This is a genomic window from Nesterenkonia sphaerica, from assembly GCF_005771565.1.
GTDB classification, from domain to species: Bacteria; Actinomycetota; Actinomycetes; order Actinomycetales; family Micrococcaceae; genus Nesterenkonia; species Nesterenkonia sphaerica.
Map to the genome: position 1 here is coordinate 56,067 of NZ_VAWA01000008.1, position 94,361 is coordinate 150,427.

Sequence of the window (94,361 nt, forward strand, 5' to 3'; positions counted from 1 at the left end):
TCGATGCCGACCGGCACTTCCACTGTGGTGGTGCCGGGGCGCACCATTCCCAGGGAGTGGAGACGGCTGGCGTCCTCATCACGGAGCCAGAGCTCAAAGTAGCCCTCCGCGGCCTCGGGCGCGCTGGTGATCTCCACGGTGATCTCCATGGTTCCCTGGTCGGTCTGCACCATGGCTGCCTCGCCGGTGAACTCCTCGGCAGCCACCGGCTCCAGAGTGGCCTCACCGATGATGGTGGGGGAAGCCACCGGTGGCGGATCGTCGGCCTCATCCTGACCCAGGAGCACACCGGCCACTGCCGCCCCTCCGATGACCAGTCCGGAGGCCGCAGCCGCCAGCGGCACCCACCAGCTGAACGAGCGTCGGGGACGCAGGAAGTGGACGGTGGGAGCGCCGTCGGTGGCGTCCGCGCCCCCGGTGGAAGCGGGATCGGCGGCGGGTGCGGGATCGGCGGCGGGTGCGGTGGGCCCCTCGGTTGTGGGAGCCGCGCTGTCCAGGTCGGCGGAGATGCGGTCCCACAGGTGGGCAGGCGGCGTGTGAAGCTCCACTGGTTCTTCCAGGGACTGCAGCACCCGGATGGTGAGATCGAGGGCCTCACGGCACTGGGCGCACAGGATCAGGTGCTCGGCGTGGCTGGTCTGCCCGGCCGGGAGCGTGCCGGTGTGGGAGGCGTGGGCCAAGTCCGCCAGTGTTTCGTCGGTCAGGTGCGCGGTGGCTGCCCGGCCGGCGCCGGTGGGGAACTTTTCAGTCATTGTGCACCTCCAGACTCTTCCTCATTCGGGCTAGGCCACGGTGGATGTGGGATTTAACGGTACCCAGCGGCATGTCGAGCCGCTCGGCGATGGTTTTCAGCGGCAGGTCCTCGGTGTATGCCATCCTGAGAATCTCATCCTGGGGCGGGCCCAGCTGGTCAAGGGTCTGCTGGACCACCACCCGGTCCACCACGGCGTCAGTCGATTCCGGTGTGTCCTCGCGGGCCGGGGGGTTCGCAGTCACGTCGGCACTGATCCGCTGCCGCCGGTCTCATCAGCTGGTGCTGAACCGTACTGGTACCAGGCGGCTACGGCGGCGTCGTCGGGGATTTCCATCTGTCCGTCTGCGGAGACGCCATGGGCGTGCACGCGGATGTCAGCGTCGATTCCGGGGTAGGTGACTCGGGTGGGTGCGGGGGCTCGCTCGGCCTGGCCTAGTTCGGCGGATTGGACCGGCACGGCGCCGGAGATCGACGCCGTGCCGGGGGTGGGGGAAGGCCCGGGAGGCTGGGGCGCGGGGGTCACCTCAGCCTCCCGGGCGTCTGGGACCGCTGGTTCAGCAGATTCGGCCTCCGTGCCCTGGGCAGCGGATGTGCACCCTGACAGAGTCAGTGCGGCCACCACCAGCAGCGCAGCGGTTCGGGGCAATCGGTGCTGCGTGTTCCAGCGGTGCATCATCATACTCAGGCGTTGCTCTTGGCGCGGATGCCGAAGGCTGCGGCGCCGACGCCCAGCAGCGCCAGCAGTCCCAGTCCTGCGGCCCAGGCAGCGGTTGAGCTCTGCTGGGTCACCTGATAGTTGCCAGCTGGTACTCCTTCGGGCGCGGAGTGCATGCCGTCAATGACCTGTGTTGCCAGTGCCAGGTTGCCGTCCTCGGCGGAGCCCCACGCGTAGACGATGGTGGTCGCACCCTCTGCCACGTCTACATCAGCTGGGCCGAGGACGGGGTCGCTCTCCCCTGCAAGGGAGACTGCAGCCTCCACGGTGCTGGCAGGCACCTCAAGGGACGCCTCGTCCGGATTGGCCAGGGATTCCACAGCGACGTCGCCGTTGGCCCAGATGTCCACCTCAGGGGCGGCGGCGATGTGGCGGACGGTCAGCCGGCCGTCACCGGCGTCGAGGTCGGAGGTGTCGTTGGCGAACGGGGTGACCGTGGGATCTCCGGAGGCATCGAGGTGCGCGGCGGCGGTGTAGTTGCCACCCTCATCCAACGAGACGTTCACCGGGCCCAAGACCGGGTCGGAGTCGTCTTCGGCGTCGGCGGCGGTGATGGCCACCTCGTACTCCCCGGCTGGCAGTTCCAGAGGTCCGGCCAGGTCACCCGGGGCGAAGTCGTCCAGGGTGAGATCGCCGTCGACGTACACATCGACCGTGAGGTCTGGGACCGCGTGCAGCACAGACAGCTGAGCTGTGCCCTCGTCGTGATTGTCAGCGAACGCTGGTGCGGCGGAGCCGGCGATGACCAGTCCGAGACCTGCGGTGGCGGCGAGGGAAAGTGACTTACGCATGGTGGTGTCCTCTCAATAGTGCCCGGGGGCGGTGGTGTGTGATGACACTTCTTGTGCTCACACCAGGACTACCGGCGCGGGTGGTGAAAGGTTGCAGAGGTTCAGAAAAATTTTTTCTTTGCGGAAAGTAGGCTGGTGGTCATGAGTGCGGAGACGTTGAGAGTCGCGGTGCTGGGCGCCGGGGGCCGGATGGGATCAGAAGCGGTGCGGGCAGTGGAGGCCGCACCGGATATGGAGCTGACCGCGGCGCTGGGGCGCGGGGATTCGGTGCAGCAGGCGGTGGATGCCGGGGCCACGCACGTGGTTGACCTGACGGTTCCTGATGCCACAGTGGAGAATGTGCATGCCGCAGTGGCGAATGGACTCCATGCAGTGGTCGGCACCACCGGCTGGGACGCGCAGCGGCTGGACGCCCTGCGCCAGCTTCTGGAGGAACATCCCCAGGTGGGAGTGCTCATTGCCCCGAACTTCGCGCTTGGGTCTGTGCTGGCCTCAGCCTTTGCGGCGAAGGCCGCGCAGTACTTTGAGTCGGCGGAGATTGTGGAGCTGCACCATCCGAATAAGGTGGATGCTCCCTCCGGGACTGCGGTGCGCACCGCGGAACTGATGGCTCAGGCGCGGCAGTCAGCCGGGGTGGGGCCCTCCCCCGATGCCACCGAGCAGGAATTGGACGGCGCCCGCGGCGCTGACGTGGGCGGTATCCGGGTGCATTCAGTGCGGCTGCGCGGCCTGGTCGCTCATCAGGAGGTGCTGCTGGGGTCAGCTGGTGAGCAGCTGACCCTCCGGCATGATTCCTTCGATCGGGCCAGCTTCATGCCGGGGGTGCTGCTGGGACTGCGCACGGTCGCGGACCGCCCGGGTCTGACCCATGGCTTGGACGGCTACCTGGACTTGGGCCTGTGAAGAACAAGGCATGGACTTGGGTGATGATCGTGCTGGTGGCGATCATCATGACCGGTGCGGTCACCTCCGCCATTCGCTTTCTGCGGGTCGACGACGCCGTGGCACGTCTGCTCGGGGCAGGCACCTTGGTGCTCGTGGGCGTGGGCGTGTGGTTTCTGTGGCACGCGATCAGATTTGGGTTTCGCACGGAGCAGCTGGGCCGGATTTTGGATGCCGAGGGTGCCCTGCCGGAGGACACGGTGGACCGTTCCCCTGCTGGGCGGCCTAACCGCGCGCAGGCTGATGAACAATTCGCCCGGTACAAGGCGGAGGCTGAAGCCGATCCGGCGGATTGGCGGGTCTGGTATCGGTTGGCCTATGCATATGACATCGCCGGTGACCGGTCACGCGCCCGGCAGACGATGAAGCGGGCCATCGATATGCAGCGTGGCGCCCCACCTCGCTGAGCTTTCGCCCATTTATGAGGGACGAGTCGGTTCAGCTGCTGGAGGAGCCCTCTTCTTCGGCACCTGCTGTTGATTTCGCCTCAGGCTCGGCGGCCAGGACTACTGCGGCGAGAAGAGCCGGCTGGCGCGCTTCGGAGTTGTAAGCCAGATCATGCGTAAAGCACCGCCGACGATAGCTGAAACAGCAGAGATGTGAAGACCGGCAGGCCTACGACTATGACATTGCCCGTGACGGGTCGTGCGCCCCGCAGAGCATGAAGTGCGCGACATTCAGCGCCAGCGGAAGCCCCGGGCAGCATTGACCCGGTCGCCACACCGGATGGGACGGTCATTCATCGAATGTCCAGACGCCCTACTGAATGTGACAGTCAGAGCGGATTAGTCCCATTGGTGCGAGTCGCGGATGTCGGCGACCTGGTCGCACAGATGCGGCAGCAGCTCCACCAGTACCTCCATCCCGTCACGCACGGCCCGCGGGGAACCCGGCAGGTTGATGATGACCGTGGCGTCCTTGACCCCGGCCACGCCCCGGCTAAGCGCCGCCAAGGCATTCTTGGTCCGCCCGTGGGACCGGATGGCCTCCATCACCCCGGGGATCTCCTTGTCCAGCATGGGCTTGGTGAACTCCGGGGTCAGGTCATCAGGAGTCAAGCCGGTCCCTCCGGAGGTGATGATCACCGCAGGCTCAACCTGCACCACCAACTCCGACAGTGCCGCCAGCACGCCCTCGCCATCAGGAATGATCACCGGCGGACGGCACACGAACCCGATCTGCTCAGTGAACTCCGCGATCACCGCAGTGGAATGGTCCTCGCGCTCTCCCGTGGCCGCGCGCGTGGACACGATCACCGGAGCAATCACCCGAGCATTCGCATCGTAATCAGTCATAGCTCCACCCTACGCCTCAGACAGAGCCTGGGGCCACGATGGTCGTGGCACGAGGGCTTTCCGCGAGCTGCTGAGCCACCCGCTGAACATCGGCGGCGGTCACAGCATCGACCTCGTCCAGAGTTTCGGAGATGTCCACGAATTCACCACGTACCAGTTCAGCTCGGCCCAACCGGTTCATCCGTGAGGAGGTCTCCTCCATGCCCAGCACGGTGGAGCCGCGCAACTGGCCTTTGGCCCGGCCCAGCTCCTCAGCGCTGACCGGATCAGTGGCTATCCGCTGCAGCTGATCCTCCAGCACGCTCACCACTTGGTCCACTTTTCCAGGTAGGCACCCGGCGTAGAGACCGTAGTAGCCGGCATCGGTGTAGGCCGCAGAGAACGAGTACGTAGCGTAGGCCAGGCCGCGCTTCTCCCGCACTTCTTGGAACAGCCGGGAAGACATTCCGCCGCCGAGGACCGCGTGCAGCAGACTCAGCGCGAACCTGTCCGGATCGGAGGCTGATCCCCCGCGCCCACCGAGGATGACCTGAGCCTGTTCCACCGGTTTGACGAACCGCTCAGTCCCGGCCCGGACCGGAATCAGATCCTGCCGGGCGGTGCGCAGCGGCGCAGGCGTTCCCGGGACGGAGACATCCCACCGGGAATTCTCCAGCGCCTGGGCGACAAGGCGGCAGACGGCGTCGTGCTCAAGGCCTCCCGCAGCGGTGATGACCAGCTCATCCGGGCGGTACCAATGGTGGTAGTAATCCACCACGTCATCACGCTCAGCAGCCTCAATGGAAGCCCGGGTACCACCGATGGGCCGGCCCAGGGGGTGGCCGTCGAGCACCTGCTCGGCGAAACGCTCCTGCACCACATCGGCCGGGTCGTCCTCATCCATGGCGAGCTCTTCGAGAATCACCCCGCGCTCAACCTCCAGCTCGGCCGGGTCAATCAGCGCGGAGGTCACCATATCGGTCAGCACCTCCACCGCCATCGGCAGGTCCTCATCCAGCACGCGTGCGTAGTAACAGGTGGATTCCTTGCCCGTGGCGGCATTGGAATCCCCGCCCACGGCATCGAAAGCGGAGGCGATGTCCAGTGCGGAGCGCTTGGCAGTGCCCTTAAACAGCAGATGCTCCAGGAAATGGGTCGCGCCGTGCTGGTGGTCGGCCTCATGCCGTGACCCCACCCCGATCCAGTACCCGATGGTCGCGGAGCGCACCCCGGGCATCTCCTCGGTGAGCACCCGGACTCCGCAGGGCAGCACACTGCGCCGGACAGTGGTCCCGGTGTCACTATTGAGCACACCTTCAGTGTCGGGATCGATGGTGACGCGCATAGCCGAATACGCTACCGGATTCGTGCGCCGTGCGCGTCCGATTGACAGATCAACCAGGAAGTCCGAAGTGTGCGTTAGGGTGGCGGTGGTAATGACTTGCGCCGCCGTGATGGAAGGAACTGGGTCCTGGAGAACCGCATCCTGACCACTCCCCTCGGCATCATGATCATCGGTGCGCGGAGCATCTACGCGCTGATGAAGCTGCTTCCGGTCCAGCGCAAGGTGGTGCTGATCACCAGGGAACCGCGCCAGATCACCGTGGATTTCCGGCTGTTAGTGGCCTCGCTGCACCGCAAACACCCGGATCATCGAGTGGTGGTCATCAACCACCGTAAGCTCTCCGCGGCCTACATCCCCAAGGCGTTCCGAGAGATGTACCACCTGGCCACCTGCGCGGGCTGCCTGGTGGATGGCTATATCATCCCGGTGAGCATTCTCAATCACCGCAAGGGGCTGCGCATCGGCCAGATCTGGCACGCACTGGGCGCGATCAAGAAGTTCGGGCACCTGGCCTCTGGAACGCGGGAGGGCCCCAACCCCCGGGTGGCGGCGACCATGCGGATGCATCAGAATTACACCTTCGTCTGTGCAGCCGGGCAGGTGCCGGCCACGATCTACACTGAGGCCTTCGGCGTCCCAGCACAACGGATCGAGCCGCTGGGGATGCCGCGAGTGGACTACCTGCTGGATGACACTTCGATCACCCAGCGCCGGGAGCGGATCTTCCGCCGCTACCCCCAGCTGCGGGAGAGCGCGGCCAACGGCGCCCGCGTGGTGCTCTACACTCCCACGTTCCGGCGCGGGAAAAACGTGCCTTATACGGAGATCGCCGCGGCGTTCTCCGAGCACGACGACGCCGCCCACTCCTTGGTGCTGCTGCCCCACCCGTTCGATAAATCACCGATTCCCAGTGGGGGGCGAACCATCATCGGCACCGATACCGGGGTGCTGGACTGGCTGACGGTGGCCGATGCCGTCATCACCGACTATTCGGCCGTGACCTATGAAGCCACGCTGCGGGACATCCCCCTGGTGTTCTGGCCCTATGACATTGCCGACTACACCCAGGCGCGCGGCCTGGCGGTGGACTACCACACGGAAGTCCCGGGGCCGGTGGTCAGCTCCGCCGCTGAGGCTGTGCGGACCGCCCTGACCAGCGAGGAACCCGATTACCGCAGGTTCCGGTCTCAGCACCTGACCTTTGTCACCCAGGAGGACGGGTCACTGCCTGAGGTTCCGCCTGCTTGTGCCGACCGGATTGTGGACGCCCTGGAGCTGGGCAGGTGAAGCAAACCGAGTAGCGGACCCGACCCTCACCCAGCCTCAAATGGCAGGCAGACCTTGGAGGGTCTAGACCGGTGATGTGCGGAAAGTGGATGTCCGGACACACCGAGTCGCAGATCCTGTTCGCCTTCGACACCGAGCGGCAGGATTACCTCATCAAACACCCTGTGAACCCGAAGGGTCGCGCAGGTATCTCGAGGCCGTAGGCGGAGGGCTGGCCATCGAGTACGTGATGGGAACGTATCCAGGTCGCCTGAGTGACGTGCTCCGGCTGGGCGGCCTGTCTCTCACTGAGGGTCTCGCGTCCGCCGCGGTCCAGCTGCTACCACGCCCGCGAATGTCAATTCCGTGCGTTCTCAGCCGCCCAGCGTTTCCTGAGAGCGTCGAATCTGACAACTGTCGCTGTTGGTTCACGCTATGGGCCATGTGGGCACGTTGCACCCATCCTCCGCAGCTGCGGCGGCGGTGATGAAGGATGGGCTGGTGGTCATCTCATGGGAAGGACGTCAGTACGCGTAGTTGCCGGTGTTGGACATTTCAAAGCCGAAGGGGTCGATGCTGTTGTAGCAGGTGACCCGGTCGCTGAGCTCGGTGCACACCAGGAACCCATCGGTGGCGCTGCTGTCTACGCTGAGGGTCTCGCGTCCGCCGCGGTCCAGCTGGGCGTCACAGTCGACGTCCACCCCCTGGACGGTCATGGTGTAGGTGGTGCCTTCATCGCACAGCGCGGGGCTCGTCTGGTAGACGGTGCAGGTGACGCCGTCGTCGAACTCACACTCCACATTGCCGTCCTGGGCAGAGAATCCGCTCATCTGTTCGGCGCCGCGGAGGCCGACCTCGCGGTCCGCCCAGTCGGTGCCCACGGTGTTGAGAATTCGAAGGGAGCCCTCCTCCGGCGCCTGGGCGCCACTGCGTGCGGATTCGAATACCGAGGCGGCGTGGGTGGTGGAGCATGCTGATTGGAGGGATTCGAAGGTGGACTCCAGCATCTCTGGGTCGTCATCCTCCCAGTTCTCGTCTGCCACAGCGAGGAACTCGGCGAGCACCGAGGCGTCGGCGTCCGCCTCACAGGAGGACTCCTGAGGCAGGTCAGCTACTGCGGTGCGGGCTTCGGCGATGACTTCCTGCTCCGCCTCAGCGGCCTCGTCCTCCTCGGAGGCCGCTTCTTCCTCTGCAGCCTCGTCGGCCTCGTCTTCAGTGGTGGCGTCGTCGTCGGCGGCGTCGTCGTCCTCACCGGCAGGTGTGGCTGTGGTCGGCGGTTCGGCAATCAGGCCCTCATCCTCGCCGCCGCCGAAAAGCAGCACCAACACTCCGACAATCGCACCGAGGCCCAGCAGCGCCAGTGCCACCACGGCCACGGGACTGAGAGCAGCGCGGGATGTCGGAGGGCGGGTGGCGGGGGATGCGGCAGTGGTGTGCCGGGACGGGCGCCCTGCGGCAGATGCGACGGCGGGTTGGTAGTCATCCGGCCACTCGGACTCGGCGTCCGACGCGGGCTCAGGTTGTTGCGGAGACTGCGGCACCGGCGCGGGTGCTGGCTCCAGCTCTGATTCTGGCGCGTACTCAGTTTCTGGTTGTGGCTCCGGGGCTGACTCCTGCTTGGCGGCGGGGGCTGGCTGCTGCTCGGGCTCGGGGTCGGGGTCGGCGGCGGCAACGGCCTGCTGGGCAGCCAGGGTGTACCCGGTGGTGTCCCACAATCCCTCCATCGGGCTTGACGGCCCGAGGTCAACCTCCGGGGTGTCAGCTGAGTCCACCTGCGGCCCCGGGGGACCGGTGACTCCCCCGGCGGCCTCGCGCTGGGCGATGGCGGCGTCGATGTCCGGATGCCCGAGGGCAGCCAAGGCGTCAACGAGCTCCTGATACGTCCCGGGATTCGCCGCCACGGTGGGACGCAGCTGGGGGTGGTTCTCAGCGATCCAGTGCAGGACGTCCCAGTCGGTGTGCGGGTTGGAGGCCAGTGCCTCGAGGTCGTGGTTCTCCGTCATTGTCAACCCAGCATAGATTGAGCCCCAGCTCAGCGCACCTTCAGTTCTCTGCGGCGAATTCGCGGAACTCCCCGGCGCGCATCGCTTCGCCTGCCTCGGCGAAGGCGTCGAAGTCGGCGACGACCACGGATTCGGAGCCCACGGTGCCCAGCCCGTGGTTCGGGAGAGTGAACATGTCAATGTCACTCCCGCGAACATCGCGCAGCGACCAGGCGATGTCTGTGGCGTAGCCAGCATCGGCCAGGTCGGAGTCCACGGCCATGTGCGGGGCCAGGTCCGAGACCATCCCATGGATGCGAGCTGGGTTGGTCAGCGTGGAGGCGGTCAGCACCTCATCGAGCACGCCGTTGACGAATGCCTGCTGGTTCGCCACCCGGGTGTAGTCGCCGTCGCTGAAGGACTTGCGCTCCCGCACGAAGCTCATCGCCATAGCGGAGTCCATGTGCTGGGGCCCGGCGGCGAACTCGTATCCGTCGCGGGAGGTGAAGGAGGTGGGGACATCCACGGTGACACCGTCCATCTCCGCCACCAAGTTCTGGAACCCGATCATGTCCACCGTAGCCACGTGGTCCACCGGCACCCCCACAAGGTCCTCTACCGTCTTCACCGCCACAGAGGACCCCTCACCCAAGGAGAGGGAGGCGTTGATCTTGGCTTCCTCGTGCCCAGGAATGGGGACCCAAGTGTCGCGCATGATCGACATCAGTTGGATGGAGTCCCGCTCATGCGGAATGTGCAACCACATAATGGTGTCAGCGCGGCTGGCATTGGGCAGCCACGCCACGTCCTCCTCGGCACCGGATCCCCCACCGGAGTCCGAGCCAATGAGCAGAATGTTCAGCTGCTCATCTTCGACCTCTTCACCGTTTTCTTCGCGGGTGGGCCGTTCCGGGCGGTCACTCTCCTCGGGGAACGTGTCTTCTTGGTCAATGACGTTCACCGAGCTTTCATAGGCACCGCGCAGCGAATTCAGATACACGGCGGCCGCAGCGGCGGCACCCAGCAGAAGCACCAACGCGCCGCTGATGACCGCAATGGTGATCTTTCTGCCGCGGGAACGGGGCTGGTCTGGTTCGGTATCGCCGGCTCGGCTGAAGAGGTCCTCCGTCACGGGGTATAGGGTACGTGATGGTGCAGCGACATCCTCTACCCGCGATTGAAACATGCTCTTTTCGATCTGGGTGCTGACATGCGCCAATAGTTTCGGAGCAAAAACTAAGGCGGCCGCCCAGGAATGCCGCCTAGACGTGGTGAAGACATGCTGGAAGGGGGACCAATGCGGCGCGTTCTGACGTATGGCACTTTTGATCTGCTGCATTGGGGGCATATTCGCTTACTGATGCGCGCCAAAGCGCTGGGCGACTATCTGATTGTGGGCGCCAGCACGGATGAGTTCGCCGTGGAGCAGAAACGGGCGCGCCGGCCCTATCACCGATTCGGCACCCGCTGCGACATGCTCGAAGCGGTCCGATATGTGGATCTGGTGATCGAAGAGTCCAGCTGGGAGCAGAAGGTCAGGGACGTTCAGCGCTACCACGTGGACACCGTGGTGATGGGAGCTAACTGGCAGGGCTCCCCCCGGTTCGAACACCTGCGCGAGCACTGCGAGCTGGTGTACCTGCCCCGCACCCCCGGGATCTCCACCAGCAAGATCCGCCGCGATATGCTCGCCGACGCCGCGGCCGCACCAGGACGCTTCTCCGGTCTTCCCGGGGTTATGGCTGCCCAGTTCGACATCTTGGAACGCTCAGCCTAAGCACACACGTAGCCGCTCGCTAGCCACAATGCATAGGGTAGTGAGCATGAACACTGCCGCACCTACCACCGTCAACCTGCAGCCGGAATCGTTTGCCGGCACACTGAGACGCCAAACGGCGGAGAACTGGGATGCTGCGGTGAACCATCGCTTCGTCGAGGAGCTCTTCGCAGGCACGGTGGACGATGACGTGCTGGCCCGGTACCTCATCCAGGACTACCAGTTCTTTGACGCCTTCCTCGCTATGCTGGGGGCCGCGGTGGCCACCTCAGACTCTGCACAGGCCCGCCTGCGCTTTTCCCAGCAGTTGGGGATGCTGGCCGCCGATGAAGACGGTTACTTCACCCAGACCTTCCGGACCCTGGAAGTGCCAGCGGCTCAGACGGTCTCCCCGGAGCTGACTCGCCCCACCTTCGAATTTGTCGAGCACATGCGGCAGGTGACCAACTCCCGCAATTACGCCGACATATTGGTGGTCCTCGTCATCGCCGAGTGGCTTTACCTGGACTGGGGAGAACGGGATCTGCCGCTGCCGGCGGAACCGAAGCACCGTGGGTGGATCGAGCTGCACCGCGGTGCAGCCTTCCGGGAATGGACCCAGTTCCTCATCGATGAGCTGGACCGGGTGGCCCCAGCACTCGAGTCACAGGATGGTCGCGCTCTGGCGGCTCGCTGGCACGACGTCGTGCGGATCGAGCGCGACTTCTTTGACGCGGCCTATCAGTAGACCAGACCCAGTCCACCCCCCCTCAGAAAACGGCCCATGACACCACAAGTCCTAGGGAGTCTGGTCGATGAGCAGACTCGGTGTATCCACTACCGCACAACGCTCGACGTCGTCGCTATCAAGTTTCACTGTTGCCTCGAGTACTACCCGTGCCACCAGTGCCACCAGGAGCACGCAGACCACGACGCCGCCACCTGGCCGGTGGAGGAGCAAGGGGCCCCGGCGATCCTCTGCGGGGTCTGCCGTGAGGAGCTGACGATTCGGACATACTTGGACGTCACCAGTTGCCCGAACTGCCGCACTCCGTTCAACCCGGGGTGCAGGCTTCATGTGCATCACTACTTCGAGGTCTGATCCCCTTTCAGGTCCGTCCATCGTCCTGCCTCTGACCTGGGAGAATTTCATGACCTAACGGTCGGCCAAAATGTAGGGAGCATCCAGACTCCGTCATTAGCGTGACGCCCAACAGCACCAATCCAGTGAATAACCGGACCATCGCCACGCAATGGCAAAGGAGAGCCCATGGACGACAAACTGAAGGTAGCTGGCCTACTGGCTGGCGGATACCTCTTAGGACGTTCCAGAAAACTGAAACTGGCCATGACCGTGGCCGCCACAGTCGGCGGCTCTGCGATCTTCCGCAATCGGGAGCAGATCCAAGAGGCACTGAGCGCTTTCGGTGCCTCCACCCCGGAACTCGGAAAGCTTTCTGACTCCGCCCAGGGCATGGTGACCACGGGGGTGGAACGTCTCAGCTCCTCGCTCCAGGAACGTACTGACAAACTCAACGAATCACTCCAGGAGACCGCTGGCGCCGGTGCGGAGGACTCGGAGTCCGACGCTGCTGAAGAGCCCGCTGAAGAGGAGGCTCCCGCCGAGGAAGAGGAGCCGGAAGAGAAGGCCGAGGAAGAAGCTCCCGCGGAAGAAGAGGCTGAGGAGACGACGGAGGAGAAGCCCAAGAGCACGCGGCGCCGCGCGCCTGCGAAGTCCTCCACCTCCAAGTCCGGAGGATCGAAGTCCAGCAGCGCAAAATCCAGCGGTACTCGCTCAAGCAGCAGCCGCTCCAGCAGCGCGAAGTCTTCCGGGGGTAGCTCCAAGTCCTCCGGCACTCGGAAAACCTCTGCCAAGAGCAACACCGGCGGTGGCCGCAAGTCATCCTCCACTAAGAGTCAGGGGGCGAAGAAATGAGCGACCAAGACGCGTGGAGCGGACTCAAGAGCCAGTTGGGTGACTACGCCACTGCTATGGGGCGGAAAGCTCTCAGCTCGGCCGGGGACAAAGTGGACAACCTGACCGACCAGCTCAGTGGTTCCGGAGGTTCCCTCGGCGAAGGCGTCAAGAAAGGCGCAGAGAAGATGTCCGAGGGGAAGTCTCCGGTCAGCGCCGCAGCTTCCGGGCTGGCCACCAGCGCAGCCGACTCGGTGAAGAGCGCTTTCGGTGGCGGATCCGGGGGCTCCGGTGGCGCGAAGAAGAAGTTCATGAACATCGTGGAGTGGACGGACGTGGGTGTCCCCCTCACGGTGGCGTACAACGCCTTCACCCAGTATGAAGACTGGCCTGACTTCATGAAAAAAGTCGAACACGTGGAGTGGAGCGACGACGCCAAGCTCAAGATCAAGGGCCAGGTATTTCTGTCCCACAGGACGTGGGAAGCCACCATCAAGGAGCAGGTTCCGGATTCGCATATCGTGTGGGAGTCCAACGGCGAAAAGGGCAGCATCAGCGGCAGCGTCTCCTTCCACGAGGTGACCCCCACCTTGACCCGCATGCTCACCATCGGCGAGTACCACCCTCAGGGATTCGTTGAGAAGACAGGCAACCTGTGGCGCGCAGTGGGCCGCCGGTTCCGTCTTGAGCTGAAGTTCTTTGTCCACCACGTGATGACGGACGTCATGCGCGATCCCGACTCCGTGGAAGGGTGGCGAGGAGAGATCCGCGACGGCGAAGTCGTCACCACCCATGAAGAAGCCCTGGAACAGGAACAGGAAGAGCAGGACGGCCAGGAGGACCAAGAGCCGCAGGAGGACATCCAGGACGAACCGGCCGAGGACGAAGGCGAGCCTGAGGGCGAGTACGAAGAAGAGCCCCCTGCGGAGGACGAGGCGGTCGAGGAGGAAGCTCCAGCAGAGGAAGAGGAGCCCGTCGAAGAGGGCGACCCTGTTGAGGAGGAGCCTGCCGACGAGGCCGAGCCGGTGGAGGAAGAAGACGCCGAGCCAGAGGAGGCCGAGCCAGAAGAAGATGTTGAATATGAGGACGAACCGGTAGAAACTGAGGAAGAGGAATAACCCAACCCCTACGAGGCCGGTCGGCGCATCCGCGTTGCCCCTCAGAGAGTAGGTAACGGCAATGAGCACAGCAATGCAGCGGTCCCGCGGAAGCTATGTGGACCGTCCCTCACCCAGCTCCCTCGCTGATGTCGTCGAGATTATTCTCGACAAGGGACTGGTCATCGACGCGTATATTCGTGTCTCTCTGGTGGGCATCGAGGTCCTCACCATCGATGCCAGAATCGTGATCGCCAGCGTGGACACATATCTGCGCTTCGCGGAGGCCACCAATCGTCTGGATCTCGCAGCTCAGGGCGGACGGGATCTTCCGGACCTGATGAGCGGCATGGCCGAAGGCGGCAGCGAGGGCAAGACCAAGGGTGCGGTCGAAGGGGTCAAGGAAGCCCTCACCCCCGGCGACGATGATGACGACGACGGCGACGAGGACGAGGCTCCGAAGCGTCGCCGCCGCCAAAGCAGCAAGTCCGAATGAGCCGCGACCCTAGGGACTACGCCGGGGAGGTCTACCTCTACGGCGTAGTCCCCGCTGAGACTGCAGCCCCCGCAGACCTTCAAGGCATTCAGTCGCAGCCAGTGGAAGTGCTGGAGCATGAGTCCGTGGCTGTGCTGGTCAGCGAAGTCGATCCGGATCAGATCCTGGGCACCCCTGACGATCTGCTGGCACATACCCAGCTGCTGGACGCGGTGGCACGCCAGACTCCAGTGCTGCCGTTGGCCTTCGGCACCGTGGTCCCTGAGGCAGCAGCAGTGGTCGAGGACATCTTGTCGCCGAGTCAGCAGGAGTATGCTGCCGGACTTGAAAATGTCGACGGTCACGCCCAGTACACGGTGTCAGTGACGTTCGACCGGGATACGGTGCTGCGCGAAATCATTACGGAACTGCCCGAGGCCGCCCACCTGCGGGAGCAGATCGCGGGCACCACCGAGGACCAGACCCGGCCTCAGCGTATTCAGCTCGGCGAACTCATGGTCCGGGGTCTGGAGCAGCGCCAGCCAGCGGCGGCCGCACCGGTCATTGATCGCCTTCAGGAGGTCACTAGCGATCTCACCGAGCATGAGCGCAGGCAGCCCGATGACGTGATCGAGCTGGCGGCCCTGGTGGCCCACCAGCAGGCCGAAGAGTTCGAAGAGGTGGTGGAGGACCTCGCTCGCGAATTCCACCCGCGTTGCAAGTTCCGGCTCGTAGGCCCCCAAGCCCCCTACGACTTCGTCCCTAAGGTGTGAGCCCTCGTGGGCCTGTTCTCTGCGCTGATCACCGCTCCCCTGGCACCGCTGCGCGGAACAGTATGGGTGGCCGAACAGATCTATCAGGAAGCCGAGCGGCAACATTATGACCCGGGAAATATCAGACGGCAGCTCCGGGACGTGGAGGCTGCCCGCAGCTCTGGAGATCTGGACCCTGACGAGGCTGCGGAGATGGAAAACGAACTGGTAGCCCGCCTGATGGAATCCACCCGACGCAGACAACCCTAAGGAGAGACACTGTGAGTGACGGCGACTCAGACACCACCAAGTCCACCAAGTCCCAGTCCAGCACACGGCAGCAGCGGCCCCAGAAGAAGACCAGCGACTCCGATTCTGCCAGCAGCTCAAGCTCTTCAAAGGGCTCAAGCACTTCAAACGGCTCAGGCTCTTCAAACGGCTCAGGCTCTTCAAACGGCTCAGCCTCTTCAAGGAGCTCAAGCACTGCCGCGCAGAAGAGCCGCAGCAGTGCCCAGAAGTCCTCGGGCGAGTCCACAGGCGGCACTCGCCGCACCAGCTCGAAGTCCAGTGAAGGGGCGTCGTCGAGCTCCTCCCAGGATTCGGCAGGTTCGCAGAAAAGTGCTTCCCGGCTCAGTGCGGTCAGCGCCAGCAAGAAGGCGATCGAGCAGTTCCGCACACTGACCGGACGGGCACCGGAGTCTGTGGTCGGGGTGAAGAAGAGCGATGAAGGGTGGCACGTCACTCTGGAGGTTCTCGAAGCCCAGCGGGTGCCGGACACCTCGGATCTGCTGGCAGAATACGATATAGATTTGGACAGCTCCGGTGAGCTGCTCAGCTACGAGCGGGTCAACCGCTACGTCAGGGGCCGCCCCGACGCATGAGCGGCTCTGCGACAACTGTCAGGAGAGCGCACATCCACACTCGGAGGACAATGGACATGGCCAAACAGCCCGGCGAAGCGATGCAGCCTCAACGCGGGCGCGACGGCACCCTCCTGCAGGTGGTGGAAACACTTCTGGACAAAGGCCTGGTGCTCAATGCCGACATCATGGTCTCGGTGGCAGGTGTGGAGCTGTTGGGCATCCGCATTCGAGCGGCCCTGGCCTCCTTTGAAACGGCCGCGAAGTACGGTCTGGACTTTCCTGCCGGTACCGACCGGGACACTGTGGCGTGGCAGGAAGCCATCGAACAGAAGGAGACCTGCCCCCAGTGCGCCAAGCGGGCACCGTTGAAGCAGCTGATGGACGAGTACTGCCCGTGGTGCGGATGGCAGTCGGCGTACTCGAAACGCCTAGAGGAGACCGGGTCAGCGCAGCTGCACAGCTCAGCGGAGGACGCTGAATCAGAGGCCGAGTCCGGCACCACCTCTCACGAGTAGCAGACGGTGTCTGAGAATCATCTCCCCCCGGCCCACGGGTCTGCGGTGGAGCAGCCTTCTGCACTGCAGCCCACCCGGGACCCGGGGGCCACGTTGCCTGACCTGTTGGAGGTGCTGCTGAACAAGGGCGTGCACCTGAACCTGGACCTGATCATCTCCGTGGCCGATGTGCCACTGATTGGGGTCAATCTGCGCGCGACCATCGCGGGTATTGAGACGATGATCGAATACGGGATGATGCGGCAGTGGGACGATCAGACCCGCGCCTGGGTGCAGCGCTCACTGAGCCGCCACCTGCCGATGGCAGACGGCGAGGAGGTCGTCGCCGCCATGGCGGCCAGTCATCTGCGGGACGATTTTCAGCGCATCTGGCGCCCGGGCAGGGCGTACCTGACCACCCACCGGCTCATCGTTCACCGCCGGGACCCTGCCGAAACGTTATGGCAGACCCGGCTCGACTCGATCGCCAGCGCGGAGTCCTACACGGAGCCCTCGGTCGGTGGTGAGGACCGGATGAGACTGAAAATCGTGCTCCACGACGGCAGCGTGGCACGACTATCGGCTCTGGACGCAGACCGTCTGCTCACGTTGATCAGGCAGCAGCGCCAGGTACCGGGAGGTGCTCAGGCTGAGTCTGCTGCCGCTGAAGATCAGGGCCCTAGAATGAGGGGCACCATGTGGTACTTGGAAACCTTCGCCCAAGGGGCAACGTGGCGCGGTGGGAAAGCCACACTCACCCGTGAGGGCATGCTGACGTGGAAGTCCCCGCTGGATAACCGTGCCTCATTGCGGATCGAACCCGCTCAGCTGAAGGCGGTCCACCTTGAAAAGCACTCCAATCCCACGTCTCAGGCTCAGGTGCTGCGAGTAGAGACCACGTCAGGCGAAGTGCGTTTGGCCGGTCCTGACCTGCACAAATGGCACCAGCTGTTGCATGATGACACCGAGTCCGGTCAGGAGGTGGACCATGGCGCTGGAAGTCAATGAGGAGAGCCTCAAACATGGCGTCCTGACGCTGGTGGTCACCCTGGTGGAGGTCATTCAAGAGGCCTTGGAAACCCAAGCGGTCCGCCGCATGGAAGGCGGTGACCTCACCGAGGAGGAGCAGAACCGGCTCGGAGAAGCCCTGCTGGAGCTCGACGAAGCGATGGACCAGATCAAGGCCGACCACGGTATTACTGAATCAGTGATGGATCTCCACCGCGGTCTGGACGATGTGGTCAACGAAGTGGTGGACAAGCTCATCAATCCACAACGCTGGGCTCAGGACGCTCAGGGAGAGGTCCGATGAGCTCCGAGACGCTTTATGTGTATGCCATTATTCCGGCCGGCAGCCCTGCCCCCACGGGCGCCGGAATCAACGGCAGTCAGCTGCACACCGTGGAGGCTGAGCCGGTTTCCGCGGTGGTGCACACTCATCACGCTGGGCCCTATGAGGGGCCGGACGAGGACGTCAAGCGCTGGGTCCTGGAACACAGCGACGTCATTGAAGAATGCTGGAACCAGGCCTCGAGTGTCTTGCCGGTCTCTTTCAATGTGATGGTGCAGGCCTCGGAGACCTCCGGTGCCACGGCGGCAGAGCAGCTGCGCGGCTGGCTCCAGGACTCCGGTCAGGAGCTGAAGCAGCGGCTGCAGGAACTTGCCGGCACCTCAGAGCTGCGCGTCGAGATCGCCCTCGACGCCGCCCAGTTCCCACAGAACGAGCCCGAAGTGTTGGAGGCGACACGAGAGTTGGCGGGCAAGCCTGCCGGTGTGCGGCGACTGTTGGAGAAACGGCTGGAGAAGGTGCAGCGGCGGCTCACCGACGCAGGTGCGGACCGCCTCTATCCGGACTACCGCATGCGGCTAGCCGCCCAGTGTCAGCAGATTCAGGACTATGCCACCACCCAACGGCCTGAGGGCACGGTCTCTGTGCTGAGTGCAGCCTGCTTGGTGGACTCTGAGCGCATCTCCGAGCTCGGAGCTGAACTGACCCAGATTCAACAGGAGCAACCCTCAGCCCGAATCCGGTTCTTGGGGCCTTGGCCTCCCTATTCCTTTGTCGACATCGACGCCGGGGCTGGCTCAGCCAGCACCCCGCAGGAGGGGAAGAGTTCGGCGGAGACATGAAACGAGTTCTCACCTACGGCACTTTCGACCTGCTCCACTGGGGGCATATTCATCTGCTCCAGCGCGCCAAAGCACTGGGGGACTACTTGGTGGTGGGTCTGTCCACGGATGAGTTCAATGAGGCCAAACCGGGCAAACAGCCCAGCTACCACCCCTATGAGGTGCGGAAGGTGATGCTGGAGTCCATCCGACACGTAGATCTGGTCATCCCTGAGCAGACATGGGAGCAGAAGCGCCGCGACGTGGAGCTTCACGAGATCGACGTGGTGGTCATGGGATCCGACTGGGAGAATTCTCCGCGCTTCGAGTACCTGCGGGAGCACTGCGAAGTGGTCTACCTCCCCCGCACAGAAGGAACCTCCACCTCGGACATCCGTCGGGACTTGCTTTTCGAAGCGATCGAGTACATGCGTGAGGACCAAGCCGCTCAAGCTGGAGAGCAGTCCCGCCCGGCGCGGCCTGCGGCCTCTCCCCCGCCACCGAGCACAACGCGACTGCGCTCATTGGGAGCCGCCCCGCAGACCCGGTTCCCGCGCCCGCCCAGCAGAGACTAGCTCCTGTCACCGCACGGCGGCGAGGACCTCTGGGGAGAGGTTGTACATCCGCAGTTTGGCGTAGGCCCGGATCTGCGCATCACTCAGCTGCTTGATCAGCCGAGCCTCCTCCTGAGGTTCGGCTGAGATCTGGGTGCCGCCCTGCGGTAGGGAGGAGGACAGCGGCCCGCCGTGCAGCGGAACGTCGATGACACTGATCGCCGCGGCAGTCAAGGAGATGACCTGGGACCGGTCGATCAGGCCCAGCCCCTCAAGCAGGGCTTTGGTGGCTGTGCCGTGGGACACCAACACCACTGTCCGCAGGGCGTAGTCGGTGTCCACCGACGGGGTGGGGGTGAGATCGGCGGCACCGCGCACAATGTCGCAGAAGGCAGCGGTCATCCGCTCCACCACGGAGCGGGGATCCTCTCCCCCTGGTGGAGTGCCGGTGCCCGACTTCCATGCCGTGTACTCTGCCGCGTAGTCGGTCTTGGCCGCCGCGGTCTTCGTTCCTTCCCATGTGCCCAAGTTCTGCTCAGTCAGCCGTGGGTCCTCCACGGGATCGAACCCGAGCCCGAACTCGGCAAAGGTGGCATGGGTGCGTCTCAGCGGTGAGACATACCCGGCGCCGGGCTGTTGTCCCCGTATGTAGAGCCCAGCTGCGCGGGCCTGGCGGAGCCCGGAATCTGCGAGCGCCACCTCGGACTGGCCCTGCAGTCGGTGGTCCCGATTCCATTCGGTCTCACCGTGCCGGACGCAGATCACACGAATCACATGTACTCCTCGGTCATGTCGTCGGTGGATTCCCTCCAGACTAGCTTTCCGGCAGCTGGTGCGTGAATCGCAGCCAAACAGCCGCAGCACGTGCTGAGATGGGGTGGTAAGGGGATAGGAGGTTCGCGATGAATGGCCCCACCCACCATCAGGTGAGAGACAACTTGCTATGGCTCGCCGCCGATTTCCGCGCGATCATTGAGAGCGCAAACGCGCACGAACTCGACTTCCCCTCTGCAGGCACGCGCTGGACCAACCGGCAGCTGCTGTTCCATCTCGTGCTCGGGCAAAACGTTGCCCTCTCCGGGATTCCGCTGTGCGGACTTTTCTCGCGGCTTCCTCCATCAGTGGCACGCAACTGGAGCAGGCTGCTAGATGCCTGCGCCGGACCCTACAACTGGGTGAATTGGGTCGGCAGCGCTGCGGCAGGACGGGTCCTGAAGCCCCAAGCTATGGTGCGGATGATGGACAGGACCACCGGCACCATCGTGGGCTGGTATGACCGCACCGACGGCGAGGCGCTACGTCGAGGCATGACGATCCCCGCATCCTGGGACCCCTATTTCACCTCGTGGATGGATCGGCGCGACATCTTCGAGTGGGCGCCGAAGCACTACCGCCATCACCGCGCGCAGCTCACACTCACGACGCTGCCGTCCTGAGCGCTGCTATCAAAGAACTTCAGTCTTCCCGCGTCCGCTGGCCAATCATGCCGTCATGCACAGCCGCCACCGCGGCCGCCACCAACAGCGAGGAGCCAAGCTTCTCCAGCAGTTCTTCTATGTGCCAGAGGGCAAAGTGTGGCCAGGAGTACTGGCCGCCGATGTAGTCCATGGTCAGCACCTGGGTGACTTCAACTCCCACAGCACCGGTGAAGAAGACCCCGAGCCCCGTCAGCAGCAGAATCCGGGGCAGGCGCGGCATCCCGCGGATCATGACAACCAGGAAAACGACGGCGCCCACGGCCACTGGGACACCCAGCATCAACAAGTGTAGTGCTCCAGCGGGGCTTCACCGAAGGGGATCCGGTAGAGCCTGGCCGGGCGTTCGTGCAGGCGGGCCGCCTCATCCAGGCTCATGGCTGCGAACATCAGCCCCACACCGGCCCGCCGCCACCACCCGGCTCGTTGCGCCCACTTCCACAGGGCCGAGGCGTAGCACAGCAGCGTTGCGGCTGAGAGCAGCCGAGAATCACCGGTGTCATTACAGCGGAGATCAGGACCGCCAGGACCGAAATGGAGCTGAGCCCGAGCCATACGGGCTTACAGGGTGCAGGGCGGTGAAGGTAGTCAGCGCTGCGTGGATTCTGCTGCAAGGAGACTGGCTTGGGGCAAGTTTATTGCGCCCGACAGGCGATCCGCTTTAACACCCGATGGGGGCATTGCATGCTGAATGATGAGAAGAGCCCCTGCTAGATTGCAAGTAGGGTTGATGCTAAATTACAACTGCAAGACTCGAACCACCTGTCCTGATTGACGAATGGCAGCTGGTTCCTGAGAGCCTCGACGCGGTGAAGCGTGCCGTCACCGGAGGAGCTCATCACCCGGGACGTTGCTGAACTTGCTGAGATCAAGCAGCCACGGCAGATGTTGGATGTGCTGAAAGCAGCAGCTTTGAACACGGCTGGGTTACGATGCGGATCTCCGTGGACGCTTTCTCGACACTTTTGTGCTGGCGCAACTACGACCGCTGGTGGCGCTGAACGACCGGACCGTGAGCTCTTCGCACTTCCGAGACACCAACGGGCAACGAGAAATTGATCTCGTCCTCGAGTGAGGGTCAGCCCCCCAGCGGGCCTGATTCTAGACGGCGCAGATAGTCCTCCTCACTGAGGCTGAGGACCTCGGCGGTGGTGCCGTGGGCGGTGATCAGCCCAGCTTGGTGCATCCGGGCGGTCCAACGGAATTCGTAGGCGAGGTCATGCATGATCACCACGTCATTGGTCTGATTCTGTGGGCCGAAGGTGGCGTAACTGGTGCGGTACCCCGAGGCGGCGAATGCCTTCCCCGCGTAGAGGTCGGCGTTGAATACCGCCAGTTCAGCAGGCTGGAACTGCAGCAGGTCGTAGAGGATACGCTGCAGGCCCATCGGCGCTCCCCGGAAGTAGAGCCCGTGCTCGAACCGAGCCGGGCGCAGCCATTGCGGCCACTCCTGCAGGCTCGGCGCCTCGATGAAGAAAGGCCGTGTCACCGCTCGCTGGAAGACCCCTGACTCGGCCGCCGCTGAGACTTCCAGGAAGTCCCGCAACAGGTCACGTCCGGCGTAGTAGGCAATATCGGTGCGCCTGCCGGCCTCCGCATCGCCGCCAGCGGCGGCATGCCGGGTCCGGACCACCACGTCATAGGACTCAATCAGCTCTCCCAGGCCGTCACCGGAAACGGGCCCGACGACGGCGACCCGCTTGCCCTCAACGACCTCGCTCATGCCTTCCTCACCCGGCAGTCGCATCGCGTCCCTGCGTTGCTGAGCGTGGGACTGCAATGGCGCAACCTCGCCGCGGAGCAGGGCCACATCGGCCTGCAGCTTCTGTGCCTGCAGGAGCGTACGCGGGTCAGAGGTGTCGACTGGAGGTTTCTCTGCGGTGGCACGCAGCTGCTGATCCTCATCCAGGTAGGCGTAGGCCCCCAGCAGGTGTTTGAGCCAGATCCCGGACTCCAGGGGGATCCCGGCGAGTTCTCTGATGCGGTTGCGGGCAGCGGCTTCCCGGACCTCGAATCCGGCAAAGAACTCCCCCAGGTACTGCAGCCGTGCCGCGATCGCCTCCAGCAACAGCTGGTGCAGCTCAGGCAGATCCTCCCGGTGCTCCTTCAGCAACGCCTTAGCCCGCGGCAGCATGTCCGGATCCGGGGTCTGGGTGAACAGTGCGGAGAGGACATCCCAGAATCTGGTGCCGGCCCGCACAGGGCCGCGTCGCGGGAGCAGCACCTGCACCACGGTCCAGATGCGGGGCCAGTCGAAGTGGGTCCGCGCCCCGGTGGTCAGTGCGCCCTCGACTGCTCTTAAGTCCTTCGGGTTCAACGCGAACGCTTGCTCGTAATGGTTTACGGCCGCAGTAAGGTCGGAGACGTAGGGCTTGCGGTGGGCCGCGGCCGCCGCCAGGTGGTTCCCTGCCGTAGGTGAGCTTTCCGCACGAGCAGCCAGGTCGATTGGCCTGAGACGTTCAGCCGGCGGACCGGGGACGAGCCCGGCCACGGAGTCGTAGTGGATGCCGGCGGCGTCGTCATCGGCGGGCAGAGTGCGGGAGAGGAGGTCTGCGGCAATCCCCCGGTAGGTGCCGGTGGCCTCCTGGTCACGCGGCTGCAGTCGCGCCGCCGCAGTGCGGATCATCCATGCGGAGGCGGGAATACGGCCCAGCCGGCGGGCGGTCCGCGTCAGCAGCGCAGCGGCCGCGATCTTCCAGCGCAGCCCGTGGAGACTTACTGCCATACGTCCATCCTATTCACGGGCTCGGAGTGGGCCCCTCGCTCCCCCGGCGAGTTCGCAGCGCCGGGGACTCTTCGAGCGCCTGGATGTAGTCCGTTTCCTCCAAGGCCAAGACCTGCCCGGCGACCCCGTGCCCGGTGAGCACACCCGAGTCGGCAATGGCCTTGGTCAGGCGATGTTCGAAGACGAGGTCGTGGGCCAGGATGATCTCGTTGACAATCGAGTACGGTCCGAGCCCGGAGTCTTTGTCCTCGCGGTAGCCGGGACCGAAAGCGGTCTGTCCGGTGAAGAAGTCAATGTTGAACAGTCCGATTTCAGCCGGTTCGAACTGCAGCACGTCGTAGAGAATACGCCCGATGCCCATTGGCGGCCCGTGGAACCCCAGGGAGAAGTCGTGCCGGTAGAACCGCAGCCATTCCGGTTGGTCATCAGTGAAGCTGGCCCTGCTCAGGCCGCGTCCGACCACCATCTGCAGCCCCCCAGTGGCGACGGCGTCCCGGGCCAGCGGCATGAAGTCGGTGAGATCCCGGCCGGAGAAGTAGCTGATGTCGGTGCGGCTGCCCAGTCTGGCGGCGTCGTCGTCGGAAATCTCAGTCATCAACCGGGGCCGGATGATCACGTCATAGTCATCAATCTGGGCTCCGAGCCGGTCTCCGGTATCCGCCGGGCCGACGACCGCGACCCGCTTGCCTGCGATGAGCCGGCCGAACTTGTCCTCCCCGGGCAGGGGCAGGTCTTGGGCGCGGGACCGGGCGTAGTCCACCAGGGGTCCAGTGCGGCCCTGGATGAGATGCACATCGGCAGCCATCTTCTTCAGGCGGTGCCGTTCCGGGGTACTGCCCGGCTCCCAGGGCATCGGATCAATGAGCTGTTGTGCCTCCCGGTAGCGTTCGAGATACACCAGCGCGGCAAGGAGTTTCTGGCGGTGTCTGCTGTGCCCGGCGCTGGAGGTCCCCAACCAGGCGATGGTCCGTTCGGCCTGGCTGCGCCGCAGCGCGAACCCGTGGGTCATGCGCTGGGCGAAGTGCAGCCGGTAGATCAACAAGCTGGTGGTGGGCCAGGAGAGCCGGTGACCCTTGATGCTGGCCACATTGAACCGCACTAAGGCAGCACTGATATCTGCCTCGGCAGCGCCGGAGGCGAACATCGGCCGCATCTGGGCCATCAGTTCCAAACGCGCAGTGCGGCCGCGCCGCTTGCGGGCGGCTTCGAATCGCTCCGCGTTGCGCCATAGCCGGGCCCAATCCTGATCCGCCCGGCATCCCATCAGCAGCAGCCCGCGGAAGGCGGTGGGGCTGCTGGGGCGCAGCAGGAGTGCGCGCTCATAGGCCTCCAGGGAACGGTCCAGATCTGCCACATGGGGTTTGCGGTAGGCCGCGGCGAGGTCAGTCCACCGCTGGGCGTGGGGCTCGAGGTGGGCGGCTTGCCGCAAGAGGTCCAGGCCGGTGGGCCAGTCGCCGTGGGCGAACTCGAGTTTGCCGCGTTCGTGAAGCACGTGCGGGTGGGCGGGGGCGACGCGTTGAGCAGCAGCCAGGGACTCGCGTGCGGCGGAGGCGTCCGTGGTGGGTCCGTGTTCGAGCCCGGCGACGGGGTCGTGCACCACTGCACCCCAGGAGTTGCGCTGCTGGGCGCGCGCCAGCGCCACCCAGCGCAGGGGGTTCTCAGGGTCCAGTGTTGCGGCCCGGTGACGCAGCTGCAGGGCCGCAGAGTATTCCTTGAGCTTGGTACAGCGCACCGCAAGCTGCTCCAGCGTGGAGGCATCCTGGATGTCGTCGATGTCCAGTCTTTCCAGCAGCTTCAGCGCCCCGCCGCGATTGGCGTCCACCAGTACCGTGGTGACCTTCTCCTGCACGGATCCCACAGCTGACCTCTTGGTGGTCGGCTCGTTCGCAGCGCTGCGCGCCAGCAGCCGGTCCGCAGTGATCACCGCACGGGCCAGCGCCACGTCAGCCCCGGGGAGTGAGGCCGCGCTGCGGATTGCCTTCTGGGCTGCCTCAGCACCCATGACCAAACGTTTCACCATCGCTGAGACAGTCTAGTCAGTCGGGGTCACCAGGGTGGAAGCTCAGGCCAGTCCAGCTCTGCTCGGCGCTGCCCCTCGTCTGACCCTCCGGAGCCGGTCTCCTCGGCGATGCAGCGGTGCAGGCTCTGGCGCAGCTGGGCGATATCCGAGCCGAACAGGGAGATCTCATGCGCCGCGGCGGTGTGCGTCCAGGCCACGGCGTACTGACAGTGAAAACCCTCATTGTCCGGCATCCAGTTCCGGGGCGCCTCACCGGCCCGTGCTTCGGAAGACTCCTCGGGCACGGCGACCAGGTTCTCGGGATCGTTGTAGTAGGCCTGGCGCTGCTGGGCGTCGCGGTGCTCCATTTCGGTCCACGCGTGTGCCACCGGCAGCAGGTGGTCAATCACTGTGCTGGGTCCGGCGTAGTCACCTTCCTCACCGGTGTAGGGGTCCTCGAAGGTGGCGGAGACGACTTCTGAGCCGGTGGCGTCCCATTCCACGTCCTCCAGGTCCCGGAAGAGCACGTGCTGGCGGGTGTTGAGACCGTCGGCCCCGGCAACCCAGGTGCGCAGGTTCTCGCGGGGCTGCCCATCCATGGGGTTGGAGTGGAACACGGCATTGTCATCGGCGGCCTCGGCCTCGAGCTCCTCGCGCAGCTGGTCACCTTCGTCCCCGAAGCAGTAGGTGTTTTCTGGGGAGATCACCCGGGCGTAGGTGCGGGTCTCCCCGGACCGGGGATGGGTGGTGGTGTGGGTTTGGACGTCGCAGTCCTGGTGCTCTTCTCGTTCCACGCTGCGCAGGCGCACGTGGTTCTCCAGGTGCCACACCGCATCGAGGTGATCGCGGACGCTGTAGGGCTCAGTGGGGCCGGCGCCCGAGGTTTCGGTGCCATCATCGGCCTCGGTCTCCGGGGGCAGGGACTGCCAGTCCAGGTCAGGGCTGCGGCTCTCGGCACCGATTCCGCCAGCCTCTGACTCCTCGCCCTCTGACCCCTCACCCTCGTCGCCCTGGGCGCCCTGGGCGCCGTCGAGCTGGTCGTGCAGGCAGTCCCACAGCTGGCCGCGGAGTTGGTCGATATCCCGCTGGAACAGGGAAAGCTCATGCTTGTTCGCAATGTGCACCCAGGTCAGGGAGTAGGCGCAGTGGGCATCCTCATTCGATGGCATCCACTCACTGGGTGTGTGCCCGGCCTTCTCCCGGTTGATCTCTCCGATGGTGGAGGTGAGGTTCATCGGGTCGTTGTAGTAGGCCACGCGGTCCTCCCGCGGCCTGTGCTGCATCTCCGGCCAGGTGTGGCCCACCGGGACCATGTGTTCCCCGTGCGTTTCGGTCTCGGTGATGTCCACCCGTTGCCCCGTGTAGTGGTCCAGGTATGTCCCGGAGACGGTGAAGGTGTTGTTACCCAGGTCCCGGGCGTGAATCTCGGTGCGCGAGCTCACGCCGTTGCCGGTGACATCGGCCCAGGTGCCGTAGTACGGCTCCCGGTGGGTGGTGTTCTCATACGGCCGGCCGTGAAAAAAGTGTTCGTCCTCGTCATCCTTGGTGTCGAACTCCTCCCGGAGCTCTTCACCCTCCTCGCCGTCGCACCACCAACCATCCTCATCAGCGAGGTGCACATACCTCCGGGTCTCGCCCAGCTCCAGAGGGTGTCTCACCTCGTAGGCGAAGACCTCGCAGTCCCCGCGGGATTCGCGCTCCAAGCTGCGCACTGCGGTGCTGGTCTCCAGATTCCATAACGCATCGGCGTAATCCTGTGCGCTGTACTCCTGGAACGGGTCCGGCACCTCGGAGGGGTCAGAGTACGCCCCGGCGGGCGGTGCCGTCGACACGCCCACCAGCAGGGCACTGACTAGGACGGCAGCGGCCGGCACGGCACCCACCGGACGACGCCGCCGCAGACTCACCGTGCCCCCACTCGCCTGGCACCTCAGATGAGGCTGAGCCCGCGCATCTGCTTGGCATTGGCAAGGTCATTGAGCAGCTGGAATTGGTCTTCCCAGTCGATGTCCATCACCGCCTCACCGGACATCTCATGCATGAAAGGCCGCTCCCCCACTCTGTCGCCGACCTCCCGAACCCGCCGGAATGGGATGAGGTAGGCGGCGTGATTGACCTCGAACAGCGGTGGAATGTCCTGGCTGCGGGGCCATTTCTCCGCCGCGGCGTCATAGTTGAACGGTTTGCCGTCGGCGTCCCAGAGGAACGCGTGCAGTTTGGTCACCGTCAGCAGCGAATCGTGACCATCTGCCGCAGCGGTGCGCCACCGGCTGATCAGGTCACGGAAGCCTGCGGCAGCCAGCAGCGGGTGGGTGACATGGGTCATCAGCATGGTCCCATCCTCACGAAGCCTGCCCAGGTATTGGATGAACTCGCTCATAGGGGTGGAGGATCTGCCGAGCTCATCGGGCCGTTGCACCACAGTGACCCGCTGATCCTGCTCAGTGCTGAACCGTGCGGCGTACTCGCTGACCACCGGGTCGTTGGTAGAGACGATGATCTCTGCCAGTTCCTCCACTGCCGCCAGCTGGGTGAGTTTGAGCTCCAGGAGCCCGCGGTCGAACCCGGCGAATGGCCGGGTGTTCTTGTTTGCCACGCGCTCGCTGCCGGCCCGGCAGGGCACGACGGCGACGATCGGGTCTGTCTCCACCTGGCGCCTCTTTCCGTTGACCTGGTCTCATCTGTGCTCCGCACCGCAGTGTATCGCGAGCCCGGTTATAGGCTGGTGAGCGTGAGACCCCCAGTGAGACCCACCCTCAAGCGCCCCCTGCTCACCGTCGGGGTCACCAGTTATCACAGTGCCTCCACCATCACCCGGTGTCTGCAGTCCGTGGTGGACCAGTCCCTTGATGCTTCCCGGACTGAGGTGGTGGTCGTCGATGACGGCTCCACGGACCAGACCCTGTCCCTGGTCCGGGGGTTCCGCCGCAGCGTCCCGTGGGCCCGGTTCACCGTGCTGAGCCAGCGCAATACCGGTAATGCCTCCACCGGGCGCAACCGGATTCTTGACAGCGCCCGGGGGAAGTACGTGTTCTTCCTCGATGCTGACGATTACCTGGGGCCGCAGGCGTTGGAGGCGATGATCCGCTCCGCGCGGCGCCACAGCTCGGAAGTCGTCATCGGACGGTACGTGGGGGTGGAGCGCTCTGCACCCAATGTGCTGGGCGCTGAGCACTTCCCGGCACGGCAGGAGTACCACACCGGGTGGCTGAACAGCCTGCACGTGCAGAAGCTCTTCCGCGCGGATTTCTTGCGTGGACTGGGCTACCGGTTCAATCCGCAGCTGAACTATGCCAATGACCACCCGATGATGCTGCAGGCTTTCCTGCACGCTCAGCGCGTCTCCTTGGTCAATAGTGTCGACTGCTACTTCCTCACGCTCGCCGAGCAGCCCACAGGCCAGGGGCACGTCTCCCGGGCAGAGCTCTCCCCCGCCGAGCAGCTGCGGTTTCTCCATGACTGCTTCGGGGTGATTGCGCTGGCCCGCGGGCAGGGCGGCAGGAGTGCCGAATTGGCTGGCCGGGTCCGGGCGGACTACTGGAATCGGCTGCTGAAGCTTCACCTGCCCGTATTGGTCCTGCGCAAGAGCGACGACGCCGCTGCCGCCGAGTTGGGTGCCGCGGCAGCGAACCTGGCGGAGATCTACGGGGCCCAAACCTCCCGCGCCCGTCTCACCGGACCGGCGAAGAAGATGCTGCAGGCGCTGGGCACAGATTCAGGTGCCCAGCTGCGTCAGGTGGCCGCGCAGGTGCGGCAGCAGGCGAGCAGAGATGCGGTGCAGCTCTAGCGTTTCCGGAGCCGGTGGTAGGCCTTGCGTGCGGCGTGGCGCAGCACCAGTGGGGCGGTCTTGTTCTGGGCTTTGACGCGTCGCCCTGCGGCCCGGTGTGCGGCCACCAGAGACTGGGTCACCTCCGGCAGCTCAGCCTCTGCTGCCACCTCGTGCTGCGCCCGGGCCAGCCGATAACCCCCTAGGCTGCCTTGGTTGTGCAGAAAGTAGGCGTAGCGCTGATATTCAGCAAGGCTGATCTCGGGATACGAGCTCAGCGCCGCAGGGTCTGCTGCCTGCAGCAGCGCACTCCACCCGTGGCTAGGGCCGGGCGCGTCCGCTTCCAAGGACGCCTGGGCCTCGTCGAATAATGAGTCCAGGGTGTCGATCATGGCGGTGCTATGGCTGAGGGTGCGCCGGTGCTCGGCACCTGAGGAGAAGGTGAACTCGCCGAATACCGGTCCGGTGTCACCGTCATAGAGGTCCACGCGCACAAACGGCGCGTCAGTCATTTTCGACAGCTCGATCGCCCACCGAGAGAGCATCACTGCTGAACGTGGTACGAGAGCTACACCGGGTTGCAGGTCTTTGCGCTTCAGGCGGTAGTCCCGCCCTTCCGCCAAAGGCCGCAGCTGCCCGTCCAGCATGGCCACCCGCGGGGGCGAGGAGTTCCGGTCGACCTGCGCCACCATGGCGATCTGACCTTGGAATGTGTAGAACTTATAGTCGTAGGGCACGGCCCCCGGCTGCGCTCCGTTGAGGAAATCCTCCACGATCCACGCAGGCTGTTTCCTGGCAAACTTCCCGGCCACCCCCTGCTGCCGTTGCCGAATGTCCTCAAGCGTCCATTCCCGCAGGGCCATATGGTCAAAGTACGTCTCCGGCCCGGTCCGCTCCAGGAGCATGACCCCCTTGGCGGACCATCCGTGTGCGAACTTCAGAGCGACCCGGTCGCCCAGCACCTCGGGGTTGATCTGCTGGGTCGAGGTCAGGACCGCGTGCTGGACGGGCAGCCCAATCCGAGTGCCGTCGAGAGTCTTATCCTTGAGCAGGCGCTGCACTGCGGTCTTATTGGACAGGTCCCGGCGGTGCTGGCTGCCCCGCTTGTGGAACTCTGCGGCGGTGAAGCTCAGAAAGGGGGAATCCTTGGTGGCTTTATCGAAACTCATTGCGGGACTGACTGTCCCAAACTCACCTGGTGGTTTCCCGAAAGGTGTCATGAGACCCGAAGAAATCACCTGTTCGGCTCGGGCGCATTAGGGTAGCCACTATGAAAATACGCCGTGCGGACACTGAATCGTTTGGGGCGCAGGCCTCGCTCGAGTCCCCGTGGGAGCGGTTCATCATCGAAAAGATCCAGCCTCGGCGTCGTGAGATGAACTCCTGGGGCCAGCTCAAGAGCCACACCAAGCTCTTGGTTGATGCTGCCCGGGGGCAAAAACTCCGCCCGCAAAAGATTGGGAGCACGCACACCAGCACCTTCACACTGACGCGTTCGGGCACTCAGGTGGGTGGCGTCAGCGATGGCGTCTCGACATTAGTCAGTCACCAGGCGCTGCGGGCTGCGCAGTCTAGGGAAACGGCACGGTTGCATCTGCGGCTCTCAGAAGTCCCGCACCTGGCAGCCAGGACGTTCCACATCTCCCAGGGAAACGCAGCTGCTGCGTTCATGCAGACGGTGGACCAGCCGGTGAGTGTGCGCCCCTCCTCACCCCTGAGTCGTTGGGGCGCCACCGCCAATCTCACCACAGTGAATGAGCTGGCCCAGGCGTGGGAACGCGCTGCCGAGGCGTGCGCCGGGCTGTCATCGGCCCGCCAGCAAATAGAGGTGGAGCCTTTTCTTCCATGGATCCCGTTGCGAATCTTCGTGGTGGGCGAATCGGTCGTGGCGGCCGTAGCTCGGGTCCCGCTGTACGTGGTGGGTGACGGGGAGCAGACCCTCGACGAGTTGGCCCAGAGGGAGCTGGAGGCACGGACCTCCTGCTCGTTCTTGGACCGGGTGAACATCTCTGGCCATGCCGAATTATTGGCACTTCGGGGACTGGATGCTGAGAGCGTATTAGGTGAAGGCAAGATCGAATTGCTGACCTATGACCGCAGCGGTCAGCTCGGTCTTGGCTGGAGCTTCGAATTCCCCGGCCAGCTTCCGCAAGATCTGGGCGAGTTGGCTGTCAGCGCGGTCTGGGCCTTCCCTGGACTCGGTGCTTCCGCGGTGGACATTCTCACCCCCTCAGTGTCAGACGGCACTGGTGCTGTGGTGTGCGGGGTGGAACCGGCGGCCGACCTGCGTGAATTCCGGTATCCGGCGTTCGGAAATTCGCAGTTGCCGCACCGCAGCATCATGGAGCGGATCAGCGCCTAGGCAGTTGGCGGGGTGTTCCGTCCGATGAGGTCCTCCACGTGCTGCCGGTGATTTTCAAACGCAGCCAGCATCCGTCGTTCGGCGGCCTCGAGGCGGCCTTCAACAGAGTCCAAGGTCCGGAACCGCTCCTCGGTGCGCTGGTCCACCCGCCGGATCCCCGCTGTGGTCTCACGAAGCTGGGGGCCCATGCTGCGCACCAGCTCGCTCATGCGCCGTGCGGAACGGGTCATTGCCGCCAGCGTAAAGACCACCAGGACCACGAACACCCCAAAGCTCACCACTGCCGACGCCGCTGCCAGCGCCCAGGCGCCCAGCAGTATCGCGATCAATGAAACAAGCAGTCCCAGTGCGATGAGTGACAGCAGCCCCAGCTGTCGAACGGACAAACCTTTCACGGCAGTTTTTCCTCCTCTGTGATGACGTGGCCGCCAGCGACGACGGCATCGATCAGATCACGAAAGCCCCTGCTGCGGCATAACGTGGCGAATTCTACCCCGCGGTGGGACTGCCGCCGAAAGGCCTCAGGGCTTCGGGAGTAGCCCGTCAGCGTCTGCTGCACCGCACCGGCTTCAGCGTAGACGGCCGCGGTTCCATAGACAGGCTCCAGCCAGGGCGGGAGCACCGCCACACACCCTGATGCGAGTGCCTCCAGCACCGGCAGTTCGCACTGGACCCCGGCCCGTGGCTGCGGGTAGTGCACAAAAAAGTCCAGCGACCTGTAGTACGTACGCCGGTCAATGTCACCGGGTTGGAAGCTCAGCCACGCTGCGGGGAGCTTCTCTTGCCCCATCAGGTTCAGTAGGGTGGCGGTGTCCCCGTAGAACCGCACATCAGCGGACCCGTCAGTGGGCCAGATGCGCGCAAAGTCATCGGTGGTGCCTGGCCATTGCCAGGCGGTCTCCCCGGCCCACCGGCCGATGACCGGCCCCATATTCGGGCGCCGGCGCGGGCCCGGCCATAGGTCGGGGTCGAAGCTGGCGGTGTAGTCCTGCGTGGTGAGCTCGCCCGGGCTCAGCAGCTGGTTCAGCTGCGCGCGGGTGGTGGGGTCGCCGGGGATCCACCTCGGCCTGACGCCGAAGAACTCTCGCGCCTGAGCTGAGCAGAGGGCCGGCAGATAACGGACGGTGAAATCGCAGCCGTCTACCGGGGGTTTTCCGGCTACCACCGCAGAGTGCTTGACTGTGAAACTCACAGCTCGCGACGGTAAGAACTGCACCAGCTCCGGCGCGCACACAAGCATCAGTGTGACGTTGTGGAACGGCTCGTCTGCCATCACATGCGTCACTTCGCCTGCGGAGATAAGTGCTTGGACCGGCTGGGTGTAGGTCCGCGCATAGCGGGAGAGGTGGATCGCGTTTTCCAGGTGCATCACCCCCACCCGGCAGCCGTGATCGACGAGGTCTCGGATCTCCGCCAGTGCGGCAGCTTGGGTCTCGCCGTGCTCACACCAATCAGCGGCGAATACGACGTCTAGGGGCCTGGCTTCCAGGACGGAACCTGGAGCTGCGGTGAACCGTGGCGGCACATAGATCGGATGTGGTTTCTCGGCCGTTTGCCTCAGTTGGGGCTTGCTGGCTGCGGAGTGCCATGTGCGGTAGCTGCTCCAGAAGGCCCGCCGGGCGGGGTGTTGCCACCCTGCCCGGAAGTCTGCCCGAGACAGTGAATCGGGCTGGATACGCATGAAGATCAGCGGCTCCGGGATCGCGTACACCGCGTGACCGGTGTAGGCGGAGATACGGTCCCGCATTTCATTGTCAGCGGCTTTGCGGGCGGGGATGTACCCGCCGAGTTCACGCATGATGGAGGCACGCACCATCAGTGTCGGCGCTGAGGGGATGAACGGACTGTAGCCGCGCCGGATGCGAACCAGATCTTCGGTCATATTGACGGTGTACACCTGGTTTGCCGGACGTCGGGGATTGCGGAGAAGGTCATTGACCTGGGTCTGGAGGCGTTGCGGGTGAGACCAGTCATCCGAGTCCTGGCCGGTGAGGAACTCGCCCCTGGCATAGGCGATGCCAACATTGCGAGCAGCATAGGTGCCACTGTTGGTTTCCAGGCGGATCACGCGCACGCGTCGATCCAGCTCCGCGATTTCCTCCAGTACCGGAGCGTAGCCAGCCGGAGAGGCGTCGTCGACCACGAGCAGCTCTAGACGGGCCCAAGTTTGGTCGAGGATGGACCGCGCCGCTTGCACCGCATCCTCCCGTAGGGGTTTGAAGCACGTCATAATAACGCTCACCAGGGGCCCTTGGGGCTGGGGGGCGAGTTCAGGCGCTGCGGTGAGTCGGTTGAACGGCACGTCATCACCGTCCCGTAAGGTAACCGGGCGCAGGTCTCGCCGAGTGAACTGCCAATTGAACTCGCGCAGCCAACGTTTCCAGGCTGCGGTCCTCAGGCCGGGACGGACGTAGGGGTTCCGGGCATCCACACTGAGATAGGAATGGAAGGGGCGGCGCACGCTTGGGCGCTGACTGAGCAGTTGGTCGAGTTCGGTATACATCCCCTGTTCGAAGTACAGCTCGGCCAGTAGCTTTTCCAGCCGGGGGGCTTCATTTCCCGCGCCGGAAGCGAGCGCTATTTCAAGAGCCTTGCAGGCAATAGCAGTGTCATCCGGTCTCAGGTCTTGCAGTGCCGTCACATACGCGAGCCGCCCCAGCGCCGGCGCGTTTAAAGAGATCCCCGTGACCCCGCCGCCGAGCAGCTTGGTGCTGAGCTGATCGAAATCGAGTGTGCCGTGGCTGGCGGCGAAAGCCAGAAGCTCACGCATCTGCACTGATTCACTGCGCAGCGCGGTGCGCTCGAGGGCAAAGTCGACTGTCATGGCGTTGTCCAGGTACAGCCTCATCAGGCGGGCTCGCAGGAGCGCCTCGTTCTCGGCAGTCAAAGAGCTCATAAGCACTCCGGCTCGCAGGTGTCAGAAAGCGCTAACAAGCGCATGCGTCACATTCCTGGGGTGGCCGAAGGCGGGATACTGGTGGACTACGGAGTTGGGTGCAGTATTGAGTTCGATGATCCGAGCCCCCTTCCCCGTCCTCGGGTCCTGGGAAATCAGGTCCACCCCTGCTGCACGGAGTCCGGGAAAGGTGGCCACAGCGGCTACTGCCATATCCTTGACGAGGGGGGACACCTCCTCTGTGACATCCACGCTGACTCCGCCAGCAGAGAGATTGGCTGTGGCGTTGAGGAAGATGATTTGATCTTTCGCCGGAATACTTTCCCCTCCCATGGATTGGCTCTGCAGGACTGTGGAGTCGATTTGGATCTGCTTGGTCCGCAAGTAGGCATGGACCTCTCTGGACTCTTTGAGAAACGCAATGAGTGCCTCCAACGAGCTCATGCCATCCCCGACGACAAAGGGCGGAAGGCGCACCGCGACGGCGACAGCCGCGTCATTAACCACGTAGGCACGAAGATCGACGCCGGGAATGAACTCCTCGACGAGCACCTCCGCCTTGCTGGTCGCCGGCGCTGCGGCTGTCGCCCGTCCCCATGCCCACTCAAGCCCTGTTTGTGAGACGCCCACGCTGATTCCGGCGCCCTGTCTGCCGCTGGCAGGCTTCACCACCCAACTGCTCTGGGGCGCCTTGGCGACATAGGCTTGCGCCTCGCTGAACCGGTCTGCTCGGAAGGTTCGTCCGGCCGGCACCGGCGTTTCGGCGGCTCGAGAGAGGAGGCGTTTGGTCAGGTCCTTGTTCCGAACTGCTGCGGTAGCGGGCGATGAGGCCAGCGAAGGCGTCATGCCATTGAGCATTCCGCAGGGGGCCCCGTTTCGGAGGATCGTCATCAAACGTCCTTCGCGCTCGACCGTGAGACCCAATGCTGCTGCGGAGTCGGCAACGTCCGCTTTGTGGCCCGGCCATCGGGAAAAGCGGTTGAAGTGTGTCCACTCCGGAACCCATAGTCGGATTGCTGTTTCCATGTCTTCCCACAGCAGGTCCGGAATCGCTGCGTTGGTGATCAAGCACCTCCTTCCTTGGACCTCGGCGAAACGGCTTCCCGGAATTCGGAGAAGTCCTTGCCCCCCACGAGATCGTGCATGAGACGCACCTCGGCATCGTGCCACGCTTGTCCCAGTCGCTGGTCCCATTCTCGGAGGAAGTCAGAGGAGTTTCCGGGGAAGGGCGTAAATTCCCCGAAGACCAGTCCATCCGCGGACCCCAACATGTCGATGCGCATGTAAGGGGCAGGCACAGCGGAGCTGATCCGTTCGGCCAATTCAATGTCAGCGGGGGCCACCACTCCCCCGTCATAAAGGTCGCTTGATTCCGCGGAGCGCGCGGCGAAACCGCTGGAGTTTTTGGTCGAGTAGCTCATTTTGCGTTGTGGTGCACGCTGAATTTCCTGGACCAGCTCGACCCGTCCGTAGAAGGCATAGAACTTATAGTCCCGTGCCGCGACTTGGGGAGATTCATTCTCGAGAATGAGCTCTTCGAGCGTCCAGGAATCTCTGAGTCTCCATGATTTCCTATCCGGATGCATGAGGTGCCGGGCGTGGCGGCTGACTTCGGACCAATCACTGAACGTCTGGTTGTCTTTCACATGGACGATGTGCCCGAAATCGTAGACGAGGTAACACCCGCGGGCGCTGGTACCGCGCCATGGTTTGACGACGCACGGCGGTGTGGGGGTCAGATCTGCGAACTTCACTTGATTAAGCGGGCTTGCCGGCCGGCGGACTCCCAGCGCATCGATGAAGCGGTAGGCATGGGGAATCTCATTGAGCTTCCAGTGAGGCAAGAGCCCCTTCGTGTCGCCCCGGAGCGCTGATACGCACAGCCGGTGATAGAACGAATGGGTTCGCCCAGGATTGAGACCCTTTTTCCGCAGAATCTTGAGATTCTGATGATCGACTTGATGGGGTGAGACGTTCTCCAGGAGGTCAGCGAGCGAGTCCAGGTGCGCTTTGCCGCCCTTGCGCAAGCGGTTCGGGTGCAGGGCACGCTCAATCTCCGTACTGACCACTTTGTCGGTGCTCTTCAGCAGCGCGGCTACGTCTTCAGGCGTCATCTTTTCAACCATGGCGTCCCCTCACCTGCCCGTCCGACTCGCTGTCACTGCGCCTCGCGGTCCTGAGCCGCTCCACGTACTGGCCCCGGTCCCGGTGCATGGCTAAGAATTCTCTTCCCTGCACACGCTGGTGATTCATGGCTTCGGGATCGCGCCAGACCCGTTGCAGGGTATCGCGGATCTCTCCCGGGGCGGCGTAGAGCGCGCCGGCACCGTAGACCGGTTTCAGCGCCGGATGCAGCAGGCACACCACTCCCCGTTCCATCGCCCGGACCACTGTGCCCTCTGTGTGCGGGTCCCAGGGTTCAGCTCCGTAGTGCACTAAGAAATCCAGGGAGCCGAGGTATTCGTCGTAGGTCTGAAGCTCGGCCGGGAGGACCGTCCAGTTCCGGGGAGTCCCCTGCGGTGAGATGACCCCCCGCTTCTGGAGCAGTCTCACCTTGCTCACCAGCAACACTTCAATTTCTTCGTCAGCTGGGTAGGCATCACAGATCACCTCCGGCGCCGGCCAGTTCTGCTCGTCCTCGTCCAGGATCCGACCTATCACAGCACGGCCGGAACCGGGGGACGGGTGCTCCTTGCCGCTGGGTGGAGCCGAAGAGGGCATGGTCCACACTTCCTCGAGTATCCGCTCCGGACTGACCCAGGCGCGGATCGCCTCCTCCACTGCGGGGCTTTGGGCCGCCCACTCGGGAGCGACTCCGAAAACCTGCTCTGCAGCGAGGTCCACCTGCTGAACATCGAAATTCTGTGCTTGTGACCTTGTTCCCGTAGGAAGCTGATTGGCGACGATTGTGACCCCATCTGCCTTGAGCCCCAGGGGTGCGGCGGGCTTGAGACCCATCAGGGCAGGCCAGCAAAGCACAGCCAGATCGGCGGTCGCCTCGGTATTCCACGTGATCCACTCCGCGGCGCCATCCAACCAGAGCTGTTCGATTTCGGGAGCCAGGCGCCGCTTCGCTGCCGTCGGGCTCTGAACGCCCCGCAGCGGCATGATGGCGACTTTCAGCCCTGCCGCCGCAGCAGCGGCGATCTCTGCCTGCGCAGCTAAGGCAGCACCGCCCAGGAGGCCAAATTCGGAAATGAAGACGACGTCGTAGTGGGCTACGCACTGGTCGGCCCGGTCGGGACGGAACGCGGGAGGTGCATAGAATTCCCGTGCGGGTCCCTCCAGACGCGGAGTCTGACCATTTTGAATCTGCTGATGCCACCGAGAGTACGCCCATTGGTACACCTCTCGATCCGGGTGGCGGTAGCCGAGCCCAAAGTCTGAGCTGGTGAGGTTCCCGTCTCCGAGTAGCGAAAACGCCAGGGGCACACGGACCCGGGGAGTGAGCTTCTCTCCGAAGACAAGCTCAAAGCGCTGTCGGTATTCGTTGTCAGCGGATTTTCGTACGGCGTCCCACACTCCAAGCCGGTCGAGCACGACCTCTCGTCGGAACATGATGCACGCAAAACTGGGATGCACCACCCGGTCTGGCCCCCAGCGAATCTGAAACCTCATCTGCTCATCCACTCGGGCCCAGTTGACGATATTGGCATGCTTTCCTGGGTGCGTCATGAGGTCGCGTGCCTGGTATTCGATGCGCTGCGGGTGGTGCCAGTCATCTTTGTCCGCGACGGTGACGAACTCCCCTTTGGCCATTCGGAAGGCATCATTCCGCACGGAGTACGCTCCGCGGTTCTCCTCGCAAAGTACCAGCCTGATGCGCTGATCGTGATCGGCCCACCTCCGCAACTGCTCCCGGAACCGAGTGGGCTTCCCTGACTCGTCCACAGCGGGCGATGCGTCGTCAATGATGATAATTTCTAGGTTCTTCCACGTCTGCTCAAGCAGGGAGCGAATAGCGACATCTGTAGCTGCGTTCGGTTCATAGATCGGCATAATGACCGTGACCAACGGCAGCCGTGAGCCTGCCGCGTGAGCCGCCGACTTACCCGCGAGGGTATAGAAATCCGGTACTGGGTGGGCTTTGGGAGATAGTCCGCTGAACCCTTCGGCGCGGAAAAGCTCATTGAGGGCGGAGAACCAGATGGAGGATAGTGCCTCGGAATTGCCAATCGTATGGGGGTTCCACGCGTTGAGCTTCAGAAACTGTTGCGAATAAGCTCGATCCGCCTTGGCGTCCAGGTAGGACAACACTTCAATGGCTTTCGTGGTGTAACCCCTCTGGGTGAGAAGGTCTGCGTAATAGGACCGGTCGGCACCCTTGGGGAACGAAGTCATGCCGAAAGTTCGTTCGGCATAGTCATAGAGGGAGTATGCGTCGTTGAAGTCTTTGTCCTCCAACCGCTGGCTGTAGACGACTTGCGCAAGGTTGCACAGACCGGGCAGCCACAAGTCAGAGCCGGGCCCGAGGTCTGCGTCCGATCCCGCGCCTTGAGGGCGTGCCTGCTGCAAGAGTTGGATCAGCGAGTGGTAATTGTGCTTACCGTCGGATACCGCAAGTGCGAGAACATCGCGGGCTTCGCGTGATTGGGTTTCGCGAGCCAACGCCGAGAACCAGGTCAGACGCGCTGCCCCACCCTCGCGCAGCTCACTTGCCCAGTGTCTCAACACCGATGGCAGCTGGTGCCGATGAGTTGGCGCAGGAGCGTCAGTTGGGACCAATTGGGTGGGAAGATAACTGGGTCGGCGGCCGGTTTCGTCGCCCATTCGGACATCAAAGGTGCGTTGCAGCGCGAGCGCAGGGGTGAACTGTGCATATTCCGTGAGAAGATTGGCACCCTCTGGCAGCCGTGCCGTGTACTGGCCTGCGGCAGGTGGCCTCCTCCCGTCTGCAGGCGGCGGGGATACCCGCTCGAGAACGAGCCTTCGATGTCCCAATCGGAGAACCGCTCGCTTATTCGTGGCCTCCCCCACCACGGTGAGGCTGACTTCATCGCCGGTGATGCGCAATGAGTCGACGATAGTCGCCTCCTTGTAGCGCGGCGTCTGCCGCCACCGCTGAAGTTTTCGCATAGCCGAGCTGGGAGCTATGACATCATCACCGAGCAGGTGTTCCTGACCCTCTTCCGACAAGAGGCGCAGCTCGACTCGATGCTTTTTGCCGTCGTAGAACTTTGGAGGCACCAGCGCGCTGAATCCGTGGCGTGCACGCAGTGCGTTGGGAGTATCCAGCATCGCGTGCGTTGGGATCACCTCACCGTCGATCCTGACCACCGGCGAAACCGTTTCCCCGTTGCGGCAAGCCCACCCCAATAGCGTCCCCCGGTCGAAACCACGGTATTCGCCGAATAGGCCTTGTTCTGGGGCAATGCGTGAGTCTGCATAGTCAATGACCTTGGCCAGTTTGACAGACCTGCCAGCTTCGCGAATTTCTATGTGGTGCGGACTACCATCTCGCAGAGTGGCGGGAAGTTCGAACGAGAATCCAATGTGGCGATCGCTGGTGGTGTCCTGATGGATCTCGCACAGAGGCACGTCGGCACGTGTCTTGGCGAGCAATTGTCCGTCAACGAGGAGCTCGATCGTAGGGTGGACCTGCGCGTCGGACGGTTCGAAGCACCAACCGGTCACGGTCTTTGAGTCCAGCTTCGTTGTATGCAGGATCATTGTGCGCAGTTGTCCCCTACCTGCCCACGAGGGGGCTGAGTTCACCACAGGCAGACTAACAGGATCACGGAGCAAACTCGGCGAGCCGCCGTCCTACCCCAAAAAACTCTTCGACAGCGGCCGAAGTGCGGGCCGCTGCGTGGCCGTCGCCGTAGGGGTTCACTGCATGAGCCATAGATGCGTATGCCCGCGGACAGTCGAAGAGGTGCGAGACCTCACGGACGACGCGTTCCTCCTCGGTGCCGATCAACCGCACAGTTCCCGCCCCGACCGCCTCAGGCCGTTCAGTGTTGCTTCGCATCACCAGTACCGGTTTCCCGAGAGAAGGAGCTTCTTCCTGGACTCCACCCGAGTCTGTCAGGACGACTTTCGCTAGATTCATCAGTCGGGTGAACTCCCCATATGACAGAGGCTCCGTCACAATCACATTCGCGCACCCGTCCAAGGCGGGCAGGATCGTCTCGCGCACTACCGGATTACGGTGGGCAGGGAGGATGATCCATGCCTCCGGGTAGTGCATGGCGAGACGGGCCAGGGCGCGTCCGACCCCCTGCATTGCCGTTCCCTGATTTTCCCGACGATGGGTCGTCACCAGCAGGATGTCTCGGTGCGAATCTGCGGCGCCTTCCAAGCGCGAGTCGGTAAAGGTAACCGGCTTATTCACCACTTCAAGCAGGGCGTCAATCACCGTATTGCCCGTGACCGTAATGATTTCCTCTGCGATGCCCTCGCGCAGGAGGTTATCTTTGGCCTGCACGGTAGGAGTGAGGTGAAGTGAGGCAAGCTGAGATGTGACCTTTCGATTAGCCTCCTCCGGGAACGGCGAGGTCAGGTCAAAGGAGCGGAGGCCAGCTTCAGTGTGAATGACGGGTATGCCGCGGTTGAATGCCGCAAGAGCACCTGCAGCGGTGCTCGTGGTGTCTCCTTGGACGATAACTGCGTCGGTGCGAGCCGTGTCGAAGAGCTTGTCCAAACCATTTACTGTGCGGGTGAGCACGCCGTTAAGGGACTGGTGCGGCTGAATGACATTCAGGTCGTAGTCGGGTGTGATGCCGAAGAGCGCGTTGACCTGATCTAGCATTTCCCGATGCTGACCAGTGACCGTCGCCGTTACTTCCAGGGACGGCGCGGCTGCTAAAGCTTTGATGATGGGGGCCATCTTGATGGCCTCGGGACGGGTGCCATAGACCGCCATGATGTTTTTCATTGATGGCTCCTCGAACCCGAGTACGAGGAATAGTTCATTGCCAGATTCCGCGCGTGTCGATCACCTTTGTACCTCCGAGTTGCGTCCTTGTCACGGTTTTGAAGACATCGTGATCCACCAGCAATACTCCAATATGGGCGGTGCTGAGGGCGTCCTCCGTGGGGGTGAGCGTGACGTTACGTTTCGCCGCAAGTGCGGCTGGCAACGCCTCAATGTGAGGCTCGACGGCCAAGATCTGAGTCGTCGGGTGACGTTGAGCGAGGCTTTCCAGTATGTGGAGAGCTGGGGACTCACGAAGGTCATCAATATTGGGTTTAAAGGTCAGACCAAAGAGCCCAACAGTCGCGTCGCCGTCGTGGTCCTCGATCGCTTGCTCAATTCTTCCCAGAACCCATTCTGGCTTCGCATCGTTCGTCTCCCGTGCCGTCCTGATCAGCCGCGACTCTTCCGGGGCGGCCTCAACAATGAACCATGGATCAACGGCGATGCAATGACCACCTACTCCTGGTCCCGGTTGGAGGATGTTGACGCGGGGGTGGTGATTGGCCAGCTCAATGAGCTCCCATGGGTCGACTTCGAGCTTGTCACAAATCAGTGAGAGTTCGTTAGCGAAGGCAATGTTCACGTCTCGGAAACTGTTCTCGGTCAGCTTTGCCAGTTCAGCCGTTCGCGCGTTCGTCAGCAGCAGTTCACCCGAGCAGAAACTGCGGTACAGTTCCCTGGCTGCCACCGCTGCCTTCGGACTGATACCGCCAATAATCCGGTCGTTGGTGAGCATTTCATGCATAATCTTCCCCGGCAGGACACGTTCGGGGCAATGTGCAACGTGTACATCCTCCGCCGACAGGTCTGGGCGTTCAGCGAGGAGGACGTCCCGAAGCCGCTCGGTGGTTCCGGGAGGGGAGGTGGACTCCAGAATGACGAGCTCCCCACCCTGTAGCTTGGGAGCGACACTCTTGGCAGCAGCGTCAATATAGGTCAGATCCGCTTTCCGATTTTTTGTAAACGGCGTCGGGACTGCCACGATAAACGCATCCGCCGAAGGTGTCTCGTTAGTAGCGGAAAGCTTCCCCGCCTCGACCGCACGTTTGAGGACCTCGCGGAGGCCGGGCTCCACAAAAGGCACTTCTCCGCGGTTGACTGAATTGACTACGGATTGCGATACGTCGACCCCAAAGGTGCGTACGCCGTGGTCAGCCAGAATCGCAGCTGTTGGAAGACCGATGTAGCCCAGTCCCACCACTGCTACCCGCTTGAAGTCCCTGGTCAATGTGTTAACTCCTGACTAGGGGCGATCACCAAAGTTTTCGTAAACCTCCCGGGCGAACTCCAGTGACTCTTCGTTCGGTTCCGTGAGTCCGTGGATGCCGTAGACGTCATAGAGCGGATCACCTTCGCCCAGGTCTTCGTCTCCAGCGATCGCGAGGAGGGCCTCGGTGATTACCTGGTGCTCCTCCTCGCTGAGAACGTCAGAAGCGATGATTCCGGGATTGGGGATCGGTCCTGCCCAAGCAAAGACGACAACTTCCTCGCCGACGTCAGGAGTGTCCTCCACGACTTGCCGGCGAGCGTCGATGCCGGAAGTGCCCACCGCGACCTCACCATGGTAGACGTCGAGCACTGATTGAGCCTGGTCACCGGCGAATCGAGCGTCGACCTCCGTGCCAAGTGCGTCAATCTGAGTCTGGGGAAAGAAATAAGTGGCGGCCAAACCCTCATCCACATATGTCACCGAGCTGCCGTCGGGTATGTTTTCGAGTGCTTCTGCACCTACCGGACCATACTCGGCTCGCTGACCAGTCTCCTCGTCGTAGATCCCATTGCAGAACAAGTATCCAGCCTCATCCGCGACGGGCCGCTCTTCGCAGTAAGTGTGGGGATCATTTGTGAACCATTGAGCCACATGTACAGACTCACCATTTCGGACGGATTGAAGGATAGCCGCTGCGCCAGCTCCCTCTTCCGCCTCAGCGATCCGGAGAGCGGTCGTCATCAGTAAGTGAGCGTCACCGGCATCCACAGCGCGCAGTGCGCTGTTGTGAGTCTCAAACTCTTCGATCTCAACAGGAACGCCTCCCAGCTCGTCGGACAGCTCCTCGGCAAGGCGCTCCTCCGCCCCATCGGACTCCTGCTCACTTTCGGAAGCGACAAGGCCCATCACCAGGGTGTCCACCGACGTGATATTCGCCTCGGCGGCAGAGTCACCACTGGGCTCTTCCGTTTGGTCCTGCGCTTCATTTCCGCCACCCCCGCCGTCACCTTCGGCGCAAGCGCCGAGGAGGAGCATGAATAGGCTCGCCAGTCCAAGAGCTGTCATCGATTTCATACGCATGCTGAACATCCTTGGGTTTAGCGTCCTTTATCTTGGTGGTTCGGTATGGGGTGGTCGCGCGCTGAAGGTTTCTGGCGCCGTAGCCGACCTGCTGGAAACTCTAAGTGCATCTCAACCGGGTCACAACCCGACGGCAATCGCTTAGTAATCCTCACGCACTCCTCAGGAGGGGGACCTGTCAACGGCTTAATATCTGCACCTGGCCGACCGACGCCGATTCAATCATGGCCTCAGCTACGCGTAAGGTGTTCAACCCTTCCCGCATGCTCACCGCGTCATTGCGTTTGCCAAGCACCGCGTCACGGAACGCCTCGTGTTCCACCTTCAACGGTTCGCGTTTCGTCATCGCGAATCGAGTGACATTGCCTTCACTCACACCACGAAAATTTGAGATCGCCTCCCATTCCGTGTCGATGGTGCCATTTTCGTAGAACGTGAGGTCGGCGGTCAGCGTATCTGCCACGAACGCCCCCTTCTCCCCCGTAACCACAGTGAGCCTTTCCTTCATGGGCGATAACCAGTTCACCAAATGGGAGGTGATCACACCGTTTGATAGTTGGCATGAAGCGGTGACCATGTCCTCGTGCGCACGCCCCGAACGCGTGCTGGTCTGTGCGGATACTGATATGTAGTGCGATTGCGCGAGCCAGGCCGTGAGGTCGATATCGTGAGTTCCCAGGTCTTTGACAACTCCGACGTCGGCCACGCGAGCAGGGAAGGGACCCTGTCTGCGCGTGGTGATTTGATAGACATCACCAAGGTCTCCATTTCCGACGCGCGCCCGTACCGACTGCAGCGCGGGGTTGAACCGCTCGATATGCCCTACCGCGCCGACGAGACCGGCCGATTCGAAGGCCTCAGCCAGCTTTTCACCGCCTTCCAAAGTGGCGGCGATAGGCTTTTCGACCATAGTGTGGACGCCGGCTCGCGCCAGAGCGAGTCCAACCTCTTCGTGGAGGCCCGTAGGGACAGCACAAACAGCCATGTCGATGCCATGCTCAATGAGTTCATCGGCGCTCCGGCACAGCGGCAGGTTGCCCGCCGCGCCGTGTGGATCACCGTAGGCGTCCGCCACTGCGACCAATTCCACGCCATCAAGTTCACGCACCACGCGCGTGTGGTGCCTCCCCATCATGCCAAGCCCAATGACACCGACACGCAGCAGTCCCATCAGGCACCGGCTTCCGACAGCGTGTTGACAGCCGTCACGATCCGTTCAAGGTCTGCACTACTCAGTGAGGGGTGCACTGGTAGTGAGAGCACCTCGCGAGCAGCTTGTTCCGTGTGAGGCAAGTCCTCGGGGCGTTGAAAGGATGGAAGGCGGTGATTCGGAATGGGGTAGTAAGCGCCGCTGCCAACCTCGTGTTCGGACTTCAGTGCGGCGGCGAATCCGTCGCGGTCCTCCGGGATGCGAATGGTGTACTGGTGGTATACATGTTCCGCACCTGAGGCAACCTCGGGAGTCTTGACTCCTTCAATATTGGCGGAGAGGTAGGCGGCGTTGGCCTGGCGCTGCTTGGTCCAATTCTTTATTTTGGTTAATTGCACTCGCCCAATTGCGGCATGTAGGTCAGTCATGCGGGCGTTGAATCCCACAATCTCATTTTCGTACTGACGCTCCATACCCTGGTTGCGCAGTAGGCGAAGGTTGCGCTCTACGGCAGGGTCTCCTGTGGAGACCATTCCGCCTTCACCTGAGGTCATGTTCTTGGTTGGGTAGAGGGAGAACATTCCAAAGTCACCGAAGGTGCCCACGTTTCTTCCATGGATAGAGGCTCCATGAGCTTGGGCCGCGTCTTCGAAGAGGTTGATCCCTCGGCTGTTGGCCAAATTCCGGAAAGCCTCCATGTTCGCGGGGTGACCGTATAGGTGCACCGGCATGATGCCTTTGGTTCTCTCCGTGATTAGCGTTTGGACGTGGTCGACGTCCATGCAGTAATGATCTAACTCGATGTCGGCAAAGACGGGGGTGGCGCCTGTCAGCGCGACGGAGTTGGCCGTGGCAGCGAAGGTAAAGGATGGCACAATCACCTCATCCCCTGCCCCCACGCCGGCGGCCAGCAGCCCTAGGTGAAGTCCCGATGTCCCGGAGTTCACCGCGACTGCGGCACGGCCGTCGAGCAGGACGTCGGAGAACTCCTTTTCGAATTCAGCGACTTCGGCACCTTGAGCTAATCGGCCAGAGGCCAGCACCGCGTCGACAGCGGCACGCTCCCCCTCGCCTATGATCGGCTTGGCTGCCGGGATGAATGTTTTGCTCATGACTGTCCCTCTGTCGGAGCCAACGTGCCGTCGTGCTCACTGTACCTTTCACCGGTCGCTGGACAATGCCACACGCCGCCCTCTTCATACAACGGGTGCCCGGACTTACCCACCCACCCATGCTGGCGGGCCGGCACACCGGCGACGAGCGCATAGGCCGGCACATCCTTTGTCACCACCGCGCCTGCCGCGACCGTGGCCCACTCTCCAATCGTCACCGGGGCGACACAAACAGCGCGCGCACCGATGGAAGCACCCTTCTCGACGGTGACCCCGACGGGCGTCCAATCGCGTCCGCTCTTCAGTGTGCCATCGGGCGAAATGGAGCGAGGGTAAGTGTCGTTGGTCAGCACCACGGCGGGGCCAATAAAGACCCCTCTGCCGAGCGCAGCCGGTTCGTACACTAGCGCGTAATTCTGAACCTTAGAGTTCTCCCCCATCGTGACGCCGGCGCCGATGTAGGCGCCCCTGCCCACAATGCAGTCGGTTCCGAGCTGCGCCCCCTCACGCACCTGGGCTAGGTGCCATACTTTGGTGCCCTCCCCTAGGCGGGCACGTTCAGAGACGTCGGCGCTGGCTGCAATGTATGTCATGGGGCCTCCTGCTCGCTGGTACCTCAGGCTTTACCGATGACCCGGTAGATGACACCCGGCCACTTCTCGGCGCTGCTCACACGGCGACCGTCAATAAATGCTCTCACTCCAGGCAATTTGGCCGGAGTGAGAGAGCCATACTCAGGATGGTCGGCCTGCACCACAGCGGCATCGACGGGCTGGCCCTGGTGGTAAGCGTCAAACCCGAGGGCGGCGAGTTCTTCATCTGTGTACAAGGGGTCGTGCACCTGAACCGTTGCTCCTCGCTGCTTCAGCGCTTCGACGGTCGCAAACACACCTGAGAAGGCAGTCTCCTTGACCTGGCCGCGGTAGGCCGCCCCCAGGACCACCACTACCGCACCAGTCAGGTCTCCATACGCCCCTTCTAGCACACCTACGGTGTAGTCCGGCATGCCGGCGTTAGCCTCACGAGCCGCTCGCACCACCGTCGCTGAGGGGTCATTCCACAGGTACAGCCGGGGATAGACGGGGATACAGTGTCCCCCCACAGCGATGCCGGGTTGGTGGATGTGGCTGTACGGCTGTGAGTTGGAAGCCTCGATCACCTGGTAGACATCGATGCCCGCTTCTGCAGCGAATTTTGCGAACTGGTTGGCCAGCCCAATATTCACGTCACGGTATGTGGTCTCTGCGAGTTTGGCCAGTTCAGAGGCTTCTGCTGATCCCAGGTCCCATACGCCATTTCCGCGTGCCAGGTCAGGTCGATCATCAAAATCGAGCACGGACTGGTAAAAATCAACCCCAAGTTGGGCTCCGGTCTCGGTGAGTCCGCCGACGAGCTTGGGGTATTTGCGGAGATCTTCGAAGACCCGTCCGGTGAGAACTCGCTCAGGGGAAAAAACCAAGTGAAAGTCCCGGCCTTCTACCAGTCCGGAACCGTCTTCAAGCATCGGCTTCCATCTGCCTCTGGTTGTCCCGACAGGGAGGGTCGTCTCGTAGGACACAAGCGTCCCAGGCGTAAGGTGTTTCGCAAGCTCAGTAGTGGCTCCGTCCATCCATCCGAAGTCAGGCTTGGCCTCGGAATCGACGAACAGCGGGACGACCAGGACCACTGCGTCAGCTTCGGGTACTGCCTCCGCGTAGCTTGTTGTGGCTCGAAGGTGACCTGCCGGGACCAGCTGGGATAACTTCTGTTGGAGGTGGGCTTCTCCGGGGAAGGGCTCCACTGCATTGTTGACCGATTCCACTACCTGGGTGTTGACGTCCACGCCCACCACTTGATGGCCCTTGGATGCGAACTGGACAGCAAGCGGGAGTCCGATCTTTCCGAGCGCAATGACGGCAATCTTCACTGGTGAACGACCTTCACTTCTCTTGGGATGTGTTAAACAGGCTCTGCGGAACCAGTAGCCAAGCATACCGGTGCCAGTCAACTATGCTTCTCGACGCCCGATGATGGTCCGATAGGCTGACGCCATGCGTATTATCAGTGTGGTCGGTGCCAGACCACAGTTTGTGAAATTGGCTCCCATCGCTTCAGCAATGCGTGGCCACGCGGAACATCTCATCGCTCACACGGGACAGCATTATGACGAGGTAATGTCAGATGTGTTCTTCCAGGATTTGGGGATTCCGGCGCCAGACTTTCATCTCGGTGTGGGGTCGGGGTCTCACGGTCGGCAGACGGGGGCAATGCTTGCCGGGCTTGAAGAAGTCTTTGAGCAAGCGTCTCCGGACTGTGTGCTCGTGTACGGCGACACGAACTCGACGCTCGCGGCGGCGCTCGCCGCAGTAAAAATGCATATTCCGGTTGCACACCTCGAGGCTGGTCTCCGCTCGTTCAACCGGCGAATGCCGGAAGAACACAACAGAGTGCTCACTGATCACGCCTCTGACCTACTCTTGGCTCCGACCGAAGGAGCTATGAGTCATCTCGCTAGCGAGGGGTTGTCTGAGCGCAGCGTCTTAGTCGGTGACGTGATGACAGACGTTCTGTTCCTAACTCGGGAATCCACCAACGGCCGAGCAGGACTCCCTGACTGGCTGGAGCCAGGAGGCTACTACCTCAGTACAATCCACCGCCCGGACAACACCGACGACCCTGAGCGGCTCTCCGCCATCCTTACCGAGCTGGCTCAGCTGGATAAACCTGTCCTATTGTTAGCTCATCCCCGCCTTCGTTCCTTGGCCCATAAACACGGCTTGGAATTGGATGCGGGGGCCTTAGAGCCTGCCGCCCCTCTTGCTTATCCGCAGTTGGTCCATGCGGTGGAGAACTCCGCTGGCGTAGTGACAGACTCTGGAGGGTTGCAGAAGGAAGCGTTTCTCTTACGAGTCCCCTGCACAACAGTGCGACCGGAAACTGAGTGGGTGGAGACCGTCGATCTGGGGTGGAACGTATTAGTATCCGAAGATCTCAGCGAATTAGCTACTGCGGTGAGCCGCCCGGCTCCTACTGCCACCGACGCGGCCCCGTACGGCACAGGACATGCAGCCCAAAACGTGGTGGCAGCTCTACTTCGTGAAAGTGGTTTTCCATCGGAAAGGTGAAAGTCAAAGGTGGGCATGCCTCATGCGCTGCCTGCCCGCTCCGGCAAAACGAAAGTCGGTAATGGTCGATATGGAAACAGCTACTGGATGGCCCAAGACGAAGCGCATCGTTGTAGTTGCGATGAAACCGCAGATTCGCGGACGCATACGCAGAAACATCATGACGTTTCTCGAACTCGGGGCTGAGGTCGTCATCGTCAATTCCACGCCCCGGGATGACTTCCTGGTCGGCCTGCAGCATCCGAATCTTTCGGTACATTTCCTCGACCCACAGTCCTTGGCCGTGAGATACAACAGTTGGGTTTCTGCACAGAATCAGAAACGGCAAGCTCGCTGGGACGCTTCGAAGACGACGGCTTACAAGGGATCAGCCCCCGTGCAGGGAGCCCCTCGGCCGGTCCGCTCAGAACTGCCTGACGACACAGGCGGTCGCCTCAAACGCACCTCACAGGAAACCTCACGCTGGAGGCGTGCTCTTCGACGTCAACGGAATCGCGCTCAAAAGTGGGGGGTACGCCAGGCTCGTACCTTTCGGAAGTATCGCAATCAACGAATACGCGCGGTGGTGCGCCCACTTCACCGGGTCAACCGATTCCTCGAGTTCTGGCTGTTATCGGCTAAATACATCCGTGGATTGGCACCCGATCTCGTGGTCAGCTCGGACCTCCCAGGTCTTGTGGGCGCCAATGTGGCCGCACGGCACCTGCACCGTCCGCATCTGCACGACTGCCACGAACTCTACCTCGAGAGCACCTCCTTCAAAACGTACGAGAAATGTCTTCTACGGCCCATCGAGTCATGGTTCATGCGACGCGCTGATAGCGTCGTCGTCGTCAATCGGACAATTCGGGATGTGTACCAGCAGCGTTATAGCGTACAAGGTACCGTGCTCAGGAATTGCGGAGCTGCAGTTCCCCAGTCGGTCCTGGAAAACCCCATGGACCTCCACGACATGCTAGGCATCCCACCCGAGGCTTCAATTGTTCTTTACCAAGGCGGCCTTGCCGAGGGGCGCGGCCTCGAAGTGCTAGTCGCCGCCACATCAGAGTTTCCCGTGGGGATACACACGGTGCTGGTGGGGAGCGGTCGAGAACGCGAGTCTCTCGAGCGCCAAGTCTCTGAGCTTGGTGTCGAAGACCGCGTGCACTTCATCCCGGCGGTGCTACCCCATGAGTTGCCTGCGTACACTGCGGCAGCCACCCTTGGGGTTATTCCCTACCAGCCTGTGTCAGCAAATAATGCTATGGCACTGCCCAACAAGGTCTTCGAATACACCGGCGCCGGCATTCCATTCGTCGCCTCAGATCTGCCGGAGCTGCGTCGTATTGCAGAAGAGGCCGGTTGCGCAGCAGTTTACGATCCCTTTAATCCGAGGGAACTAGCGCAGACTATCACCGACGTCCTTGGCCGGGACAAGTACGCGACGTACAGGAGCGCGGCAGTGAGCTTCGGCCAGCGCAACACCTGGGAGAATGAAAAACTGATCCTTATCTCAGAGGCTGAGCGACTCGCGGGCAGCTTCGCCACCGCAGCTTTCCACGATTCGAGCGCGAGCACCGGTGGTGTCCACTCAGCTGACACATAACCCCATAGTGGGTCTCTCGGCGTGACAGAAGTAGGATGGTCGCAGCGGTTCCCTCGGGTAGCCGCTACGACCAGGCCCCGGACCAGGAGGGAACAGCGTCATCCGTATCGCTGCCGTAGTTCACAACGCTGTCGAGCACGATGCACGAGTCCTGAAGGGCGCGGCATCACTCAAGGCCCGGGGACATGATGTTCGCCTCTTCGGGCTGTCCGCCGAAAAGACGCAAGACTTCAGACTATCTAACGGTGTCCCGGTTCACCTTCAGCATAGAGATCTTTCTGGCGCCAAGGCGCGCATGGAGCATGAGGGTTTACCCAAGGGCCGCGAGAGCGCAATCTGGACGTCATTCCGTATCCAGGGGGAAACAGTCTTCCAATGTGTCAAATCCACCTTTGAGCCGGATGTTGTTCACATCCACGATCATGTGGCATTTTCCGCGGCCGCGAAGTACAAAGAAGCCTTCGATTGCCCGATTATTTGGGATGCTCACGAGATATACGAAGACCTCGCAAGCATCGAAGAGGTCCGAGCCGCTGTGAACTCCCGCATCATCAGGGAGAACGTTCCCTATGCCGATGGCTTCATTACGCTCAATCAGAGTATCGCCGACTTCTACCGGAACAAGTATCCGGAGCTTCCCCCTGCAAAGCTACTTCCAAACGCCGTTGAGGCGGCCGCGAGAGCACATTATGATGGCCGGTTGCACGACACGGCAGGCCTAGTTAGAGACCAGAAGATTCTGCTTTTCCAAGGCGGATACTCCCCCCATCGTGGAATACCTGCGTTGTTGGACGCTTCGAGGTGGCTCGACGAAAAGTGGACGTTAGTCTTCATGGGGTGGGGCAAGCTCGCGGACAACATCCGCGAACACGTCGATGCTCCATCTGATCGACCCGATGGCCGCCACCGTGTGGCAATGGTGCCCAGCGCACCACATAATGAGCTCCTTAATTGGACGGCGGGAGCAGCTCTCGGCGCAATTCCCTACGAGAACACTGGACTGAACCACCTCTATTGTTCTCCGAACAAGCTCTGGGAATACCCAGCTGCCGGGGTGCCGATTTTGGCAAGCGATATGCTTGAGATGAAGAAAACGATTGAAAAATATGACATTGGCGTGACGGTCAACCGCGCTCTCGTGCCCCGTGATATTGCGATGGCTGTAAATGCTCTCTCTGATGTCGATCTCCAGCGAATGCGGCGTCACTGTGACACCTTCAGCGCAGCGGAAAGTTGGCAGAATTATGAAGAATGCCTGATAAGGCTCCACACCGAGCTGGTAGAAAAATCTTCAGCCAAACAGCGCTCGATTCTCGAACGGCTGCAACATCGTTTGACCAGAATTTTTCGAGGGGCCTGACGCAAATGTCAACAAACAACTCGATTTCGGCTTGGCTATGGACTCGTAAGCACTCATCGGCGCCAGAAAACAGCGCGCCGTACCACTCCAATCTGAGCAGAAATTGTTGAGTCAGGAAAGTGCCCAAGAAACGCATCTTCACGGTATCGCGCGCAGGGCGCGGCTATCCTGACGGAAGATTCGATCGGGAACCGTCCTTAACGAATTGTATTGCGGAGGAGGTTGGCTTTCGCGATGCCGCCAAAGCTACCGCATTATCGATTTGGGCATGCGGCTACGGTGTATGTACCGCTAGAGGGCCAATAGCTTGTGGATAAAACTCGCGGAACGACTAAGAAAAAGTCGAGATCTCGGTCGATAATGGGTCTAGACGACACACTCAAAGAAAGATGGAGTATAGGACGTGACGAGCGTGAACTCAGAATACATCACTAATGAAGCGGAAGTCGGCTTCCCCCCACTGCAATCATCGCGCCGGGCCGTGTGGGCCTATTACAGAATCGAGTTTCTTCCAGACGGTTATCCGGGTCGAAGGACTCAAGACGAGCTCTTTGCTCACCCACTTTACGGGCCGTATGTGATCGCAGATTACGTGCACCAGTTTCGGATGACCAAAAAGCAGGCCTACCTGGACGCTGCCTGCAAGGTGGCCGATGCTGCCTTGGCACACATGACATCCGTGGGTGAAGGTCTGGCGTTCATCTACAGCCAGGAGAAGACGAAAGTGTCCCGGAAGAAGGGCTCCTGGTACAGCGGACTGACTCAGGCCCGTTACGTCGATGTTTTTAACAAGCTCTTGGCCTTGCCGGGTACGGAAAGGTTCCAGGGGCCACTCTCGGGCATCCTGTCGAGCCTGGAGGTGCCCGTTGGGGAAGGCGGCGTCGCGGGGGCCGCCGATAACGGTGGTCTCATCATCGAGGAATATCCTTCACTCGCCCCAGATTGCACGCTTAACGGGTGGACGACCGCCACCTGCATCCTCCGTGATTACGCAAAAGCTAACAACGATGAGCAAGCTTGGAACCTTTTCGACCGCTCAGTGCGCGGGCTGGAGGCACTCGTCCCGATTTACGACGTCCCTGAGTACGCTACTTCCCGATACAAATTGAAGGGGCCAGCAGCGGTCCGTCTGCAGCCCGAGAGCACCGAATTGACCGTTAAGTCCGTTCAGGTGGACATACCTGGCGCAGGAACGTTCGACGCTAACTCCGATCTGGATCCGGGTGGGGCTGCGCTTCCGAAGGGTCCGCGGCGCATCAAAATAGGACAGAAACAGTCCTTCACAGTCGAACTAAGCCGACGAACTTTCCCAAAGCCCAACACTGTTTTGTTTGCAGTTGAAGCAGCGGAAAATGGATCAGTAAGAGCATCTATTGGGGATAATACTTACGACCCGATGACAAGCCTGGTAGTTCCCAAGTTTGAAAACGACTTAGGTACCTTTGAGGTACATCAGGGAACTAATTTTATTGAGGTACCCGTACCCTGGGTCGAAGCGGAGCTCATCGCGTACCCGACGAACTTTGGCAAGGCAATCGCGGGTCGTCAGTTCAACCAGTACCACTGGATTCATGTCGATACGCTCTCAAAGATCGTCGACGAGACCGATAGCGACCTGTTGCGGTACTACCGTGACCGGTGGGAGAGGTTCCCCAAAAAGTGGCGAGCCATCTCGGAGTATCAGGATGAGCGAATCACCCTTGACCGGTTCGACGCGACGTTGCATAAGTAGGGAGGCCCACATTCAAAGCTAGAATCTCTGCAGCAGAGAGAACCGTAGCGCCGAAAGCAGCCGTAGGAGGATGGCGGTACGCCATTGCATTTATGCGTCGCTTGATGCTCGGATCCCACGGAGCCAGTGTCGCCCAAGCTCCGGAATAGGTGTCCGTGCGTCCAAGCCGGGGGGCATTTATCCCGTCTCCTGGAAGCCACCGCAGAGTGGCGGCGCTCTTAATTCTAAGCATGAAGTGGCGACGGAAAGACAAAGCGACCGAACTCAGAACGGCATCGGGGATCAATTTGTCGCCGATGTGCTTCCATTCCGAAAGGGCACGCACGCGCGTAGTAGCGTGCGAGCTATCCTCCGCCCGGGGAACAGCCGCAACTCTGCGTTCGGATACTGGTTTTTCCCTCACCACTCCAGAGAATACTTCGCTGTCGACCGGATAGTAGTACCATGGGTGCGGCAGCGAACCCGAATCGTATGCTTCGATTTCTCTAAGGAACCTCCGAGTAAGCGAAATCCCAAAACTTAGAAAACCCGGATCACTCCGCCGGTGTCCCAATGTCATGAACGCCGATGCGGCGTCAACGACATGATTGTGCGGAAGGTCGAGGCCGAGCCTCCGTCCGGGAAAATCTGGGGGTGTAACATACCACGGCTGACCTGCGCGTGTGCGGATTTCTGGGTCGTGGAACAGCAGGGCCTTTTCCGCAACTGTCACCAGCTCTCCGGGAGTAATCTCGGGGTCGACCGCCTGCACGCCTGCGCATTCGAGCGCCTCGGCGGCACATACCAAGGCGTGAGCGATCTTGCCTGTATGGATTAGGTGAGGGGCAAACTGCTTATTGAGGGACAACCTTCCAGCAGACAATGAGGTCAGGTCGAGGGGCTCGGGGAGCCCCCGTAGGAGCACAGCGAACGAAGCACTCAGCTGGGACAGAACATCAGGCAGGTAGTTTCGGTGCCCAGGGACTAACGATGACTCTGGCGAAGACCATCTCCGGCCCCCCGCACGGGCTGCCCGGATGATCGCCGTGGTCGCGCTGGGGCGCTCGATAGTGATGCTGTCTGCGACAGCTTGCAGACAAATCGTCGTGCTGCCAAACTTCCCTACAGTTGCAGTACCCGCAGTGTACCTGGAGCCAGCAGACCAGACAGGTCCGCTCTCCCCGCGCCAGTTAGTAAAACCAAGTTTGTCATCCGTACGTTCGGCCACATGCTTCGCCCACGTAACGGCCTGCCGAAGATGCAGCGGGTCACTAGTCACTCGCCAGGCTAAACACGCTGCACGGATGAGCAAGGAGACATCCCATGCGAAATGTCCATCCTCGTTGGATCGGTACGCGCGATCGTGTTCAATCATCTCACCCATGACGTGGAGCCCTCGGCAAGTAATTTTGGCGTAGGCCTCTCGGACGTCGGCGCTCCTCGGACTGCCCGGACCAGTCACGTCAAAAGGTACGGAGTCGTGGTCCATGAGTATCTCTCCTATGGCGGCACTCGGCCCCTATTAATGCAACGAACTTGTTGAGCCTACCGTGCTGTCCTCTGCTGAATGACGCATGTCACCTTTCAACGACGTGTACTGATCACGGCGTCAGTGCCGTCGGCATGAATGACGAATGGTGTTCCAGCGAGGCTTTGAACTTGAACGACCAAGACCACTGCGTCAGCGGAGTCTGAGACCCGCTGTGCCATATCGCCCTGCCGCAGCGTCCACGGCACATGGTGGGTGTTGTAGTCGACCGCGAGGGTCTCGTCCCAGTACTTGGTGGTGCCCGTGACCTCCCCGTCGGCGTTCAGCCAGCGTGCAATGACCCGAATCCGCACGGTGGATGACTCACGACCGGTCATCGATTCCAGGCAAAGGTTCTCTCCCGTTCCGCCATCCCGAGACCCTCCGACGACGGTACAGGAAGTCAGGCGGACGGTTGTGCTCATGCTATCCAGGACGGCGGGATCATCGACTTTCAAGCTCAAGACGTATTCGGCCTGTCCTGTCTGTACTAAAGTGGCATCGTCGAGTCGATCTAGGGCCAAGAGGTGCTCCCCGTCGGGGGATTCGCTTCGAAGGTCTGCCTGGACTGCAAGTGATGTTAGTCCGTCTTCGGTACTCTCGATAAATGGGGCCGAAGCCAGCAACGCGCATTTGAGTGCTTTTTCGGTGGGCGCAGTCAGCGCCTGGCCCGAGACATTGCCGCCATGTGCAAGAAAGACGTTAGTGCTCAGTTTGCCGTCTGACTGCATTTCGGCGCGTCCGTCGTCATCGTGGCACTCAATGCGGAAGGCGACCATCGCTGCCCGTGGCGCCGCCGCAGCCAGAGACTCGACATTAACGTCGTAAGGCAGCAGAACAGCCCCACTTGTGCCCGCCGGGATGTCCACCTTCGCGACTATGACGTCTTGACTGCCGAACTCAACCTCCGTGGTGAGCGCTGAAGTGTCCGAGGCGTCTGCGTCACGCCCGTCACCCTCACGCTGTTCCGTGTCGTCTAGGCCTGGACTGGTCGTCGCGAGAGTAATCACGACCGTAAGGACGACAAGGGCGAGTGCAGATCCTACCAAAGTTAGCCAGAAAAGAGCTCCGAATTTGCCGTTGCCGGTGGGGGGATCAGCGACAGGAGCCGTGTGACGGTCAGCCACGGGCGCGCGCACTTTCTGCCAGCACTTCGGCCTGCAGCTCCCGATAGAGCTTGGCATATGCCAGGACGTTCGCATCCCAAGACCGTTCGCGGCGCACCCACTCAGCTCCCTGCCGACCGAGCCGTTCGCGGAGCTCTTCGTCGTGGACCAGCTCTGACAGCACATTCGCAAGCGCACCAGAGTCATCTGCTGGAAAAAGCCGACCAGCCCCGCCGGAGTCTCGGGCAATCTCCGCCAGCGCCTCAACATCGGACATCACAACGGGCCGTCCCGTGGAAAAAGCCTCAAAGGGTTTTAGTGGCGTGACCAATTCGGTCACCCGCGTCCGGCGACGAGGCACTACGAAGACATCGATTGCGTGGTAGTACTCAATTACCTCTTCGTGGGGCACCTTGTCGGTAAAGATGACGTCGTGCAACCCCTCCCGCGCTGCATAGCGTTTCAACTCCTCGAGGTGTCTGCCTCCTCCCACCAGCAGCAGCCGAACGTTCGGCGTGACATCACGGAGTTGCCGGTAGGCCGATATCAATACCTCGATACCCTCATACTCCACCATGGAACTGATGTACCCGAGGACGACGTCGCCGGGAGCCAACCCAAGGTCAGCACGAAACCCCGCAGAACGAGGCTGGAGAGGGAAATCGGCGGGGTCTACAGCGTTTCGCGCCAGATACACGTGATCTGCTCGCACAGCACCATCAGGGCTTTGCTCAAGGATCGAATCCTTCATCGTCTGCGCCAGGGTCACATTGCGATCCGCCCGCTCCCGCACCCGGCCCTCAATGTATCGGCGTCCGAGATAAAGGTGTGGATAACCGTAGGTTCGGGAGATCAGCTCAGGATCACCCCACTCGTTGGATTGCCCGATCCGTGATAACCATGTCTCTTCCCAGAATCCGCGGGTCTCGTACACGACTGGTATCCCGACGGCTTCTCCCACGTGAGTAGCCAGTACACCATTTATGAAGTCGGAATGCGCGTGAATGACGCTGGGCCGTACTTGCTGAACGAGGGCGTAGAGCTCTGCGGCATTGCGGCGCAGCCATGCTTTTCGGCTGGTCTGGTTAGCCGGCAGTCCACCGAATTGCACCACTGGAGTGCCGTCAACGTCCCCGCGTGTGGTCTTTTCAAGTCCCTCACCGTGATTACCTGCGGTCTGAACCGCCACCACTGAGTCGATTCCTTGGCGACGAAGCGCATCCACTGTGTACTTGGTGCGAAGGGTGTACCCTGTTTGCGTTTCCGGATAGGACTTCCCGACCATGTGAAGCACGGGCCCCGCCGGGTCGTGAAAGGCCGTGCGGGGAAAATTATCGAGAAGGTCCCACGGATCGTTGTGGAACTGGCATTCATAGGTCAGTTGTTCCACGGTCTGCCGATCTGCGTCATCGTTCTTCCGCCGCGAGACTTCGCGCATGGAACAGAGAGCAAAGCGGATGTAACCAGTGCGCCGCGCATGGTAGAAGATCTTTTTAAGTTCTCCGATCCTGAGGCGCGAGTATAGGTCAAAGGCGTCGACCACAGCTTGGGCTTCCAACAAGTGACCCCCGGCTATCAGCGCACTGGCCACAGTGGGGGCTTCCGCCTCCTTAAGCACTACCCGCAGTGGAATCCGATCGTACAACGTTCGCCGGAGACTCATGAGCACACCGATGTCTTGCGCGTTGGGTAGACCGGAATTCGCGCGCTCTGCCGGGACGGCCCCCTGGAGACGGAACCCAGTCTCATAATCGGAGGTACCTGACAAGGGGCTAAATTCCAGATTCTTTACGGTCGCGGAACCCACCCCAGCGGTGCGCACCGAGAGGACCAGAGAGCGGGTATGCGGGTCGGTCACAAGAACTCCACGTTTCTTGTTATCTACCGCCCAGCGAGCTACCCGCTGACCCAGCTTGTCGAATTCATGGATCACCAATTGAGCAGCCGCTCCGCCCGTTGTTACCGCGTTCAGCCATGCGCTGTAGGCGCTTCCCGGGTCCACGGCGATGCCCTTGCCCTGCCTCAAGCGCTTCAAATCCTGCGGGGTGGCTTGGAGGGTCAGATGCCGGGGAGCTTCAGTGGGCTTCCTGATGCGCAGGTGACCGCTATCGCTGACACCCATCTCGACATCACTGTTAGAGCCTAGGTGCCATCTGTTGACCCAGGTCGGGGCTCCAACGAAGCCCGGCACCGGGAAACCAAGCCCATGGGACATACATCCTCCTGATCGGCGCTGGCGCAGCCGCCTCAATACTTATGGTGTTCGCTGGCGGTGATCTTCTTTTGGGAGGACCCAACGTGCAATTGCGCCTGCCGGATGGCGTCGACATATTCCGTGAAGGCCTCAGTGGTGAGGTCTACGGCGACAGCGTCGAAGTGGGCCCATTCGGTATGGCCGAGCTTGACGTGCTTCTCCACCATCTGCGCTCCGGCCGCTACCGCGAGCGCAGAGGCCATCCACCCGTAATCATGACTTGAATAGCCGGGGATGATGCGCGGACCGCCGTGGCCATTCTGCTCCTGGGCTAGATGCGCATAGTGGCGCACAACCCCGATGTTGGTGTGTTCATCAGGTGTGGGGTACGCCGAATTGCAGTGCAACAGATACAGCCGATCCTGCCGGGTGAAGGTTTTCAGCAGCCACTGCTCATAAGCCTGGTCCGTCATGCCGGTGGACACCACCAGCGACCCCGAGTAGTTCTGCGCGACGAACTCCAGGTACTCCTTCTTCTCCGAAATGGTCGAAGGCAGCTTCACCATCGGTACATCAAGCTCACTGGTCATCCACTCAAAAGAGGGCTGGTCCAATACTGAAACAAACCACCCAATGCCTAAGTCCTGGGTCAGCTGATCCAGGAACTGAAAGCCCTCCTTGCCGAGCTCCAGCTGTCGGCGATAGTCGCCGAACGTGGATCCGTAAGGGGACTTATACGGAGACTTCAGCTGCTCAGAGGTATAGAACGTATTCACATCCCGCTTTTGCACCTTCACCCAATCGGCCCCGGCCGCGTGCGCGGCGCGCACGAGTTTCTCCAGCCGGTCCAGATCGCCGAAATGGTTCGTGGTGATTTCCGCAGTGATCTCGACTGCGGGCAATTCCACATCCGGGTAGTCCACTGGCTCTGGCAGAGGCGACTCTGCCACGGAGACGTGGTAACGCTCGTTGAGCAACTCAGGGGTCAGATCAGAGAAGTCACGCGTGCCTACGTGCCGGACGTCGAGGTTCGTGTCTTCCAGGGTGTAGAGCGCGTTCTGCAGGATGTACTCCTGCAACTCCATACCCGCCCGACGGCGTGAGGACAGCTCCGGGCTGTACTGGGACGCGGCAGCGCGGGCTTGACCAGCATCGGGGGTGAAGTCGAAGCCCACCATGTAGACCGTCTGGGTCCGGTCACGATGATCGGCGATAGCGCGGGCGATCTCTAATGCAGTGAGGAACATAGCCTCCTCAATGGCCACCTCGCTGCGATCCTGGAAACGCAGCAGCACCTGGTCCTCAGCGTCGTTGGACAGCGGGCGGAAGGGCAGGCGCACCACTTTCCGGTCCGGGGCATGAAAACTGGTGGAGGTCACATAGGCAGCGGAGCGCAGCCCGTCCTCTGCCACGGACTCCCCCACCCAGTCCTCGTAGAAGATAGTGATGTCGGTGGGGTGGATACGTTCGGCGTCATTGACTCCAATGACGACCGCGTCCTTGAAGACTCGTGAATGTACCTGGTCCGCTGACGGACCCTTCCCAAGGATCACGATGGTGTCCGAACTGTACTTCTGCGCAGTCGAGGCCGCCAGGTGAGCAATCGCTTCAGCGGATGACTTCATCATGGTCGGTGACTTCACCTGTACCTTTCGCGTCGAATTCGACAGCCAGACCGCGGCTGCGCGCGTCCGCACATCCGCTTAGCAGCCCGTGCACCACGATTAGTGTAGTCGGCCCCCTGGCCGCCGAGCCTGGCATGCACGTGGTCCCCCGGTCGCATGCCGCGCGGGGTAATGCGCAGTTCAGGTGATTGCGGGGTGATCTGGTTCTTCCAGCGCGCCAGTCTCCGCCTTGGGTTTGCGCTTGCTCCGCAGCTTCTCCAGCTTGGACTCGAGCGCCTCTTCGCGCCGCTCCCTTAGACGCGCTGTGACCCCTTTGGCTTGGCCTGCCACGTGGCCGCCAGCGGCACCGGCGCGTGAACCCACATCGTCTATCACCGCCTTGACGGCAGTGCCCCACGGGACTGCGTCGAGATGATCATGAGCGGTGAGATCCAAAGCCACATGCTCAGCGAAGTCGGTAATAGTCTGGTTGACCTCGTTGGCTCCACTGGTAATACGTCTGGTACTGATCGGGCTGGTGACCCGCTCCAGGTTCGATAACTCCGCGCAGCCTTCGACAGACTCCCGGATGGACGCCAACCGCTGACTGATCCGCTGCGCCCGTTCCAGCCGGGCACGTTTAATGCCCTCATGGTGGGCTTCGACCTGGTCGGGTTCCTCGTCGGACACTCGTGCAAGTTCGATCATGTATTGCCGATCCTGAAGCGCCATGCACCTCGCCAATACCCCCAGCCAGAACGGTGCATCCTCACGCACGTCTGCCAGCACCTGAGCTGAGCCGTCGATGTCTCCGATCTGTTCCTTCAGCCGGTCGGCGAGTTCCTCGAGCTGGGCGACGGCCTCCGACTGCATGGTTTGCAGTGCCAGTGAATTCGCCTGAACTTTTGACCAGGTGACGGCGGAGATTCTTCCGGTGTGCAGGTAGAGAGAATGTGCCTCATCGATTGCCAGAGTGACTCCGCCGAGTTGACCGAGCACCTCGACTTTGCGCTGTTTGAGCAACTTGTCCAGCTTCGCCTCAATCGAGACAAGGTACTGCTGAATGTCCTGTAATGCGGCCTCCAGAGCAGCCTGCGTCGCCATTGCGGACAGTGCGGCTGGGGCGGCGGGAGTCAACAGCGCCGCGTTCTCAAACTTGAGGTGTTTGAGAATCTGCCCATTGCCCCTGCGGACCACGCCCGCCTTGACACTGAGAATCCCATTCTTCTGGAGGAACACAGCGGACTCGCTGTCCAACTTCAACCAGCGCCCACTGGCGGCTTGAAGTCCTGTCACGGCACCCAGAGCGTTGCTGGCCCGGGAAAGCGTGAAACTTGAGGGCCGACGAACATTGACGCCGGTGAGCTTATCGAGCGCGCCCAACTGCTCCTCAGCTCCCAGCAGGAGCACCCCGTCCCCATCGTCAACGACAGCGATGGTTTCTTGGTCAGAAGTTCCGGAGCCCTCACTCATGAGCTCATTCTGCCAGACGGGGACACCTGGGTTTAGTCTGGCACCATGTCAGATTCTCCAGCTGAACCACAGCCGCCGGAGCAGGCTTCCTCCGTCAGTGACTACTTGGAGCAGGTGCTTGCCACCTGCGGGGAGGACACCTCCGGACACATTTCCGAGCAGCTGCCAGCCCCCGGAGACACTGACCCGGCCCAGCACGCCCTGGCTCTGGTCACCGCCGACGGCACCGAGTATGCCGCAGGTGATGACCAGCACTACTTCACGATCCAGTCCATCTCCAAGCCGTTCGACTACGCCATGGCCCTGGACGACGCCGGGCTGGAACGCGTGCACGAATGCGTCGGCACCGAACCCTCCGGGGAGGCCTTCAACGAGCTCTCCCTAGAAGGAGGCACCGGCCGGCCGCTGAACGCCATGATCAACGCCGGGGCTCTGGTCGCCCACCAGCTGGTCAGCCCAGACAAAGCCGACCCGCAAGGCAACGGCGAGCCCACCACCTCCCACCACCCCGAGGTCCAGGCCCGCACCGCACGGATCGTGCAGGGGCTGAGCGTCTTCGCCGGGCGCGACCTGAATGTGGACCGCGAGCTGGCGGAGGAAGAGTACGCCAAGGACTACCGCAACCTCGCCATCGCGAACATGCTCAAGACCCACGACATTCTGGAGGTGGAGCCGGAGGAGGCGGTGCGCGGCTATACCGACCAGTGCTGCGTGTTGGTCACCGTCCGGGATCTTGCACGGATGGCCGCGACTCTGGCCAATAACGGCATCCACCCCGAGACCGGGGAACGCGTGGTCTCCGAAGGCGCCGCCCGCCGCACCCTAAGTGTGATGGCCACCTGCGGCATGTATGACGGCTCCGGGCGGTGGCTGGCCAGGATCGGCATCCCTGCAAAGTCCGGCGTCTCGGGAGGGATTATCGGAGTCCTTCCCGGACAAGTGGGTCTGGCCTCTTTCGCCCCGCGGTTAGATGATGAAGGTAACAGCGTCCAGGGCGTGGAAATGTTCGCCCAGCTGTGTGCTGACCTGGGGCTGCACCTGATGGCCAGTGAGCGCCGCGACGTCGCCCAGTGGCTGAAGAAACTCTCAGATCACTAGTCCCCCACCCAGCTGACTGGATTCCGGAAACCCTCTCCGGCGACGTCGTCGTGATGCTCCGGCAGCGACCCGGCGGACACAGCGATCCCGTAAGCACGGGCAAACGCGTCCACCTCCGCCACCGTCAACGGCTCCGGCAGGTCCCGGTGGGGGCCGGCGGCCTCCAGCGCCTGCTGAAAACGCAGCGGATGCCCGGCGTCGAACGGAAAGGTCTCCGGGTTCACCCCAATCACCTCTCCCCGCGTACTTGCATGGGTTGCGGCGAGCGCCTCCCACTGGGAAAGATCCACCAGCCCCGGAGAACGCACCCCATTGGAAAACAGACTGATCAGGATCTCCTCATACGGCTGAGCAGTGTGCAGATATTCGGAGAGGACATCAAAGCTGGGCTGCATGTGGAACCTGTTCCAAAAGGGCACCGACCCGGTGGCCATAGTGGCCCGGGGGTCCAGCAAGGTATAGGTCTGCGCCAGCAGCCGGTTGTCCTCCCATCCCAGCCGGCGGTACCAGTCGCGGTAGAGCTCGGCCAGAAACGCGGACGCATCCTGCGGCTCATTCTGATAGAGCCGACGGCGCCTCCACCCCGCGCCACTTGCCAGCTCGTCAAGGTCTGTTCCGAAGGCAGGGTCAAAGCCCCACTCCCCGTCCGGGCGCCGCCCGGTGGGCGCAGGCGCCTCCCAATGTCGCTGCGCTGAGCCTTCGGCTTCAAGGAAGTCGTGCAGCCGCTGGCTGCCGGAGACGTACTCCTCCTCCGGCATGCCGCCGAGGCACCCGAACTGGAAGAAGCTGCGCTCCCCGGTCTGGGTCACCCGCCAGGTGCGAGTGTTCTCCAGGGTGATGACGTGACCCTCAGGGGCCAGAGAGTTGCGCAGAAACTCCCGGTAGACCGGACCGAGCCCGGCGCGCTTGAGCCGGAAGAAAGCGGTCTGTTTCATCATGGGCCGGTCCTGGGCGGGGTCATGCATGTGGTAGACCGAAACCCGGGGGTTGTTCGCCGCGATCTGCTGGGCTGCCGGAGCCCACCGTCGCATAGCTTGGTGCGGGTCATCGGGGTCGGTGTCACCGTCGTTGACGGCCACCAGAGTGGTCTGCGGCAGGAAGGGGACACCTAGGGCGGCAGCAAGAAAGAACGCTGCCCCTGATACGGACCCCATCACCACTGCCGGATAGCTCGTCCGGCCGGTGCGCCGGGCGGAATACTGCTCGACGACCCACTGATCAATGGCGTCGACGTCGATGTCGCTGATCTTCTTCTGCCGCAGTGCTTCGCTGCGTCCGGCAAGTTCGAATGCCTTGTTCTGCATCCGCTGTGGCAGCGCACTGACCGCATCCGCCGCCGCGGAAGACGAGGGCACCCCACTGAGCACCGGAGCTGTGGACCCGGACAGGAAGCCGGAGATCATCCGCACCGCGGTGACCGAGGACTCCATGTCCGCGACCAGAGACTTACCGTGCTTCGCGCCCCGCTGGAGCTTACCCCCTGGATCTGTCCTCATAACTCCCTTCTTCCCGTCGACTCTCTTGCTAAGCTTATGTCCACGAGTTCAAGCAGCGGACTCCCCCACTTTGACAGGTGAAGTGAGTCCATGAACCCCACGCTGCACCCCAGTTCCACCTCCGGAGCTGCCCCGGAACCCGGTACCCAGCAGGTCCCCCAGGCCGCTGACCTGATGAGCCCGCTGCATCCCACGGTCGGGGCACATCACCCCCTGCGTGAGGCGGCTGACCACATTGCCCAGAGCGACGAAGCTTTCACTGTGGTGGTCCACCGCCGGGAGGTCGTGGGAATCCTGACCGCTGAGGATGTTCTGACTGCGGTGCGGGCAGATCCCGCCGGCTGGCAGGCCCAGCCCTGCGCGTCCATGATGACCCTGCCGCAGACTCGCATCCCCGCGCACGCTGCCGTGACGGAGGTGCTGCGCCAATACCGGGAACACGGTATCCGGCCGCTGGTGGTGGAGGAGGAGGGTACCCCAGTGGGCGTCCTACGCCCCCACGAGGTGCGCCTTTGGGGCCAAGAGCACGGGTATCTGCCGAAAGAAGCTCCCTCCACTGAGGACCCCTCACCTGGACAGGACAGGCCGGAAGCAGGTGCCCGGTGACCACCACTGACAGCCGGCCCAGTGAGCCGAAGAACGATCCCCTTACTGCTGCCCCTGCCGAGACCACCGCTGTCCGCAAGGCACTGGTCCCGGTGAGTGTGCAGATTCGCGCCTCAGAAGGTGTGGAGGCAGCCCTGAGCCAGCTGCAGAATCCCGGGGTGCCGTATGTGGCCGTGACCGAGCACGATGACACTCCAGTGGGTGTGCTCACCGCTGAAGACATTGAACAGCTCCGGCACAAATACCCCGATTATTGGTCTGCCATGCGGTGCGGCAACGCCATTGTGGCACCAGCCCGGTTCTTGGAGGCCGATGAGCCGTTCGACACCGCCGTGGAGCTACTCAGGGATGAAGGGGTCCGACCGCTGCTGGTGCTGGAGGGCGAGAAAATGGCAGGAGTCTTGGAGCCCACTGTTGTCTTCCAGTGGTGCGCTCAGCACCGGCCTGATGCGGTAGAAGCCCTTGCTCAGCTGGCGCGCGGGCCCGGCCCGGTGGAGATCTCAGAAACAGACCACCTGAGATAAACGGCAGGGATATTTCAGCGCCTACTCGGCACGGGGCCTACTTGACCCGGGGTACTACCCAGCACGAGAAAAGCGGGCGTCGAGGCCGCTATGCCAGCCGCCGGGCCCAGCAGTTGATCCGGTGCCAGCAGGATTTTGTCCAGACTCAGCATCAGATCTGCGGACTACCCGGCAAATCCGCATGACTGATGCGGATTTGCCGGGTAATCTAACAATATGCAAGACCGAGTTCAGGACAGAGCGAAGCTAGAGGAGTCACTTCGTCGGGCGCCAGTGGTGTTGATGGTCGGAGCCCGCCAGGTGGGCAAGACAACCCTGGCAAGAACCGTGGTCCCACCAGAATCGGAGAACTACTTCGATCTGGAGAATCCCATAGACCTTGCTCGCCTTGAGCAGCCCATGCTTGCACTCGATGGGCTGACCGGAATAGTTGTCATTGACGAAGTGCAAAGGCACCCCGAACTCTTTCCCGTGTTGAGAGTTCTGGCTGACCGGGAGAGTCGACCAGCCACTTTCCTTGTGCTCGGCAGTGCTTCGCCGCGTGCCCTGAGACAGTCGTCTGAGTCACTGGCCGGACGAGTCGAGGTCATCGAGTTGCCTGGCATGGGCCCTGCAGACGTCAATGACTCAGATTCGGTATGGAGGAGGGGTGGGTATCCACCGGCACTTCTTGCCACCTCAGACGAAGATTCCCTCACCTGGCGGCACTCGTATGTGCAGACCTTGGCAAATCGGGATCTCGCCGAGTTCGGGCTGGCTCTACCGGCTTCGACTATCAGACGCTTCCTGGGGCTCGTCGCGCACCAGCATGGGGGGCCCATCAACGCTTCGGTTATCGCCAGCAACCTCGACATAGGAGAGTCGACAGTCCGCAAGTACCTGGACGGGCTGAGCGACGCACTGTTGATCCGAGCGCTACCACCTTGGCACAGCAACCAGGGAAAGAGGCTTGTCAGAACTCCCCGGACGTACTATCGGGACACCGGATTGCTGCACGCACTCTGGGGAGGAGTAAATGATCATCCGTCACTGCTTCGACACCCGAGTGTGGGCACCTCTTGGGAGGGCTTCGTGATCGAGGAAATCCTTCGACGGGCGGAAGGCTACCAGCCGCATTTCTGGAGGACGAAAGATGGTGCCGAGCTCGACCTGATCCTAGAGGGTGAGCAACGATTGGGTTTTGAGGTCAAACGATCCGACGCACCCAAGCTCACCGCGTCAATGCGGCATGCTGGCAGAGAACTTGACCTTGACGCCCTCCGGGTGATCTACCCAGGAGGCAAGAGGTACCGCCTCACAGAGCACATCACAGTTCTTCCGTTGGATGATCTGCTTGCTGCCACGTCCATCAGTGACTTCTGAACCCCTCCTCGGCGCGGGCCCTATTGGTCACGCGAGAAGCGGGCGTCGAGAATCACCAGGACCGCCACCACCGCTGCGCCGGCAGCCGCGATTCCTGCCGCGGGACCCAGCAGTTGATCCGGTGCCAGCAGGCCGCGGTCTTCGGTCTGCCAGGGCCACAGGGTGCGCAGCGCCCCGAGCATCACTCCAGCCAACACCACCATGGTCAGCGTGTGATGGTGATCCAGCAGCCATTTCAGGACCTTGACAATGCTCACCATGCCCAGCACTGCCCCGGCAAAGAACACACCCAAGTAGCCCAGGTCCAGGTCACGGGCAGCGCTGATGGTCGGTTCGTAGAGACCGAAGGTCAGCAGCAGGAACGCTCCTGAGAGTCCGGGCAGCAGCAGCGCCGAGACCGCGATTGCCGCCGCCGGGACCACCAGCCACCAGTGCGGCTGCACCGTCCCTGGCGGCAGCGACACCAGGATGAAAGTCACGGCCGCGGCCATCGCGCCGAGCGTCCAATGCCGTGGCCGCAGTGCCCCGCCAGCCGATTGCAGCGCCATCCGGAACGGCACGGCGATGGAGACCAGGACCATGCCGAAGAACGCCGCCCGGGTCAGCTCCGGGTAGTTCTCCACCCAGTCGCCGATGAACTGCACTGCCGTGGCCAGACCGAGCACCATCCCGATCAGCACCGGGATGATCACCCTCCAGTGCACCTGGGAGAGGTGCGCCCACATGCTGGTCACACGGTCCGGACCCGTCACCAGCACGCGCACCGCAGAGACCACCGCAGAGGCCGAGCCGATCAGCTGCCGGTAGATCCCAGTGACCAGGGCCACGGTCCCACCGGAGACACCCGGCACAGTCTCGACCACCCCGATCAGCGCCCCGCGGACCACATTGCCGGGCACCGAGGTGCGCCGATCCAGGGAAGCGGAATGGAAGGTGTGATGATGGTCAGCGGTGTCGGTCACGGGTGAAGCCTACCGCAGTGAACGGGCAGACCGGGAAGCTCTACACCGGTTCCAGAGTGTCGGGATGCACCGCTTGGAACCGGACCTCTGCCCCCGGCGGAAGCTGGGCCGCTAGTCCCAGGTCTTCACGGACGACCACGCCGATCACCGGGTATCCGCCGGTGACGGGGTGATCAGCCAGGAACAGGACCGGGTCACCGGACCCCGGGACCTGAATGGCGCCGCGGACCACTGGTTCGCTGGGCAGCTCCTCGGGGCGGGTCCAGGCGATCGCCGGTGAGGGCGCAGCCTCTTCGGCCGAAAGGCGCAGCCCGATCCTGTTCGAATCCTCCCGCACCGTCCATACCAAGGCCTGTAAGGCGTCCAGCCCCGGGTTGCTGTGCCGGCTGGCGAACCACTCCTGGCGCGGTCCGGGGATGAAGCGCAGCTGGGTGGGTCCCGCCACCTCGGGCAGTGCGGTGCGCGCCACATCGGCGATCCCCACAAATCCCGAGGGCACACCCACCAGAGCGAAGGTGTCCCCTGCGGCCACCGGCGCGGGGCCCAGGCCGGAGAGGACATCGGTGGACGCACTGCCCAGCACGGTCTGGGCGGCCAGCCCACCGGAGAAGGCCACATAGCTGCGCAGCCCTCGCTGCGGGGTGCCCAGCCGCAGCCGCTCCCCCGGGTAGAGCAGAAAGGGCGCCCGCAGCGGAACCGACCGGACCCGGTGGGCCTCCGCGGGCTCATCCGCTGGGCGCTTGGCCGCCCCGGTGCCGTTGAGCGCCATATTGGAGACTTCTTTGGCTGCCGGGCTCCGCACTGTCAGCGTGGTCTCTGCGCCGGTGACCGCCGCCACCGAGGTCTGCCGCACCGTGAGCTCCAGGCCGCCGCACAGCACCTCGAACCCGGCGGCGGAATCGTCATTGCCGACCAGCTCATTGGCCTGCCGCAGGGCCTGCACATCGGCCGCCCCGGAAGGGGGCACCCCCCAGTGCGCACGTCCGGGACGGCCGAGGTCCTGCAGCAGGGTCTGCGGACCTGGGTTGAGCACGTCCACCACCGCATCGGCCTCCGGGACCCCCCGGCGCTGCTCCGCGGAGCGGGTCGCCTGCTGTCCCGGCGCCGTCACGGTGATCTGCTCGGTGACCGGTACGTAGCTGACGGTGTCTCCGGGCTGGATCAGCGCTGGTTCACCCCGGTCGAGGTCCCACAGCGCCGCATCTGTGCTGCCGATCAGCTGCCAGCCGCCGGGGCTGCTGCGCGGGTAGACGGCGGAGAATTCCCCGGCCAGTGCCACTGCGCCGGCGGGTACCTCCGTGCGGGGAGACTCCAGGCGGGGCACCTGGAAGGGCTGCTCGGACTTACGCAGCCGTTTGCGGGTGGCCACTGGCTCAGGCACGCAGTAGGTGAACCCGGGGGTGAAACCGGCGAAGCCCCCGACCCAGCGGGTCGAGGTATGCCAGTCGATGAGTCCCTGGCTGCTGATCCCCAGCTGCTCGGCCAAGGTGGTGAGGTCGGCGCCGTCGTAATGGACGCGGATTTCCACCTCACGTCCCGGGCTGGCCGCACCGGTACGCGGACGCAGCCGCCGTAACTGTTTGGCCGCTTCCCCGGTGTGATGGCGGGTGCGGAAAACCACCAGTACGGTGCGCGCGGCGGGGACCGCCTCCAGCTGCCCTGGGAGCGGCTTGGTCATCAGCTGCCGGTGGAAGGCCAATACTTCCGCCACGGAGGTGAACTCCGCCAACAGGGCCCGCTGCCCGGCCGGACGCACCGCCTCAGGCATCAGGTGAGGCCTGACTGAGACCGGTGCTGCGGTCACTGCAAAGCTCCGCGACCACTGTCACCCCCTCATGAAAGAATCAACTACGTGGATCAGGATACGAAAGAACCGCTGCTGAGCTGGAACTTCCTCCTGGCGATCCTGATCAATCTTGCTATTACCACCGCGTTCTTCATCCTAGTCACTGGGATGGCAGTCTATGCCGCCACCGAGTTCGGCGCAGGCCAAACTGCCGCAGGATTCGCCGCCAGCGCGTTCGTGATCGGGGCCCTGGGTGCACGCTTCTTCGCCGGGAAGTACGTCAACACCCTGGGCCGCAAGCCCACCCTGGTGATCTGCTTGGGGCTCTTCGCACTGGCAGGGGTGCTCTACTTATGGGTGGACTCCTACCAGTGGCTGATCATCCTGCGCCTGGGACACGGGGTCGCCCTGGGGTTCGGGCAGACCGCCCTGACCGCTGCGGTGTTCGACATCATTCCCAGGAACCGGCGCGGCGAAGGTTCTGGGTACTATCTGCTGGCGAACTCGCTTCCGCCAGCGCTGGGGCCGTTGGCGGCCATTCAGCTCACCGAACGCCACGGGTTCGATGGCATGTTCTACGCGGTGATGATTGTCTCTGCGGTGGCGTTCCTCTGTGCCTGCCTGGTCAACACCCCGGAGGTCAAGCGCCGCGGCATGCCCATCCGGGACCGGCTGCGGCTGCGGCCGTCGGATGTGATCGAACCGCGGGCGTTCTCCATCGCTCTGGTGGCCACCCTGCTGGGGCTGAGCTTCGCCTCGGTGATGACCTTCCTCAACGGCTACGCTCAGTCGCTGGGGATGTCCGACGGGGCCAGTCTCTACTTTGTGGTCTACGCCGCGACCATGCTGGTGGTGCGCCTGTTCATGGGACGGGTCCAGGACCGGTACGGGGACAACCCGGTGGTGATCCCCGCCCTGGCGGCGTTCGCGGTCTCCATGGTCCTGCTGGCCTGGTCACCGAACCAGGCGGTGATGGTCGTCTCCGGTGTGCTGGCCGGGTTCGGATTCGGTTCCCTGCTGCCCGCCATCCAAGCGATCATCGCCTCCAAGCTGCGCACCTACCGGATCAGCATCGGCATCTCCACGTTTTTTATCATGATGGATCTGGGGTTCGGACTGGCTCCTCTGGCGCTGGGCCCCCTGGTAGACCTGTGGGGGTTCCACGTGATGTACGCCGGATGCGCCGGTGTGGTGGTCGGGGCGATCGTCCTCTACTGGCTGGTGCACGGAAAATACGGCGTCAGGCAGGGGGTGGCCCGGCGCCGGACCCGCGGGTGGGTCAATGAGGCCACTGGTGTGATGCCGCATCTGCCGCCACAGCCGGAGGAGAAGGACGACGACGACACCGACGAGGCTCCCAGCGCGAAGACCCCGGGGGTCTGAGGCACGTTCGAATGTCGCGGCGCTGAGGCGCTGAGGGGCGTAACGCTGAGGGTCGTAGCTCAGGCGCCGCGTGGGGAGGAGAGCAGGTTAGGGCACCTGCAGCTGGCTGTTGGGCAGATCGGTGATGAGCATATGCCCGGGCGCGTGGCTGATGGCCAGCTCCGGGGCCGAGTGCATAACTGCTGCCTGAGGGGTCACCCCGCAGGCCCAGAACACGGGGGTCCACCCCTGGGGAATGTCAACCGGGGAGCCGAAGTCAGGGTTCTGCAGGTCAGTGATGCCGAGCTGTTCGGGTGCCCCGATGTGCACCGGGGCACCGTGGACTCCCGGGTAGCGGGAGGTGATGCGCACCGCGGCAGCGATGCTCTCGGGCGGAAAGGGCCGCATGGAGACCACCAGGGGGCCGGAGAGGGTCCCGGCCGGCTGGCAGGGCCTGTCGGTGACGTACATCGGCACGTTCCTCCCCTGCTCCAGGTGAGCCACCGGCAGGCCCGCCTCCAGCAGTGGTGCCTCAAAGGTGAAGCTGCACCCGATGAGAAAGGCCACCAGGTCCTCCCGCCACACCGCAGTGACCTCATCCGGTTCGTCCACCAGCTCACCGTGCCGGTAGACCCGGTAGGCGGGGATGTCAGTACGGATGTCCCCTCCGCTGAGGAGTTCTGAGCTGTACTGGCCTGCCTCCAGCACCCCCAGCACGGGACAGGACTTGGGGTTGCGTTGGGCGAAGAGCAGCATGTCAAAAGCCTGCTGCTGCGGCACTGCGATGAGGTTGACCTGTGCGTAGCCAGCGCTGTAGCCGGAGGTGGGCCGGCGCAGCCCGGCCCGGAACTGCGCCCGAGCCTGCCCCGGGGTTGTCTGGGCGGGTGTGGTCTGCGCGGGTGTGGTCTGGGCCGGTGCGGCGCCGTCGATGGTGGTCATGCTCAGCCGCCCTGCCAGAGCTCGGCGATCCCGGTGAGGGAATTCAGGCCCATGTAGATGGTCAGCAGCCAGATCAGTGTGCCGGCGATCAGCAGCCATTTGGGGTAGTGGTAGCCGCCGAGCAGAGTGCCACGCTTGAACCAGGCGGCGATCAGGATCACGGCGAAGCCCAGCGGCAGCACCACACCGTTGAAGGCACCGGCCATGATCAGCAGGGTGGCGGGAGCCTGCCCCAGCACCAGGAAGATTCCGCAGGTCAGGATGAGGAAGCCGACGAACAACCAGGCGCGCAGCCGGGCCGAAGTCTTGTGGGTGGTGATGAAGGACACCGAGGTGTAGGTCGCGCCCAGAATGGAGGTCATGGCGGCCACCCAGAAAGCGATGCCGAAGACCCGCAGGCCCCATTCGCCGAGCACCAGCAGGAAGGCGGAGGCGGCCACATTCTCCTGGCCGGTCTGCTCGATCTGGGTGACGGAGTAGGTGGTGACCACTCCCAGGATCGCGAGGAAGAGCAGGTAGCGGATGATGCTGGCCACAATGATGCCCATCACAGACGCCTTGGCAATGGTCTTAGCATTCTCCGGCCCGGTGTGCCCGGAGGCGATCACCCGGTGTGCTCCGGCGTAGGTGATGTAGCCGCCGACGGTGCCGCCGATCAGGGTGGTGGTGACGAAGAAGAATGTGCCCAGGCCCTCCCCTTCGGGTAGCACCGGCACGAAGGTCTGAGCTGCGGCGTCGACCACCGGCGGGGAGGTGGCGATGGCCATATAGGCCATCAGCAGGATCAGCACGGCACCGCAGACCACCACAATGCGGTCCAGGGCCACACCGGCCTTCTTGGAGAGGAAGATGGCGATAGCCAGGGCCACCGAGATGGCTCCGCCCCATTCGGGGTCGATGTTCAGCATGGCGTTCATGCCCATGCCGGCACCGGCGATGTTGCCGACGTTGAACACGATCCCGCCGAAGAAGATCAGCACCGCCAGGGCCCAGCCGAGGCCGGGGAGGATCTTATTTCCCAGCTCCTGGGCGTAGAGCCCGGAGACTCCGAGGGTGCGCCAGACGTTCATCTGAATGGCGATGTCCACGATGACGGAGATGAGGATGGCTGCGGCGAAGGCCGAACCGAGCTGCAGGGTGAACTCGGAGGTCTGGGTGATGAACCCCGGCCCCACTGCGGAGACCGCCATAAGGAACATCGCCCCGAGCATCGCGGTGCGCCGGGTGGCGATGAAGGTGGGACCTGCAGGCTTGGATTTTTTCTTCGGTGTGACCGCTTCCGGGCTGTCTTCCCGGGCATCAGCGGTAGGTTCTGCTGGCACAGTGTGCTCCTCGATGGTGAGTCCGTGGCGAATGCTGGTGTGACGTAGCCTACGGTTGTTGAACAATCACTTCAAGGGGATTGTGCAACAAAGTTGGTCTGAGAGCAGATTCGCTGGCCGGGAACCTGCTAATTCTCCAAGCGTCGCAGCAGGTCACGTTCGGCGCTGAGCAGGTAGTTCACCAGGTGCTCTTCGGCTTCCTGGCGCTGATCCCGGCTGAGCAGGTCGGCAAGTTTCACGTTTCCCGCCACGTAGGTGGAGTGGAAGTCCGGGTCGCCGCGCCGTCCAGCGAACACCAGACGCATCCGAGCCAGGACCTTGCTCATGAGCTCATCGAGCATAGGACTGCGGGCCTGGGCGACCAGCCGCTGGTGGAACGCCTGGTTGGCTTGGGCCATGGCGGGCACGTCGCCGGCTTCGCGAGCGCGCTCGGCGCCCCGGGTGATCTGCTTCAGCTGCTGGACCGCCTCCGGAGGAAAGACGGTGGTGCGTACCGCCCCGGTCTCGAGGATGAGCCGGATCCGGTAGATCTCCCGGACGTCCTCGCCGGTGGGTTCGTGGACGAAGACCCCGCGGTTGGGCTGCCGGTCCACCAGCCCGTCAGCGGCCAACATCTGGAACGCACTGCGCAGGGTATGCCGGGAGACGCCCAGCCGGTCGGTGATCTTCACCTCCGGGAGTTTGCTCCCGGGTAGGATCTGGCCCGCCGAGATCGCACGGCGCAGCACACCGGCGACCCGGACGGGCACGTATGCATGGTCGGCTGCTTCCAGCGGTGCCAGCCACTGATCCCAGACGTCTGTCAGGTCAGCGGAGGTGCCGGGTGCCGCAGCTGAAGAGGTGGGGGCGACGTCGTGCGGGGTCAAGCGGGACATGCCCCCAATCTAACCGATGCTGCCCAGCTGCTGACCTGCGGTGACCTGCTCCCCCGGCTCTATCCCTGCGCGGGAAAACACTCCTGCCGCGGGTGCAGTGACCGTGGATTCCATCTTCATCGCCTCCAACACCGCCAGCGCGTCCCCGGCGGAGACTTCCTGACCGTCTTCGGCCTCCCAGCGGGCCAGGGTGCCTGCGAACCCGGCGGTGACACTGCCTTCGGCCTCAGCTGCCGCGCCGGTCTCCTGCGGCACCGGTGCGGAGGCCCCTAACAAGGTGGTCAGTGCGGCTGGCAGACCGAGCTCGACGGGGCGCCCGTCCACCTCCATGGTGATCCGCTGCATGGAAGTCTCCTGGTGCCGCAGCGCGGAGGCCAGGTACGCAGACTCCTCCAGGACGGGGGCGAAATCGGTCTCGATCCACCGGGTGTGCACACCGAAGTGGTCCGCGTCCTGGGCACCGGAGCTGTTCTCTGCCCGGAAGTCCGGCGCCTGGAGCACCTCTTGGTGGAAGGGCAGCACGGTGGGCAACCCTGCGACGCGCATCTCGGCGAGGGCCAGCTCTGCCCGGGCTAACGCGGCGGAGCGGTCCGGTGCGGTGACAATCACTTTGGCGAACATGGAGTCGAAGGCGTCAGGGACGTCATCACCGCTGCGGATTCCGGTGTCCACCCGGACCCCCGGTCCGGTGGGTGGGGAGAAGATCTCCACCGGCCCCGGGGTGGGCAGGAACCCGAGTGCGGGATCCTCTGCGTTGATGCGGAACTCAATGGAGTGCCCGGTGGGGTCGGGGTCGCCGGTGAGGCTCACTGGCTGGCCTTCTGCGATGCGCAGCTGCTCGGCGACCAGGTCCACCCCGGTGGTCTCCTCGGTGACCGGGTGTTCGACCTGAAGCCGGGTGTTGACCTCCAGGAAGGTCAGCAGACCGTCGGGGCTGAGCAGGTACTCCACAGTCCCTGCTCCGGTGTAACCGGCTTGCGTGGCAATGGCCCGCGCCGACTCGTGCACTTCGCGGCGCTGCTCGGCGGTGAGGAACGGTGCGGGGGCCTCTTCGACCAGTTTTTGGTTACGGCGCTGCAGTGAGCAGTCCCGAGTGCCGACCACCACCACCCGGCCCTGGGTATCAGCGAGCACCTGGGCCTCAATGTGCCGAGGTTTGTCCAGGAATCGCTCCACATAGCACTCCCCGGCGCCGAAGGCGGCCTCGGCCTCGCGCACTGCGGCCTCGTAACCGGCGTCCACCTCCTGCAAGGTGCGGATCACGCGCATGCCCCGGCCCCCGCCGCCGTGGGCTGCTTTCACAGCCACCGGCAGTCCGTGCTCTTCCACGAAGGCCCGGACCTCGTCGGCACTGTCCACCGGGCCGTCGGTGCCGGGCACCAACGGGGCACCGGCAGCCACAGCGATCTCGCGTGCGGTGACTTTGTTGCCCAGCTTCCGGATTGTCTCCGGTGTGGGGCCGATCCAGGTCAGGCCCGCATCGATAACGTCTTGGGCGAAGCCGGCGTGTTCGGAGAGGAACCCGTAGCCGGGGTGGACGGCATCGGCCCCGGTGCGTTGAGCGGCTTCCATCAGTGCCTGCCTGTTGAGGTAGGTCTCCCCGGCAGTGGCGCCTGGAAGCGGGGTGGCCTCATCGGCGAGCTGTACGTGTAGGGAGTTGAGGTCCTGGTCGGCGTAGACGGCGACGGTGGAGTAGCCGGCGGTGCGGGCGCTGCGGATGATGCGCACCGCGATTTCTCCGCGGTTGGCGATGAGGATTTTCTTCACGACTGGGTCTCCGATGGAAGTGGTGTGAGCGAGTCAGGGTCTACCGGGAGCAGGTGGATGGTGTCTCCGGGGCTCAGCTGGGCGGCCACGGGCAGGTCCTGCGGGAGGAGGACCCCGATGACGGGGTAGCCCCCGGTGACCGGGTGATCGTTGAGGAACAGCACCGGGTTGCCCGACGGTGGCATCTGCAGGGATCCACGAGCCACCCCTTCGCTGGGCAGCTCATCGGTGCGGTGCCGTTGCAGTGAGCGGGCCTCGGTGTCCTGGGAGGCAGCGGGTTCGAGCCGGACACCGACCCGGTTGGACTGCGGGGTCACCTGCCAGGGCTGGGCGGCGAGCCGGTGCTGCTCGGCTTCGGCGAACCAGTCCTCGCGCGGCCCGTAGGTGAAGCGCAGGGTGAAGCTGCCATCCTCTCCCGTGCCGGCCAGGGTGGTGGGCTCCGGCATGCCCACCGCGGTGTGAGAGGTGGTCTCCGCTGCGCTGAGCGTGTCGCTGGCCTGCAGGGGCGCGGGGCCGAGCCCGGACATGGTGTCGCTGCTGAGGCTGCCCAGCTCCGGATGCCCGGCGACTCCCCCGCGCAGACCCAGGACGACCCGCAGCCCGCGGGTGGGAGCCCCGATCTGCAGGTGCTCCCCGGCACTCAGCGCAAAGGGCGCGCACATAGGCACCTGCCGTGTGGTGCCGTCCTCCGCGGTGATGGTCAGTGTGGTCTCGGCGCCGGTGGCTGCCAGGACAGCCGTGCAGCCGGCGGTGAGGCGCACAGCGCCCATGAGTGATTCCAGCACTGCGGCGTCTTCGGGGTTCCCCACCAGACGGTTAGCCTGGCGCGTGGCGGCCTCATCGGCTGCGCCGGCGCGGGAGACTCCGAGGTCGCTGTAGCCGGGGCGGCCGTCATCCTGGACCAACAACTGCATGCCGGGGTCCTCCACGGTCAGCAGCGGCGGCCGCTGGGCTCGGCCCGAAGGAGTATCCCGCTCAGCCGGGGTGGCGGCGTCGTGCTCAGCGGCTGGCTGGCTCTCAGTGTCATTGCTGAGCGTGAGCTCCTCAGCCGACACCGGCACATAGACCACCGTGTCCCCGGGTGAGACCAGCGCCGGCTGCTCACGGTTCAGGTCCCACATATCCGCTGAGGTCCGGCCGATGAGCTGCCAGCCCCCGGGTGAGACGCGCGGGTAGACCGCGGAGAAGTCCCCGGCGACCGCCACCGAGCGCTCCGGCACTGCCGTCCGGGGCGAGGCGCGGCGGGGAATCGGCTGGGTGCTCTCGGCCGGGGTGCAGTAGGTGAACCCGGGGGCGAACCCGCCGAAGGCCCCGAGCCACTGCTGGCTGGAGTGCCAGTGGATGAACGCCTCGGTGCTCATTCCCAGTGTCTGGGTCAGTTCATCGAGGTCCTCGCCGTCGTACACCACCGGGATCTGCTTCAGTTCCCGGTCCCCGGTGGAGAACGTCAGACCGCTGAGCTGGGCGGTCTGCTGCTCGGCGGCGCGGACCTCGGCACGGTGGGTGAAGGTGAGCATGATCGTCCGGGCCGCGGCCACGGCGTCGACCTGTCCCTGCAGGGGGTGGGCCTTCAGATGCTGGTGGACAGCCAGGACGTCATCGAGCGTGTCCAGCTCCAGCAGCAGGCCCAGCCGGCCGGCGGACCGGATGCCGGTGATCATGCCGCGAAGCTGCGGATCTCGATACCGGCGGCGATGAGGGCCTCGCGGACCGCACGGGCCATCTCCACCGATCCCTGGGTGTCGCCATGGGTGCAGATGCTCTCGGCCTCCGTCTCGATCCGGGTGCCGTCATGTGCGATGAGCACACCGTCTTGGGCCAGCCGGAGCATATTCTCCACCACCTGGTCCACGTTATGGAGCACCGAGCCCTCCTGGCGGCGGGATGTCAGCGAGCCATCCGGGTTGTAGGCACGGTCAGCGAAGGCCTCCGCGACGCCGCGCAGCCCCTGTTCGCGGGCGTAGTCCAGGGCGTAGCCCCCGGGCAGCAGCAGTACCGGCAGCTCAGAGTTGTACTCGGCGATGGTGTCGATGACGGCTTTGGCCTGGTCCTGGTGGGTGACGATGGTGTTGTAGAGCGCGCCGTGGGGCTTGACGTAGCTGATCCGGGAGCCGGCGGCTCGGGCCATGGCCTCTAGTGCGCCCAGCTGGTAGAGGACATCGGCGGAGAGCTCTTTGAGGTCGTAGTCGATGAACCGGCGTCCGAAACCGGGCAGATCGCGGTACCCGACGTGCGCGCCGATGGCCACTCCGTTTTGGGCAGCTTTGGCCGCGGTGGAGCGAATGGTGAGCGGGTCACCGGCGTGGAAGCCGCAGGCGATGTTCGCGCTGGAGACCACCTCGACCATCTGCTCATCCGGCATCCGCCAATTGCCGAAGGACTCGCCGACGTCGCTATTGAGATCAATCACTGCACTCACTTCACTGCACCTTCCTGCTGGAGAGAATCGAGGTCACCACCAGCATGCCGTAGGTCACACGATTGTTCAACAATAAGTAGGTACTTTTGTGCCTGACGGTGCCTGCTCACAGCAGAGAACCCAGGTCCGAGCCGACCGAGGGGTAGGTCGCGTTGGCGGAGCGGAGCTGACTCGCGGTGAGACCGTGCTTCATGGCCAGGCTGATGGTGTTGCCGAGTTCGGCGTAGTCAGCACCGAAGAGGTGAGCCCCTACAATCCGGTCATCGGACCGGTCCACCAAGATCTTGACTGCCCCGGCGTGTTCGCCGATGCGGTGCTGGGAGTACCAGCCGCTGGTGTCGGTGTACCGCACCTCCACATCAACGCCGCTGGCACGCGCCTCCTCTTCGAGCATGCCGATCCGGACGAGCTCGGGGATGCTGAACACCGTGGTCGGTGTGGCACTGTAGTCCGGCACTGCGGTCGCGGATTTCAGCATATTGGAGGCGGCAACCTTCGCCTCGGCCACCGCCACCGGGGTCAACGGCCGGCCGGGCGTGGCCGCGGCGTCGCCGGCGGCGTAGACACGGGGGTTCGTCGTGCTCTGCAGGTGGGCTTCGACCTCAACTCCGGCGTCGCCGTAACGGACCCCCGCGGCCTCCAGGTTCAGCCGGGCGAGATCAGCCTGCCGCCCGGCACCATGGACCACCAGGTCCGTCTCCACAGTGGTGGTACCCCGAGGTGTCTCGAGACTGACCGTGTACCCGGTTCCGGTCTTTTCGATGCTGGCGATGCTGGTGCGGCGCCTGACTTCCACCCCCGCCTCGGCGCCGCGGGCCACCAGCAGCTCCACCAGATCGGCATCGAACTCTTTCAGCGGCCGCACGCCGCGATCGACGATGACCGTGGTGCTGCCGGCCCGGGCCGCGATATGGGCGAATTCGAACGAGATGAACCCGCCGCCGAGGAACACAATACGCCCCGGCAGGTCCGTCAGGTTCAGGAACTCGGTGCTGTCGATCAGATGCTCTGACCCTGGGAAATCCAGCGGACGCGGCACTGCGCCGGTGGCGATCAGCACCTTCGCCGCCGTGTGCTCGGCCTGAGCAACGAGCACACTCCGGGGCCCGGTGAACTGCGCCGGCCCGTGCAGGGCGTCCACCCCGTGGGTGCGCAGATTCTGCTCCATCTGCTGCGGCAGCGGATCGGTGAAAGTGTGCTTGTGCTGGTTCAGCGCAGCCCAGTCCATGGCCAGACCGGGATCGAGGACGCCCTTGCCTGCCATGAGCCGGGCAGCCTCGACCACCTCCGCGCCGCGGCGCAGGATCTTCTTCGGGTCACAACCGCGCAGCGCGCATGTGCCGCCGTAGGGCAGGTCATCGACGATGCCGACCCGCCACCCTTGGGAGGCGCATTTGGTGGCGGCGGAGATACCTGCCATGCCGGCACCGATGACCAGCAGGTCGTACTCGTGGTCCATGCTGATGCTCCGTTCCGGTAGGCGGCCGTGGCGGGCAGCGCTGTTCCCAGTCTAGAGTCAGGCCATGAGCGCACCCTCAGTCATCGTCTTCGACGTCAATGAGACCTTGTCCGATATGGCACCGTTGGCGGGGCGGTTCGAGGCCATCGGAGCGCCCCGGCACCTCGCACCGCTGTGGTTCTCCCATCTGTTGCGTGACGGCTTCGCCCTCACCGCTGCCGGAGACCGTGCCGGCTTTGCTGAGATCGGTACCGCAATGCTGCATGAGGTGCTGCACGGCCTGCCGTTGACCACTGACCGTGAGCAGGGCGTGCGGTACGTGATGGAGGGATTCGGCCAGCTGCTGGTGCATCCGGATGTCCCGCCTGGTGTCCGAGCGCTGCGCGCCCGCGGCTTCCGGCTGGTCACCCTGAGCAATGGTGCGGCGGAGGTCGCGCGCGGCCTGCTGGATCGCTCCGGGATCACCCCGGAGTTCGAGCAGCTGCTCTCAGTGGAGGATGCCGCGGCGTGGAAGCCGGCCCGCTCGGCCTATGAGTATGCCGCCGGTCAGTGCGGGGTCCAGCCGGAGGAGATGATGCTGGTGGCGGTCCACCCGTGGGATATCCACGGTGCGGCGCGTGCGGGTCTGGGCACGGGATGGATCAACCGGGACGGCGGGCGCTGGCCCGGTTACTTCCACGCGCCCGAGGTCACCGCCGGCTCCATGGAGGAGCTTGCGGAAGCGCTCCGTGGTGCAGGCGACCACCCGCACCGGCCCTGAACACGGCGTCGTCCTCAGGGCCGGTGCGGTGCGTCCGACGTCTGGCTCTCAGACCTTGTCGCTGAACGTGCCGTCGTTCTCCCCGGCGAAGAACCTGCGTCCGTAGATCAGCAGGCAGAGCACAACTCCGGCCGCCAGACCCCAGGCGGCCCCCATGAGCGCCAGGGTGGCCGCAGTGATGCCGGCGATGCCCAGGTCTCGCTGGCTGCGGGCTTCCATAATGCCGATGCGCACGCTCACGAACCCTTGGATGAGCAGGGTCAGCGCCATGGCGACCCCCAGAATGGGTTCCACCAGGGTCACGATCGGCAGCAGGAGCAGCCCTGTGTTGGTGCCCCAGCGGAAGGAGCCCATTCCGCCGAAGATCGACTTCATCGCCTTCCGGCCGGACTTGTAGCGCTCCACGACCACGGCCTGCATGGCCGCCCAGACCGGACCGGCCATGGCCACATCCGGGCCGATGACGCCCATGAGCGTGTTGCGGGCACCGAAGATCATGTGTGCACGGTCAGGGTCATACTCGACGTGCTCGTCAGGCCGGGCCTTATTGGCTTCTTTGAGCAGCCCGTCGGCCTGGAGGGTGTCACCGAACACCACAATGTAAGTGGCCAGCACCGTGGGGATCGCCAGGGCGAACATCTCCAGCGGCGGCAGACCGAGACCGAAGACGGTGTACTCCCGCCACAGGGTGATGAAGTCGGGCTGGATGATGCCCCATTCCACCTCAGACCATTCGGCCTCCCCGGCCAGGGGTGCGACGATCACCGCGATCAGGATGCAGGGCAGGACCCCGAGTTTGCCGATCTGCATGGCGAACCGGTTGCGCTCCCGCCAGGAGGCGAAGGAGCGTGAATACATCAGGAAGAACGCCAAGCCGACCGCGACGGTGATGGTGACGGGGAAGTCGTGGAACTCTCCGCCTTCGTCGAAGATGCGCTGGACCGCGGCGATGCCGGCGCCGATGAGCACACCGGACTTAATGGCCGCCGGGATCGCCTTGACCACCCGGCGGGCCAATCCGGTCACGCCCAGGGTGATGGAGAACAGCCCCAGCAATATTTGGAAAGAGATCAGCGCGTGTATTCGCTCCTCCCCTTCCGGGAAAGTTTCGCAATAGGCCATCACCAGCGGGATCGCCGGGGTGATCCAGCCGGGGACTACCGGGTCGCCCAGCAGGTGGTGGGTCAGGTAGAGCAGACCGTTGATGAGGATGACCGCCAGCGCCACCTCGAACGGCATGCCCAGCAGGGTGACCATCAGAGGGATGGCGGCCAGGTCCACCGCGCACATGAACAGGCCCTGAGTGTAGTCCGCCCACTCGAACCGGTAGTGGACAAAGGGCAGCCGGATCTCAAAGGGGCCCGCCTTCCAGTGCGGCTCTGTGGCCGGCTTGCCGTTGCCGTTGCCTTTTCCGTGCGGCTTCTTCGGATCGTCCTCGGCGCCGGGGCCGGGATCTGTGCTGATCTGTGACACGTTAGGCTTCCTGCCTGTCGAAAGTGATGATCTGGCGGACGGCGCGCCCGGCGGCGAGGTCGTCCATGGCGTGGTTGATGTCGGCCAGGGCGATGTGTGAGCTGATGAGCCTCTCCACCGGCAGCCGGCCCTGGCGCCAGAGCTGCTCGTAGTGGGGGATGTCGCGCTTCGGCACTGATGAGCCCAGGTAGGAGCCCATGATGGTGCGGGCCTCGCCGGTGATGATGGCCGGCGGGATCGCGGCGGCGGCCTCCGGGTGGGGGAACCCCACGGTCACCGTCACGCCCCCCACAGCTGTAGCGCGGAAGGCGGTCTCGAACGCCGCCGGCTGACCGGCACATTCGACGACGCGGTCGGCTTTGATGCCCTCGGCGTCGAGCTGCTGGGGCGTGTAGACCTCATGGGCTCCGATCTCACGGGCGAGGTCCAGCTTGTCCTGGGCCATGTCGACGCCGATGATCCGGTGATAGCCCTCCCCCACGGCAGTCAGCAGGGCCGCCAGCCCGACGCCGCCGAGCCCGACGATCATCACCGTGTCGGAGGGCCCGGGTTTCGCGGCGTTGAGCAGGGAGCCGCCTCCGGTGAGCACCGCGCAGCCGAGCACTGCCGCCACCTCAGCGGGGACGTCATGCCCTACCGGCACCACAGTGGCCTGATCGACCACGGCGTAGCTGGCGAACCCGGAGACCCCCAGGTGGTGGTGGATCTCCTGGTCCTTCCGGGTCAATCTGCGGCCTCCGCTGAGCATGCGCCCTTCGGCGTTGGCGGCGCTTCCCGGCGTGCAGGGCAGCCGGCCGTCGGCGGCACAGTTTTCGCAGTCCTCACACCGGGGCAGGAACGTCATCACCACCCGCTGTCCGGGTTCGATGCCGTCGACGTCGTCGCCGACTGCTTCCACGATCCCGGCCGCCTCGTGGCCCAGCAGCATGGGCACCGGTCGCGCCCGGTCGCCGTTGACCACAGAAAGATCCGAGTGGCAGACCCCGGCGGCCTCCATGCGCACCAGCAGCTCGGTGGCCCGGGGTTCTTGGAGTTCGAGTTCGCTGATGCTCAGCGGGGTGGTGTCAGCGTACGGACCCGGCCGGCCCACTTCCTCCAATACGGCCCCAGTGATCTTCATCTGATGTGTGTCCTCTCCTCGCGAATGGGCGCCCGGTGACTGTGATCACAAAGCAAGCTCTGCGATCCAACCAGATGAGGGCGGCGTCGGACCAGCAGATGGCATGTGCCTGATATCCATGAACCGGCATAAACTGTGTGCATGGTTGCCATTTCCACCTCGGGGCGGGAGGCTCTTCTGAGCGCCCTGCTGGACACCGCCGCTGAACTCTCCAGCCTGCGGGATGTGGAATCGGTGCTGGCGTCCATTGTGCGGCGGACCCGGCAGCTGGTGCGCTCAGATATGGCCTATATCAGTCTCAATGATCACACCGAGGGCACTACCTACATCCGCCAGTCCGACGGCGTGGCCACCAGTGCATACCGCAGCATCCGGATGCCCATCGGCACTGGAATCCTGGGGTTGGTGGCTGCCGGTGAGGCTCCTTACCAGACCACCGACTACCTGCCGGATGCCTCAGTGCAGCACATCGCGGAGATCGACGAGATCGTGGCCGGCGAGGGGGTACGCACCATCATGGGTGTTCCGCTGGTGGTGGGCGGTCGCGTCATCGGTGCCCTGATGGTGGCCGAACGGTCCCACCGCGTCTTCAGTCCCGACGAAGTCAGCATGGTCGACTCCCTGGGTAAGCACGCCGCGGTGGCCCTGGACAATGCGGAGAAGTACGCCCAAGCCCTGCGTGATGCTGAACTGCTCAGCCGGAAGAATGCGCAGAACCAGCAGGAGCTGCTCTCGCTGGCGGAGATCGCCCGATTCGATGAGGAGCTGCTGCACGCAGTGCTGCAGAGCCACTCCACCGAGGAAGTCCTCGAGGTGACCGCCAGGACGCTGGCGCTTCCTGTCGCCCTGCTCAACGAGCGCGGCGACAAGCTCTCGGTGGCCAGCCCTCCCACCGCAGACCGTCGCAGTGGGGCAGACACCAGCGGCAGTCACGCAGGTGGCGACCCGGTGGATTTCTCCCCGGCGTCGTTGCAGCAATGCCTTAAGGAGGTGGACCGCGCCGGCCGCGCCCAAGTGCTGCCGCTGCCACCCCGCGGTGACGGGCCGGACCACGAGGTGGTTCTCGCACCGGTACGCTCCTCGCACGCTTCCCTGGGGTATCTCCTGGTCGGCCAGCGGTTGAGCCAGGTCCAGCAGACGCTGCTGGAACGGGCCGCCTCGCACTGTGCGCTGGCGCTGCTGTTCCTCGGTGCTGAGGAGGACGCTCAGCACCGGGCGCAGCTGGACGTGCTCGACGAGCTGCTCAGAGGCGAGAAGGTGCCGCGCTCCCGGCTGGACCGGCGGCTGCGCCACTGGGGCCTGAGCTCCAGTGACCGCGTCTGGGTGGCGGCGATCGCTCATCCTTCTGCACAGGAACGCCAGGTGCAGCGTCACTTCAGGCAACTGCCCGGTACCGGACTGCTGGCTGCGGTCGACGGTGAGCTCTGCGCCGTGTTCACCTCACCGGATTGGGTGACCGGCTTCCAGGCACTGGACACCCTGGCCGAGGAGACTTTCGCCGCCTACGCCGGGCCGATGGACTCCGTGACGCAGCTGCCGGCGTTCTGGCGCCGGGCCAAGAGCGGACTGGCGGCCCTGCGGTATTCGGGGCAGCCGGGAATTGCCGACGCCTCCCGCATGGGCCTGGTGGCCTCGGTGGTGCACCTGGCTGCGGAATCCGATCACGCGGACCTGACCGCAGAGGTCTCCCCTCTGCTGGAGTACGACGCCCAGCGCGGAACGTCACTGACCGCCACCGCACTGGCGTATTTTGACGCTGACCGGCGTATTGACCGCACCGCCGAGGCCCTGTTTATGCACCGCAACACCGTCCGGCAGCGCTTGGGCACTATCACCAAGCTCCTGGGCCGAGGGTGGGACGCGGCCCCGCGAGCACTGGATGTGCACCTGAGCCTCCGCGCCTGGGCGCTCTCAGCCGGCAGCACAGACGTGGCGAAGAGGCCGCCGAACTAGGGTTCCCGGCGCCTGGGGTCTGCCTCCTGCTGCGAGTGCTGCTGCAGGAACCGGTAGACCTCGGTGGTGTCCACCCCGGGGAAGGCGCCCTCCGGCATGGCGGCCAGCAGGTGGGTGTTGGCCCGGGACGCTGGCCAGGCGTGTCCGTCCCACACCTCGGCCAGACCGGCCGGCGGGAGCCGGCAGCAGGTGGGATCGTCCGGGCAGCGTGAGACCGACCTGGATTGGGTGTCCTTGCCGCGGAACCACTTGGCGTGCTCGAACGGCACCCCGATGGACAGTGAGTACACCCCCGAGGAGTGGCCCTCCGTGCGGGCGGTGCACCAGAACGTGCCGGAGGGGGTGTCGGTGTACTGATTGAAGGAACGGAACTTGTCTTTGACGTCGAAGACCTGGCGCGAGGTCCATTCCCGGCAGATCGTCTGACCCTCAATTGCCCCGGAGTGGTCGGCCGGGAAGCTGACGCCGTCGTTCTCATAGGCTTTATGGATGATCCCGGACTCATGCACCTTCTGAAAATGACACGTGATGCCCAGGTGCTCAGTGGCCAGGTTGGTGAACCGGTGCGCGGCGGACTCATAGGAGACGGCGAAGGCATCGCGCAGGTCCTCGATCGCCAGCTCTTTGGCGCGCTTGGCGGTGGCGAGGAACTCCACTGCCGGCTGCTGCGGCATCAGCAGGGCTGCGGCGAAGTAATTGGTGTAGACCCGCTGGCGCAGGAACTCTGAGTAGTCACGGGGCTCGGTGTGGCCCAGCACGTGGTGGCCCAGAGCCTGCAGCAGCACCGACCTGGAATCCCAATCCCGGGACCGGCCTTGGGTGAGATAGATGATCTTGTTCAGCTGGTCGGTCACCGAGCGGGTGGAGTTGGGCAGGTTCGGCACAAAGCGGATGGAGAACCCCAGCTGTTCGGCGATCCGGGCGGCAATGTGGTGGCCCAACGGCCCGGAGGTGTAGCCGACCCGCTTCAGCAGCTCAGCCGCCTGGGCCTCGATCTCCGGGTAGTAGTTGTTGCGGGACTTCATCTCCTCGCGCAGCTCGGTGTTCGCCCGCCGGGCCTCCTCCGGGGTGGCCGCCTGCTCCTCCAGCCGTCGCTTCAGCTCCCGCTGCAGCGCCACCAGGGACTCCAACACGTCCATCGGCAGCCGGTTCGAAATCCGCACGGTGGGCAGTCCGAGGGCGGCGTAGAGGGGCCCGCGCTGGGTCTTCTCCAGCTCGATCTCCAACCCCGCCCGCTTCGACGGCGGCTCCGCGCCCATCAGGTGTTCCATCCCCACACCCAAGGCTCGGCTGAGCTGCTGCAGCTGGGAGAGCTTGGGTTCGCGTTTGCCGTTCTCCAACAGGGACAGTTGGCTCGGGGCGGTGCCGACCTTCTCCGCCAAGTCATCCAGGGTCATTCCCTGTTTCTTGCGCAGGTGACGCACCCGGCGGCCCAGGGCAATGAGGTCCAGGGCGTCGTCGTTCTCTGCTGGGGCGAGCTCCGCTGCGCGCATGGTGACAGTGTAAGTCAGTAGCGGCTGATCAGCCTGACTGCGATGAGGTGTTATATATAACGACTTTTAAGTATTTGATAGTTTAGACATCCCAGAGTCACTTGCACAGGAAGTTTTGAGGGTGTCAGCATTCGAGAATAATCCCGCCTCCGCGGTACGTGTGCAGAATGTCTACAAGGCGTTCGGCAAACGGCCGGAGTCGATGGTGAAGAGACTGAAGGACGGGGCCACCCGTGAGGAGCTCCGCTCCCAAGGAACGGCTGCGGTGATTGACGCCTCCTTTGACGTGCCACCGGGTGAGATCTTCGTGGTAATGGGCCTCTCCGGCTCCGGCAAATCCACCCTGATCCGCACGCTGAACGGCATTCAGCCAGCCACCTCAGGGTCGGTGGAAATCTTCGGTCAGGACATCACCAAGGTGAACACGCGGCGTCTGCGCAGCATCCGCCGGGAGAAGATCTCCATGGTCTTCCAGCACTTCGCGCTCATGCCCCACCGCACCGTGGGGCAGAACGCCGCCTACTCCCTGGAGGTCCGGGGAGTCAACCGCAGCGAGCGTGAGAAGAGAGCTAACGATGCGCTGAAGCTGGTGGGGCTCGGCGGCTACGGCGGGATGCGCCCGGACGAACTCTCCGGCGGGATGCGCCAGCGGGTAGGCCTGGCCCGCGCTCTGGCGGCGGAGACGGAGCTGATGCTGATGGATGAGGCCTTCAGCGCCTTGGACCCGCTGATCCGCAAGGAGATGCAGGACCAGCTGCTGGAGCTGCAGCAGGATCTGGGCAAGACCATCGTGTTCATCACCCATGACCTCAACGAGGCCATGCGGCTGGGCAACCGGATCGCGATGATGCGCGACGGCCGAATTGTCCAAATCGGGACCACGGAGCAGATCCTCAACGACCCCGCCAATGACTACGTCGCGCAGTTCATCCAGGATGTGGACCGCACCCGGGTGCTGACCGCCGGGGAGATCAAAGAGCCGCCGGTGGCCCTGCTGGGCGCCGAACAAGGCCCGCGGGCGGCCCACCGCCTGATGCGCCAGCACCAGACCAGCGCCCTGTGCGTGGTCAATCAGAGCCGGGTACTCCAAGGTGTGGTGTACGAGCACGACATTGCCGAGGGAGTCGCGGCCGGCAAAGAGACCCTGGCCGGGCTGCTCAAACCGATGCCGGCGGCCAGGGAGGAGACCTACCTGGCTGAACTCATGACAGCTGCCTCTGAACACGCCGCCGGGCTGGCCGTGATCGACGACGCCGGGAAGCTGCTGGGGGTCATTCCCCGGGTGACCCTGCTCAACGCGATGGCAGATCCCACCCCGACCTCTTCGGTACAGACCATCCATCAGGAGGTGGCCGCATGATGTTCGCTGGCGAGACGGAGGGAATGGGCATCCCCCGGGTAGCGGTGGGGGACTGGATCGAGACCGGCTTCAACTGGGCCCGGTCCAACCTCGGTGAGGTCTTCGCTCTGATGCGCAACGGCTTGGAGACCCTCACCGAGGACTGGCTGGAGACGCTGCTGACCTGGCCCGATGCGCTGGTGCTCTCAGTGATTTTCGCGCTGCTGGCCTGGATGGTGCGCGATTGGAAGCTTGGCGTGCTGACCCTGGTCCTGATGGTCTCCATCATCGCCATGGACCAATGGGACAACGCCATGGCCACCCTCGCCCTGGTGCTGGTGGCCACTGGCGTGGCACTGGTGATCGCGATACCGGTCGGGGTGCTGGCGGCGAAGTCTGACCGTGTCTCCAGCGCGGTCCGGCCGATCATGGACCTGATGCAGACTATGCCTGCTCTGGTCTGGCTGGTGCCTGTGGTGACCCTGTTCAGCATCGGGGTGCCTGCCGGCGTCGTCGCCACCCTGATCTTCTGCCTCCCGCCGGGGGTGCGCTTCACCGAGCTGGGCATCCGTCAGGTGGACCGTGAGGTTGTCGAGGCCGGGCACGCCTTCGGCAGCACTCCCGGTCAGATCCTGTTCCGCATTCAGCTGCCGCTGGCGGTGAAGACCATCATGGCCGGGGTGAACCAGGTGATCATGCTGGCGCTGTCCATGGCGGTGATTGCCGGGTTCGTCGGCGCTGGAGGACTGGGCGGTGAGGTCGCCCGCGCCATCGGAAGCCTGGACATCGCGCTCGGGTTTGAGGCCGGGCTCTCGGTGGTGGTGCTGGCGATCTACCTGGACCGCGTCACCGCCGCAGTCGGCGACGGCTCCGGGATCCTGACCAAGCTGCTGCGCCGCCGCAGGCCCGCCCCGGAGCAGGTTTCGGCGACCGAGCCCGCCGGGACCGACGTCCCCACCGTGAAGAACGCCTGACTCCCAGCCTCCGTCTCCCGGGACGGGAGATAATGAAGAACCGCACCTATGAAGGGAAGGACAAGAAGATGAGAACATCATCCACACTCCTGAAGTCCGCAGCCATCGCCTCGATGCTCGGCCTGACGCTCGCCGCCTGCGGTGAGGACGCCGGGGACAACGGCGAGGAGCCAGAGGACGCTGATGTTGAGGACACTGACACGGACACCGAGGACGACGACGCCGATGAGGCTGATGCGGACGATGACGCCGAGGCTGCCGGCGACGGCGGCACAGTCACCTTGGGCATCATCCCTTCCTGGACTGACGGGCTGTCTATGGCCTACCTGTGGCAGGCCATCCTGGAGGATGAGGGCTACGAGGTAGAGATCGAAGAGATCAACGACGCCGCCCCGCTGTACACCGGCGTGGCCAACGGCGACCTCCACGTCTACCCCTCCGCCTGGCCCGAGGTCACCCACGCCGACTACATGGAGCAGTACGGTGACGACCTCGAGGACCTCGGCGCCTACTACGAGGGCGCGGTGCTGACACTGGCAGTGCCGGAGTACACCGAGATCGACTCCCTCGAGGAACTGGCAGACAACGCGGATATGTTCGGCGGCCGGGTAGTCGGCATTGAGCCGGGCTCCGGACACATGGGCGTCACCGCTGATTCGGTGTTTCCCGAATACGGCTTGGATGAGGAGTTCACCCTGGCTGATTCCTCCACCGCGGCCATGCTGACCGAGCTGGACAGCGCCATCGCAGCAGAAGAGGACATTGTGGTCACCCTGTGGCGGCCGTTCTGGGCCTACGGCGAGTGGGACCTGAAGGACCTGGAGGACCCTGCCCAAGCCTTGGGCGAGCCGGAGACCCTGAACTTCATCGCCAACTCCGAGTTCTCCTCGGAGTTCCCTGAGGTGGCCGAATGGATGGGCGAGTTCCAGCTCACCGATGATGAGTACGCCGAGCTCGAGGACCTTGTGGTCAACGAGTACGAGGATGACCCTGAAGCCGGTGCTCGCGCCTGGTGGGAGAACAACTCCGAGCTGATCGAGGACATCATCAACTGACGCTGAACGCCCTTAACGCACTGCGCCCCCGGAGTCCTGAGATGTCTCCGGGGGCGCAGTGCGTGTGGCGGGTCAGGCGGCTTGGGCCCGAGCGGCGGGGCGGACCATCAGCACCGCGGCGCTGCTGGCCTGGCCGTCCTCGTCGTCGTCCAGGTCCGGCTCACCAGGACGGAGGTGAATGGCGCGGATGGTGCCCTCCTGAAGGCCCATCAGCTCCTCCGCGCGGATGAAGAGCTCCTGCCACAGCTGCAGCTCCTCCTCCCCCTCCGTGCCGGGGAGCGAGACGAACGGCGCACGGCCTTCGGCCAGCAGCCGCCGGGCATTGCGGTGGATATGCAGTCCGAAGTCCACAATGCCGGCCGAGAGCGCGCTGCCGTTGCACAGGATCCGCTCTTCGCTGCGGGTCAGCCGGCGGGGGCTGATGAAGCTGCTGGGCGGCTCGGTAAGGTGCCGCTGCACCAGTGCTTGCCAACCGGACGAGGACCGCGGGGTCTCCGAGCCCAACCCCAGCTCACCCAACCGAGGGGCGAACTCGCGGTGCAGCGTCGCCAGGAACTCCAGCGCCGCGCCGGTGAAGAGTTCGTTCTGCCGTGGCACGGCCGGTCCGGCAAGAGTGATTCCGTTGATGGTGATGGTCTGTCCGGTATTCATGACATTGGTTCCTTATCTGCTCACGCTCAGGCCTGCTGCCCGGTGAACTCTAAAATTGGCCCTCTTCGGTGGATCCTCGCAGCGCAACCGTGGAGGATTCGGGATTCAAAGTGGTGGAGACGGCGTCGAAGTAGCCGGTGCCAACTTCGCGCTGGTGCTTGGTGGCGGTGTACCCCTGAGCCTCGGCGGCGAACTCCTTCTCCTGCAGCTCCACGTACGCCTTCATCTGCTCGGAGTTGTAGCCCTTGGCGAGCTCGAACATCGAGTAGTTCAGGGCGTGGAAGCCGGCCAGGGTGATGAACTGGAAGGTGAAGCCCATCTTGCCCAGTTCGCGCTGGAACTTGGCGATGGTCTCGTCGTCGAGGTGCTTGCGCCAGTTGAATGACGGAGAGCAGTTGTAGGCCAGCATCTGGTCCGGGAACTCCGACTTCACTGCCTCGGCGAACTTCTTGGCCAGCTCCAGGTCCGGAGTGCCGGTCTCCATCCAGATCAGATCTGAGTATGGTGCGTAGGCCTTTGCCCGGGCGATGCAGGGTTCGATCCCGTTGCGGACCTTGTAGAAGCCTTCCGCGGTGCGCTCACCGGTGATGAACGGCTTGTCGCGGTCGTCGACGTCGGAGGTGATCAGGGTGGCCGCCTCAGCATCAGTCCGGGCGATGATCACGCTGGGAGTGTTGGAGACATCGGCGGCCAGACGGGCTGACTGCAGTGTCCGAATGTGCTGCCCGGTGGGGATGAGCACCTTGCCGCCCAGGTGGCCGCACTTCTTCTCGCTGGCCAGCTGGTCCTCCCAGTGCACGCCCGCCGCGCCGGCGCCGATCATCTGCTTCATCAGCTCGTAGGCGTTGAGCGGGCCGCCGAAGCCTGCCTCAGCATCGGCCACGATCGGCACGACCCAGTCCTCGACGGTGCGCTTGCCCTCCAGGTACTCAATTTGGTCCGCGCGCAGCAGCGCGTTGTTGATCCTGCGGACCACGGAGGGAACCGAGTTGGCCGGGTAGAGCGACTGGTCCGGGTAGGTCTGGCCCGAGAGGTTGGCGTCCCCGGCCACCTGCCAGCCGGAGAGGTAGATGGCGCGCAGCCCGGCCTTGACCTGCTGCACGGCCATGTTGCCGGTCAGTGCGCCGAGGGCGTTGGTGAACTTGCCGGCGGCGTGCTCCTCGGTGAGCTGGTCCCACAGCTTCTCTGCTCCGCGCTTGGCCAGGGTCTGCTCCTCCTGGACGGTGCCCTGGAGGCGGATGACCTCCTCAGCAGAGTAGTCGCGGGTGGTCCGGCTCCACCGTGGGTTGGTGTCCCACTCCTTCTGCAGGGCCTGCGCCTTCTCTGCGAACACGTCCCGAGTCTCAGGCTGGAACTCCCCTTCCGGCGACGTGCCGTTCTGGGTTGGAGCGTTGATCAGGGTCTCAGTCATTGGTCTCTCCTTCGAGGGTGGCCGTCATCTCTGACATTTCTAAGTTTTCGCCACTGCGCAACCCCCGCGCCACCGAAATCCAGGTAAAGATTTGCATTTCTTCGCGTTTTCGAAGAACAAGCGAAAGTCCGCCTCTCCCCTGGCCTCCGAGGCTCGTCTCCGGCGTCGAGACCTGCCTCGCTGCCCCGCGCTTCTGGTGTGCCCTCGCGCGCCCCCGGTGCGCGCCTAACCGCCCCGCGACACCCCGGCCCTCTCCGCCATCCCGATTGCCACAGGTGTCAATAAGCTCCACTCTCACGCGTCAAGGCGAGCTGAGAGCGGAGCGATTCGACATTCTTCAGGAGGGGCCCCGACCGGGTGGGGGCCGGCCGCTACAGTGAGTGGACCATGAGCAGCAGACCGCAAGACCCCAGACGCTTCACCCGCAGGAGAGTGCAGCGGCCAGAGCTTCCGCACGCCGGGCGGGCCCGCGATTCTCGAAGGGACGGCAAAGGGACCCGCCGGCGCTCGTGGACCCAAGGCGTGTGGATGTGGCTCGCCGTGGTGGTCTTGGCCATCCTGAGCGCAGGCGCGCTGAACTGGTGGAACCACCAACCCTTGGAGGTGCCAGAGGGATTCTCGGATGACGCCGTGGCTGCTGAGATGGTTCGCGTCATCGACGGCGACACGATCGTGGTCGCAGTGGAGGGCGAGGAAGAGCGAGTCCGACTGCTCAACATTGACACCCCGGAGACAGTTCATCCAAGTGAACCCGTGGAGTGCGGGGGTCCGGAGGCTTCGGAAGCGATCCGTGGGGTGCTGAGCCCAGGGGACGTCGTCGTGCTGGAATTCGACGAGGAGCTGCGGGACCGTTATGACCGGCTGCTGGCCGGCGTCTTCGTCGACGACATCTTCGTCAACGAGCACATGGCCCTCGAAGGTTGGGGCGAGCCTGCCTACTTCGCCCCCAACGACCGATTCCTCGCTATTGTCGAGGAGGCCTGGACTCAGGCTGAGGCGGACGAGGCGGGGATGTTCTCACCCCAGCTGGCGTGCTAACCGGGGCGAAAGGGCGCCCTCAGGCGTTGGCTTTCTTCCAACGCCGGGCCTGGATGAAGCTGCGGACGCCCAGCACTAGGTAGACCACCAGCACGATCAGCGAGATCAGCGCAGTCAACACTGCGGCAGGCCGCTCCGCCTCACCGGCGAACAGGGCACCCAGGTTGGCCAGGGGCATCAGCATGCCCAGGGCGCCGATCAGCGCGAGGACCAGTGCAATGTGGACCCCCACCATGAGGTTTTTCAAGGCGATTGCGCCACTGACCAGAAGCAGCAGACCGACAAGGGAAGGAATCAGTGCGGTCCAGTGGTCAGTGCCTTTGGCGATGGAGAATAGGTAACCGGCGAGGCCGACCACCACAAGGATCGCTCCAGTGATGAATGTCAGCTTAGGCATGGGTGAGGCAACGTAATCGCGGGACATAGCGCTCCTTGAAAGGGTGCAGGTGAAAGGCGTGTGACCTCATTCTACCCGCGTTTTCTACGCCGCGTAGAAATTAGGAACCCCACGCGCACCTGCCAGAGCCCGCTTACCCTTGCTACCTTCCGGTCCTGGGGGAGTTCAGCAGGATGACACCACGCGTGGGGCAGGCTCCATAGTATCGCGTGGGTCCCGGTGCAGGCGAACCAGGCCGCCAGCGGCAACGTCATCAGGCGTCACTTAGACTGACAGCAATGACGATTGATGACGCCACGCTCACCGCCCGACCACTGGTCAACCTCCGCGACTTCGGCGGCATACGTGTCTCAGGCGGGAGAATCCGACCGGCGGTTCTGTGGCGAGCCGACGATGTCACGATCTCTCCGCGGGAAGAAGTTTCCGCTCTGACCGCTCAGGGCCTCTCCGCCATCCTGGACCTTCGGTCGACTCCCGAGGTAGCGCATTCGCCCCATTGGTTGGCGCCGCAGCTCGGCATCGAAGCCCACCACTTGCCGCTTGCGGAAACGGCAGTGCACCCCCTGGCCCTGATGGAAGCGGCTCCGACCATGACCTCTCCGGCCGATGTCGGCCGGTGGTACGCGGGGTTGGTCCGCAGCCACATCCACGAGGTGGTGGAGGGATTGGAGGTTATCGGCCGGACTACCGGTGGGGTCCTATTTCACTGTGCAGCAGGCAAGGACCGGACCGGGATCCTGGCCGCTGTGGTGCTGCAGTTGCTGGGGGCGGATCGCAGCGTAATCGTGGAGGACTACGCACGCACCGAAAACAATCTCGCGGCGATCTTTGACAGGCTCGCCCATTCGGCCTACAGCCGGTCCAATGGGTCACAGCTAGACTCCGACGACGCCAAACGAGCAGCCGAGTTCTTCGCCTCAAAGCATCCGTTGCTCTCAGCTCCCGCCGACTCGATGGATTCGATGCTCGCCGCGCTCGGCGGAGGGTCCGGTCTGGTGGACTTGCTCAAGGACCACACTGACCCCGAGCGGTTGGCGGAGAACCTTCACCAGAAGCTGGTGGCATAGCCGCGGCTGATGGATTCCCCGGTCGATGTGCGAACTAGACGGCATTTCGGCTACGATGTATCGGTCCGCACAAGTGCAGGACAACTTTGGAGACGTGACCGAGCGGCCGAAGGAGCCACCCTGGAATGGTGGTGCAGGGTTAATTCTCTGCCGAGGGTTCAAATCCCTCCGTCTCCGCTCTGTGATGAGTCGGGACATGTGTCTCAGATG

84 protein-coding genes, 1 tRNA gene and 1 other RNA gene (1 of these 86 only partly in view) are annotated in these 94,361 nt (G+C 63.5%); 37 read left to right on the top strand and 49 right to left on the bottom strand.

Annotation, left to right across the window (positions count from 1 at the left end; all coding sequences use genetic code 11):
* The 4 genes in view from FEF27_RS07725 to FEF27_RS07740 are tightly spaced (at most 2 nt apart) and all read right to left on the bottom strand, a layout consistent with a single transcriptional unit that may run on beyond the window.
* Window positions 1-752, bottom strand: the 5' portion of a protein-coding gene (locus FEF27_RS07725; protein ID WP_138170278.1) for an anti-sigma factor. The gene continues 109 nt to the left of window position 1, outside the view; 752 of the gene's 861 nt are visible here — the first part of the coding sequence; it begins with the start codon at window positions 750-752; the stop codon falls past the left edge of the window.
* Entirely contained in the window at window positions 745-996 is a 252-nt protein-coding gene (locus tag FEF27_RS07730) for an RNA polymerase sigma factor (RefSeq protein ID WP_243729148.1), read from the bottom strand. The genes FEF27_RS07725 and FEF27_RS07730 overlap by 8 nt, the downstream gene beginning before the upstream one ends.
* A complete protein-coding gene (locus tag FEF27_RS07735; protein ID WP_138170280.1) occupies window positions 993-1,433 on the bottom strand; it encodes a sortase family protein in 441 nt (146 codons plus the stop codon). Before FEF27_RS07735 ends, FEF27_RS07730 begins: the two co-directional genes overlap by 4 nt.
* Before the next feature lie 2 nt (window positions 1,434-1,435).
* On the bottom strand, window positions 1,436-2,260 hold the full coding sequence (locus tag FEF27_RS07740) for a DUF4397 domain-containing protein (RefSeq protein WP_138170281.1): 825 nt from the start codon (window positions 2,258-2,260) through the stop codon (window positions 1,436-1,438).
* A 141-nt stretch (window positions 2,261-2,401) separates the two neighbouring features.
* Between FEF27_RS07740 and dapB the strand changes: the two genes are divergently transcribed.
* Window positions 2,402-3,163 carry a 4-hydroxy-tetrahydrodipicolinate reductase gene (gene dapB / locus FEF27_RS07745; protein WP_138170282.1) on the top strand — a complete coding sequence of 254 codons (762 nt, stop codon included), beginning with the start codon at window positions 2,402-2,404 and terminating at the stop codon, window positions 3,161-3,163.
* Window positions 3,160-3,609 (top strand): hypothetical protein, encoded by a 450-nt coding sequence (locus tag FEF27_RS07750; protein WP_243729149.1) that lies wholly within the window; start codon window positions 3,160-3,162, stop codon window positions 3,607-3,609. The genes dapB and FEF27_RS07750 overlap by 4 nt, the downstream gene beginning before the upstream one ends.
* 378 nt (window positions 3,610-3,987) lie before the next feature.
* Here FEF27_RS07750 and FEF27_RS07755 read toward each other — a convergent pair whose 3' ends face one another.
* Window positions 3,988-4,497 (bottom strand): MogA/MoaB family molybdenum cofactor biosynthesis protein, encoded by a 510-nt coding sequence (locus FEF27_RS07755; protein WP_138170283.1) that lies wholly within the window; start codon window positions 4,495-4,497, stop codon window positions 3,988-3,990.
* 16 nt (window positions 4,498-4,513) lie between these two features.
* The gene (locus FEF27_RS07760; RefSeq protein WP_138170284.1) at window positions 4,514-5,821 is read right to left on the bottom strand and encodes a M16 family metallopeptidase; all 1,308 of its coding nucleotides are present in this window, start codon (window positions 5,819-5,821) and stop codon (window positions 4,514-4,516) included.
* Between the two features lie 96 nt (window positions 5,822-5,917).
* On the opposite strand from FEF27_RS07760, the gene FEF27_RS07765 reads away from it, so the two are divergent.
* The gene (locus FEF27_RS07765; RefSeq protein ID WP_138170285.1) at window positions 5,918-7,108 is read left to right on the top strand and encodes a CDP-glycerol glycerophosphotransferase family protein; all 1,191 of its coding nucleotides are present in this window, start codon (window positions 5,918-5,920) and stop codon (window positions 7,106-7,108) included.
* Between the two features lie 503 nt (window positions 7,109-7,611).
* On the opposite strand, the gene FEF27_RS07770 is transcribed toward FEF27_RS07765, so the two are convergent.
* Together FEF27_RS07770 and FEF27_RS07775 are read right to left on the bottom strand one after the other, a co-directional pair.
* A complete protein-coding gene (locus tag FEF27_RS07770) occupies window positions 7,612-9,090 on the bottom strand; it encodes a variant leucine-rich repeat-containing protein (RefSeq protein ID WP_138170286.1) in 1,479 nt (492 codons plus the stop codon).
* A 40-nt stretch (window positions 9,091-9,130) separates the two neighbouring features.
* Entirely contained in the window at window positions 9,131-10,201 is a 1,071-nt protein-coding gene (locus tag FEF27_RS07775; protein ID WP_166429954.1) for an LCP family protein, read from the bottom strand.
* Between the two features lie 165 nt (window positions 10,202-10,366).
* Between FEF27_RS07775 and FEF27_RS07780 the strand changes: the two genes are divergently transcribed.
* From FEF27_RS07780 to tagD, 14 genes are all read left to right on the top strand, one after another.
* A complete protein-coding gene (locus tag FEF27_RS07780; RefSeq protein WP_138170288.1) occupies window positions 10,367-10,846 on the top strand; it encodes an adenylyltransferase/cytidyltransferase family protein in 480 nt (159 codons plus the stop codon).
* A gap of 46 nt (window positions 10,847-10,892) precedes the next feature.
* Window positions 10,893-11,573 (top strand): TenA family protein, encoded by a 681-nt coding sequence (locus tag FEF27_RS07785; RefSeq protein ID WP_138170289.1) that lies wholly within the window; start codon window positions 10,893-10,895, stop codon window positions 11,571-11,573.
* A gap of 36 nt (window positions 11,574-11,609) precedes the next feature.
* Window positions 11,610-11,927, top strand: coding sequence for a CHY zinc finger protein (locus tag FEF27_RS07790; protein ID WP_138170290.1), 318 nt, complete (start codon window positions 11,610-11,612; stop codon window positions 11,925-11,927).
* A 168-nt stretch (window positions 11,928-12,095) separates the two neighbouring features.
* Window positions 12,096-12,761 carry a hypothetical protein gene (locus FEF27_RS07795; RefSeq protein WP_138170291.1) on the top strand — a complete coding sequence of 222 codons (666 nt, stop codon included), beginning with the start codon at window positions 12,096-12,098 and terminating at the stop codon, window positions 12,759-12,761.
* Window positions 12,758-13,858 (top strand): SRPBCC family protein, encoded by a 1,101-nt coding sequence (locus FEF27_RS07800; RefSeq protein WP_138170292.1) that lies wholly within the window; start codon window positions 12,758-12,760, stop codon window positions 13,856-13,858. Before FEF27_RS07795 ends, FEF27_RS07800 begins: the two co-directional genes overlap by 4 nt.
* 61 nt (window positions 13,859-13,919) lie before the next feature.
* Complete coding sequence (gene gvpJ, locus FEF27_RS07805) at window positions 13,920-14,333, top strand: gas vesicle protein GvpJ (protein WP_138170293.1); 414 nt, start codon at window positions 13,920-13,922, stop codon at window positions 14,331-14,333.
* Entirely contained in the window at window positions 14,330-15,085 is a 756-nt protein-coding gene (locus tag FEF27_RS07810; RefSeq protein ID WP_138170294.1) for a GvpL/GvpF family gas vesicle protein, read from the top strand. Before gvpJ ends, FEF27_RS07810 begins: the two co-directional genes overlap by 4 nt.
* Window positions 15,086-15,091: 6 nt before the next feature.
* Window positions 15,092-15,334 carry a gas vesicle protein GvpG gene (locus FEF27_RS07815; protein ID WP_138170295.1) on the top strand — a complete coding sequence of 81 codons (243 nt, stop codon included), beginning with the start codon at window positions 15,092-15,094 and terminating at the stop codon, window positions 15,332-15,334.
* An 11-nt stretch (window positions 15,335-15,345) separates the two neighbouring features.
* Window positions 15,346-15,945, top strand: coding sequence for a gas vesicle protein GvpO (locus FEF27_RS07820; RefSeq protein WP_166429955.1), 600 nt, complete (start codon window positions 15,346-15,348; stop codon window positions 15,943-15,945).
* 56 nt (window positions 15,946-16,001) lie between these two features.
* Entirely contained in the window at window positions 16,002-16,442 is a 441-nt protein-coding gene (locus FEF27_RS13790; RefSeq protein WP_279526788.1) for a gas vesicle protein, read from the top strand.
* A 6-nt stretch (window positions 16,443-16,448) separates the two neighbouring features.
* The gene (locus FEF27_RS07830; protein ID WP_208009733.1) at window positions 16,449-17,429 is read left to right on the top strand and encodes a gas vesicle protein; all 981 of its coding nucleotides are present in this window, start codon (window positions 16,449-16,451) and stop codon (window positions 17,427-17,429) included.
* Window positions 17,410-17,733, top strand: coding sequence for a gas vesicle protein K (locus FEF27_RS07835; protein WP_138170297.1), 324 nt, complete (start codon window positions 17,410-17,412; stop codon window positions 17,731-17,733). The genes FEF27_RS07830 and FEF27_RS07835 overlap by 20 nt, the downstream gene beginning before the upstream one ends.
* Window positions 17,730-18,551: a GvpL/GvpF family gas vesicle protein gene (locus FEF27_RS07840; protein WP_138170298.1), complete on the top strand. Its 822-nt coding sequence runs from the start codon at window positions 17,730-17,732 to the stop codon at window positions 18,549-18,551. Before FEF27_RS07835 ends, FEF27_RS07840 begins: the two co-directional genes overlap by 4 nt.
* Window positions 18,548-19,105: a glycerol-3-phosphate cytidylyltransferase gene (tagD, locus tag FEF27_RS07845; RefSeq protein ID WP_138170299.1), complete on the top strand. Its 558-nt coding sequence runs from the start codon at window positions 18,548-18,550 to the stop codon at window positions 19,103-19,105. The genes FEF27_RS07840 and tagD overlap by 4 nt, the downstream gene beginning before the upstream one ends.
* Before the next feature lie 6 nt (window positions 19,106-19,111).
* Here tagD and FEF27_RS07850 read toward each other — a convergent pair whose 3' ends face one another.
* Complete coding sequence (locus FEF27_RS07850) at window positions 19,112-19,858, bottom strand: histidine phosphatase family protein (RefSeq protein ID WP_166429956.1); 747 nt, start codon at window positions 19,856-19,858, stop codon at window positions 19,112-19,114.
* A 128-nt stretch (window positions 19,859-19,986) separates the two neighbouring features.
* Here FEF27_RS07850 and FEF27_RS07855 point away from each other — a divergent pair, with 128 nt between their 5' ends.
* Window positions 19,987-20,520, top strand: a complete 534-nt coding sequence (locus tag FEF27_RS07855; RefSeq protein WP_138170301.1) for a DinB family protein — start codon at window positions 19,987-19,989, stop codon at window positions 20,518-20,520.
* 19 nt (window positions 20,521-20,539) lie between these two features.
* Here the strand turns inward: FEF27_RS07855 and FEF27_RS07860 are convergent, their stop codons facing one another.
* The 6 genes from FEF27_RS07860 to FEF27_RS07885 all read right to left on the bottom strand — a co-directional run bounded on the left by FEF27_RS07860 (window position 20,540) and on the right by FEF27_RS07885 (window position 27,933).
* Window positions 20,540-20,842 (bottom strand): hypothetical protein, encoded by a 303-nt coding sequence (locus FEF27_RS07860; protein WP_138170302.1) that lies wholly within the window; start codon window positions 20,840-20,842, stop codon window positions 20,540-20,542.
* The gene (locus FEF27_RS07865) at window positions 20,842-21,114 is read right to left on the bottom strand and encodes a hypothetical protein (RefSeq protein WP_138170303.1); all 273 of its coding nucleotides are present in this window, start codon (window positions 21,112-21,114) and stop codon (window positions 20,842-20,844) included. Before FEF27_RS07865 ends, FEF27_RS07860 begins: the two co-directional genes overlap by 1 nt.
* Before the next feature lie 523 nt (window positions 21,115-21,637).
* The gene (locus FEF27_RS07870; RefSeq protein WP_138170304.1) at window positions 21,638-23,284 is read right to left on the bottom strand and encodes a hypothetical protein; all 1,647 of its coding nucleotides are present in this window, start codon (window positions 23,282-23,284) and stop codon (window positions 21,638-21,640) included.
* 13 nt (window positions 23,285-23,297) lie between these two features.
* On the bottom strand, window positions 23,298-25,304 hold the full coding sequence (locus FEF27_RS07875) for a tetratricopeptide repeat protein (RefSeq protein ID WP_138170305.1): 2,007 nt from the start codon (window positions 25,302-25,304) through the stop codon (window positions 23,298-23,300).
* 26 nt (window positions 25,305-25,330) lie between these two features.
* Window positions 25,331-27,190 carry a GmrSD restriction endonuclease domain-containing protein gene (locus FEF27_RS07880; protein ID WP_138170306.1) on the bottom strand — a complete coding sequence of 620 codons (1,860 nt, stop codon included), beginning with the start codon at window positions 27,188-27,190 and terminating at the stop codon, window positions 25,331-25,333.
* A 23-nt stretch (window positions 27,191-27,213) separates the two neighbouring features.
* On the bottom strand, window positions 27,214-27,933 hold the full coding sequence (locus tag FEF27_RS07885) for an acylneuraminate cytidylyltransferase family protein (protein ID WP_138170307.1): 720 nt from the start codon (window positions 27,931-27,933) through the stop codon (window positions 27,214-27,216).
* A gap of 81 nt (window positions 27,934-28,014) precedes the next feature.
* Here FEF27_RS07885 and FEF27_RS07890 point away from each other — a divergent pair, with 81 nt between their 5' ends.
* Entirely contained in the window at window positions 28,015-29,070 is a 1,056-nt protein-coding gene (locus tag FEF27_RS07890) for a glycosyltransferase family 2 protein (RefSeq protein WP_166429957.1), read from the top strand.
* Here the strand turns inward: FEF27_RS07890 and FEF27_RS07895 are convergent.
* Entirely contained in the window at window positions 29,067-30,218 is a 1,152-nt protein-coding gene (locus FEF27_RS07895) for an ATP-grasp fold amidoligase family protein (protein WP_166429958.1), read from the bottom strand. The genes FEF27_RS07890 and FEF27_RS07895 overlap by 4 nt on opposite strands.
* Window positions 30,219-30,319: 101 nt before the next feature.
* On the opposite strand from FEF27_RS07895, the gene FEF27_RS07900 reads away from it, so the two are divergent.
* Window positions 30,320-31,411, top strand: coding sequence for a hypothetical protein (locus FEF27_RS07900; RefSeq protein ID WP_138170310.1), 1,092 nt, complete (start codon window positions 30,320-30,322; stop codon window positions 31,409-31,411).
* On the opposite strand, the gene FEF27_RS07905 is transcribed toward FEF27_RS07900, so the two are convergent.
* From FEF27_RS07905 to FEF27_RS07960, 12 genes are all read right to left on the bottom strand, one after another.
* Entirely contained in the window at window positions 31,408-31,806 is a 399-nt protein-coding gene (locus tag FEF27_RS07905) for a hypothetical protein (protein ID WP_138170311.1), read from the bottom strand. The genes FEF27_RS07900 and FEF27_RS07905 overlap by 4 nt on opposite strands.
* Window positions 31,803-34,307, bottom strand: a complete 2,505-nt coding sequence (locus tag FEF27_RS07910) for a glycosyltransferase family 2 protein (RefSeq protein ID WP_138170312.1) — start codon at window positions 34,305-34,307, stop codon at window positions 31,803-31,805. The genes FEF27_RS07905 and FEF27_RS07910 overlap by 4 nt, the downstream gene beginning before the upstream one ends.
* A 21-nt stretch (window positions 34,308-34,328) precedes the next feature.
* A complete protein-coding gene (locus tag FEF27_RS07915; RefSeq protein ID WP_166429959.1) occupies window positions 34,329-35,375 on the bottom strand; it encodes an ATP-grasp domain-containing protein in 1,047 nt (348 codons plus the stop codon).
* A complete protein-coding gene (locus FEF27_RS07920) occupies window positions 35,372-36,433 on the bottom strand; it encodes an ATP-grasp fold amidoligase family protein (protein ID WP_138170314.1) in 1,062 nt (353 codons plus the stop codon). The genes FEF27_RS07915 and FEF27_RS07920 overlap by 4 nt, the downstream gene beginning before the upstream one ends.
* Window positions 36,426-39,977, bottom strand: a complete 3,552-nt coding sequence (locus FEF27_RS07925; protein ID WP_138170315.1) for a glycosyltransferase family 2 protein — start codon at window positions 39,975-39,977, stop codon at window positions 36,426-36,428. The genes FEF27_RS07920 and FEF27_RS07925 overlap by 8 nt, the downstream gene beginning before the upstream one ends.
* 64 nt (window positions 39,978-40,041) lie before the next feature.
* A complete protein-coding gene (gene wecB / locus FEF27_RS07930) occupies window positions 40,042-41,184 on the bottom strand; it encodes a non-hydrolyzing UDP-N-acetylglucosamine 2-epimerase (RefSeq protein WP_138170316.1) in 1,143 nt (380 codons plus the stop codon).
* 34 nt (window positions 41,185-41,218) lie between these two features.
* Complete coding sequence (gene wecC / locus FEF27_RS07935) at window positions 41,219-42,454, bottom strand: UDP-N-acetyl-D-mannosamine dehydrogenase (RefSeq protein WP_138170317.1); 1,236 nt, start codon at window positions 42,452-42,454, stop codon at window positions 41,219-41,221.
* A gap of 15 nt (window positions 42,455-42,469) precedes the next feature.
* Entirely contained in the window at window positions 42,470-43,516 is a 1,047-nt protein-coding gene (locus tag FEF27_RS07940; protein ID WP_166429960.1) for a phosphate/phosphite/phosphonate ABC transporter substrate-binding protein, read from the bottom strand.
* A 178-nt stretch (window positions 43,517-43,694) separates the two neighbouring features.
* Window positions 43,695-44,687, bottom strand: coding sequence for a Gfo/Idh/MocA family protein (locus FEF27_RS07945; protein WP_138170319.1), 993 nt, complete (start codon window positions 44,685-44,687; stop codon window positions 43,695-43,697).
* A complete protein-coding gene (locus FEF27_RS07950; protein ID WP_138170320.1) occupies window positions 44,687-45,778 on the bottom strand; it encodes a DegT/DnrJ/EryC1/StrS family aminotransferase in 1,092 nt (363 codons plus the stop codon). Before FEF27_RS07950 ends, FEF27_RS07945 begins: the two co-directional genes overlap by 1 nt.
* Entirely contained in the window at window positions 45,775-46,371 is a 597-nt protein-coding gene (locus FEF27_RS07955; protein ID WP_138170321.1) for an acyltransferase, read from the bottom strand. Before FEF27_RS07955 ends, FEF27_RS07950 begins: the two co-directional genes overlap by 4 nt.
* Window positions 46,372-46,394: 23 nt before the next feature.
* On the bottom strand, window positions 46,395-47,684 hold the full coding sequence (locus tag FEF27_RS07960; RefSeq protein WP_138170322.1) for a nucleotide sugar dehydrogenase: 1,290 nt from the start codon (window positions 47,682-47,684) through the stop codon (window positions 46,395-46,397).
* 124 nt (window positions 47,685-47,808) lie between these two features.
* On the opposite strand from FEF27_RS07960, the gene wecB (FEF27_RS07965) reads away from it, so the two are divergent.
* From wecB (FEF27_RS07965) to FEF27_RS07980, 4 genes are all read left to right on the top strand, one after another.
* Window positions 47,809-48,882 carry a non-hydrolyzing UDP-N-acetylglucosamine 2-epimerase gene (gene wecB / locus FEF27_RS07965; RefSeq protein WP_138170323.1) on the top strand — a complete coding sequence of 358 codons (1,074 nt, stop codon included), beginning with the start codon at window positions 47,809-47,811 and terminating at the stop codon, window positions 48,880-48,882.
* A gap of 22 nt (window positions 48,883-48,904) precedes the next feature.
* Window positions 48,905-50,467: a glycosyltransferase gene (locus tag FEF27_RS07970; RefSeq protein ID WP_166429961.1), complete on the top strand. Its 1,563-nt coding sequence runs from the start codon at window positions 48,905-48,907 to the stop codon at window positions 50,465-50,467.
* A 151-nt stretch (window positions 50,468-50,618) separates the two neighbouring features.
* Window positions 50,619-51,827, top strand: coding sequence for a glycosyltransferase family 4 protein (locus FEF27_RS07975; RefSeq protein ID WP_279526789.1), 1,209 nt, complete (start codon window positions 50,619-50,621; stop codon window positions 51,825-51,827).
* Window positions 51,828-52,239: 412 nt separating this feature from the next.
* A complete protein-coding gene (locus FEF27_RS07980) occupies window positions 52,240-53,559 on the top strand; it encodes a D-glucuronyl C5-epimerase family protein (RefSeq protein ID WP_208009735.1) in 1,320 nt (439 codons plus the stop codon).
* Between the two features lie 1,563 nt (window positions 53,560-55,122).
* Here FEF27_RS07980 and FEF27_RS07985 read toward each other — a convergent pair.
* The 4 genes from FEF27_RS07985 to FEF27_RS08000 all read right to left on the bottom strand — a co-directional run bounded on the left by FEF27_RS07985 (window position 55,123) and on the right by FEF27_RS08000 (window position 61,443).
* Window positions 55,123-55,935, bottom strand: a complete 813-nt coding sequence (locus FEF27_RS07985; RefSeq protein WP_208009737.1) for a hypothetical protein — start codon at window positions 55,933-55,935, stop codon at window positions 55,123-55,125.
* A 250-nt stretch (window positions 55,936-56,185) separates the two neighbouring features.
* Complete coding sequence (locus tag FEF27_RS07990; protein ID WP_166429962.1) at window positions 56,186-58,294, bottom strand: glycosyltransferase; 2,109 nt, start codon at window positions 58,292-58,294, stop codon at window positions 56,186-56,188.
* 125 nt (window positions 58,295-58,419) lie between these two features.
* Window positions 58,420-59,994 carry an N-acetylneuraminate synthase family protein gene (locus tag FEF27_RS07995; RefSeq protein ID WP_138170329.1) on the bottom strand — a complete coding sequence of 525 codons (1,575 nt, stop codon included), beginning with the start codon at window positions 59,992-59,994 and terminating at the stop codon, window positions 58,420-58,422.
* Window positions 59,995-60,171: 177 nt separating this feature from the next.
* Complete coding sequence (locus tag FEF27_RS08000; RefSeq protein WP_138170330.1) at window positions 60,172-61,443, bottom strand: hypothetical protein; 1,272 nt, start codon at window positions 61,441-61,443, stop codon at window positions 60,172-60,174.
* A 45-nt stretch (window positions 61,444-61,488) separates the two neighbouring features.
* Here FEF27_RS08000 and glsA point away from each other — a divergent pair, with 45 nt between their 5' ends.
* The gene (gene glsA / locus FEF27_RS08005) at window positions 61,489-62,541 is read left to right on the top strand and encodes a glutaminase A (protein ID WP_138170331.1); all 1,053 of its coding nucleotides are present in this window, start codon (window positions 61,489-61,491) and stop codon (window positions 62,539-62,541) included.
* On the opposite strand, the gene FEF27_RS08010 is transcribed toward glsA, so the two are convergent.
* A complete protein-coding gene (locus tag FEF27_RS08010) occupies window positions 62,538-64,037 on the bottom strand; it encodes a hypothetical protein (protein WP_138170332.1) in 1,500 nt (499 codons plus the stop codon). The two genes, glsA and FEF27_RS08010, sit on opposite strands and share 4 nt — an antisense overlap.
* 90 nt (window positions 64,038-64,127) lie before the next feature.
* Between FEF27_RS08010 and FEF27_RS08015 the strand changes: the two genes are divergently transcribed.
* From FEF27_RS08015 to FEF27_RS08025, 3 genes are all read left to right on the top strand, one after another.
* Window positions 64,128-64,643: a CBS domain-containing protein gene (locus FEF27_RS08015; RefSeq protein ID WP_138170333.1), complete on the top strand. Its 516-nt coding sequence runs from the start codon at window positions 64,128-64,130 to the stop codon at window positions 64,641-64,643.
* Window positions 64,640-65,167 carry a CBS domain-containing protein gene (locus FEF27_RS08020; RefSeq protein ID WP_138170334.1) on the top strand — a complete coding sequence of 176 codons (528 nt, stop codon included), beginning with the start codon at window positions 64,640-64,642 and terminating at the stop codon, window positions 65,165-65,167. Before FEF27_RS08015 ends, FEF27_RS08020 begins: the two co-directional genes overlap by 4 nt.
* 282 nt (window positions 65,168-65,449) lie before the next feature.
* Window positions 65,450-66,529, top strand: coding sequence for an ATP-binding protein (locus FEF27_RS08025; protein WP_279526790.1), 1,080 nt, complete (start codon window positions 65,450-65,452; stop codon window positions 66,527-66,529).
* 20 nt (window positions 66,530-66,549) lie between these two features.
* Here the strand turns inward: FEF27_RS08025 and FEF27_RS08030 are convergent, their stop codons facing one another.
* Both FEF27_RS08030 and FEF27_RS08035 read right to left on the bottom strand, forming a co-directional pair.
* Window positions 66,550-67,491, bottom strand: coding sequence for a DUF368 domain-containing protein (locus tag FEF27_RS08030; RefSeq protein ID WP_138170336.1), 942 nt, complete (start codon window positions 67,489-67,491; stop codon window positions 66,550-66,552).
* A 40-nt stretch (window positions 67,492-67,531) separates the two neighbouring features.
* A complete protein-coding gene (locus FEF27_RS08035; RefSeq protein ID WP_243729150.1) occupies window positions 67,532-69,295 on the bottom strand; it encodes a 5-oxoprolinase subunit B/C family protein in 1,764 nt (587 codons plus the stop codon).
* A gap of 48 nt (window positions 69,296-69,343) precedes the next feature.
* Between FEF27_RS08035 and FEF27_RS08040 the strand changes: the two genes are divergently transcribed.
* Window positions 69,344-70,660, top strand: a complete 1,317-nt coding sequence (locus FEF27_RS08040; RefSeq protein WP_166429963.1) for an MFS transporter — start codon at window positions 69,344-69,346, stop codon at window positions 70,658-70,660.
* Between the two features lie 87 nt (window positions 70,661-70,747).
* Here FEF27_RS08040 and FEF27_RS08045 read toward each other — a convergent pair whose 3' ends face one another.
* From FEF27_RS08045 to FEF27_RS08075, 7 genes are all read right to left on the bottom strand, one after another.
* Window positions 70,748-71,578, bottom strand: a complete 831-nt coding sequence (locus FEF27_RS08045; RefSeq protein ID WP_138170338.1) for a putative hydro-lyase — start codon at window positions 71,576-71,578, stop codon at window positions 70,748-70,750.
* 2 nt (window positions 71,579-71,580) lie between these two features.
* Window positions 71,581-72,900, bottom strand: a complete 1,320-nt coding sequence (locus tag FEF27_RS08050) for an NRAMP family divalent metal transporter (RefSeq protein ID WP_243729151.1) — start codon at window positions 72,898-72,900, stop codon at window positions 71,581-71,583.
* A gap of 128 nt (window positions 72,901-73,028) precedes the next feature.
* Window positions 73,029-73,775 carry a GntR family transcriptional regulator gene (locus FEF27_RS08055; protein WP_138170339.1) on the bottom strand — a complete coding sequence of 249 codons (747 nt, stop codon included), beginning with the start codon at window positions 73,773-73,775 and terminating at the stop codon, window positions 73,029-73,031.
* Between the two features lie 9 nt (window positions 73,776-73,784).
* The gene (locus FEF27_RS08060) at window positions 73,785-75,542 is read right to left on the bottom strand and encodes an acetyl/propionyl/methylcrotonyl-CoA carboxylase subunit alpha (RefSeq protein ID WP_138170340.1); all 1,758 of its coding nucleotides are present in this window, start codon (window positions 75,540-75,542) and stop codon (window positions 73,785-73,787) included.
* Window positions 75,539-77,203 (bottom strand): 5-oxoprolinase subunit B/C family protein, encoded by a 1,665-nt coding sequence (locus tag FEF27_RS08065; protein WP_138170341.1) that lies wholly within the window; start codon window positions 77,201-77,203, stop codon window positions 75,539-75,541. The genes FEF27_RS08060 and FEF27_RS08065 overlap by 4 nt, the downstream gene beginning before the upstream one ends.
* Window positions 77,200-77,961 carry a LamB/YcsF family protein gene (locus FEF27_RS08070; RefSeq protein WP_208009741.1) on the bottom strand — a complete coding sequence of 254 codons (762 nt, stop codon included), beginning with the start codon at window positions 77,959-77,961 and terminating at the stop codon, window positions 77,200-77,202. Before FEF27_RS08070 ends, FEF27_RS08065 begins: the two co-directional genes overlap by 4 nt.
* A 106-nt stretch (window positions 77,962-78,067) precedes the next feature.
* Window positions 78,068-79,420 carry a dihydrolipoyl dehydrogenase family protein gene (locus FEF27_RS08075; RefSeq protein ID WP_138170342.1) on the bottom strand — a complete coding sequence of 451 codons (1,353 nt, stop codon included), beginning with the start codon at window positions 79,418-79,420 and terminating at the stop codon, window positions 78,068-78,070.
* A 64-nt stretch (window positions 79,421-79,484) separates the two neighbouring features.
* Here FEF27_RS08075 and FEF27_RS08080 point away from each other — a divergent pair, with 64 nt between their 5' ends.
* Window positions 79,485-80,180 carry a haloacid dehalogenase type II gene (locus FEF27_RS08080; RefSeq protein WP_138170343.1) on the top strand — a complete coding sequence of 232 codons (696 nt, stop codon included), beginning with the start codon at window positions 79,485-79,487 and terminating at the stop codon, window positions 80,178-80,180.
* Between the two features lie 48 nt (window positions 80,181-80,228).
* Here FEF27_RS08080 and FEF27_RS08085 read toward each other — a convergent pair whose 3' ends face one another.
* Window positions 80,229-81,653: a solute carrier family 23 protein gene (locus FEF27_RS08085; protein ID WP_243729152.1), complete on the bottom strand. Its 1,425-nt coding sequence runs from the start codon at window positions 81,651-81,653 to the stop codon at window positions 80,229-80,231.
* Window position 81,654: 1 nt separating this feature from the next.
* Entirely contained in the window at window positions 81,655-82,773 is a 1,119-nt protein-coding gene (locus FEF27_RS08090) for an alcohol dehydrogenase catalytic domain-containing protein (protein ID WP_138170344.1), read from the bottom strand.
* Between the two features lie 141 nt (window positions 82,774-82,914).
* On the opposite strand from FEF27_RS08090, the gene FEF27_RS08095 reads away from it, so the two are divergent.
* Complete coding sequence (locus tag FEF27_RS08095) at window positions 82,915-84,726, top strand: helix-turn-helix domain-containing protein (protein WP_138170345.1); 1,812 nt, start codon at window positions 82,915-82,917, stop codon at window positions 84,724-84,726.
* On the opposite strand, the gene FEF27_RS08100 is transcribed toward FEF27_RS08095, so the two are convergent.
* Window positions 84,723-86,219, bottom strand: a complete 1,497-nt coding sequence (locus tag FEF27_RS08100; RefSeq protein ID WP_138170346.1) for an XRE family transcriptional regulator — start codon at window positions 86,217-86,219, stop codon at window positions 84,723-84,725. The two genes, FEF27_RS08095 and FEF27_RS08100, sit on opposite strands and share 4 nt — an antisense overlap.
* Window positions 86,220-86,340: 121 nt before the next feature.
* Here FEF27_RS08100 and FEF27_RS08105 point away from each other — a divergent pair, with 121 nt between their 5' ends.
* The 3 genes from FEF27_RS08105 to FEF27_RS08115 all read left to right on the top strand — a co-directional run bounded on the left by FEF27_RS08105 (window position 86,341) and on the right by FEF27_RS08115 (window position 89,587).
* Complete coding sequence (locus FEF27_RS08105) at window positions 86,341-87,579, top strand: quaternary amine ABC transporter ATP-binding protein (RefSeq protein ID WP_424991674.1); 1,239 nt, start codon at window positions 86,341-86,343, stop codon at window positions 87,577-87,579.
* Entirely contained in the window at window positions 87,576-88,532 is a 957-nt protein-coding gene (locus FEF27_RS08110; protein ID WP_138170347.1) for an ABC transporter permease, read from the top strand. Before FEF27_RS08105 ends, FEF27_RS08110 begins: the two co-directional genes overlap by 4 nt.
* Before the next feature lie 68 nt (window positions 88,533-88,600).
* The gene (locus FEF27_RS08115) at window positions 88,601-89,587 is read left to right on the top strand and encodes a glycine betaine ABC transporter substrate-binding protein (RefSeq protein WP_243729153.1); all 987 of its coding nucleotides are present in this window, start codon (window positions 88,601-88,603) and stop codon (window positions 89,585-89,587) included.
* A 72-nt stretch (window positions 89,588-89,659) separates the two neighbouring features.
* Here FEF27_RS08115 and FEF27_RS08120 read toward each other — a convergent pair whose 3' ends face one another.
* Both FEF27_RS08120 and aceA read right to left on the bottom strand, forming a co-directional pair.
* Entirely contained in the window at window positions 89,660-90,238 is a 579-nt protein-coding gene (locus tag FEF27_RS08120) for an aldolase/citrate lyase/malate synthase family protein (protein ID WP_138170348.1), read from the bottom strand.
* Between the two features lie 49 nt (window positions 90,239-90,287).
* A complete protein-coding gene (gene aceA / locus FEF27_RS08125) occupies window positions 90,288-91,649 on the bottom strand; it encodes an isocitrate lyase (protein WP_138170349.1) in 1,362 nt (453 codons plus the stop codon).
* Between the two features lie 387 nt (window positions 91,650-92,036).
* Between aceA and FEF27_RS08130 the strand changes: the two genes are divergently transcribed.
* The gene (locus tag FEF27_RS08130; protein ID WP_138170350.1) at window positions 92,037-92,687 is read left to right on the top strand and encodes a thermonuclease family protein; all 651 of its coding nucleotides are present in this window, start codon (window positions 92,037-92,039) and stop codon (window positions 92,685-92,687) included.
* Window positions 92,688-92,706: 19 nt separating this feature from the next.
* On the opposite strand, the gene FEF27_RS08135 is transcribed toward FEF27_RS08130, so the two are convergent.
* Together FEF27_RS08135 and ffs are read right to left on the bottom strand one after the other, a co-directional pair.
* A complete protein-coding gene (locus tag FEF27_RS08135) occupies window positions 92,707-93,084 on the bottom strand; it encodes a hypothetical protein (protein WP_138170368.1) in 378 nt (125 codons plus the stop codon).
* A 99-nt stretch (window positions 93,085-93,183) separates the two neighbouring features.
* Window positions 93,184-93,280, bottom strand: an RNA gene (ffs, locus tag FEF27_RS08140) — signal recognition particle sRNA small type.
* Between the two features lie 82 nt (window positions 93,281-93,362).
* Here ffs and FEF27_RS08145 point away from each other — a divergent pair.
* Together FEF27_RS08145 and FEF27_RS08150 are read left to right on the top strand one after the other, a co-directional pair.
* Window positions 93,363-94,151, top strand: a complete 789-nt coding sequence (locus FEF27_RS08145) for a tyrosine-protein phosphatase (protein WP_138170351.1) — start codon at window positions 93,363-93,365, stop codon at window positions 94,149-94,151.
* Window positions 94,152-94,239: 88 nt separating this feature from the next.
* Window positions 94,240-94,328, top strand: a tRNA-Ser gene (locus FEF27_RS08150).
* Window positions 94,329-94,361 lie beyond the last annotated feature (33 nt).

Bases quoted from the DNA above. Each gene is read 5' to 3' on its own strand.
- FEF27_RS07740 (WP_138170281.1), bottom strand. From the start codon at position 2,260: ATGCGTAAGTCACTTTCCCTCGCCGCCACCGCAGGTCTCGGACTGGTC.
- FEF27_RS07810 (WP_138170294.1), top strand. From the start codon at position 14,330: ATGAGCCGCGACCCTAGGGACTACGCCGGGGAGGTCTACCTCTACGGC.
- FEF27_RS08045 (WP_138170338.1), bottom strand. From the start codon at position 71,578: ATGACCACCATCGACGGCGCCGCACCGGCCCAGACCACACCCGCGCAG.
- FEF27_RS07970 (WP_166429961.1), top strand. From the start codon at position 48,905: ATGCGCTGCCTGCCCGCTCCGGCAAAACGAAAGTCGGTAATGGTCGAT.
- tagD (WP_138170299.1), top strand. From the start codon at position 18,548: ATGAAACGAGTTCTCACCTACGGCACTTTCGACCTGCTCCACTGGGGG.
- FEF27_RS07755 (WP_138170283.1), bottom strand. From the start codon at position 4,497: ATGACTGATTACGATGCGAATGCTCGGGTGATTGCTCCGGTGATCGTG.
- FEF27_RS07870 (WP_138170304.1), bottom strand. From the start codon at position 23,284: ATGGCAGTAAGTCTCCACGGGCTGCGCTGGAAGATCGCGGCCGCTGCG.
- FEF27_RS07840 (WP_138170298.1), top strand. From the start codon at position 17,730: ATGAGCTCCGAGACGCTTTATGTGTATGCCATTATTCCGGCCGGCAGC.
- glsA (WP_138170331.1), top strand. From the start codon at position 61,489: ATGTCAGATTCTCCAGCTGAACCACAGCCGCCGGAGCAGGCTTCCTCC.
- FEF27_RS08000 (WP_138170330.1), bottom strand. From the start codon at position 61,443: ATGAGTGAGGGCTCCGGAACTTCTGACCAAGAAACCATCGCTGTCGTT.
- FEF27_RS07865 (WP_138170303.1), bottom strand. From the start codon at position 21,114: ATGGCTCGGGCTCAGCTCCATTTCGGTCCTGGCGGTCCTGATCTCCGC.
- FEF27_RS13790 (WP_279526788.1), top strand. From the start codon at position 16,002: ATGGCCAAACAGCCCGGCGAAGCGATGCAGCCTCAACGCGGGCGCGAC.
- FEF27_RS08115 (WP_243729153.1), top strand. From the start codon at position 88,601: ATGAGAACATCATCCACACTCCTGAAGTCCGCAGCCATCGCCTCGATG.
- dapB (WP_138170282.1), top strand. From the start codon at position 2,402: ATGAGTGCGGAGACGTTGAGAGTCGCGGTGCTGGGCGCCGGGGGCCGG.
- FEF27_RS07855 (WP_138170301.1), top strand. From the start codon at position 19,987: ATGAATGGCCCCACCCACCATCAGGTGAGAGACAACTTGCTATGGCTC.
- FEF27_RS08080 (WP_138170343.1), top strand. From the start codon at position 79,485: ATGAGCGCACCCTCAGTCATCGTCTTCGACGTCAATGAGACCTTGTCC.
- FEF27_RS07860 (WP_138170302.1), bottom strand. From the start codon at position 20,842: ATGCTGGGTGTCCCAGTGGCCGTGGGCGCCGTCGTTTTCCTGGTTGTC.
- FEF27_RS07945 (WP_138170319.1), bottom strand. From the start codon at position 44,687: ATGGGACTGCTGCGTGTCGGTGTCATTGGGCTTGGCATGATGGGGAGG.
- FEF27_RS07995 (WP_138170329.1), bottom strand. From the start codon at position 59,994: ATGATGAAGTCATCCGCTGAAGCGATTGCTCACCTGGCGGCCTCGACT.
- gvpJ (WP_138170293.1), top strand. From the start codon at position 13,920: ATGAGCACAGCAATGCAGCGGTCCCGCGGAAGCTATGTGGACCGTCCC.
- FEF27_RS08095 (WP_138170345.1), top strand. From the start codon at position 82,915: ATGGTTGCCATTTCCACCTCGGGGCGGGAGGCTCTTCTGAGCGCCCTG.
- FEF27_RS08010 (WP_138170332.1), bottom strand. From the start codon at position 64,037: ATGAGGACAGATCCAGGGGGTAAGCTCCAGCGGGGCGCGAAGCACGGT.
- FEF27_RS07900 (WP_138170310.1), top strand. From the start codon at position 30,320: ATGAAAATACGCCGTGCGGACACTGAATCGTTTGGGGCGCAGGCCTCG.
- FEF27_RS08135 (WP_138170368.1), bottom strand. From the start codon at position 93,084: ATGCCTAAGCTGACATTCATCACTGGAGCGATCCTTGTGGTGGTCGGC.
- FEF27_RS07950 (WP_138170320.1), bottom strand. From the start codon at position 45,778: ATGAGCAAAACATTCATCCCGGCAGCCAAGCCGATCATAGGCGAGGGG.
- FEF27_RS07800 (WP_138170292.1), top strand. From the start codon at position 12,758: ATGAGCGACCAAGACGCGTGGAGCGGACTCAAGAGCCAGTTGGGTGAC.
- FEF27_RS08145 (WP_138170351.1), top strand. From the start codon at position 93,363: ATGACGATTGATGACGCCACGCTCACCGCCCGACCACTGGTCAACCTC.
- FEF27_RS08130 (WP_138170350.1), top strand. From the start codon at position 92,037: ATGAGCAGCAGACCGCAAGACCCCAGACGCTTCACCCGCAGGAGAGTG.
- FEF27_RS08065 (WP_138170341.1), bottom strand. From the start codon at position 77,203: ATGATCACCGGCATCCGGTCCGCCGGCCGGCTGGGCCTGCTGCTGGAG.
- FEF27_RS08055 (WP_138170339.1), bottom strand. From the start codon at position 73,775: ATGTCCCGCTTGACCCCGCACGACGTCGCCCCCACCTCTTCAGCTGCG.
- FEF27_RS07920 (WP_138170314.1), bottom strand. From the start codon at position 36,433: ATGGTTGAAAAGATGACGCCTGAAGACGTAGCCGCGCTGCTGAAGAGC.
- FEF27_RS07785 (WP_138170289.1), top strand. From the start codon at position 10,893: ATGAACACTGCCGCACCTACCACCGTCAACCTGCAGCCGGAATCGTTT.
- FEF27_RS07760 (WP_138170284.1), bottom strand. From the start codon at position 5,821: ATGCGCGTCACCATCGATCCCGACACTGAAGGTGTGCTCAATAGTGAC.
- FEF27_RS08015 (WP_138170333.1), top strand. From the start codon at position 64,128: ATGAACCCCACGCTGCACCCCAGTTCCACCTCCGGAGCTGCCCCGGAA.
- FEF27_RS08075 (WP_138170342.1), bottom strand. From the start codon at position 79,420: ATGGACCACGAGTACGACCTGCTGGTCATCGGTGCCGGCATGGCAGGT.
- FEF27_RS07790 (WP_138170290.1), top strand. From the start codon at position 11,610: ATGACACCACAAGTCCTAGGGAGTCTGGTCGATGAGCAGACTCGGTGT.
- FEF27_RS07925 (WP_138170315.1), bottom strand. From the start codon at position 39,977: ATGATCCTGCATACAACGAAGCTGGACTCAAAGACCGTGACCGGTTGG.
- FEF27_RS07875 (WP_138170305.1), bottom strand. From the start codon at position 25,304: ATGGTGAAACGTTTGGTCATGGGTGCTGAGGCAGCCCAGAAGGCAATC.
- FEF27_RS07990 (WP_166429962.1), bottom strand. From the start codon at position 58,294: ATGGGTGTCAGCGATAGCGGTCACCTGCGCATCAGGAAGCCCACTGAA.
- wecB (WP_138170316.1), bottom strand. From the start codon at position 41,184: ATGAAAAACATCATGGCGGTCTATGGCACCCGTCCCGAGGCCATCAAG.
- FEF27_RS07910 (WP_138170312.1), bottom strand. From the start codon at position 34,307: ATGAGCTCTTTGACTGCCGAGAACGAGGCGCTCCTGCGAGCCCGCCTG.
- FEF27_RS08025 (WP_279526790.1), top strand. From the start codon at position 65,450: ATGGTCGGAGCCCGCCAGGTGGGCAAGACAACCCTGGCAAGAACCGTG.
- FEF27_RS07955 (WP_138170321.1), bottom strand. From the start codon at position 46,371: ATGACATACATTGCAGCCAGCGCCGACGTCTCTGAACGTGCCCGCCTA.
- FEF27_RS07835 (WP_138170297.1), top strand. From the start codon at position 17,410: ATGGCGCTGGAAGTCAATGAGGAGAGCCTCAAACATGGCGTCCTGACG.
- FEF27_RS08120 (WP_138170348.1), bottom strand. From the start codon at position 90,238: ATGAATACCGGACAGACCATCACCATCAACGGAATCACTCTTGCCGGA.
- wecB (WP_138170323.1), top strand. From the start codon at position 47,809: ATGCGTATTATCAGTGTGGTCGGTGCCAGACCACAGTTTGTGAAATTG.
- FEF27_RS07735 (WP_138170280.1), bottom strand. From the start codon at position 1,433: ATGATGATGCACCGCTGGAACACGCAGCACCGATTGCCCCGAACCGCT.
- FEF27_RS07940 (WP_166429960.1), bottom strand. From the start codon at position 43,516: ATGCGTATGAAATCGATGACAGCTCTTGGACTGGCGAGCCTATTCATG.
- FEF27_RS07770 (WP_138170286.1), bottom strand. From the start codon at position 9,090: ATGACGGAGAACCACGACCTCGAGGCACTGGCCTCCAACCCGCACACC.
- FEF27_RS07895 (WP_166429958.1), bottom strand. From the start codon at position 30,218: ATGAGTTTCGATAAAGCCACCAAGGATTCCCCCTTTCTGAGCTTCACC.
- FEF27_RS08100 (WP_138170346.1), bottom strand. From the start codon at position 86,219: ATGCGCGCAGCGGAGCTCGCCCCAGCAGAGAACGACGACGCCCTGGAC.
- FEF27_RS07795 (WP_138170291.1), top strand. From the start codon at position 12,096: ATGGACGACAAACTGAAGGTAGCTGGCCTACTGGCTGGCGGATACCTC.
- FEF27_RS08090 (WP_138170344.1), bottom strand. From the start codon at position 82,773: ATGAAGATCACTGGGGCCGTATTGGAGGAAGTGGGCCGGCCGGGTCCG.
- FEF27_RS08110 (WP_138170347.1), top strand. From the start codon at position 87,576: ATGATGTTCGCTGGCGAGACGGAGGGAATGGGCATCCCCCGGGTAGCG.
- FEF27_RS07780 (WP_138170288.1), top strand. From the start codon at position 10,367: ATGCGGCGCGTTCTGACGTATGGCACTTTTGATCTGCTGCATTGGGGG.
- aceA (WP_138170349.1), bottom strand. From the start codon at position 91,649: ATGACTGAGACCCTGATCAACGCTCCAACCCAGAACGGCACGTCGCCG.